This window comes from Chelativorans xinjiangensis, assembly GCF_009812055.1.
Taxonomy (GTDB): domain Bacteria; phylum Pseudomonadota; class Alphaproteobacteria; order Rhizobiales; family Rhizobiaceae; genus Chelativorans; species Chelativorans xinjiangense.
Map to the genome: position 1 here is coordinate 1 of NZ_WQNH01000016.1, position 85,819 is coordinate 85,819.

Consider the following 85,819-nt stretch of genomic DNA (forward strand, 5'->3'; position numbering starts at 1 on the left):
GAAAGCTCGTCCTGCTCGCAAACGCCCTGCTCAGAGACAGCCGAAAATGGACGCCTGCCCTTCCTTGACCAACACGGATACTCTAGCCTGCATATAACCGCCAAGCGGCGCACGCTCCAATCACCATCTCGTGGCAAAGCGCCGCAGCTTCCCGCACAACAAGAGCGCCGTTGCCACGGCCTTTTGCGGTTGACCGGGCAAAGCCGCCTGACTATGTTCCGCCGCACTCCCGCAGGCGGCCCGCCGCTTATCGCGCGAGCGCGTAGCTCAGCTGGTAGAGCAACTGACTTTTAATCAGTAGGTCCAGGGTTCGAGCCCCTGCGCGCTCACCAAAAACTCCAAGAAAACAACGCTTTGCTGAGGAAGCCCGCCGACATGCACTGACCGGTGCGTTCATGTCCGCAGGGTGTGCGAAAATTGGCGCGGACATGAAAAGCCCGCCACCGTTTCAAGTGACGGGCGCTTACGGGCCTTTTAGTCCGCCGGTTCCAGTTCGGCTGGTTCCTCAGCCGCTGGCAGCGCCCCGTATGCTTCCTGACACCTACAGGCTGCGTCGCCCGGTCACGGAATGGTATAGGTAAAGCACGACTATTGACCCGATAACGGCGACGATCAGGCTGTAAATATTGAGGCCTGTGATCCCGGATGCGCCAAAGAAACTGAAAATAACACCACCGACAACCGCACCGACAACCCCGAGTACGATGTCCAAGAGCATGCCCTGACCGCTCTTGTTGACGATCTTGCTTCCCAGGAAGCCAGCAATAAGACCAAGAATGATCCAACTGATAATCGACATGTCATTCCTCCATACCCCGTTCCTCATAATTCTCTTGTCACAGACGCCGAATAAACTCAACTTCAACGGGAGCTTGAAAACTCAAACCAGAGCGTCATTATGGGGAAACGGGCGGAGGTTTCTCACATGTGGAGGCCTAATCATGGGAATTTTTGACGATGCCGTGCCGGGAGGAAATGTCGGCAAGCCATTGATGATCGCGCTCGGTGCTTTGCTGGTGAGCAGATTTCTGAGCAGCAGAAAAGACCAGCCTGAACAGGGACAGGATAAGGGTGTTGCACAATCCGAGGATGGGGGTCTGTTGGGTGGCATGGACGGACTCTTGGACAAACTCAGGAATTCTGGCCATGGCGACAAGGCCGATTCGTGGGTCGGTTCAGGCGACAACAAGCCAATCGCCAAGGATGATCTGGGTGACGCGTTGGGGTCGGACATAGTCAAGCAGCTCGCAGAGAAAACAGGTATGCCGGAGGAGGAGTTGTTGAAGCAGCTATCGGCCGTGCTGCCCGGCCTGGTCGATAAACTTACGCCGGCCGGCAAGACCCCTGAATCTGGCCAAATTGCTTCAGCCTTGCGAATGTAATACATCCCCACGACGGAGCGAGACGTACGGCACGACAGTATCGGCCGAATCGTTGCCAGAAGCTCTCAAGAGGCTGCTCGCCTGACAATGAAGCCCGGCCACCGCAGCGGCCGGGCCTTGCGAGTGGGAAATGTTTCCCTATTTGCCGGGCGCAGCCTGCTGTGCCCTAATTTGCTCCAGGCTCTTTTTGGCTATCCCGCACCCATCGGCCACTGCTCCTGCCCTGGGCGCACCCTGCCCTTTTTGCCGTTCTGGAAAGAACCAACAACGAGGAAATGGTATGGCCGACAAGAAACCCATCGAGTCAGCACCGAAGGACGGACGGAAACTGACGGTATACTGGACGGACGCTGACGGCCAAGAAAACGAATCCATCGCGCAATACCGTTCTCTGGAACACCTGAAGGCAACCGGTGGCGATTGGGATGAAAGTGACGCCGGCTGGTGGGCTTTTACCGACAGCGACACCCAGAAACGCATCAATCCCCACTCTTGGATGTCGGGTGATGCGGAAGAGGAAGAGTGAGTATGCGGCCTCTTCGTCTATGACGGTGCCGGCGCGAGGTTCTTGAAGATGACGAAGCCGAACGGATCCGGGTGCGCTTACCAAAAACCCTCAGTTAAACCAATGCATTACGATCAGAATCTCACCGTTCCACGCTGCGCCCATTGGCGGCTGCAGCTTGGCCCGCCTCCCGCCGCGCCCGCTCGCGGAAGATGCGGCGGATGATTTTGCCGGTGGTGGTCAGCGGCATGGAATCAACGAATTCGACCTCGCGCGGATATTCATGCGCCGAGAGCCGGTCGCGCACCCATAGCCTGATCTCTTCGGCCAACGCGGCGTTGGCCGCCGAGGCGTCCTTGAGCATCACGTAGGCTTTCACGATCTCGGTGCGGAGGGGATCGGGTTTGCCGACGGCGGCGGCGAGTGCGACGGCCGGGTGGCCCGTCAGGCAGTCCTCGATCTCGGTCGGGCCGATCCGGTAGCCCGCCGATGTGATGACGTCGTCATCGCGGCCGACGAAGTGGAAATAGCCGTCTTCGTCCACGAGGCCCTGGTCGCCGGTGGTCATCCAGTCGCCGATGAACTTTTGCCTCGTCGCCTCTTCGTTCCGCCAATATTCGAGGAACATCACCGGATCGGGACGGCGGACCGCGACCTGCCCCACCTCGCCACGCGCGACCGGTTGGCCCTCCCCGTCGATCACGGCGACCCGGTGGCCGGGTACGGGCAGGCCGATGGCGCCGGCGCGGCTCACGCCGATTTCACCGCAGGAGGAAAGCACGAGGTTGCACTCGGTCTGGCCGTAGAACTCGTTGATGGTGAGGCCGAGCTCAGCGCGCGCCCAGTCATAGGTCTCGCGGCCCAGCGCCTCGCCGCCGGAGCCGACGGTCCTCAAGCTCAGGCGGAAGCGCCTGGCGATGTCCGGCACGCCTTTCAGCATCCTGAGCGCGGTGGGCGGGATGAAGGCGTTGCGCACCTTCATCTCCTCCATCAGGCGGAGCGCCGCCTCCGGGTCGAACTTTTCAAAGCGGCCGGCCACCACCGGCACACCCAGGTAAAGCCCGGGCAGGAGCACGTTGAGGAGGCCGCCGGCCCAGGCCCAGTCGGCCGGTGTCCACAGGAGATCGCCCGGCTGCGGCAGGAATTCGTGATGCATCCCGACGCCCGGAAGGTGGCCGAGCAGCACGCGGTGGCCATGGAGGGCGCCTTTTGGCGGCCCGGTGGTGCCGGAGGTGAAGATCATCATCGCCGGATCGTCGGGTCCGGTCGCCTCGGCCGTGAATGCGCCTGAGTTGTCGGCCACCAGTTGGTGGAAACCCCTGGCGCCCGCATCGGCGCCGTCGGTTGAGATCACCGTCTCCAATGCCGTCAGGCGATCCCTGATCGCCTTCAGCTTATCCAGGCCTGCCCCATTGGTGACGACCGCTTTCACGCCGGCCGTCTGCAGCCGGTATTCCAATGCTTCGACGCCGAAGAGCAGCGCCAGCGGCACGGCAATCGCGCCGAGCTTAAAGATCGCCGCGTGGCTGATCGCCGTCTCGAAGCATTGCGGCAGCAGCAAAGCGACGCGGTCGCCACGCTTGATGCCGGCTGTCCTCAGCGCATTCGCCAGCGCGTTGGAGCGTGCGGTCAGTTCCCTGTAGGTGAGCCGTTCGACCGTTCCTTCCGCACGATACTCGAAGAGCGCCACACGGTCGGGCTCGCGCCCGCCCCACGCGTCGGCAACCGCGGTGCCGATGTTGAAGGATTGCGGAATGTTCCAGCGAAAGCCGCGATAGAGCGCTCTATAGCTGTCGCGCCTCTCAAGCATGGCCGCCGACACGCCTCACCGAACCGCCCGCCGTGGAAAATCAGTCATTGCGAAGCTCCGCGCACGTGCGCTCCAAAAGATTGGCCAGAAGAAGTGTATTCGTCCGGTGGGATCGGGGCAATCCGCGCTTTCACTCGGCGGATAGAGAACGAACTATCTGCGTTTTGCGAAAGGTTCGCGGCAAGGGTTTTAGAATTTCCGTATCGTTCCAACGACCTCGACTACGACATCGAGGCCATCGAACGTCCTTGGCAGCTTGACGGCCTCCTCGTCTCTTGAGACGTAGACGTTCAGCGCGAGGTCGTCGGCGTTCGGGCTGAGACATATTCCGACGCCGGTCACGCCTTCGGATGGGCCGAACTGCGCCTCGAAGGCCTTTCGGATCTCGATCGCCTGCTCCATCGAATGCTTCATGCCGGCCGTCTCGTTGTTTGAGCGTGATCTTTTCCGAAAGCCGGTGTCCACTTTTCGGGATCATGCTCTAGATAAGCGTCACTCCGAGATGCTGAACGACGGATGATATAGGGTTTGCCCCCGTTATTCCAACACCACCGGCGCCTCCGGAGGCGGAGCCCGAGAACAGGAGCCCGACCGGCCGGCCTCCTTCGTCGACGATCAGGGAGCCGCTGTCGCCGGGCCTGCTGAAGGGCCGCGTCGGCGACATGTCCATTTCGATGACGATCTGGTCGTCGAACCTTGCCAAGCCGTCGCCCATGTCGACGAGGAAATTGTTGACGCTGACGGCCCTGACGCTTCCCCGCGTGAAACTGGTCGTGCGGCCGGTCTTGAACACCGTCATGCCCGGGAGGACTTCTGCAAGCTGTTCCGGGGTCAGCGTCATCGCCGGTTCGGGCGTGTCCTCGCCGCTGTAAAGCGTGTGGCGGTCTTCCTCGCGCTCATGCTCCGAAAGAGACGCCACGGCCGCGTCGACAAAGTTCGGCACACCCTCGTATTGGATGGGGACGAAGCGGGTAAGCGCCGCTATGTCGTCGGGCCCCGGCCTGCCGCCGTCTCGCGCGCCCGGCTGCATGACGGCCGTCGGCGGTGCCACCTTGTTGACGTCCGCCAGCACGTGGTTGTTGGAAAGGACCGCCCTTTGGCCCGTCTCGTCGTCGCGGCAGAAGCAGCCGAGCGTGCCGGCGTATTCCACGGTGGTGGGCGAAATGCTTGCGCCGAGCCGGAGCGGATCGTTGCGCGTGGTCGTCCAGAGCGGCCGTTGGCGGCCGATATAGAGGACGTCGGCCTCGCCCCTTGCGAAACCGACGATCTCCTCCACGACGGCGCTGCGCACCTTGCGGCGGTCCTGAACCAGCACCGCAAGCCTGGCATCGGCGGAAGCGGCATCCTGCGTGATGACGCCGAGGGCAATGTCCTCGACCGCTCGCTTCTTCGCCGTTTTGCGGTAAACCCGCCCTTTCTCCAGAAGAAAGGGATCGAGGTAAAGGCTCGAGGGCGGCCGTCCGGCATGGGTGGTCGCCGGTGCCTCGACGAAATCGAAAACCCTTGAAAATATCTGTGCTTGGAGTTCAAGCGCGGAATCGAACCTCATGCTGCCTCCAGCGTCCGTCCCCGCGAATCAAATCTTAGCACGGCGCGCTCATAGCGTGGATGACGCTGCAACCGCGAGGCGAGCGGATTATCACCGGGGAGCCAGGTCAGGCGCGGTCGTCCGCCGATTGAGCACCCAGACGAAAGCTCCACCGGTGATGTAGGCGATGACGCCGTAAAGGGCGGGGGGAATGGCCATCTCGGGGTTGTTCAGCATGTACTGGCTCAGCGCCAGCGTGATGACGAGGGCAGCGTTGTGGATGCCGATCGACATGGCCAGCGCGATCGCCTGGCGCCGCTCGACCCCGAGGACCAGCGGCGCAAAGTAGCCTACCGCGAAGCTCACCAGATTGAAGACGAGCGCCGTGGCGCCGATGACGGGCCCCCACGCCAAAACCAGGCCCCAGTGGCTGACCAGCGCGAATATGACGATCGCTGCCAGAAAGAATGTGGCCAGGGCCTTTACCGGCCGGTCGAGGCGGCGCGCCATCGCCGGATAGCGGCTGTGAACGAACATGCCGATCATCGCCGGCACGACGGCGAGCGCGAAGATCTGCAGTATGTGGTCGATCCCGACGGAAACTGTTTCCGTTTCGCCGTAGAACAACAGCAGCGAGACGTTGGCAACGATCGGCAGGCTGACCAGCACGAGAACGGAGGTGACGGCGGCAAAGGTGATGCTGAGGGCTACGTCGCCGCGGGCAAGATGCGTGTAGAGCGTGGCTGAAGTGGCGCCGGGGCTTGCCGCCAGAAGCATCATGCCGACGGCAATGGCGGGCGGCAGATCCGACAGATAGACCAGCACCAGGCAGAACGCCGGCAGGATCACCGCCTGGCAGACAATGCCGATAAGGACCGGCTTCGGTCTCGAGAGTATGCGCGTGAAATCCTCGAGCTTGAGCGAGAGGCCGAGGCCCAGCATGATGATGACGAGCGCTATCGGGAGACCCACGTTCAGCGCCGGGCTCGACTGCATGCTGCCGATGTCTTCCGCCCCCATGATGCCTTTCTCCCGTTGAAGTTATGCACCGGCCGCGGCCGGACGGCAGATAGTCTCTCCTATCTTCGGTTACTTTTTTATCCCTCTTCGCCGAGATAGGCGCGCAGCACCTCCGGCAGCTGCTCCGGCATATCCTCCGCAATCAGCCCGGGACCGACCTGCCGCCCGGCCTCGGCGTGCAGATGGACTGCCGCGCACGCCGCCTCGAATCCCGGCATCCCCTGCCCCAGCAGTCCCGCGATCATCCCGGCCAAAACGTCGCCGGAGCCGGCGGTGGCGAGATAGGGAGTGGCATTGGTGTTGATGGCGGCGCGGCCGTCGGGAGCGGCGACGACGGTGTCGGCCCCCTTGAGAACGAGAACGGCGCTGGCGCGGGCGGCAGCCTGGCGGGCCCTCTCCAGTTTGGAGAAAAGCGCATCGCCGGCAAGGTCGGGGAAGAGACGGGCGAACTCCCCTTCATGGGGTGTAAGCACAAGGGCCGCCGGGCTTGCGCTGGCGGCGGCAAATAGGCGGTCGGGAGCATCGGCGAAAGCGGTGACGGCATCGGCATCGAGGACGAGGTGGGCTGCAGCGGTGCCGGAGGCGGGGCGCAGCACGGTTTCGGTGAAGAGGCGGGCGCTTTCACCGACGCCGAAACCGGGGCCGATCACGAAGGCTGCGGGGTGGCGCCGGTCGATGAAGGCGGCAAGCTCTGCCTCCCCTTCCACGCGGGCCAGCATGATAGCGGTAAGGTGCATGGCATTGACCGCCAACGCGGCGGCGGGCGAAAGCACGGTCACCGCCCCTGCCCCGATGCGCGCCGCGCCCCGTGCAGCGAGCCTTGCCGCGCCGGTCACCGTCGGCGGGCCGGAGAAGACGGCGACGTGGCCGCGCTTGTATTTGTGTGTGTCCTGTTCGGGGCGCGGCAGCAGGGCTTGCCAGAGCGCCGGCGTGTTTTCACGGCAGGTCGGGCGGATGGTTTCGAGCACGGTGGCTAGAATGCCGATGTCGGCGACGACCGTCTCGCCGCATAGCTTGCGGCCGGGAAAGAGCAGATGGCCAGGCTTCTTGCGGAAGAAGGTGACGGTGAGGTCGGCGGCGAGTGTCGTGCCCAGCACCCTGCCGCTGTCGCCGGCCACGCCGGACGGCAGGTCGACGGCGATAACGGGCGCCTTCGCCTTCGCCGCCTTTTCCAGCGCCTCGGCGTAGGGCCCCTCCACAGGCTTGGAAAGGCCGGCGCCGAAGAGCGCATCGACGACCGCCCAGCCGGCTTCGGGCGCGAACGTGTCGAGGGGGCGGGCTTCCAGCGGGCATTCGTCGGCCGCTCGCGCAGCATCTGTGCCGGCCGGCGGCACCGACTGGCGCCACAGGCGCACGGCAAGCCCCCGTTCGTGAAGCAGGCGGGCGATCACATAGCCGTCGCCGCCGTTGTTGCCGGGGCCGCACAAGACGTCGTAGCCGGCCGCATCAGTGAAACGGGCCAGGAGTTCCGCTACCACCGCCGCACCCGCATTGAGCATCAGCGGATAGCTCCCGGCGCCTCCGGCCTCGGCGGCGAGCCGGTCCGCCTCCCCCATTTCCCGCGGCGAAAGGATCTCGTGCATGAAACATCCCTCTATATGGGCCGATATTGGCCTTTGCGGGCGCCGGCGTAAATGCGGCGCGCGGGCGATGCTTATTCTTTTTGCATCGTGCACATTTTTTAGCCAGGCGTTAGAGTGATCGCGGTGCACCGGCGCGGAATGTCGGCCGGGTCGCGCGCGCCATCCCGCCGTTCGCGCGGGCAAAGGCGGGCCGGCGCGAAGGCAGGCATGCCTTGCGGCCGGTTGGCACGGTTCGTGCATACGCAACAGCGGAGCGGGGGGCACCCCTGCTTTTGCAGCAATCGGAGGCCGCCGAAACATGAAAAAGATCGAGGCGATCATCAAGCCGTTCAAGCTCGACGAAGTGAAGGAAGCCCTTCAGGAAGTCGGATTGCAGGGCATCACCGTCACCGAGGCCAAGGGGTTCGGGCGTCAGAAAGGACATACGGAGCTCTACCGGGGCGCCGAATATGTCGTCGACTTCCTGCCCAAGGTGAAGATAGAGGTGGTGTTGCCAGACGACATGGTCGACGCCGCAATAGAGGCCATCCGTAAGGCCGCCCAGACGGGGCGAATCGGCGACGGCAAGATATTCCTCACCAATGTCGAGGAGGTCATCCGCATCCGCACGGGCGAGACCGGTGCGGACGCGGTGTAGGCCGGCCGATTGTTAGAATAGTTGTCATAGACAGGGGTTTGAAAAGCATGACGACAGCACAGGATATCCTGAAGCAGATCAAGGACAATGACGTTAAATTCGTCGATCTGCGCTTTACCGATCCGAAGGGCAAGCTGCAGCACGTGACGATGGACGTCAGCGCTGTCGATGAGGACATGTTCGCCGACGGCGTGATGTTCGACGGCTCCTCGATCGCCGGCTGGAAGGCCATCAACGAGTCCGACATGGTGCTGATGCCGGAGCCGGAATCTGCCCATATGGACCCGTTCTTCGCGCAGTCGACACTGGCCATCATCTGCGACATCCTGGACCCGATCTCTGGCGAAGCCTACAATCGCGACCCGCGCGGCACCGCCAAGAAGGCGGAAGCCTATGTGCGGGCGGAAGGCATCGGCGACGAGGTCTATGTCGGGCCGGAAGCCGAGTTCTTCGTCTTCGACGACGTGAAGTACAAGGCCGACCCGTACAACACCGGCTTCAAGCTCGATTCGACCGAGCTGCCCTCCAACGACGACACGGAATACGAGACCGGCAATCTCGGTCACCGGCCGCGCGTCAAGGGCGGCTACTTCCCGGTGCCGCCGGTCGATTCGGCGCAGGACATGCGCTCCGAGATGCTGACCGTGATGGCCGAGATGGGCGTTACGGTGGAGAAGCACCACCATGAGGTGGGTGCGGCCCAGCACGAACTCGGCATGAAGTTCGATACGCTGACGCGCAACGCCGACAAGCTGTTGATCTACAAGTACGTCGTGCACCAGGTGGCCAACGCCTACGGCAAGACAGCCACCTTCATGCCCAAACCCATCTACGGCGACAACGGCTCGGGCATGCACGTGCACCAGTCGATCTGGAAGGACGGCAAGCCGACCTTCGCCGGCAACGAGTATGCGGGCCTGTCGGAGAGCTGCCTCTACTACATCGGCGGCGTCATCAAGCACGCCAAGGCCATCAACGCCTTCACCAACCCGACCACCAACTCCTACAAGCGTCTGGTGCCGGGCTTCGAGGCGCCGGTGCTGCTTGCCTACTCGGCGCGCAACCGCTCGGCCTCCTGCCGCATTCCGTTCGGTTCCTCGCCGAAATCGAAGCGCGTCGAGGTGCGCTTCCCGGATGCGATGGCCAATCCGTACCTCGCCTTCGCGGCGATGCTGATGGCCGGCCTCGACGGCATCAAGAACAAGATCCATCCCGGCCAGGCCATGGACAAGGATCTCTACGACCTGCCGGCGAAGGAGCTGAAGCGGGTGCCGACGGTCTGCGGCAGCCTGCGCGAGGCTCTGATGAACCTCGACAAGGACCGCGGCTTCCTGAAGGCGGGCGGTGTGTTCGACGACGACCAGATCGATGCCTACATCGAGCTGAAGATGGCCGAGGTGCTGCGTTACGAGATGACGCCGCACCCGGTCGAGTTCGACATGTACTACTCCGCGTAACGGACAGGGCGCCCCTTCGGGCGCCTGATGCAAAGAAAAAACCCCGGGTCATCGGCCCGGGGTTTTTTCTTATCCAAGTGTATGGCGGTCTACATCACGCCGATGGACCAGTCGACGATCTCCGCCGCCGCATGCTGGAACGCCCGGTCGAGAGCCGCGACGAGGGCCTCCGTGCCGCTGCCGGCGACGGGGGCTACGGCGGTGAAATCGTGCGAGGCGCGCACCACGCCGTTGCGGTCGTTCAAGACGCGGGCGTGGAGTTCGACATGGGCACGGTCGCCGCCGCCCGGACGAATCTCGAAGGCGCGGATGTCGACGATGACCTGATAATCGATGGCCAGGCCTTCGCCGGGCCGGCCGACGCCGCCGACGCGGCCCGAGTTCTGAAAGGCTTCGACCAGCCGCGCCTGCACCAGGCGGGGAAGGCGGTCGGACCAGCGCGCACCGCCAAGCAGCTGCACCGCGCCGGTGGACGTGCGCACGACCATGTCCTGGCCATCGAGCACTTTGAGCGCGCTCGGTTCGGGAACGAGGACCTGTGTTCGTGAAAGCCGCCGGCCGGTATCGGGCAGTACGGGCGCGGCGATGTCATAGGCGTCCACCGGCGCCGGCCCGAATCCCGGAATGGCGGCACATCCGCTAAGAAGCAGCCCAGCCAGGGCAAGTCCCCACGTTGAAGAACCCCTCATATGCAAATGAAAGCTCCGGAACTGAAAGGACTGCCCCTCATCAATGGCTCCTTCTTGCGGGGCTTGTTCGCGCTTGTCAACGCCGGGAGCGCCCGTCGTAGCGGCGGATCGACCCCTCGCCGCCGGTTATGATGCGCTGCGGATTCTGCTCGAAATCGCTGACGGCCCCCTCGATCCGGTTGATCGAGCGGCGTGCGTCGTTGACCAGCGCCTCGACGTCGCGCAGGCCCTGCCCGGAAAAGCGCGCCAGACCGTCCGTGATGGGGCCGACACGGGCGTTGAGCGTATCGGCGACCTGGCGGAAGGACTGCAGCGTGGTGCGCGCCTCGGCTATCAGCCCCTCCCCGTCCCCCTCCTCCAGCATGCCGTCGAGCTTGGCCAGAACCCCGTCGATGCGCACGGATGCCTGGTTGAGCCGGCTTGCCAGCGAACTGGCATCGGTGATGAATTGGTCTATGTCCTCGTTTCGCTGGCTGATCGTTTGGCTCACCCTGGCGATATCGTTGGAGGCGCGGTCGATCTCCGCGCTCGCCTGCGCGAAGTTGTCCACGGCGCTCGCCACCGCATCCGCATCCACGCCGGCGACGATGTCGTCCACCCTGCCGAGCGTCCGGTTGGCGTTCTCGGAGAAGGTGCTGAGGGAGGCCACCGCCTCGTCCACGCCGGTGGCGATCCCGTCCAGCCGCTCTCCCGCCTCGGCGAGCTGCCGCGTGAACCGGTCGACGTTGTCGACGACGTCGGCGACCTTTTGTTTATCCACAGAATTGATGAGTTCTTCGGCCGCCTGCAGGGTCGCGTTGAGCTGGCCGGAGATCTCGGAGATGGTCTGCGAAAGCTCGCCTACGCTGGCAAGGAATTTGTCGATGCCGTCCGCGTTGTCCGCCAGCGCTTTGGTGAAAGTCTCCACATTGTTCAGCGTTTCCGTCAACGGCCCGCGCGCGTCGGTTACGAAACCCTCCAATTGCCCGATGATCGCATCGGCACGGGTGAGAACGCTTTGGGTCGTCTGCAAAAGGTTCGTCACCGCCGACGGGCTGGCGTTGATTGTGGGGACTTCCCCCCGTTCAACGGCCTCGTCGAGGAGGTTCGGCTCACCCGGGTCTCCCCCCGTCAGCTCGATGGAGGCCTGGCCAGAAAGGCCCGCCAGCCCGACGTCCGCCCTGGTGGACGCCTTGACAGGTGCCTGCGTCCGGTCCACCTCCGCCTCGGCTATGGCATTTCGCGGGTTTTCCGGGTCGACATAGACACGAATCACGCTGCCAACCCCGACGCCGTTGAAAAGCACGGCGCTGCCGCGGCTGAGCCCTGCCGCGGAGCCGAGGATGCGGAAGCGCACGGGCGTCATCTCACCCCGGTCGCCAATGCCCGCCGTCCAGTAGATGAAGCCGAAGGCGGCGAGCACGGCGAGGACCGTGAAAATCCCCACAATGACATAATTGGCTTTGGTTTCCATTGTCTACGGCTCTTTTCTTACTCGTCCTGTGAAAGAACGATGCGCCGCGCCCGCTTACCCCTGAAGTAGGATTTCACCCACGGCTCTTCGCTTTCCATCATGTGATGCACCGTGCCCTCCACGAGTACACGCTTCTTGCCAAGCACCGCAATGCGGTCGCACGCGGTAAGCAGGCTGTCCAGATCATGGGTGACCATATAGACGGTCAGGCCCATCGTATCGCGCATCTTCACCACCAGTTCGTCGAACTCGGCGGCGCCGATGGGGTCGAGCCCGGACGTGGGCTCGTCGAGGAAGACGATGTCGGGATCGAGCGCCAAGGCGCGGGCAAGGGCTGCGCGCTTGATCATGCCGCCGGAAAGCTCGGAGGGGTATTTGTTGGCCGCCTCGCGCGGCAGGCCCACAAGCTCCACCTTGAGCAGCGCCAGCTCATCCATCAGCTTCTTCGGCAGGTCGATATATTCGCGCATGGGCACCTGGATGTTCTCCAGCACCGTCAGCGCGGAGAACAGCGCGCCGTGCTGGAACAGCACGCCCTGGCGCATGTCGATCAGCATGCGCCCGGCCTCGTCGAGCCTGGCAAGGTCCTGGCCGAACAGCCGGATGGTCCCGCCCGCCTTCGGGACGAGCCCGAGGATGGTGCGCAGGAGCACCGACTTGCCGGCCCCGGATGCACCGACGAAGCCGAGGATCTCGCCGCTGTAGACGTCGAGCGACAGGTTCTCCAGCACCGTCGTGGTGCCGAAGCGCACCGTCACGTCGCGCGCCTCGAGGATGATGTTCCCCTCCCCCGCTTTTCCGGCGGAACGCATCTCGCCGTTTGCTTGCTGGCTTCCGGTCATCAGAAATCGATCGCTGCGTAAAATATGGCAAACAGTCCGTCGACGACGATGACGATGAAGATCGCCTTCACCACGGAGGCGGTGACATGTCTGCCGAGCGATTCGGCGCTGCCGCCAACCTTCATGCCCTCGACAGAGGCGATGATGCCGATGATCATGGCCATGAATGGCGCCTTGATAAGGCCTGAGAAAATGCTGGTCAGGTCGATTGCGGTGCGCAACCGGTCGATGAAGGCCGCCGGAGCGATACCGGAATAAAGCCACGCCACCGTCATGGCGCCCGCAAGGGCGGCGAAGTTGGCGACGATGGTCAGGCACGGCAGGGCGACGACGAGGGCGACGAGGCGCGGAAAGACGAGAACGCCGACCGGGTTCAAGCCGATCACGGTAAGCGCGTCGACCTCCTCGCGCATCTTCATCGAGCCTATCTCGGCGGTGATCGCACTGCCCGAGCGGCCGGCGATCATGATGGCTGTCATAAGCACGCCGAGCTCGCGCATGATGAGAATGCTGACCAGGTCGACGACGAAGATCTCGGCGCCGAAATAGCGCAGCTGAAAGGCGCCCTGCTGAGCGATGATGGCGCCGACGATCGCCGACATCAGAACGATGATAGGAATGGCGCCAACGCCCATGCGGTCGATCTGGTTGACGATCGCCGTCGGATTGACCGCGTGCTTGCGCCCCAGCTTCATCTGCGCGCCGCTGATCGTGGCGCCCAGGATGTGCATGCCGTACAGAAGGTCGTTGCGCGCCTCGTAGACCGAGCGGCCGAGGGCGGCAAGGATATCCACGGGCCAGAAGCCGCGGCGCTCGCCGCCGGGCAGGTCAGGCTCTTCCGCAACGGGCGTGACCTCCGCCAGCAGAATGGAGGCGGCTTCCGACTGCCCCGTTATCTCGACTGCCGCGCCGTGCTGCTCATATTCGGCAGTCAACCGCCCCACCAGCCACGCGCCGGCGGTATCGAGATGCCGCACGTCGCTCAGATCGACGTGAAGCCGTTCGATGCCTTCCTTTTTCAGGAGCCCCCGCATCTCGCCGTCGACCTGCCCCACCGTGCGCGTCGTCCAGTCGCCGGCGAGGCGGCAGGTGAGCGTGCCGCCTTCCTCCGACCGGTCGATCCGCGCCGGCGCCGCATCGTCCGCGGCGGCCTTATCGTCTTCTTGCCTCATTGCCCTGAACACCATAAGCACCATCCTTAGAGCGGAGAGGCGGCGAAGAAAACTGCTTTCGCCTGTAAAATGCAGTGCATAGCAGGGCCATGCCGGCCACGATAGTTCGAGGAACCCATGACGCGCACAATGACCGTCGAGATCGAAAGCTTCCCGATCGCCGGGGTCTTCCGCATCGCCCGCGGCGCCAAGACACAGGCGCAGGTGGTGACGTGCATCCTGACGGAGGATGGCGCGGCCGGCCGCGGCGAATGCGTGCCCTATGCGCGCTACGGCGAGAGCGTGGAGAGCGTGGTCGAGCAGATCGAGGAGATGCGCCGTGAGATCGCCGAGGGCATCGACCGACAGACGCTCATGGCGCGCATGCCCGCCGGTGCGGCGCGCAATGCCGTCGACTGCGCGCTGTGGGACCTGGAGGCGAAGCGGACGGGCACGCGGGTGGCGGACCGGATCTGCCGGTCGCGGCCACACCCCGTCACCACGGCGCAGACCATCTCGCTCGGCACGCCCGAGGAAATGGCCGCACACGCGCGCGCCAACGCCGACAAGCCGCTCCTGAAGATCAAGGTGGGGGGCGAGGACGATGCCGCCCGTCTGCGCACGGTGGCGGCGGCCGCGCCCGACAGCCGGCTCATCCTCGACGCCAACGAGGGCTGGACGGAAGCGAATCTCGAAGAAAACCTGCGCGCGGCGGCCGAGTGCCGCGTGGCGCTCATCGAGCAGCCGCTGCCGGCGGGCAAGGATGCGATGCTGCGCGAGATCCGGCACCTCATTCCCATCTGTGCCGACGAGAGCCTGCACGCCGCCGAGGACCTTGCGGCGCTGCAGGGGCTCTACGACGCCGTCAACATCAAGCTCGACAAGACCGGCGGGCTGACGGCCGCGCTCATCCTGCGCGAGCGGGCGCGCGAGATGGGCCTTTCGGTGATGATAGGGTGCATGGTGGGCACGTCGCTCGCCATGGCGCCGGCGGTGCTCTTGGCGCAGGAAGCCGATTTCGTCGATCTGGACGGCCCTTTGCTGCTTCAGCACGACCGGGTGCCGGGGCTCGCCTACGCCGGCGCGATTGTCTCGCCGCCGGAAGCGGCGCTCTGGGGGTGAACTCGCGGAAGGGGGAGCTAGTGGTGCGATCCTGACGGATGGTACCCATCTGTCAGGACAAATCGCCCCACCGGATCAATAGCTTGTGGGCTTACTTTTCCAAACGGATGGGTACCATCTGTTTGGGTCAGATCACTATGCCGCCTCGGCGGCCTCCTCCTCGACAACCGCTTGCCGAGGCTTCACAGCGGGCGCGGCAACCCGCGTCCAGCTGATGATCTCGAAGCGACCGTCGAAATCCTCGACAAGAGCCGTGCAGCTTTCCACCCAGTCGCCCGTGTTCATGTAGAGGACGCCCATGATCTCCTCCATGGCCGCGTGATGGATGTGGCCGCAAATGACGCCGTCCACCTCGGCGCGCGCGGCTTCCTGGGCCAGCACGTTCTGGAACGAGCTGATGAACTTCACCGCCTTCTTCACCTTCACCTTGGCCCAGGAGGAGAACGACCAGTAGGGCCGGCCGAAGAGGCGGCGGAAGACACCGATCACGCGATTGACGACGATTGCCGTATCATAGGCCTTGTCGCCAAGATATGCGAGCCAGCGGGCGTTGTGGACGACGGCGTCGAACTGGTCGCCGTGGACAATGAGGAACCGCCGCCCGTCGGCCGCCTCGTGGACGGCGCGGTCGGCCACCACGATGCCGCCGAAATGCACGCCCTGAAACGAGCGCAGGAACTCGTCGTGATTCCCTGCGATATAGATGATATTCGTGCCCTTGCGCGCCTGGCGCAGAAGCTTCTGCACCACGTCGTTGTGCGCCTGCGGCCAGTGCCAGGAGCGCTTCAGCCGCCAGCCGTCGACGATGTCGCCGACCAGATAGATCGTCTCGGCCTCGTGATGGCGCAGGAAGTCGACGAGGAACTCGGCCTTCGCCGGCCTGGAGCCCAGATGGACGTCGGAGATGAAGATGGTGCGGAAGGTGCGGGGCGCGGCGGCGGGCATGATGTCGTCCGGTGCGGTGTGCGGTCGCGCTTCCTATGCCCCGATTCCTGTCACAGCCATGTGACGGTTGCCAGGCGGTGATACGGCGGGTAGACGATCAGGCAGTTTGAAAAATTCGGGGCATGCAATGGATCTCGGCATCAAAGGCAAGAACGCCATCATCTGCGCGTCGAGCCGCGGGCTCGGCCGTGGCTGTGCCATGGCGCTGGCGGAGGCCGGCTGCAATCTCGTCGTCAACGGGCGCGATCCGCAGGCGCTGAAGACGACGGCCATGGAAATCCGCGACCGCTTCGGCGTCTCCGTGGCGGAGGTGGCGGCGGACGTTTCGACACATGAAGGTCAGAAGGCGCTGCTTGCCGCCTGCCCTGCCCCCGACATTCTGGTGAACAACAATGGCGGTCCGCCGCGGCGCGATTTCCGGGAGCTTTCGCGCCAGGCGATGCTCGACGGGGTGACGCAGAACATGGTGACGCCGCTGGAGCTCATCCAGGCGACCATCGACGGCATGACCGAACGCGGCTTCGGCCGCATCGTCAACATCACCTCGCTTTCCGTCTATATGCCCATTCAGGGCCTCGACCTGTCGTCGGGCGCGCGGGCGGGCCTGACGGCCTTCCTGGCCGGCGTGGCGCGCGGCGTGGCCGGCAAGAACGTCACCATCAACAATCTCCTGCCCGGCAAGATGGATACAGAACGCCTGCAGAGCGGCATCCGCTTCGGCGCCGAGAAGGCGGGCACGACCTACGAGGCGCAGGCCGAGCGCCAGGCTGCGGAAATACCCGCCGGCCGCTTCGGGACGGCGGACGAGTTCGGCCGCGCCTGCGCCTTCCTGTGCTCGGCCCATGCGGGTTACATCACGGGCCAAAACCTTATGCTTGACGGCGGGCTCTACACGAGCGCCTTCTAAAGCAATTCCAGGAAAAGTGGAAACCGGTTTTCCGTCCGGAATTGCGACAAAACAAAGAGTTAGACCAGTTCATCGATTCCATGAAACGATGAACTGGTCTAAGAAGACCTTCCCGCCGTATCTCGCGGCAATTCACCCCAACGAACGAGGGAGAGAAAACCTTGAAACTCTTGCGTTTTGGCAACAAGGGCGCGGAAAAGCCGGCTGTTCTGCACGATGACGGGACCATCCGCGACGTGTCCTCGCTGGTTGCCGACTTCACGCCTGAGACCCTGTCGCCGGCGCTGACGCGCATCCTTGGCTCGACCGAGATCGGCAGCCTGCCCGAGGTGCCCCCCTCGGTACGCATCGGCGCGCCGATCTCCCGCACCGGCCATTTCATCGCCATCGGGCTGAACTATGCGGACCATGCCGCCGAATCCGGGCTGCCGGTGCCGAGCGAGCCGGTGGTCTTCTCCAAGGCGCCGAGTTCGCTTTCGGGCCCCAACGACGAGGTGATGCTGCCGAAGGGTTCGGTGAAGTCGGACTGGGAGGTGGAGCTTGCCGTCGTCATCGGCGAGCGCTGCGATTATGTCGAGGAGAAGGATGCGCTGGCGCATGTCTTCGGCTACGCCGTGTGCAACGACGTATCGGAGCGCGAGTACCAGGCCGAGCGCGGCGGCCAGTGGATCAAGGGCAAGAGCGCGCCGACCTTCGGGCCGCTGGGTCCGTGGCTGGTCACGGCGGACGAGATCCCCGATCCGCAGAGCCTCGACATGTTCCTCGACATCAACGGAGAGCGCCGGCAGACGGGCAACACCCAGACGATGATCTTCAGCGTGGCCGAGATCGTCTCCTATCTTTCGCGCTTCATGGTGCTGGAGCCGGGTGACGTCATCACCACCGGCACGCCGCCCGGTGTCGGGCTTGGCATGAAGCCGCCGGTCTATCTGAAGGCCGGTGACGAGATGCGGCTGGGCATCGCCGGTCTCGGCGAGCAGCACCAGCGCGTCATCGCGCGCTAAACTCGCAATCCAGGAGGGCGGTGGCAGAGATGGCAAGGCAGACACCGGTGAAAACCAAAGGCTCCGATCTCGACGAGGCCGCCCTCTTCTTCCACCGCTATCCGATTCCAGGAAAGCTGGAGATCCAGCCGACGAAGCCGCTCGGCAACCAGCGCGACCTGGCGCTGGCCTATACGCCGGGCGTCGCCGCTCCCTGCATAGCCATTCGCGACGATCCCGGCATGGCGGCCGAATATACCTCGCGCGCCAATCTGGTGGGCGTGGTGTCGAACGGCTCGGCCGTGCTCGGCCTCGGCAATATCGGGCCCTTGGCGTCGAAGCCGGTGATGGAGGGCAAGGCCGTGCTTTTCAAGAAGTTCGCCGGCATCAACGTCTTCGACATCGAGATCGATGCGCCCGGGGTCGACAGCATGGTGGAGACCATCGCCGCGCTCGAGCCCACCTTCGGCGGCATCAACCTGGAGGATATCAAGGCGCCGGAATGCTTCGAGGTGGAGGAGCGGCTTAAACGCCGCATGTCGATCCCCGTCTTCCACGACGACCAGCACGGCACCGCCATCATCGTCGCCGCCGCCATCCTCAACGGGCTGGAGCTGGCCGGCAAGGACATCGCCGAGGTGAAGATCGTCACCTCCGGCGCGGGGGCCGCCGCGCTCGCCTGCCTGAACCTTCTGGTCTCGCTCGGCGCGAAGGTCGAAAACATCTGGATCACCGACCGCTTCGGCGTCGCCTTTCGCGGGCGGACGGAGGAGATGGACCGCTGGAAGGAGCCTTACCTGAAGGACACCGATGCGCGGGCGCTGACCGAGGTCATCGGCGGGGCGGACGTGTTTCTCGGCCTTTCGGCGGGTGGGGTCCTGAAGCCGGCAATGCTCAAGAAGATGGCCGAGCGGCCGTTGATCATGGCGCTCGCCAATCCCGTACCGGAGATCATGCCGGAACTGGCGCGCGAGGCGCGGCCCGACGCAATGATCTGCACCGGCCGCTCGGACTACCCGAACCAGGTCAACAATGTCCTTTGCTTCCCACACATCTTCCGCGGTGCGCTGGACGTCGGTGCCACGGCCATCAACGAGGAAATGAAGCTCGCCGCCGTGCGCGCCATCGCGGCCCTTGCCCGCGAGGAACCGTCGGACGTGGCGGCGCGCGCCTATTCGGGCGAGATACCGATCTTCGGCCCCGACTTCCTCATCCCCTCGCCCTTCGATCCGCGGCTCATCCTGCGCATCGCGCCGGCGGTCGCCAAGGCGGCCATGGAATCTGGCGCCGCCACCCGGCCGATCGACGACATGGGCGCCTATCTCGATCGGTTGAACCGCTTCGTCTTCCGCTCCGGCCTCGTCATGAAGCCGGTCTTCTCCGCCGCCAAACAGGCCGGTCGCAAGCGCGTCATCTATGCCGACGGCGAAGACGAGCGCGTGCTGCGGGCGGCCCAGGTGGTCCTGGAGGAAGGGCTGGCGCAGCCGATCCTCATCGGCCGGCCGCACGTGGTGGACGTCCGGCTGAGACGCTACGGCCTGAAGATCAAGCCGGACAGGGATTTCGAGATCATCAACCCGGAAGACGACCCGCGCTACCGCGACTACGTGGAATTGCTCATCCGCATCGCCGGCCGGCGTGGCGTGACGAGCGAGGTCGCCCGTACGCTGGTGCGCACCAACACGACGGTGATCGCCGCGCTCGCCATGATGCGCGACGAGGCGGACGCCATGATCTGCGGGCTGGAAGGCCGCTTCGAGCGGCATCTGCGCTATGTCGACACGATCATCGGCCGGCGCGCGGGCGTCGACGACCTCTCGGCACTCTCCATGCTGATCGCCCAGCAGGGCGCCACCTTCTTCACCGACACCCATGTGACGCTGGACCCCAGCGCGGCCGAGATCGCCGAGATGACGGTGCTCGCCGCGGAGGAGATCCGCCGTTTCGGCATCGAGCCCAAGGCCGCCCTCCTGTCGCACTCGGATTTCGGCTCGCGCGACAGCCCAAGCGCGCTGAAGATGCGAGAGGCGGTCGCCATTTTGCACCAGACCGCACCTGGCCTGGTGGCCGATGGCGAGATGCACGGGGATTCGGCGCTTTCGGAGACGCTGCGCCAGCGCGTCTTCCCCCATGCGGGGCTCGAGGGAGAGGCCAATCTCCTGGTCTTCCCAAATCTCGACGCCGCCAACATCACGCTGACGACGGTCAAGGCGATGACGGACGCGCTGCATGTCGGGCCGATCCTGCTCGGCACGGCGCGCCCGGCGCATATCCTGACGCCGTCGGTCACCTCGCGCGGCGTGGTGAACATGACCGCGCTCGCGGCCGTGGAAGCGCTGCAGAACCAGGCGTTGGAATATGCAATCCTAGAGAGAAAATAGGTTGCGCATTAAATCCATAACGTGTTTTTAAACCATCCCGCGCAATAACCCACCAGACCGCAACCCTTAGGGGAAGCGGAGACACCTGAAGAGCGTTTTACGGTGGTGGGATGAGTGTTCGGGCAGAAAAAGCTATTTACGCAGCCATGGCCTGCATGGTGCTTCTCGTCGTCGGCGCCGCAACGCGCCAGATGTGGGCTCAGTCTCGAGCGCATGCAAATCCGCAGGCGCGGCAGCTCGCCGGGGACGGTGGATGGCAGCGGGAGGGCAAGCCGGCGACAGGCGGCGAGACAGTCGGGAAAATGCCTGTGGAGACAGAGCAGCCGATCAGGATTGTCGGCCCGCGATTCTTTCCCGATCCATCAGAGGCATTAAATCTGCGAGGTCGGGGCCGGACTCCCGCCCCGTGAGCGCCAGCCGCAGGGGCTTGAACAGCGCCTTGCCCTTGCGCCCGCTCGCCTCCTTCACGCGCTCGGTCCATGCGCGCCAGGTCTCCCGGTCCCAGGGCTCCGGCGGCAGCACGCCGAGTGCCAGGTCCACAAAAGCCTCGTCCTCCGGTGAGAGGTCGGCCTTCTCCGGTCCCTCCCTCACCACCCGCCACCAGCCGGCGGCATCGGCCAGCGTATCGAGATTGCCGCGCACGGCGGTCCAGAAGGCCTCAGCCTTCGGCCCGGCTATGCCGAGCTTCTCCAGCCTGGGCGCTGCCTCCTCGAAGGACATCGCCTGAATAAGGCTGCGGTTCAGCCCCTGAAGCTCCGCGGGATCGAACTTCGCCGGCGATTTCGAGCTCGACGCCGGGTCGAAGTGCGCGGCCAGCGCGTCCATGTCGCGGTACGCGGTCACCGCTTCCGAGGTGCCGATGAGGACGGCGAGCGAAGCGACGGCCATCGGCTGGATGCCGGCTTCCCGCAGGCCGGCGATGGACAGCGCGCCGGAACGCTTGGAAAGTCCCTCGCCGGTGGTGGCGGTGAGCTGATTGTGATGGCCAAAGGCGGGCGCCGCCGCGCCCAGCGCCTCGAACAGGGCGATCTGGGCGCCGGTATTCGTCACATGGTCGTCGCCGCGAATGATATGCGTCACGCCCAATTCCATATCGTCGACGACCGACGGCAGGGTATAGAGGAACGTGCCGTCCTCGCGCACCAGAACCGGATCGGACATGGAGGCGAGGTCGACGGTCTGCGGCCCGCGCACGATGTCCTCCCAGTGGATCTCCGTGCGCCGCGGCGACAGGGGGTCGGCGTCGAAATTGGGCAGCAGGAAACGCCAGTGCGCCCGTCGGCCTTCCGCCTCCAGCCGCGCCTTCTCCTCCTCATCGAGCTTCAGCGCCTCGCGGCCATAAACCGGCGGCAGACGGCGCGACAGCCTGATCCTGCGCCGCCGCTCCAGCTCTTCCGCCGTCTCGTAGCAGGGATAGAGAAGGCCCGCCTCCTTGAGCTTGGCGACAGCGCTTTCGTAGCTCGGAAAACGGTCCGACTGGCGCACGACCAGATCCGGCTCGATGCCCAGCCAGCGCAGGTCCGTCTCGATCTGGTCGGCAAATTCCCGCCGCGACCGGGCAGTGTCCGTGTCGTCGAAGCGCAGGATGAAACGCCCGCCCCTCTTCAGCGCGAACAGCCAGTTGAACAGCGCCGGGCGTGCGTTGCCGATATGGATCTGCCCCGTCGGGGACGGCGCGAAGCGAACGGTGACACTCATGGCGCGGAGGTAGCCGAGGCCTCGCCGGTTTGCAAGGCACGAGCCGTCAGGCGCCGCGAGACGGCGAGCATGAGGAGCGCGGCGGCGAAGCAATAGAAGCCCATCGTCGCGACTTGCAGCGGATAGGAAACACCCAGATCGATGAGAAAGCCCGTCAGCCCCGGCCCCACCGCCGTGGCGAAGACCATGATGGCGACGATGGAAGCCCGCACCGCGCCCAAATAGCGTGTGCCGTAGATTTCCGGCCACAGCGCGCCGAAAAGTGTCGCCGAAAAGCCATAGGACACGCCGAGCAGCCCCATGAAGGCGAAAGCGGTCCACTGGGCCTCGAAGGAAGCCAGCACCAGACAGGCGACCGCCAGCGGCAGCAGGAAGGTCGGCAGCAGAGACACGGCGGAGAAACGGTCGACCAACTGCCCCGCCACCAATGCGCAGATGACGGTCATCGCCGCCATGAAGGTGAACGAAGAGGCAAAGACCTCGAGCGACCACCCACGCAGCTCGACCAGGTAGATCTGGTGGAAGGCAATGGTCGTGCCGATGAATCCCGGAGCCATGACGCCGAGAAGCAGTGCGTAGAACAGCGGGTCGCGCATGACCTCGCCGCGCGTCCAGTCGCGCGCGGTCGTGGCGCGCGGGGCGGGATCGCTGGAGCGCGGTGCCCGCTCGACCGCCATCAGCCCCGAAATCACGGGCAGCGCGACGACGACCAGGAAAGCGGCGGCGATCAGCCAGCCGTTGCGCCAGCCGACAAGGCCGGCGACTGTGACGAAGACGATGGGAAGGACCGCCTCTCCCACGTTGTGTCCCAGAATGGTGATGGAGACGGCACGGCCGCGCTGGGCGGCATACCATCGGCCCATGGCCGTCAGCGCGTTCTGCGTCATCATGCCCTGCCCGAACAGGCGCAGGAGATAGATCGTCACGACCAGGACGAGGACGGAGGTGGACAGCGCCATGAGGACGCAGGCCATCGCCAGGATGGGCACGATGATGAGCGTGACCTTCCTCACCGTATAGCGGTCCACGATCTGGCCGAAGCGCGGCATGGTGAGGGCGCTGGCAAGTGTTGCCAGCATATAGATCATTCCGAAGGCGCCGTGGGACAGAGCGTATTCCTGGCGAATATTACCGGCCGACAGCGAGATGAAGAAGGTCTGTCCAAAAGACGAGAAGAAGGTGAGGAGGAACCCGCCGGTGAGCCAGCGCGCGTTCTCGCGGAGGAAAAGCAAAAAGGACATCGGAATCTCTGCTGGGAGCGCGCAGCGCTTCATCCCGCTTCGCGCGTTGCCGGATTTGGCAGGAACGATCCCATCGTAGAAGCTTGCGTTCGCGTTGCAAGACGCGCGTGCCCCTGCCCCACCGGCTTTCGCTCGCTGGTGCAACGGAAGATGTCGGTACGGCCTTGCCTGATAGATAAGTATCTGCTTATCTACAGCCATGAACGAGACGGATATCTTTCGTGCCCTGGCCGATCCGAACCGGCGTGCCGTTCTGGAGCGCCTGTTGGACGGCGAGAAGAACGCGACCGAATTACGCGAGGGCTTGCGCATTTCGCAGCCGGCGGTCTCTCAGCATGTGGCGGTGCTGCGCGGCGCCGGGCTGATCGCGGAGAAGAAGGAGGGCCGCCACGTGCGCTACAGCCTGGCCCCGGAAGGGCTGGCGCCCGTGCTCGACTGGCTGACGCGCTACCGCGCCTTCTGGCCCGAACGGGTCGAGCGGCTGAAGGCGCTTTTGAAGGAGATGGACCAATGACGCCCACCGACGAGGTCGAGACGAGGCCGGACGAGATCCTCGTCGAATGCGAGATGGAGGCTTCGCCCCAAACGCTCTGGCGCGCGCTGACGGAGGAGGAGCTTCTCGCCGATTGGCTCGGCGCCCGCCCGGCGGCGGAGGGCGAAGATGCCATGGAAGGGCCGCGTTACCGCATCGTCGAAGCCGAGCCCTACGACCGGCTCCGCTATGCCTGGCACGACCCCTCCTGCCCCGACGCGCCGCCCTTCGTCACGATCGAGCTTGAGCCGATCGCGGGCGGGCGGACGCGGTTCCGCCTCACTCACGGGCAGGTGGCGGCGCGCGCGCCGGCCATCCGCGCGGCGAACTCAAACACTCCGCCGCTGGCGCTTGCCGCCTGAGCCGAACGCAATAGCTACTGAACAAGAGGAGGTTGCGCCATGCGTGACATGATGAATCTCGTCCCCATGGTCGTTGAACAATCGGCGCGCGGCGAGCGCTCCTTCGACATCTTCTCGCGGCTCCTGCGCGAGCGCATCGTCTTCCTCAACGGCCAGGTGGACGACAATTCCGCGGCCTTGATCTGCGCCCAGATGCTGCATCTGGAGGCGGAGAACCCGAACAAGGAGATCTCCCTCTACATCAACTCGCCCGGCGGCGTGGTCTCCAGCGGCTTGGCCGTCTACGACACGATGCAGTTCATCAAATGCCCGGTCGCCACCCTGTGCCTCGGCACGGCGGCCTCCATGGGCTCGTTCCTCCTGATGGCAGGCGCCAAAGGGCGCCGCATGGCGCTTCCCAACGCGCGGATCATCCTGCACCAGCCCTCGGGCGGCTTTCAGGGCCAAGCCTCCGATATCGAGCGCCACGCCAGGGACATCCTGAAATTGAAGCGGCACATGATCAAGCTTTACGCCGAGCACAGCGGGCGCACGAAGGAGGAGGTGGAGCGCACGCTCGACCGCGACTTCTTCATGACCGCCGAAGAGGCGCGGGAATGGGGACTGGTGGACCACGTCTACCACCGGCGCGAGGCGCTGGAGGCGATCGATCGGTAGCCGCTACGTTTACAGTTATCGCCGCGCCCTGTCGCGCCCCCCTCTGTCCTGAGCTTGTCGAAGGGGCCGGACATCTCCCCCGCGAGGGGGGAGATCATCTCTCATTGATATTTCGCCTCTTCTGCGACGTTGGAGGATTGGCGAAAGCGACGATAACAGCCAATCTCCCCCGTGTGGGGGAGATGTCCGGCAGGACAGAGGGGGGCGCGAAAGGGCGCCGACCATCTCGATTCCCATTTACAGCCGTAACGCTACGTCCGATCCCTGAACCTGTTGGTGATCGGATAGCGCCGGTCGCGGCCAAAATTCTTCTTCGTGATCTTCACGCCCGGTGCCGCCTGCCGGCGCTTGTATTCGGCGATGTAGAGCAGGTGCTCGACGCGGTGGACGGTTTCGCGGCTGTGGCCGCGCGCGACGATGTCGTCGACGGCCATGTCGTTTTCCACCAAGCATTCGAGGATGTCGTCGAGGACGGGATAGGGCGGCAGGGAATCCTGGTCCGTCTGGTTCTCGCGCAATTCCGCCGAGGGCGCCTTGTCGATGATCGACGCCGGGATCACTTCGCCGGAAGGGCCCAGCGCACCCGGCGGCACATGCCCGTTGCGCCAGCGGCAGAGCGCGTAGACCTGCAGCTTGTAGAGGTCCTTGATGGGATTGAAGCCGCCGTTCATGTCGCCGTAGAGCGTGGCGTAGCCGACGGACATTTCCGACTTGTTGCCGGTGGTGACCACCATCGAGCCGAACTTGTTGGAAATCGCCATCAGGAGCGTTCCGCGGGCGCGGCTTTGCAGGTTCTCCTCCGTCACGCCCTCCTGCGTGCCCTCGAAGAGCTGGGTGAGCGCATGGTTGAAACCTTCGACGGGCTCGAAGATCGGCACGATGTCGTAGCGGCAGCCGAGTGCGCGGGCACAGTCCTCGGCGTCCTTCAGCGATTCTTTCGAGGTGTAGCGGTAGGGCATCATGACCGCCCTCACCCTCTCCTCGCCGAGCGCATCGACGGCAAGCGCCGCGCAAAGCGCTGAATCGACACCGCCGGAAAGGCCGAGGACGACGTTCTTGAAGCCGTTCTTGTTCACGTAGTCGCGCAGGCCCAGCATGCAGGCGCGATAGTCGGCCTCCTCCTTCTCGGGGATGAGGGACATGGGCCCTTCCGCGCAGACCCAACCGTCAGCCGTGCGCCGCCAGGTGGTGACGGCGACAGCCTCCTCGAACTGGCTCATCTGGAAAGCCAGCGACTTGTCGGCCTGGATGGCGAAGGAGGCGCCGTCGAAGACGAGCTCGTCCTGGCCGCCCAGCATGTTGGCGTAAAGAAGCGGCAGGCCGCTGTCGATGACCTGGACGATGGCCACCTGCTGACGCACCTCCACCTTGCCGCGATAATAGGGCGAGCCGTTGGGGACCAGCAGGATTTCGGCGCCCGATTCGGCCAGGCTCTCGCACACGTCGAGCTTGCCCCAGATGTCCTCGCAAATGGGGATACCGAGCCGCACGCCGCGGAAATTGACCGGGCCCGGCATGCTGGGGCCGGGTTGGAAGACGCGCTTTTCGTCGAACTCGCCATAGTTCGGCAGGTCGAGCTTGTGGCGTTCGGCGATGAGCGTGCCGCCGTCGAGCACCGTCACGGAATTGTGGACGCCGCTTTCGCGGGAGAGCGGCGTGCCCATGATGACGCCGGGACCGCCGTCGGCCGTGTCTGCGGCAAGTTCGGCAACCGCCTTTTCGCAGGCCTCCACGAAGGCCGGTTTCATCACCAGGTCCTCCGGCGGATAGCCGGCGATGAAGAGCTCGGTGAAGAGCACGAGGTCGGCGCCATGGCGGGCGGCGTCGGCGCGCGCCTCGCGCGCCTTGGCAAGGTTGCCGGCAACATCGCCCACGGTGGGGTTGAGCTGGGCGACGGCAATGCGGAGGATGTCGGGAGCAGCGTTCATGGGCAGTCCTCTAAGCAATTCCGGAAAAGTGGAAACCGGTTCTCCGTCCGGAATTGCGACAAAACAAAGAGTTAGACCAGTTCATCGATTCCATGAAACGATGAACTGGTCTAGCGCATCGGCCCGAAAACCGGAATCGATTTTCGGAAAGCACGATGCGTAGCTTTAATAACCTACAGCGTCCTTTTGTGCGTCCTAAAGGACGCACGGCGCTGTAGCCCGCGGCCCGACGGCTTGCAACAAGCGGTGGCGGGTCAGCCGATGAAGCCGCCCTCGCCGCGGTCCAGCATGAGCGGGATGATCAGATCTTCCTCGTCGTGAAGGTGGCGGGCAAGCATGTCGATCAGGCGGGTATTCTCGTCGGCATAGGCATCGGCCGCGAAAAGCTGACGGTCGGCATTCTCCTTTAGGGCCCGGAGGAGTTCTCGCCCCTTCTCGCCATTGCGCTCCAGCGCATCGTGGATGACATGATGATCGCTGTCGAGGATGTCGAAGCCGCGCTGGAGCCGCCGCTCGGCCTTGGCGAAGGCGGGAAAATAATGCTGGTCCTCCACCTGATGGTGGCCGTGAAGCTGCTGCAGGAAGAAGCGCAGGCGCGGGGCGAACCATTGGGCGAAGGCGGCCGGCGGCAGATGGCCTTCGCGATAGTCGGCGACACTTTTCTGCAGCATGCCGCCCAGTTCGCGGAACATATCGTGCCGCTGCAGCCAGAACTGCGCCATCTCGCCAAGATTGGCGTGGCCCTGCCACGTCTCACGCGGGTATTTTTCCACCAGGAACCGCAGGTCCTCGGGCAGTTCCTTGCGGTTCTCGATGCGAAGGCCGTTCGGCAGGTCGGTCATATATGGCTACTTCTGCGGTTTTTGCGGTTCGTCGGCCACCAGGATCGAATCGCTCGAACGCGCGTATTGTGGCAGGCCGTCCGTTATCTCGTAGTAATCGCCCTTGTCGGCAACGAAAATATGCGCTTCCGCCTTCAGCCCGCTCGGCCGCTCGAAGCTGCCGGCCATGATCGACGTCACATCCGCCCCGTTGCGCTTCCAGAAGAGCACCGAGCCGCAGGTCTTGCAGAAGCCGCGCCTGGCGAAATCGGAGGCGGCGTACCAGGCGAGGTTGCCGGCGCCTGCTATCTCGAGGCGGGCATTGTCGACGTCGGTTGCGGCATAGATATGCCCGCTCTGCTTGCGGCACTGGGAGCAATGGCAATAGACGACACAGCGCAGGCTGCCGTGCGTGCGAAAACGGACGGCACCGCACAAGCACCCGCCTTCTCTTAACCGTGACATGAACGTCCTCCAGCAAAAACCCCCGCCACTATGCCATGGCGAGGGTGTCGGCTGTATCGCAAAGCGTTGAACGCTGCGGTCAACGGAAGCGCGCCACGACGCGCCTTTTCAGACTGCCGCAACCTTCTTCGCCGGGTGCGCGGCCGCGTCCTTCTTCAGGAGCTCGGCCACCAGGAAAGCAAGCTCCAGCGCCTGGTCGGCGTTGAGGCGCGGGTCGCAATGGGTGTGGTAGCGGTCGGAAAGGTCGTCGGCCGAAATAGCGCGGGCACCGCCGGTGCACTCGGTGACGTTCTTGCCCGTCATCTCGATATGGATGCCGCCGGGATGCGTGCCTTCGGCACGATGCACCGCAAAGAATCTCTCGACCTCCTGCAAGATGCGATCGAAGGGCCGCGTCTTGTAGCCGTTGAGCGAGATCGTGTTGCCGTGCATGGGATCGCACGACCAGACCACCTTGCGGCCTTCCTTCTCCACAGTGCGGATCAGCTTCGGCAGGTGAGCCTCCACCTTGTCGGCGCCGAAACGGGCGATCAGCGTCAGCCGGCCGGCCTCGTTCTCGGGGTTGAGCGCGTCGATGAGGCGGATAAGGCCGTCGGGCTCCAGCGATGGCCCGCATTTCAGGCCCAGCGGGTTCTTCACGCCGCGGCAGTATTCCACATGCGCGTGGTCGGGCTGGCGCGTGCGGTCGCCGATCCAGATCATGTGCCCGGAGGTGGCATACCACTCGCCGGAGGTGGAATCGACACGCGTCAACGCCTCCTCATAGCCCAGAAGCAGCGCCTCGTGGCTGGTGTAGAAGTCGGTCTCGCGGAGCGAGGGATGGCTCTCGGCGTTGATGCCGATGGCGCGCATGAAATCCATCGTCTCGGAGATGCGGTCGGCCAATGCCCGATAGCGCTCGCCCTGCGGACTGTCGGCGATGAAGCCCACCATCCACTTGTGCACATTCTCCAGGTTGGCGAAGCCGCCCTGGGCGAAGGCGCGCAGGAGGTTCAGCGTCGCCGCCGACTGGCGGTAGGCCATGTCCTGGCGCGCCGGGTCGGGCGTGCGCGAGCCTTCCGTGAAGTCGATGCCGTTGATGATGTCGCCGCGGTAGGAAGGCAGCGACACGTCGCCCTTCACCTCGATGTCGGAGGAGCGCGGCTTGGCGAACTGGCCGGCGATGCGGCCGACCTTCACCACCGGCTGGGCGCCGCCGAAGGTCAGCACCACCGCCATCTGCAGGAAGACGCGGAAGAAGTCGCGGATATTGTCGGCGCCGTGCTCGGCGAAGCTTTCGGCGCAATCGCCGCCCTGGAGGAGAAAGCCTTCGCCGTTGGCGACGGTGGCGAGCTGCCTTTTCAGCTTGCGCGCCTCACCTGCAAAAACCAGCGGCGGATAGGTCGCAATCCGCGCCTCGACCTCGGCCAGCGCGGCCTGGTCCGGATAGGCCGGAACCTGCTCGATCGGCTTGCTTCTCCACGAATTCGGCGACCATTTCGTCATGTCAACACCCATAGGCTCTACCTTCCCGCCGGCGTCTGCCGGCCGGAAAGCGGCTATTTAGCGGAAGCTTTGCCCGGATACTACCCCGCATTTGGGCGCGAAGCGATGTAAAAGGCGGGATAGGGGCGACTTTCGCGCTGGGCAGATGGCAGCGCCAAGCGCCCTCGTGGTTCGACAAGCTCACCATGAGGGCTGCTGAGACGTCGCTGCCTGTGTTCAGGGCAGTATCCGTTGTCGCTATTCGGCTCTTCAACGTCGAAAAGGCGCAGCGCCCCAGTAGCCCTCATGGTGAGCTTGTCGAACCACGAGGGCGCTTGGCACCGTTTCTACTCCACCCGCTCCCCGTTCCGCACCCGATAGCTCGGCTGATACATCGTCACCAGCTCTTCCGCCGCCGTCGGGTGGATCGCCATGGTCTGGTCGAACGCGTCCTTGGTCAGCTTCGCCTTGACGGCGATGCCGAGAATCTGCGCCATCTCGCCGGCGTCCGGCCCAAGGACATGGGCACCGATGACGCGGCGCGAGGCGGCGTCGACGATGAGTTTCATGATCATCTTTTCCTGCCGCCCGGAGAGCGTGTGGCGCATGGGGCGGAAGCTGGCGCGGTAGATTTCCAGCGCATCGTAGCGCTTGGCCGCGGCCGCCTCGCTCAGGCCGACGGTGCCGATCTCGGGCTGCGAGAAGACAGCGGTGGCGATGTCCTCGTGGTCGACCTTCGTCGGATTATCCTTGAAGACGGTCTCGATGAAGCACATGGCCTCGTGGATGGCGACCGGGGTGAGTTGCACGCGGTCGGTCACGTCGCCGATCGCCCAGATGTTGTCGATATTGGTGCGCGAATAGTCGTCGACCAGTATCTCGCCCTTCACCCCCGTCTTAACGCCGGCGGCATCGAGGCCCAGGCCTTCGGTATTGGGAATGCGGCCGATGGCCAGCATCACCATGTCGAAGGTCATCTTGCCGCCCGACTTCAAATGCGTGTCGAGCCGGCCGTCGGCACGCTTTTCGACCGCCTCGAAGATATCCTGGCACAGTATGCGGATACCCTTGGCCTCCATGGCCTCGTGCAAGCCGCGGCGGACGTCGCTGTCGAAACGGCCGAGGATCTCCTTGCCGCGGTAGATAAGCGTCGTCTCGACGCCGAGCCCATGAAAGATATTGGCGAATTCCACCGCGATATAGCCACCGCCTTCAATGGCGATGGAGCGCGGCAGCGCTTCGAGGTGGAATGCTTCGTTGGAGAAGATGCAGTGCTCGTGGCCGGGCAGCGCCTCGTGCGGGTTCGGGCGGCCGCCGGTGGCGATGAGTATCTTCTGCGCGGTCAGCGTCTCGCCTCCGACGCGCACCGTGTGCCGGTCGAGGAGGATAGCCCTTTCATCGAAAATGCGCGCACCGGCATTTTCCAACCCCTTGCGATAGAGCCCCTCGAGCCGGACGATCTCGCGGTCCTTGTTGGCGACGAGCGTCGGCCAGTCGAAGCGGGCCTCGCCCAGCGTCCAGCCGTAGCCGGCCGCATCCTCGAAATGCTCCGGAAACTGCGAGGCATAGACGAACAGCTTCTTCGGCACGCAGCCGCGGATGACGCATGTGCCGCCGAAGCGGTACTCCTCCGCAATGGCGACGCGCTTGCCCATGGCCGCGGCGAGGCGCCCTGCCCTGACACCGCCCGAGCCGCCGCCGATGACAAAAAGATCGAAGTCCGCCATGCTGCCCTTACCCCATGTGCTCGTGCTTTCGTGTCATCTTCAGCTATGCCGCGTGCGTCGAAAATGAAAGCCCGGCGTGAAAGCCGGGCTTTGAATTCCGTTCAATAATCCGTTTTCAGGCGTTTACTGGCCGTTATCGGCGTCATTCTCGGCGGGCGCCTGGGCATTGGTGGCAGCCTGGAGTTGTTCGGTTACGCTGTTGGACAGGTCGCGCTCGATGCCGCGGCGCCAGACGGTGGCGGCCCTGAGCACCTCGCGGGTGACGATCGGGCCTTCGGCCAGAAGCTTCTTTCCCGTGGGCGAGGTGTAGAACTCGGTGATGTTGTTGAGGTCCTCCTCGCTGAACACGCGCGCATAGGCCTGCGCCGCCTCGTTTTCCAGGTCGGCGCGGCGGCTCGCCAGTTCGAGCGCCTTTTCGTCGACGGTGGCATTGATGAGATCCACCATGTTCGGGCTCTGCTGGATGAGTTCGGCCTTCAGCGTCTGCGCGGCCAGCGGCAGATAATTGTCGAAATCGTCGGTGGCGGCGATTGCGTCGATTGCGGTGCGCGCGGCCTTCAGATGCGATTCCGAAATCTCCTGGGCGGCGGCCGGTAGCGAAAACGCCGCAAGGGTCATCGCGGCGGTGAGCGCAAAAAGGCGGGCGCGTTTAGCCAATGTCATTTTCGATCCTACTCCGTTTTTTGGTCCGTCAGCTTTGCGCATCGATCGTCCTCACGCCGTCTTCCCCGGCAAGTATCGCCAGGCTGGCAAGGCCGATGAACAAGCCGTGCTCCACGACACCGGGTATCGCGTTCAACTCGTCGGCAAATGCTCTTGTCGCGGGAATACGGCCAAATGATGCATCGACGATAACATGGCCGCCGTCGGTGAGGAAAGGCTGGCCCTCAGTCATTCGTACGGCGATTTCGCCCGTCAGGCCGAAGCGCCGGCCGGCCGCCTCGATGGCAAGTATCGTGGCGCGCAGGCCGAAGGTATTGACCTCGATGGGCAAGGGAAAGCGGCCGAGGGTTTCGACAAGCTTGCTTTCGTCGGCGATGACGATCATGCGGCGCGATGCGGCGGCTACGATCTTCTCGCGCAACAGTGCGCCGCCGCCGCCCTTGACGAGGGCGAGGCCGGGGCCGATCTCGTCGGCGCCGTCCACCGTGAGGTCGAGCTCGGGCGTCTCGTCGAGTGTGGTGAGCGGCACCGAGAGCTCCCGGCACAGCGCCTCCGTGCGCTCGGACGTCGGCACGCCGACGATATCGAGCCCGTCGGCCACCCCTGCGGCGAGCAGCCGCACGAACTCCTCAGCGGTCGAACCCGTGCCGATGCCGAGCTTCATGCCGCTCTTGACGTACCCAAGTGCCGCGCGTGCGGCCTCGACTTTCAGTGCTTTGGCGTCCGCTGCCATCTTGTCCCCAACAGTTTGGGATGCTTCCTAACTTTTTTCGCCACGTCCGGCAAATACCTTCGTACCGTGCCAGCTTCCTTGCAGACCGCGTCGTGCCGCGGTATCCGCCATTGGCACGAAGGGGATATCAATGACCAAGCCTATCGTCGTATTCGACCTGGATGGAACGCTTGTCGACACCGCGCCGGACCTGCTCGACAGCCTCAATCACTGCTTGCGCAGCGTCGACATGCCGTCGGTCGACGGGGCGCAGATCCGCCGTTTCATCGGCGCCGGCAGCCGCGCCATGATCGAGCGCGCCTTCGCCGCCGATGGAAGGCGGCTTGCGAACGGCCAACTCGACGCGCTGCAGGCCCTCTTCATCGAGCACTACACGGCCGGAATGCCCGGCCGCTCTCGGCCTTTCCCCGGCGCGCTCGATGCCGTGGCGCGATTCCGGCAGGCGGGCTTCCTCGTCGCCGTCTGCACCAACAAGCACGAACGCTTGTCGCGGCATCTGCTGGAGGCCCTTAAGATCGCCGGACTGTTCGAAGCGATCTGCGGCGGCGACAGCTTCGCCCACAGAAAGCCCGACCCGCGCCACCTCACCGATACGATCGCGCGTGCCGGCGGCGACCCGGAAAGCGCCGTCATGATCGGCGATTCGCGCACCGATATAGACACGGCCAAGGCGGCCGGCATCCCCGTGGTGGCCGTCGATTTCGGCTACACGGACCAGCCGGTGCATGTGTTCGAGCCAAGCCGCGTCATCTCGCACTTCGATGCTTTGACGGTGGAGCTTGCCGAAAGGCTCATCGCCGCCGCCGCTGGTCAGCCGGCGTCTTGACTTCACTGCCGGGCACCCCTTATATCGCCGCGCGCTCGGCATTGACCGGTCGGGCGGGCGCGTAGCTCAGCGGGAGAGCACACCCTTCACACGGGTGGGGTCGTAGGTTCAATCCCTACCGCGCCCACCATCCCGACAGAAAGGAGCGCAGCGGACTAGCCTCTGTTTCACGAGTCCAAGCTGCTGTTTCACGAGCTGATGTCGATGCTATCCTGAGAGCGATCCCAACGTGCACGCTTCCATCGTCAGGGCGGCCGCCTTCGTGGCTTCCATTTTTGCGCTCTACATCGCGGCGGCGATGCTCGTGCCGGCGGCGGTCGATCTTTATTACGGTCACAGCGACTGGCAGGTCTTCGCCATCTGCGCCTTCACGACCGCCGCCGTTGCGCTGACGGTTGCTGCCGCCACGCGCGACCGTACGCCCATCCGCTCGACGCGCCTTGCGTTCTTCGTCGTCGTCGTCCTGTGGGTGACGCTCGGCGTCATCGGCGCCTTTCCGCTCTATACGGCCTCACTGAAGCTCGATTTCGCCGGCGCCGTGTTCGAATCCGTCTCCGCCATCACCACCACCGGCTCCACCGTCATTGCGGGCCTCGACGACCTGCCGCCCGGCATCCTCCTGTGGCGGTCGCTTCTGCAGTGGATCGGCGGCCTCGGCGTCATTGCGCTCGGCCTCTTCTTCCTGCCGCTTCTGAATGTCGGCGGCTTTTCCTATTTCCGCATCGAATCCTCGGATATCGAGGATCGGCCCTTCGAGCGCCTGTCCAGTTTCCTCCAGGCTCTCGTCGGCATCTACGTGGTGCTCACGGCGTTGTGCGCGATCTCCTACGCCGCGGTCGGGATGACGACCTTCGATGCGGTCAACCATGCCATGACGACGCTCGCCACCGGTGGCTTCTCCACCCATGACGCGTCCTTCGGCTATTTCGAGAGCGATGCGGTGTTGTGGGTCAGCACGGTCTTCATGCTTCTCGGCGCCCTGCCCTTCTCGATCCTCATCCTCTTGGTCGTACGCGGCCGGCTGGACGCGATGCGAGACCCGCAGATCCGGCTTTTCCTTGCCTATGTGGTCGGCATCGTCCTGGCGCTTGCCATCCATAGGCGCATCGTGAGCGATACGACATTCGGTGAAGCGTTGACGAGTTCGGCCTTCAACCTTGTCTCGGTCATCACCACGACGGGCTTTGCCAGCGAAGACTACTCGTTGTGGAGCCCTTTCGCCGTCACGGTGTTCTTCTTCGCCACATTTCTCGGCGGCTGTTCCGGCTCGACGGCCGGCGGCGTGAAGTCCTACCGCCTCCTCATCCTCGCGCGCATGCTGCAGAACGGCTTGCGCACGTTGGTCTATGGACGCTCGGTGCAGCCGCTGCGCTACGGCAACCGCACCGTGGACGAGGATATGCAGCGCTCGATAACGCTTTTCGTCGTCGGCTTCATCCTCGTGTGGGTGAGCGGGACGCTGGCGCTCGCGGCAGGCAACCTCGATATGGTCACCTCGATGACAGCCACCTTGACCGCGATCACGAATGTCGGCCCCGGCCTCGGGCCGGTCGTCGGTCCGGCCGGCAATTTCGCTTCGCTCAGCGACTACGCGAAGTGGATACTGTCCGCTTCCATGCTGCTCGGGCGGCTGGAAATCTTGGCCGTCCTGGTGATTCTGACGCCGACCTTCTGGCGCAACTAGATCAGTTCATCAAACTGATCTAACCCCTTGTTTTGCCGCAATTCCGGACGGAAAACCTGTTTCCACTTTTCCTGGAATTGCTTTAAGTCAGCTGCCCGGCACGCGGATTTCCTCCACCTTGGCCAGCGCCTTCTTCAGGTTGTCGTCGCGGCCATAAGTGTCGGCGTGATAGGTCACCTCGCCCGCCTCCGGCCAGGCGGTGAAATAGCCGACATAGACGGGGATCTTCTGCGGGGCGTCCCGCCGTGCGTTGCGTCCCTTGCCGATCTCCCGGCCGATCTCGTCCACCGATGTGCCGAGCACGGCGGCGGCCATGGCGCGCGGGTCCTGCAGGCGCACGCAGCCGTGGCTATAAGCGCGGGTATCGCGGCTGAACAGCTCCTTCGCCGGGGTGTCGTGCATGTAGATGCTGTGCTTGTTGGGGAACATGATCTTCAACTCGCCCAGCGCGTTCGCCGGACCGGGCGGCTGGCGCACGCTGAAGGGAATGTTGGCGCCGTAACGGTTCCAGTCGACGGATGCGGAGGAGACGCGCCGGCCGCGCGAATCCGTCACCTCATAGCCGGCCCGATCGAGATAGCCCGGGTCGCGCCTCAGCCGCGGCAGCTGCTCGTTGACGAGGATCGAGCGCGGCACGCCCCAATAGGGGTTGAACTCCACATACTCGATCTCATCGTGGAAAAAGCTCGTCTGGTTGGACGGCTTGCCCACCACGGCGCGCATGGAAAGCTTTTCCCGGTCGTCCTCCAGATAGGTGGCGGTGAAGGAGGCGGCGTTGATCATCACCCGCCTATTACCGAGATGGGAGGGGTGCCAGCGCAGGCGCTCGAGCGCCAGAAGCACCTTGTCGATGCGGGCCTGCTTCGATTCGCCCGCCAGTGCCCCGACTGTACGGCGGCCGATGATGCCGTCGGGGTTGAGGTCGTGCAGATCCTGCGCCGCCTTGACGACGGGCACCAGCTCCTGCGCGTAGGTTTCGCTGCCGGCATGGGCGACCAGCACCTCGCCGTGCTCGGCGCGGAAGGCCGCGTCGGCGTCACGCTCGATGATCTGCAGGATCTTGGGGAATTCGGGATGGCTGGACCCGGGCCGGACGAAGGTCTCGGTATCGACGACGATCTCCTTCTCCGCACTTGCCCTCAGCGCCTTCAATTCCCTGCGAAGCGCGGCGTAGAGCGTGTTCTGCGGGTGCAGTGACTGGAGATAGGCGGCAGGCTTCTTTGTCCGCGCCAGAACCTCGAGCACGGCCGCCGCCTCCAGCGGCTTTTTGGGGAAGTCGTGGTAGCCCGACAGCTTGTTGGGGTCGACGCGGCCCAGGTGGGCGTCGCGCGCATAGCGCAGCGCACGCGCCGAAAGCGCCATCTCGAAGCGGATGAGCGCCTGCCGCCGCTCCTCGGGCGTATCGAGGACGGCGGACGCGGCGAGCGGCACGTTGACGGCGTAGTCCCCCTCCAAAAGCCCAAAAGCGGAGGCATCGTTGAGGACGCGCAGAACCGCATCGGCCTTGTCGTTCAGCCCCGCCCCTTCGACCCAGATGAAGCCGGGGTTGCGCTCGTAATGGGTGACGAGCGCCGCGGCGACCTCCTTCTCCGCGCGCAGATCGAACCCGGCAAGGCCGGCAAGCGCCTCGAGGAAGGGCGACGGCGCGGCGCCCCCTTCCCGGTCCTCCTCATCCAACGCGGCCGCGATGGCCGCGAAATCCACCTTCACCGGCGCCTCCGGCCGGTAGTCGTGGAAGGAGGGCGCGGAGATTTTCGGCGCGGCCACCCGCGGCGCGGGCGTGGTCGCCGGCTGCTGGCGGGGCGGCTCGGCGACGCGCTGCCTGTTGGCGCGGTTGCCGAAGAGTATGTCGAACAGGTTTCGCTCGGCGCTCGCCGTCGATGCCGTCCCTGTGAGGGCGACCGCAAGCGCCAGCACCGAAAGGCCGCTGCGTTTGGCAAACGTCATCGTCATGAAATCACCCCGCGATTATCCTGCGTCTTATCGGTAACGCTATTCATCAATGGTTCGTTCGAACGCCCAACTCGCGCGCACCAGCCGATCGAGAATCCATCGACCGCGAAAACTATACCCGTTTGGTGAACCAAGCGTAACCGCGGGCGTCCCTGCCCCGGATTGGCGCATCTTCACGAAATCGTGACCGGCCGTCTTCCGCCCTTACTGCGCGGCGGCGAGAAAGGCCGGCCGCACCGCGAATTCGCCCACCTGCAAGGCGGTCCGCCGGTCGGACAGGATGCGCCGGTGCCCAGTGCCCTCCACCCAGCGGCGCTCGACATGCGGCCCCGCACGGCAAAGAGCGTCCGCATCCTCCGGCGCCACTTCCCGGTCGTCCGGCGCGTGCAGGACGAGCACCGGAACGGACAGGCGCGCCAGTTGTGCCGCGCCTTCGAAGGCGCGAAGCGGCTGCCCCGTTACATATTCGACTTGGGCATGGAAGGCCTCGCGCGTCCTCCTCCCAAGCCCGCAATGGTGCGCGAAGCCGTCGAACACATGCTGCATCGCATTGGGCGCGGCGATCGTCACCAGCCGCTCTGCGGCAACGGGGGCGATGCCCTCGATCGAGCCGACGGCAGCGTTGACGATCACCGCCCCGCCGAGGGAATGGCCGATCATGACGGAGAAGGGCCCGAGCCAGAGCTCCGCCGTCTTCACGGCCGCAACGGCCATCGCCATGTTCAGGCGCCGCCCGGCGGAGGCGCCATGGCCGGGCAGGTCCAGCGCCACGACACGCATCCCCTTCCCGCGCAGTTCCTCGATGATGGCGCGCATATGCTCGCTGCGCGAGCCCCATCCATGCACCACGAGCGCGGTCGCCCGCCCCATACCGCCGGCAGGCGGGCGGAACTCGTGGCACACGAAATGCCCGTAATCGCTGGTCAGCCAGTGCCGGCGCGCCTCCATCATGAAGGGATGCGCCACCCGCAACGCCTCCCGCGCCCTCGGCGATGCGCGCCGCGGGTTCGGCGTGCGGCAGAAGAGCGCGAACGCGGCTCTGCCCGTCAGGCGTGGCGCCACGGGCTCGGCTATGGCAAAAAGGCCTCGGACGAGCTGCAACGGGAAGGAAATCATCTTGCGCGCCTCATTCTGTTCAATCATGAACATTATAGTTCAGTCATGAACAAACAGCAACGGCTTCCCTGGGAAAATCCCCGGTTCCGCAACTGGATCGCCGTGGTGCGGGCGGAAAAGGCCGTCGTGCGCGCGCTTTCCCAGGCGCTCGCTCCCCTCGGCCTGAAGATCGCCCAGCTCGACGTCCTGATGAACCTCTACCGCCATCCCGGCACCTCCCAGCACGAATTGGCGCGCCGCCTGCTCGTCGGTCGCTCGAACATCACCATGCTCCTGCCGCAGCTCGAACAGCAGAACCTCCTGCGCCGCGAGGGCGACGCCAGGGACAAGCGCATCATGCGCCTTTACCTCACAGACGAGGGCGAGGCGCTGCTGATGAAGGCGCTGGACGTCTACACAGCCCTCATCGACCGCGTCATGGCGCAATCAAGCCCGGAACTCTGCGACGCCATGGGCGAACAGATGCGGCGGATCGTCGATGAGCTGGAGGGGGAGTAAAGGGGGTGGACGTGGACGCTGGTTTGGGTCCCGCGGAGTTAGCAGGCAGAGCGCCGAATGGCGGCGTTGCGGACTTTGTTGCCCTTCCCTGCACGTCTCGAAAGCCGCCATTCGCACTGTTGCCGAAGGTGCCCCCCTTACCGCCCGCGGCAAACACAAAGACTAATCCTTGCGAACATAAACGAGCCGCTCCCTGAGATATGGATTGCGCCCAACGCCTTCCTGGCAATCAGCACCCTTCGCTGGAATCATTGCGCGTCCCACTGCATGAACCTCATCAATTCTGCCGAGCCCGCCTACCTAGTTGGGGTAGCTGGCGGGCGATTCGGCGAGAGGTATGATGTTTTTTTGGTGCGTTGGGTCTTGGCTGCGCACCGGCATGTAGACGGCAGCGCTCGCCCCTACCAACGCTCGACGTGGGAGGATGAAATGCGCCTGTTGTCAATGTATTCCATGGCCGCCTTTGCCGGGCTTGGCCTTTCGACCGCCGTCCTGGCAGCCGACATGAGCGACGACGAACTGATCGAGAATGCAATGTCCGCGGCACCTGATGCCGTGGCGAGCGCTGCGACAATCATCGCGATTGACGAAAACGGCGAGGTACGGACGCTGCGGGATGGCACAAACAACTTCACCTGCTTGGCCGACGATCCGGGCCCCGGCAACAATCCGATGTGTCTGGATCAGAATGCCATGGCCTGGGCGGAGGCGTGGATGAACAAGGCGGAGCCACCAAAGGGCAAGGTAGGCTTCGGCTACATGCTGGCGGGCGGCGCTACCCCCAGCAATATCGACCCCTTCGCCAAAGCGCCGGAAGGCGCGGAGCCGGAGCAGGAACCGCCGCATGTCATGCTCTTCGCGCTGCCCGAGCTACCGACTGACTATCCCCAGCCCGGAGATACCCCCGACAGGTCGCAGCCTTGGGTAATGTGGGCTGGAACGCCTTACGAGCATCTCATGATACCCGTTGAATAAGGCTTTCGATCGGCGCGAGCGCATAATCCGCCGCGCCGACCTTTCTCCCCAATAGCGCTTTCGCCATCTCCTCAGCCGGAACCTCTGGCTCCGAACCCATTCGGGCCCCTTTGGCGCTCTTCAGCAATGTGGAGCAGACATGGTGAGCGCCGCCTCGATTGCGCCATGAGTTTGGGTTGCATTCGGTGTCGGCTTTCGGGGATGGAATCCTGCTCAGGAAGGTCGCGTTTGGGCTCAATCGAGCCGTTCGTCGTGCCAGCAGCCCGAACCAGCCTCCTACCACATCGTCTTCGCCGCGCGCCCCGGCCATTCGGCGTCATAGCTCTTCCCGTCGATGTCGCCACGGCTCAATTCACCCAGGATATCCCCCGGCGTCGGCAGCAGGGCCGGGTCCGCCTGCGCCTCCTTCTCCCACAGCTTTGAGCGGTGGATCGCCCGCGCGCACTGGAAGTAGACGCTTTCGACGCGGATGACGATGACCGAGCGCGGCGCCTTTTCCTCGATGGCGAAGGAGGCGCACAGCTCCGGATCGGCGGAAAGGTGCGCCCGGCCGTTGACGCGCAGCGTGGTGCCGGAGCCGGGCACCAGGAAGAGGAGGCCGACGCGGCCGTCGCGCACGATGTTCCTCAACGAATCGATGCGGTTGTTGCCGCGCCGGTCCGGCATCATCAGCGTGCGCGGGTCGTGGATGCGCACGAAGCCGGGCTTGTCGCCGCGCGGCGAGCAATCGAGCCCTTCCGGGCCGGCCGTGGCCAGCGAAACGAAGGGCGAAGCCTGGATGAAGGCGGCATAGGCGGGAATGATGTGGTCGATCTCCTTGACGATCGAGGTCTGCCCCGGCTTCCCGTAAAGCGCCTCCAGTTCCTCGATCGTCCCGATCGCCCCCGCATCCATCGTCTCAGCGCTCACGGCTCAGCCCCTTTTCTTCCAGTTCGCGCAGATAGTCCTGCCAGCGCTCTTCACGCTCGCGGCCGAGCGTGGCGAGATAGCTCCAGCTGTATAGCCCGGTGTCATGGCCGTCGTCGAAGACGATGCGCACGGCGTAGTTGCCCACCGGCTCCACGCGCGCGATCGCCACGTCCTTCTTGCCGCCGACCGTCACCCGCTGCTCCGGCGAATGGCCCTGCACCTCGGCCGAGGGCGAGAGAACCCGCAGCATCTCGGCGCTGAGCGACATCGGCTCCCCGTCCGGAAAGCTCACGGTCAGGAGCCTCCGGTCTTTCGAGACGCGCAATTCTTTCGGTGCTTTCATCGCCAGCCTCCGGCCTTCATCCGCTCATACACTGTTGGGATGGAAGACACCGGCGATGCAAGGGCCAATTTGCAACCCCATTCGCCGAAAGGGGCCGGAGGGAAGCCTTCCAGCCCCAGAGAGACTACAGCATCGACCCGAAATCGGAATCGATTTTCCTTTGCGCGTCCAAATGGAGGCGCGGCGCTCTAAAGTCTAATTTTACAGTTACGCGACACCCTTCGCGCCCCCCTCTTGAATTTACAATTGGCCGATGCGGCTCCATCAGGCGAGGAAGGGAAGGCCTTCGATGTCGAGATCGAACGGATCGAGATCGCTTGGCCTCAGCACGTCGAACTCGAACCCGGGCGCGGAAGAGATGTCCTCCCCGGCGTCGGTGAACAGATCATCGTGCGTGATCTCCTCGGAAAGCGCCGGCGCCTGTTCGGGAGAATCCTGCACCCGCCCGGCATCGGCATCCGAGGGCTGGTTTTCCCGGCTCGCCTCGAGCGCTTGCCACTGTTCCTCGACGAGTTCGCTGATTTTGCCGGGAGAGCGCGTCAGCGCCAGCATCACTTCATCGCCGGTCACGATCGATATTTCTTCGCCATCGAGCTCGAAGTTGATCCGATAGAAGAAATCCGGCTGCTCGGCGTCGGGCAGCCACCACAAATCGCCGTCCTGCCGCACGGGAATGTCGCTCAGATCGGAGACGGTCGTCGGCTCGAAAAACTCCAGATCCCCATCTGCGCCGTATTTCGCGCCCAGCGAGACCTGGAATTCACCCACGTGAGGTGCGGGAGATTGCACGGCGTCGTCTGCACCGCTCGGCGTTTCCTCTCCCACGACCGTCGCGTGACCGCTCACCGTGGAGGCGTTTTCGCGCGTTGTTTCTGCGATGACGCCCGACATCCTGGACAGTCCCGACGGGCGCAATTCCCCAAGATCGGAAGAAGCTTTCCAGTCGAACGAGCCTTCCGAAGATGTCGTCTCGTTCATGTGGAGGTCAATCCTGTTCTCCCTGGAGAGGTCGTTGGCATCGGGCGGGGAAACGGTGAAATCAATATCCACAGATCCCTGCTTGGTATTATTCTGATCCAGCAGACGCTCTTCGGCGCTCTTTTCGGTTCCATTTGGATTCACGCCAACACTTGCCGTAGCACCAACTGCAGAATACCCAAACTCATCATCGTCAAAATAAGTTTTATTATTTACAGTAACTGAACTTTTATCCGCCATAACAATATATCCCCATGTAGAAAATACAGAAAATCCATTACTACATGAAGTGCGGCGTGTCCATGGCGCACGTTCCGCCTGCAACGGCCGCATTGCCGGAAACCGGCGGGGGATGCTAGGTTGATGGGGTGGCTTGAAACTGCCGTTGTCATGGCCACATCAAAGACAGGCAAACAGGCGAACAAAGACAAAACCGCATGAACCAAGCCGGCAGCATGATCGACCCCTTCGGCCGCGCAATCACCTATCTGCGCGTATCGGTGACGGACCGCTGCGACTTCCGCTGCGTCTACTGCATGGCCGAGGACATGCATTTCCTTCCCAAGAAGGATCTTTTGAGCCTGGAAGAGCTTGAGCGGCTATGTGCCGTCTTCATCGAAAAGGGCGTTCGCCGGCTGAGGCTCACCGGCGGCGAGCCGTTGGTGCGCAAGAACATCATGCACCTGGTGCGCCAGCTTTCGCGGCACCTTCAAACGGGTGCGCTGGACGAATTGACGCTGACCACCAACGGCTCCCAGCTCGCCCGCTTCGCCGCCGAACTTGCCGATTGCGGTGTCAAGCGCATCAACGTCTCGCTCGACACGCTCGACGCTGAAAAATTCCGCGCCATCACCCGCTGGGGCGTGTTCGACAAGGTGATGCAAGGCATCGAGGCGGCACAAGCAGCCGGGCTGAAGATCAAGCTCAACACCGTCGCGCTCAAAGGCTTCAACGAGGACGAGATCCCGGAAATGCTGCGCTGGGCGCACGGCCGCGGCATGGACTTAACCGTGATCGAGACCATGCCCATGGGCGAGATCGACGCCGACCGAACGGACCAGTATCTGCCCCTGTCGGAATTGCGCGCGCGGCTCGAGCGGCAGTTCACGCTGACCGACATCCCTTATAAGACCGGCGGTCCCGCCCGCTATGTCGAGGTGATGGAGACCGCCGGCCGGCTCGGCTTCATCACGCCGCTGACGCACAATTTCTGCGAAAGCTGCAACCGCGTGCGGCTGACCTGCACGGGCACGCTCTATATGTGCCTCGGCCAGGAGGACGCGGCGGACCTGCGCGCGCCGCTGCGCTCTTCGGAAGGCAACGACCTCGTCTCCAACGCCATCGACGAGGCGATCGGCCGCAAGCCCAAGGGCCACGATTTCGTCATCGACCGCACGACGAAACGCCCCGCCGTCTCCCGCCACATGAGCGTCACCGGCGGCTGACAACGTTTTTTACCCAACTGGACCGATTGCCTCGCGCTCCGTTCGATCGTAAGCCAAGCTTACGAAATTCAGCTTCGGAGCCGAGGTGGCCCTTTCCCCAAACCTGCGCGGCGCGTTGTTCATCACCGTCTCCATGGCCGGCTTCAACGTCAACGACGCGCTGACCAAGGTGGTCTCGGCATCCATGAACATGGGCCAGATCATGCTCGTGCGCGGCGTCTTCGCGACGCTGCTGCTTGTTCTGCTGGCCACCTGGATGGGCGCCTTTGCGGCGCCCGGCAAGCTGATGCGGGGAAGCGTTCTCCTAAGGGTGATATGCGAGGTGGGCGCCACCGTCACGTTCCTCATGGCGCTCCTGAACCTGCCGATCGCCAATGTGAGCGCGGTTCTGCAGGCCCTGCCGCTCACCGTGACGGTGGGCGCTGCCCTGGTCTTTTCCGAGCCGATAGGCTGGCGGCGCTGGAGTGCCATCACCGCCGGCCTTCTCGGCGTCCTCATCATCGTGCGGCCGGGGTTCGAGGGTTTTAGCGCATGGTCGCTCTCCGCGCTTGCCTGTGTCGGCTTCTGCACGGTGCGCGACCTTGCCACGCGCCGCATTCCGCACGAGACGCCGACCGTGCTCGTGTCCGCCGTCACGTCGGCGGCCGTGACCGTTTGCGGCGCAGCGCTCGTGCCCGCCTTTGGCGGGTGGTCGCCGTTGGGCGCGGCGAACATCGCGTTTCTCCTCGCCGCGGCGGCGGCGCTCGTCGTCGGCTACCAGTTCATCATCACGGCCATGCGCATCGGCGACATCTCCTTCATGGCGCCCTTCCGCTACACGGCGCTGGTGTGGGCGCTGGCGCTCGGTTATCTCGTCTTCGGCGACGTGCCCGACGGGCCGATGCTTGTCGGCGCGGCCGTTGTCGTCGCCTCCGGGCTCTACGCGCTCTACCGCGAGCAGGTGGTGGGAAGGAAGAAGCCGATCGCAGAGAGCACCGGTCCCGGCATGGCGCCCGAGGGAACATGAGGTCAAGAACGGGCGGCAACCGCACGCCCGATGCCACTACCGAAGAAGTGATATTGCGGAAAAGATGATGACCGCCCGACCGTTCGACCGCACCACACCGCCCCACATCCTGACACTCGTCACGGCGGCCGGCACGGCGGCGATCGCGATGAACCTCTTCCTGCCGTCGCTGCCCGGCATGGCCACCTATTTCCAGGCGGATTACGGCATCGTCCAGCTTGCCGTGTCGCTCTACCTGGCGGCAACCGCTATTCTGCAGCTGGGCATCGGCCCGGCCTCGGACCGTTTCGGCCGCCGGCCGGTGATGCTGTTCTCCTTCGCCGTCTTCATCCTCAGCACGTTCGCGGCCATATACGCACCGACCATCGAGCTTCTTCTTCTGTGCCGCCTCTTCCAGGCCTTCGCCGCCGCCGGCATGGTGCTGGCGCGCGCCATCGTGCGCGATACGGTCGGCACCGACGAGGCGGCCAGCCGCATCGGCTACATCACCATGGGCATGACCGTGGCGCCGATGGTCGGGCCGATCATCGGCGGCATCCTCGACGAGCTCTACGGCTGGCACGCCACCTTCCAGCTCATGCTCGCCATCGGCATCCTTGCCTTCGTCGTCGTCTATCTCGACCTCGGCGAGACCAACACCCACCGCTCCGCCAGTATGACGGGCCAGATCAAGACATATCCAGAGCTCTTCGGCTCGCGCCGCTTCTGGGGTTACTCGTCCGCCGCCGCCTTCACCTCCGGCGCCTTCTTCGCCTTTCTCGGCGGCGGCCCGTTCGTCGCCACGCGGCTTCTCGGCCTGTCGCCCTCCGGCTACGGCCTGTACTTCGCCGTCATCACGGTCGGCTATGCGCTGGGCAACTTCCTGTCCGGACGCTATTCGCGCGCCATCGGCGTCAACCGCATGATGCTCACCGGAAACCTCATCGCCGTCGCCGGCACGGCTCTTTCCCTCGTCCTCTTCTGGCTCGGCTACTTTCATCCGCTATCGCTCTTCGGCCCGACCTTCTTCGTCGGCATGGGCAACGGCATCTCGCTGCCAAGCGCCAATGCCGGCGTCGTCAGCGTGCGGCCGCATCTGGCGGGGTCTGCGTCCGGGCTCGGCGGAGCGTTGCAGATCGGCGGCGGGGCGGCGCTCTCGGTGTTGGCCGGCGCCTTCCTGACGGCGCAGTCCGGCCCCTACCCGCTGCTCTTCGTCATGTTCCTTTCCTCCCTTTGCGCGGTGGTCTCAACGCTTTATGTCATCTATGTCGCCCGTCAGGCGGGCGAGTTGTGACACGGGAGGCCAAGCCATGGCACAACGCGTCTTCGGCATCACCGGCTGGAAGAATTCCGGCAAGACGACGCTGACCGTGCGGCTTACCGCTGCCCTGACAAAGCGCGGGCTGAAGGTCGCCACGGTCAAGCACGCCCATCACAGCTTCGAGGTCGACCGGCCGGGCACCGATTCCTTCCGCCACCGCGAGGCCGGTGCCGTGGAAACCGCCATTATCTCCAGCCGCCGCTGGGCGCTCATGCACGAGTTGCGGGGCGAGGACGAGCCGTCGCTCGCCGACATCCTCGCCCGGCTCTCACCATCGGACCTGGTGCTGGTCGAGGGCTACAAGCGCGAACCGCACCCGAAGATCGAGTGCCGCCGCCTCGATGCGCTCGACCGGACGCCGCTCGCCGGCGCGGTGCCGGGGGTCGTCGCCGTCGCCAGCGACAGCCCGGACGAGAAAGAGAGCCTGCCGCTTTTTTCCCTCGACGATGTCGAGGCCATCGCCGATTTCATCGTCCGGCATCTCGGCATCGGGTAGTGCAATTCCAGGAAAAGTGGATGCCGGTTTTCCGTCCGGAATTGCGAAAAACAAAGTGTCCGATCCCTGCCGATAACGCGCTTTGCCGCTTGCAATTTTATTGCGAAGGATGGGAATATCGGCCCAAGCCCCGCGCTTACAAAGGAAAATACGGGGCACGAACGCGACAGAGAGGAACACTTATGCGTATCACAAGGCGTATTGCACTTGGTCTTTCGGCCGCCGCGCTGGCGCTGACGATCGGCGGAGCCACGGCACAGGAGAAGCTCCGGATCGGCACCGAAGGCGCCTATCCGCCCTTCAACAACCTCACCGCCGACGGCAAGCTCGAAGGCTTCGACATCGATATCGCGCGTGCGCTCTGCGAGGAGATGGGTGTCGAGTGCGAGTTCGTCACCCAGGACTGGGACGGCATCATACCGGCGCTGCAGGCGGGCAAGTTCGACGCCATCATCGCCTCGATGTCGATCACCGAAGAGCGCAAGAAGCAGGTCGACTTCACCGAGAAATACTACAACACGCCGCCGGCGCTCGTGGTCATGAAGGATTCCGACATTGCCGGCGCCATGGCCGAGGACCTTGCCGGCAAGGTGATCGGCGCGCAGGCCGCCACCACCCACGCCCAGTTCGCCGAGGCAACCTTCCCCGACAGCGACGTCAAGGTCTATCCGACCGCCGAGGAATACAAGCTGGACATGGCGAACGGCCGGCTTGACGCGGTCATCGACGACGTGATCGTGCTGCAGGAGTGGCTCGGCACCGCCGACGGCGAATGCTGCAGGGTGCTCGACACGCTGACGCCGGTGGAGGAGATCTACGGCGAGGGCATCGGCATCGCCGTGCGCCAGGGCGAGGACGAGCTGCGCGAGAAGTTCAACGCCGCCATCCAGGCCATCCGCGACAACGGAACCTACAAGGAAATCAACGACAAATACTTCTCCTTCGACGCCTACGGCAGCTGAGAAGGCATGAAGTGAGCATTTGCGGAGCGGCGGGAGGAGTTCCGCCGCTCCGCGCAATTGGCGGCGCGGGGTAAGATGGCTCGGGCTTGAGGGCCCGAGGCAGAAAAAGAAAACGCGCCGCCTGCAGCGCCGTGCGTCCTTAAGGACGCTACACAAGGCCGCTGCAGGTTATTGAATCTGCGCATCGTGCTTTCCGAAAACCGATGCGCCAGGGGATCGATTGGGAGATGGACGGCGTTCTGACCCTTCTGAGCTTCGGCCCGCAGGGCTGGAGTGACGACATCGCCGCGGGCGTCGTCGTCACCGTTACGCTGGCGCTGGCGACACTGCCGCTCGGGCTGGTGATGGGTTTCCTGATCGCGCTCGGCAAGCGTTCGGAAGACGCCGCCCTCCGGCTTGCCGCCAACATCTACACCACCATCTTCCGCGGCCTGCCCGAGCTTCTGACGCTGTTCCTCGTCTTCTACGGCGCGCAGATCGGCGTCCAGCAGGTCATGCGGTTCATGGGTGCCGCCACCGGCATCGAGATCAACGCCTTCGCCGCCGGCATGGTGGCGCTGGGGGCGGTCTTTTCCTCCTATGCGAGCGAGGTCTTTCTCTCCGCCTTCCGGGCGATCCCCAACGGCCAGTACGAAGGCGCCTATGCCATCGGCCTGTCGCGCTGGCGCACCATGCGGCTCGTCATCCTGCCGCAGCTCATCCGCCTCGCCCTGCCCGGCCTGTCCAACCTCTGGCTCATCCTCCTGAAGGAAACCGCTCTCGTCTCCGTCATCGGCCTGTCGGACATCCTGCGCCAGACGGGCATCGCCGCGCGGGTCACCAAGGAGGCCTTCCTGTTCTTCGGCATCGCCTGCCTCATCTATCTGGTCCTGGCGCTCCTCTCCTCGATCGTCCTTTCGGCGATCGAGCGGCGCGTCTCCGCCAGCGGGGTCACGCGATGAGCCTGTCCGATGCCACCCGTGAAGCACGCGAACTGCCGCCCCCCGCACAGGGCGCCGGATGGACGCACGCGCGCCTTACCGGCGTCGCACTGCTCGTCGTGTGGGCGCTGCTCGGCCTCGGCATCGTCCTCTTCCTCCTCGCCTCCTGGGACCCCGATCTTTTCTGGCGCTACGCGCCGAACTATGCGTCCGGGCTGTGGGTGACGATCCAGCTCGTGGTCATCTCGGTCGTCGCCGGCGCGGTGCTGTCGGTGCCGGTCGCGCTCGGGCGCCGGTCGAAGAGCCGCATCGTCGCCACCCTTTCCTATGCCTATGTCTATTTCTTCCGCGGCACGCCGCTGCTCGCCCAGACCTTCCTGGTCTATTACGGGCTCGGCTCCTTCCGGCCCGAGTTGCAGGCCGTCGGCCTGTGGGGCTTCTTCCGCGAGGCCTGGTACTGCGCCATCTTCGCCTTCTCGCTCAACACCGCGGCCTATCAGGCGGAGATCCTGCGCGGCGCCGTCGAAAGCGTCGGCCGCGGCCAGTGGGAGGCGGCTTCCGCCCTCGGCCTGTCGCGGTTGCAGACGGTCTACAAGATCATCCTGCCGCAGGCGGCCCTCGTCGCCCTGCGCCCCTACGGCAACGAGATCATCCTGATGATCAAGGGCTCGGCCATCGTCGCCATCATCACCGTCTACGATCTGATGGGCGAGACGCGGCGGGCCTATTCGCGTACCTTCGACTTCCAGACCTACATCTGGGCGGCCCTCATCTATCTGAGCATGGTGGAGATGCTGCGCTTGGGCGTCGACCGCATCGAGCGGCGGTTGACACGGCATCTTCGCCGGTAAACCCTGACATCGTCAAACCCACCCCGGAAAAGCGGAGGAACGAGCCGTATGGCGAATGTTGCATTCATCGGACTTGGCGTGATGGGCTATCCCATGGCCGCGCACCTGAAGGAGCGCGGGGGCCACGAGGTGACCGTCTACAACCGCACGGTTGCCAAGGCGGAGAAATGGGTGGCCGAGCACGGCGGAGCGATGGCCCCGACACCGGCCGAGGCCGCGCGCGACAAGGACTTCGTCTTCTCCTGCGTCGGCAACGACGACGATCTTCGCACCGTCACGCTGGGCGAGGACGGCGCCTTCAAGGCGATCAAGGCCGGTGCCGTCTTCATCGACAACACCACCGCCTCGGCTCTCGTTGCGCGGGAACTGGCAGTGGAGGCGGAAAGCCGCGGCTTCGGCTTCATCGACGCCCCGGTCTCCGGCGGGCAAGCCGGCGCGGAGAACGGCGTTCTGACGGTGATGTGCGGCGGCGACCAGGCCACCTTCGACAAGGCCAGGCCGGTGATCGAGGCCTATGCGCGCATGGTCGGGCTGATGGGCCCTGCAGGTAGCGGACAGCTCACCAAGATGGTCAACCAGATCTGCATCGCCGGCCTCGTGCAGGGGCTGGCCGAAGGCATCCACTTCGGCAAGAAGGCCGGCCTCGACATCGAGAAGGTGATCGAGGTCATCTCCAAGGGCGCGGCCGGCTCCTGGCAGATGGAAAACCGCTACAAGACCATGAACGCCGGCGAATACGGCTTCGGCTTCGCCGTCGACTGGATGCGCAAGGACCTCGGCATCTGCCTCGCCGAGGCCAACGACAACGGCGCCAAGCTGCCGGTGACCGCACTCGTCGACCAGTTCTACAAGGAGGTGCAGGAAATGGGCGGCAAACGCTGGGACACCTCCTCGCTGCTTGCGCGGTTGGAGAAGTAGGCATCGGGATGCGCGGCTGGAGGAACTGTGCAGCCCTACCGGCTCAAGACGCGACTCGCGGATAAACCGGCGCCCCATCGCGCCCCCCTCTGTCCTGAGCTTGTCGAAGGGGCCGGACATCTCCCCCACATGGGGGGAGATTGGCCGTCACAGCGGTTTTCGCCAACCATCAGCGTTGCAGAATGAGGGCCGGAGCAAGCGGCCAACGCAATCTCCCCCCCTTGTGGGGGAGATGTCCGGCAGGACAGAGGGGGGCGCGAAGGGGCGCCGGCATTTCAACATTTCAAAAAAAGCCCACCCGCGTGCGTCATCCCGGAAAGCCGAAGGCATGTCCGGGACCCATTCTCGCCTCGCTGAAGCTCCGGCGAAGCGGGCCGGAAGGTGGACGAGTCACGGAATGGGTCCCGGACAGTCTCCGCTTCGCTCCGACTTCCGGGATGACGCGCGGGTAGGGATGACGCGCGCGGGTGGGATGACGCGCGTTGGAAAGGCGGCGGGCGCCCTTCACCTCAGCCGGCAATGCCTCGCCTGCGCGGGGACAAATTCCCGCCCCCTCAAAAAAACATTCGTTCCAAAACAATCGCTTATAATTTTTTCGCCCCGCCCAACCGCGCATTTTATCCCCCCTGCCCGCGCCGCCCTTATCCTGTGCCCGTCCCTCCCGCGGGAACGTGGATCGCGACGGCGGTCTCGCGGGGAGGGGCCGGCGCCTCCGGCGGGCCGCTAACGTGGCGGTCGGCCCGGGGAGGCTCCGCCCAAGGGTTCCCCTGCCGCCACTACGGGCGGCGCGTGCCGGACGGTGCACTTTAAAGGGGAGCCGGAAAGACGGGGGCGCGGGAGCGCCCTGTCGTGGAAGGCTCAAAGCCTTCCGGATCCGGCTTCGTGGAAGCGGAACGGGCGGAGACTTAAGAACGCCGGACGGGCGGCCCGAGGGTCGCTGAAAAAAATTAGACTGGCGACACGAAGGCCGCCCGTCTTCCCACCACCTCGAGGGAGCCTTCCCGAAGGGTGGTTCTTTGAAAGAGCCAGACGCGGGCAGCGGGCGTGGCAACGATGGCGCGCGCCTGTCCTCACCCTGAGCTTGTCGAAGGGTGAGCCTGTCGAAGGGTGAGCCTGTCGAAGGATCAAAAGATCGAAGGAGAAGCACTGATGATCACCGACCAGCGTCAGCGCCTCACCCATCTCCAGAACGGCCTTGCCTTGACCAGGTCGAACACGCAGAGTTTATTTTCTTGGTGGCTCACTGAAAGCGGCGATAACAATGCGGGTCGGGGTTCTTTTCACGGTTGCGATAGCCAGTCTTCTCCTGCCCGCAACCGCCGGGGCGGAAAGCCTGAAGATCGGTTGGCGGGACCTGCTCCCCGAGGGCCATGCGCCCCTCGCCCCGCAAAAAATCCGCCCCACGCCCTCCGCAAAGCCCCGGGAGATTGCGCTTTCCACCGCATTCGACGGCAAGACGGTGGAGCTTTCGGGCTACCTGCTTCCCGCCGACCGCGAGGGCGAGCTGGTCTACGCCTTCATGCTGGTGCCGCGAAGCGGCGCCTGCAGCCACATGGCCCAGCCGCCGCCGTCCCAGGTCATCCGCGTCGTGCCGGAGGAGCCCTACCGGCTCAGCATGAACTACGAGCCGGTGTCGGTGACCGGCCGGCTTGCGGCGGGCCTGGAAAAGACACAGCTCTTCATCCTCGACGGCGTGGCGGTCATCGAATCCGGCTACCGCATGAGCATGGCTCAAGTGGCACGTGCGGACTTCGCCGGCGGGAAGGTCCGCCCGGCAACACCGTGGGGCTTCCTTGGGAGCCCTGCGCGCGACTAGCCGGGCACTCAGGCCGCCGCGTGCGCGGCTTCCTTGTCGAGCACCAGATAATCGAGCGGCAGCTCGGTCGTGTACTTGATCTGCTCCATGGCGAAGGAGGAGGAGACGTCGCGGATCTCGATCTTGGAGATGAGCTTCTTGTAGAAGGCGTCATAGGCGGCGATGTCGGGCACCACCACGCGCAGGAGATAATCGACCTCGCCGCTCATGCGGTAGAACTCGACCACCTCCGGAAACTCCTTGATGACCTCGGCAAAGCGGCGCAGCCACTCGTGGCTGTGGGCATTGGTGCGGATCGAAACGAAGACCGTGACGCGGGCGTTGACCTTGACCGGGTCGAGGATGGCCACCCGGCGGCGGATGACGCCCTCCTCCTCCAGCTTCTGGATGCGCCGCCAGCACGGCGTCGTCGACAGACCCACCTTCTTGGCGATGTCGGCCACGGCAAGGGTGGAATTCTCTTGCAGGAGGCGCAGGATCTTGCGGTCGAGACGGTCCATGAGGGAATCTCCGGGAGGAAATTTTTTCCAAACGTGGGGCAATCCGCGCCCGGTTTCAAGAAAAATTTTCTCAACAGAAGCTGCAATTTCCTTCACGAAGGGAGGGCGTGGTCACGTCCTCGCCTTCACTTCCTCTTGAAGAACGGGCAGCAAGTCTTTCTCAAACCACGGATTTTTCTTCAGCCAGGCAGTGTTGCGCCAGGACGGATGCGGCAGCGGCAGAAGGCGCGGTCGCTCCGATGCGGCGAAAATCGCTTTCCAATCGCCCACCGTCTCCGTCACGCCCTTGCGGCGCAGGGTGCCCAGATGCCAGGCCTGCGCGTACTGGCCGACGGTCAGGACCAATTCGATCTGCGGCATTGCCGCCATCAGGCGGGCGCGCCAGGCTGGCGCGCATTCGCGGCGCGGCGGCAGGTCGCTGCCCTTGGCGTCGTAGCCGGGAAAGCAGAAGCCCATGGGCGCGATAGCGAAGCGCTGCGGGTCGTAGAACTCATCGCGGCTCACACCCAGCCAGTCGCGCAGGCGGTCGCCGGAGCGGTCGTCGAAGGGGAGGCCGGAGGCATGCACGCGCGTGCCCGGCGCCTGGCCGGCGATCAGGATGCGGGCGGTGCGCGAGCCGGTCACCACCGGGCGCGGCTCGTGCGGCAGCGGCGCGCCGGTGGGGCTCTCCCGGCACAGCCGGCAGGCGCGGATCTCCCGCAACAGGGCTTCCAGCGTGTCGGTCATGGAGATGCCGTCCCGATGGCCGCCCTCGGGCGGCCGCTATGCCGCCGCACTGGGTCTTGCGGCGACGTCGTCGTACCAGCGTTTCAGGTGGTGGAGGTCCGCCGGCATTTCAATGCGGGCCGGCTTCATGAACTGGATGGCGACGAGGCCGGTGATATCGGCGATGGAGAAATCGCCGCCGGCGATGAAGGGGCGCGTCGCCAACGCGCCGTCGAGGAAGCGCATGAACGCGACCGCCTTCGGCTTGTTCGCCTCGCCCCATTCGGGCACCTGCGGCACCTCCCACTCCTTCATCGCCGGGTGCAGGTGGCGGAAGGCGGCGGCGACGGACATGAAAAGGCCGAGCTCGACACGGCGCTGCCACATCTCCACCAGGGCCCGGCCGAGCGCGCCCTTGCCGAAAAGTGCCGGCTCGGGATACAGCTCCTCGAAATAGCGGCAGATGGCGACGGTTTCGGTGAGCACCGTACCGTCGTCGAGTTCGAGCACCGGCAGGCGCCGCAGCGGGTTGAGGCGGGCGACGGTCTCGCCCCGATGCTCCATCGCGCCCATGTCCACCGGCACCAGCGGCACCTCGATTCCCTTTTCGGCCAGGAAGATCCGTACCCGCCGCGGGTTGGGCGCCCTGCCCCCGTCGAAAAGCCTCATCGCTGCCTCCTTCCTCCATCGTTACGTGGCGGCGCGCCCGGCAAGGAGTTGCCGCAGGAAGTTTATCACCTGGCCGATCCAGTCGTGCGGTGCCTCCTCGATGCTCCGCCGGCCGGCACGCCAGTCCTGCGGGGTCTGGAACGTGCCGGCCCACAGGCCCCGGCCGGCGCCGCGCGCCTCCGCCTGGGCCCCGCGGTAGTCACCGTAGGAGATTGCCCAGCCCGTTTCCACCATCGCCTGGCCGAGATCGCGCCCGCCTGCCGTGCAGCGTGCCAGAAGCCGGTCGTAGCGGTCGCGTTCCCAGCCTTCGCAGCTGACGGGCCGCCCCCTGGTCAGCTCCGCCAGCGCCTGCCGCGCCCGCCGTCCGCAGGCATAGGCATGGCCGTCGCGGCTGCATTCCTGGAAAAGTTCCGGCGCATCGATGCCGCGCAGGCGGATGCGCTCGCCGGAGAGCGTCAGGCTGTCGCCGTCGGCAAGCGTGACGGCACCCGCCACCTGCCGCGTCGCCACCCGGTCGATCCGTGCCGCCGCAAGCGCCAGGAGAGCCAGGATCGCCAGCGCAAGCGCCCAATCGCCATAGCGGCGCACGCGGTTCGTCCGCCCCCTGACGTGTCGACCGCGTCTCCATGCACTCATGCGTTGAAGGGTCTCTTAATCATTCGGACATACTTTGGGCACGTAGAAGGCGGGAACAAAGCACGCGATGGCGCGCGAGAAAAGCTATACGGTCGACAAGTTCATTGTCGACCGCAGAAAGCCACATCGCAACAGCGACGTGGCACGCGCGGTGCGTCGCACGCGCGAGCGCCTGTCGCAAACCGCGGGCAACCCCGCCTTCGACCGCGAGATGCTGAAAATCCACGCCTCGGCGATCGCCGGCTGCACGCCGGCGGTCCTTCTGCTCGTCCTCGTCGTCGGGCTGATTGGTTTTGCCGCCGGCATGGAGCGCGAGATCTTCATCTGGGCGCTCGCCACGGCGGCCGGCTACGCCGCGCTTTACCTTTTCGCCCGGCGGGTGGATGCGCTGGCGCTGGCCGGGATGGACGAAAAGGCCCTCGCGCGGCGCTTCCTGCTTCTGCACTTCGCAAGCGGTTTGGGCTGGGCTTATTTCGTTTCCCTCGAGTGCGCGACGTGCGGGCTCGACCACATCCCGGTCATCATGGCCATCATTCTCCTGATGACGATTGCCGCCACCGCGCTCGTCGCCGCCTCGCTACGCGGTGCGCTGCTTTCGACCTTCGCCCTGCCGGTCGCCCTCTACGCCCTGCTCTACGTCCGGCTGCCGCTCGACGTGGGGCCGATCATGGCCGCGCTTCTGATCCTCTCCCTGCCCTTCTTCTCCTACGTCGCCCATCAGCGCAACCGGGCCTCGGTGCAGCTCTTGTCCTTCCGTAGCGAAAAGGACGCGCTGATCGCCGAACTGGAGACCGCCAAGGCCATGTCGGACGAGGCGCGCCGGCGCGCCGAGGAGGCCAATCTGGCGAAATCCCGCTTCCTCGCCTCGATGAGCCACGAGCTGCGCACGCCGCTCAACGCCATTCTCGGTTTCTCGGAGGTGATGGCCAAGGAGGTGCTGGGGCGGATCGACAACGACACCTATCGCGAATATGCGAAGGACGTGCACGAATCCGGCCAGCACCTGCTCGACCTCATCAACGAGATCCTCGACCTGTCGCGCATCGAGGCGGGCCGCTACCAGTTGAACGAGGAGCCGCTGGAGCTTACGGATGTGGTGCAGGAATGCTGCCGCATGATGGAGTTGAGGGCGCGCGCCAAGGATATCCGGATCGAGCAGCAGGCCGAGCCGACACTGCCGCTGCTTCTGGCGGACGAGCGCGCCGTGCGCCAGATCACCCTCAACCTCCTGTCCAACGCCGTCAAGTTCACCCCTTCGGGCGGAGAAATCCGCGTGCGCGTCGGCTGGACGGCGGGCGGCGGGCAATATGTGGCCGTGCGGGATAACGGGCCGGGCATTCCCGAGGACGAACTGCCGGTGGTGCTGGCGGCCTTCGGCCAGGGCTCCATCGCCATCAAGAGCGCCGAGCAGGGCACCGGCCTCGGCCTGCCCATCGTACAGGGCCTGGCGAAGCTGCACGGCGGCACGCTGGAATTGAAGTCGACGCTGCGCAAGGGAACGGAGGCGATCGTCGCCTTCCCGCCGGCACGCGTGATGGAGGAACTGCCGGCCATCCCCACGCGGCAGCCGGTGCGGAGACGCGCGAGCGCCTGATGCGGATCAGCCCACGCGTGCCCTTACCTCCGCCATGCCGGCGCCGAGTTCCCCTGCCGCCTTCACCAGCCCCGCGGCAAGCGCAGCACCCACGCCGTCGTGCCCATCGGTGCCGAGGGCCAGCAGCGGCCGCAGGCCGAGGTGTTCCGCCGCCTTGCGGTGTTGTTGGCTCCGCGTGTCCGCAAGCAGGCAATGGTCGAGCGCGGCGGGGTTTAGCGCATGGAGGGCAGCTGCCGCGGCCGTCGCCGCAAGGCCGTCGAGGATGACCGCCACCTTCTGCGTGCGCGCGGCCAGGATGGCGCCGGCAAGTGCTGCGATCTCACGCCCGCCGAGCCGGCGCACTGCCTCCAGCGGATCGCCGAGATGCCCCTCGTGCGTGCGCAACGCCCTGTCGAGCAGCGCGACGGCCTCCTCCCCCGCCTCCGCCCATTCCTCCGCTCCGCCGTTCCGAAGCGCGCTCAGCACCGCCATGGCCGAAAGATCGGCAGCGCCGCCCACCGCACCAAGGCACAGGAGATCGGCGCCAACGGCGACCGCCTCCATGCCGAAAGCCATCGTGGCGGCGGCCGCTCGCTCGTCGAGCGCGGGCGCCTCGGTGATGTCGCCCACCGGCAGGTCGAGCGCGAGGTCGAAGACGTTCAGGCCGAGGTCGCCTGCCGCGCACAGGTGGCTGACGGGAGCCGCGCCGGAGGCGATGGCCTCCACCTTGCCGCGCGCCTCTTCCACCGGGTCGCCCGTGCCCAGACGGCGCGCCACCTCGTGCGAGGCGGCGAAGAGCGCCACCACCGGCCTTACCACCCGCGCCGGTGCGCGGCCCGTCACTGCCGCCAGCCACGCTGCGAGCGCCTCCAGCCGGCCGAGCCCGTGTTCCCCGCCCGCTCCCGACAAATGCCCGCGCACCCGCCCTGCCGCTGCCTTGTCCAGGCCTGGCAGCTGGCTGGCAAGGTTGCGGATGTCGTCGAAAGGAAGGCCGCTTGTCGTCATGTTCGCTTTCTCCTGCAGTCGGCCGTGGCATAGAGCGGAGGAAAGTCGCTGGCAATGGCGGTCCCAAACGGGCTTGCGTTCGCCGCCGGACACCCCCATGTGGAACCAACGACAGGAAGGCGACGATGGACGCGATCGAATCTCCCTGCATTCTCGTCTGCTCGATCGACGAGGTGACCGGCTATTGCTTCGGCTGCGGGCGGACGCGCGCCGAGATCGCCGCCTGGCTCGCCATGACGCCGTCCGAGCGGCGCGCGGTCATGGAGGCGTTACCGGCGCGGCTTAGCACCATCGAGCGTAAGCCTCGGCGCGAGACGCGGCGGGCGCGGTTGGCGCGCGAGCGCGCCGGAAATGCGGGATAGATCGCATGCGGCTCTTCTGGATCATCATCGCCCTCATGGCCGCAGGCCTCGCCCTGCTGATCGCCAATCATGAGAACGGCCAGGTCTTCGGCATCGAAAACAACGCCTTTGCCTCGGTGCTCTATCTCGGGCTTTGGGCGGCCGTCCTCATCGTCGGCATTGCCGGCTCGCGAATGCGCTTCTCCGCCGTCGCACGCGATCTTGCCTACTGGCTTCTCATTCTTTTGATCCTGACGACGGGTTATCAGTACCGCTACGAGTTGCAGGACGTGGCGAGCCGGCTGACAGCCGGCCTCGTCCCCGGCAGTCCGATGACGCTCGCCGGTTCTGAAGGGCATGCGGTGATGCTGGACAAGTCTTCCAACGGCCATTTCGAGGTGCGCATGCTGGCGAACGGCACAACCGTGCGGGCGCTGGTCGATACCGGCGCCTCGGCAACGGTGCTGACGGCGGCGGATGCCGAGCGCGTCGGCATTGCCGCGCAGGATCTTCGTTTCACCACCCCCGTCATGACAGCCAACGGCCGCGCGCTCACCGCGCGCGCCAGCCTCGACACGCTGCGCATCGGCCCCATCGAACGCACGAAGATGCCGGTCCTGGTGGCCGAACCAGGCCGGCTGGAACAGAGCTTGCTCGGCATGCAGTTCCTGAGCAGCCTGTCGGGCTTCGAGATGCGCGGCGACCGCCTCATCCTGCGCGACTAGATCATTTCACCGTTTCACGGAAACGATGAAATGATCTAACCTTTTGATTTTACGCAATTCCGCACGGAAAACCGGTTTCCACTTTTCCTGGAATTGCTCTAGCTAGACAAGGCTCCAGGCGAAGCGGGCCGACACGAACAGCGCGAAGAGACCGAACGCGATCTCCAGATGCCGCTTGTCGAGGGCGTGGGCAATGCGCACCCCGAGCGGGGCGACGAGGAGCGTGATGGGGATGACGAGCAGGACGGCGATCCAGTTGACATAGCCGGTCGAGGCGACGGGCAGTTGCGGCAAGCCCCAGCCGGCCCAGATGTAGCCTAGGAATCCGGGAACGGAGATCAGGACGCCGACGCCCGAGGAGGTGGCTACCGCTTGGTGGATGGGGCGGCCGAAGAGCGTCATGAAAGTGTTGTTGAGAATACCGCCGCCGATGCCCATCAGCGTCGACAGATAGCCGATGACGAAGCCGACGAGGGAGCGCACGGGGTTGCCGGGAACGGTCTCACCGATCCGCCAGCCCCGGCGGTTGAACAGGAGCTTGAGGCCGACCAGGAACAGGATCGCTGCAAAGATGGCGCGCAGGCCCGCGCTGGAGATGAAGGCGGCCGTCAGCGAGGCGGCGACGACGCCCGCCGGCACGGCGGCGACGAAACTGCGCAACAGCTTCATGTCCACCGCACCGCGCAGGAAATGGGCGCGGCAGGAGCGCAGAGACGTGGGCACGATGATGGCGAGCGAGGAGCCGACGGAGAGGTGCATGCGCACCAGATCGTCGACGCCCAGGAGCCCGAATACCTGATAAAAGACAGGTACGAGGATCGCGCCGCCGCCAATGCCGAAGATACCGGCCATAAGTCCCGCCACTACGCCGGACGCCGTGACGGCCAGCGCAAAGGCAGCAACCTCACCTGCCGGCAGTTCCATCCCCGCCCTCTCCTGTCCCTTGTGCCGGACCGTTGTGGAGCACTGGTTAGCCCGCGCGAGGCGAAAAGTATATCGCCGAGGACGGCGCCCTTATGCCGCCTCGGCGCGCGCGGAACGGTCGACCGCAGCGAAGGCTTTCAGAAGCACCTCGGGACCGGCATCGGCCCTGGTGGCATCGGTGGAGAGGATCTGCCGATAGCGCCGCGCCCCCGGCAGCCTGTGGAAAAGGCCCACCATGTGGCGCGTGACGTGGGATAGACGGCCGCCCGCGGCGATGTGGCGCGCGGCATAGGCCGCCATTGCCTCGACGACCGCCGCAAGGTCGACGGGCCCTTCCTCCCCGCCGTAAACGCGGCCATCGACGGCGGCGAGTATGGCGGGCGTATGGTAGGCGGCGCGGCCCACCATCGCCCCGTCGGCCCGCCTCATGTGGGCCGCCGCCTCATCCAGCGACTGAATGCCGCCGTTCACGCCGATGAATTCCTTCGGATATTTTTCCTTCAGGCGATAGACGCGGTCATAATCGAGCGGGGGAATGTCACGATTCTCGCGCGGGCTCAGGCCTTCGAGCCAGGCCTTGCGCGCATGCACCCAAAGCGCGTCGGCGCCAGCCGCGAAAACGTGCTCCGCCAGCCGGTCGAGCGCTTCTTCCGGATCCTGATCGTCGACGCCGATGCGACACTTTACCGTGACCCGCACCGACACCCTGCCCTTCATCGCCGCCACGCATTCGCCGACCAGTTCCGGCGCCTTCATCAGGCAGGCGCCGAAGGTGCCCGATTGCACCCGGTCGGACGGACAGCCGACATTGAGGTTGATTTCGTCGTAGCCGAAATCGGCACCGATGCGCGCCGCCTCCGCCAGCTTCCCCGGTTCGCTGCCGCCAAGCTGCAGGGCGACGGGGTGCTCTACGGCATCGAAGCCGATCAGCCGGCCCCGGTCGCCATGGATCACCGCATCGGCGACGACCATCTCGGTATAAAGCAGCGCCCGCCGCGTAAGCTGGCGGTGGAAGAAACGGCAGTGACGGTCCGTCCAATCCATCATCGGGGCCACAGAGAAAATTTTCTCTTTGTTTTTCAAGGATTTGTGATACATATCAATCAGATCAGACCGTGAACCCGTGCACTCAAATACGACCAAATTGCACGGATTTGTACCTCTTTTGATCTCGCCGTGCACGGAAATTGCACGGATCTGAAGGAATGCACGGACCCATGGCAACTACTGTTCGAACTAAGGAAGGCAATTGGCGAGTGCAAGTCCGGCGTAAGGGCAAGTACGCTTCGCAGACCTTCCGACTTAAGACGCTCGCGAACGAGTGGGCAGTTGAAACCGAGCGGCTAATCGATCTCGGCGGCGAGCCCAGCAGCCATCGAATTCGGGATCTCAGGACAGTTGTCGATTTGCATATCGCCGACCTACACGAGGTCGGGCGCCCATTACGGCGGTCGAAGCAAGCGGTCATGGAAGCATTGAAACGCGACCTCGGCGCAACACGCATCGCTCGGCTCGATAGAGCAACGATTATCAAGTACGGGCAGCGCCGCGCGAAACAAGGCGCTGGCCCTGTGACCCTTTCGGTTGACCTCTCGTACTTGAGAACGGTGCTAACCCACGCCGCTGCCATTCATGGAATCTCGGTCGACACAGAAAGCATCCGTCTTGCGCGAGCCGCACTCACCCGGCTGGGTCTTGTTGGCCGCTCGCACGAACGGGATCGCCGGCCTACCGAAGACGAAATCGAGGCCCTGCTCGATTATTTCGACAAAAACTCCAACACCATCATCCCGATGAGCCGGATTGTCCGCTTCGCGATTGCGACCGCAATGCGCCAGGAAGAAATCTGTAAGATCGAATGGAGCGATGTCGATCTGAATAAGCGAGTTGTGCTGATCCGAGACCGCAAGGATCCGCGCCGCAAGGATGGAAATCACCAGAAGGTGCCTCTGCTTAACCTCACTGGCTTCGATGCGTGGCACCTCTTGCTTGAGCAAAAGGTGCTAACAGGCGGAAAAGGCCGCTGTTTCCCTTATCACCACCAGTCAGTTGGCACCGCCTTCCGGCGCGCTCGACAAAAACTGGAAATCGATGACCTCCGCTTTCACGATCTGCGCCACGAAGCCACGAGCAGGCTGTTTGAAGCGGGATTGTCGATAGAGCGTGTTGCGCTCGTCACTGGCCATCGTGATTGGAAGATGCTGCGACGTTATACGAACCTCAAGCCAGAAGATCTGCACAAGCATCAGACAAAGGATCAGGCGACCGAGGAGGCATTCTTGCGCTCGCTTGCTGACGGCTAGCCATTTTGGTGGCCTCGCGTCAGCTTTGCGCCCCCATTTCGGTCATTCCGCCGGGCCGTGCTGTCCTCCAGAAACGGACATCACTGGTGTCAACACCACGCAGGTGCCGACAGTCTGCTAGACAGAACACTTGACGAACAGGAAACACAACGTTATTGTTGTGTCATGCTTCCTGATGCCGACCCATCGACTGGCTACCTGCCTCCCGGGGTGCATGACGCTCCTTGGAGCGAGGTGGCCCCGCGGTTCAGTTGCAACGGTCACCGCACCCGTCTCGTCGGAGGCCTACTCGCGGCTCTACAAAATCTCGCGGGAGCAGGCTGTCGGTCGGTCCTGCTCGACGGAAGCTTCGTTTCACAAAAGGAACTGCCGGAGGACTATGACGGAGCTTGGAACACACAAGGAGTCGATCCCTATCGTCTCGACCCGGTACTGCTTGATTTCACCAATGGTCGAGCAGCCATGAAATCCAAATATCTAGGCGAGATCTTTCCGGCCTCGTTCCTCGCCGCCCCTGGTGTGCTCTACCGCGACTTCTTTATGAAGGATCGTAACGGGGTGCCCAAAGGCGTCATCAACATCGACCTCGGGAGCCTGCCATGATTACCAACGAACGGCAGTACAAGATTACCCGGAGCGAGGCCGACCGGTTTCGCAAGGCGATCAGCCAGCTGACCGAAGGGCCGTCGCGCGGGGACGTGCATCCGCGCCTGCTTCAGGCCGAACGCGAGGCCATAGAAAGCCAGCTTTCCGACCTGCAGGCTGAACTTGCCGAATATGACCGCCTAAAGTCCGCCGACTTGTCGATCATCTCGATCAGCTCGTTCGACGAACTGGCCGACGGGCTCATCCAAGCAAGGATTGCTAGCGGGCTCAGCCAAAAAGCTCTCGCCGACCGACTCGGCCTCAAGGAGCAGCAAATCCAGCGCTACGAGGCCGAGCGCTACGCATCTGCCAGCTATCAGCGCCTGCAGGAGGTCGCCAACGCGCTCGGCGTGCGCATCAAGAACGACATTCTCCTGCCGGTGGCACCCAACAGTTTCGGCGGGCTCGTTAGCAAACTGCGGCAGGTCGGGCTTGACCGCGAATTTCTATTGTCGCGGCTCTTGCCGTCGACTGACGCCGCGCGCGCCAGCGGTGAGGTCGCCAGCGAGGACGACGACTATGCCTTGACCGCCAGAGCGGGCGCGGTCCTCGAACGCGTCTTCGGCTGGACGCGCGACAATGTCTTCGGCGCGCAGGCGCTGGTCGCGCCACGCTTCGCTGCGGCCGAAGCACGGTTCAAGATGCCCGCGAATCGCGCGCAGACAACGACTAGCCTTTATGCCGCCTACGCGAACTATCTCGCCGTCGTCGCGCTCAAAGCGGCGCGATCGCTGCCCAAGGTTGAAATCCCAACGGACCCGGCGCTCATGCATCGCCGTATTCAGGAGAGCTACGAGACCGTCGATCTCAAGAGCGCACTTCATACTGCTTGGGATCTCGGTGTCATCGTCCTGCCGCTTCGCGACCGCGGTGCCTTCCATGGTGCCTGCTGGCGTTACGAGGGCCGCAACGCCGTGGTGTTGAAACAAGCGTCGAAGCACGAGGCCCGTTGGCTATTCGATCTGCTGCACGAGCTATTTCATGCCGGCCAACGTCCCGAGGCTGACACGCTGGAGGTTATCGAGGCGGATGAAACCTCAGTCGAACGGCGCAACTCGAATGAGGAGATCGCCGCCAGCCAATTTGCTGGGGAAGTCGTGCTCAACGGCAAGGCCGAGATCTTGGCGCAGGCCTGCGTCCAGGCTGCCCATAAATCGGTGGAGCGGCTGAAGAGCGTCGTTCCGACCATTGCTGCGAAGAACGGGGTGAGCGTTGGCGCGCTAGCGAACTACCTCGCCTTCCGTCTCTCTTGGCAGGGTGTGAATTGGTGGGGCACGGCAGCCAACCTGCAAGCAGACGATAGCGATCCCTGGACGATCGCGCGCGACGTCTTCGTCGAACGCTTCCCTTACGACATCGATAACGAACTCGATCGGCAGTTGCTCGATCGGGCGCTCCATTGAGGTCTTCCATGTCTGAATTCCAGAAACCCCCACCGCTCGACATCAAATGCACATCGACCGACTGCGACAACGACCTACACTGCTTCAAGCAGCTGAAGAAAATGACGCGTGACCAGCGCGGCAAATGCCGAGCGTGCGGGGCAGATTTGGTCGACTGGAGGCGCCTGCACCGCCGCGACAAGGGCGATGCGGCGCACACTTTCGAAGCGCTTCAGCACGAGCTGATACGCCACCATTTTTTCCACCGCCCCGTCGACGAGGGTGCAATGCGCCACGCCCAGCGCAAAGGGCGCATCGCGCTGAAGGACGCGGCCCGCGACCGCCTCCGAAAGTATCTCGCGGTCGCCGAGCCGCCCCGCGACGGTCGCCAGACGCCCCTCGAAGGCAACGCGATCTTTTACGCGCAACACGCAACCGCGACATGCTGCCGGACTTGCCTTGAATATTGGCATGACATACCGAAGGGCCGCCCGCTGACGGCAGAGGAATACGACTACTGCGCGACCCTTGTCGACCTTTTCCTCGACGAGAAGCTGCCCGAACTGTCTGATGAGCCGATCAAGGTGCCGCGCCGCGCCGGCCGCCTACCGCGCGAGCCGGAGGGACCGCATCCATGACGAGCCCGGCTAAGCCTATCGATACTGTTCGTTTCGCCGCGCGGCTGCGCGGGCGGGCGATCGATGTCGAAGGTGGCCGCGTCTTGATCTCTCGCCTCGCTGGCTCGGGCCAAGAGGTCGACCTCACGCTTCCGGCCAACTGCAACGGATACGGGCGCGTTCGCCATTTCCGGGTGGCGACAGCCGAGGGCTGGCCAACCAATTCACTCCCGATCGAGCCGGCCTGCCGCGCGTTGGGCATCACGCCGGTTCCCGACATGATGACCGCGCTGGTGTTTCAGAACGCTGCCTGTGCATGGCGCTGCTGGTATTGCTTCGTGCCAGAGGAATTGCTGAAGGCTGATCCCAACCACTCCGCGTGGTTCACGGCCGCTGAACTCGTCGACCTCTACCGTCAGATCCCGGACCCACCCCGGATCATCGACCTCTCGGGAGGATCGCCCGACCTCGTGCCGGAATGGACCCCTTGGATGATGCGGGCGCTCGCCGACGCCGGCCTCGCCGAAACGACCTATCTTTGGACGGACGACAACCTCAGCACGACTTATCTCTTTGACTCGCTTTCGCCGGCCGATCTCACTCTCCTACGCCACTACCGCAACTATGGTCGCGTCTGCTGTGTCAAGGGCTTCGACGCCCGCTCGTTCGCCTTCAACACGCGCGCCGCACCTCAGGATTACAACCGTCAGTTCGAAATCCTGCGGCGCGTGCTGGACCTGGGGCTCGATGTCTACGGCTATGTGACGTTGACCTCACCACACGATGACGGCGTCGCCCAGGGCGTCGCCGACCTGATAGACCGGCTCCAGGCGATCGATCCAAACTACCCGCTCCGCATCATACCCCTGCGGATCCAAGTGTTCACGCCAGTGGAGCAGCGTCTTGCCCGCGATGACGCGCGGGAAAGAAGCCTTGCCGTCCAGGAGGAGGCGATCGCCGCTTGGACGGGGGAGCTTGAGCGCCGCTTCCCTCCGAACCTGCGTGCGTTGCCGATCTGCCATGTGCCGCTTCGTACGAGGCCAGCATGATCGCGTCGCGCCGTTCCTTGTCACAGGTCGCCTTCGCAACACTGATCGACAACTTGACCAAGGCTGCGATCATGGACGGCGCGACCAGCTTTGCAACGCTCCTGCGTCGCCTCCCTGGCGTCTATCCGACCGAGCTGCTTGCATCGCTCGATCGGCTGGCAGACCGTGAGGTGATCGAGCCGGCCGTGGCGATGTCGGTCCGTCGGCAGGCAACAGCTAACGGCGCAGCCGTGATAGAGGGCCGGTCACTGCTGCCTCTTCCGCATCCTCTCGATTACGAATGGCGGTTCACGCCAGATGCGTCGCGCTCACTTCTCAATCGCGCGACTGACCTGACGCCCAATGGCGGTGACCTGCTCCTATTCGGTACGCCAGGACTTGCTGTCGAGGCGCTGACCCTACCTATCGGCCGGCGCCTCTCCTTCCTCGCCGAGAACAACAGCGTCACCGATCGGGTCTTTGCGCTCAACCAAGCCACCGGAGAACCGCTCTCTATCGCGTTCTGCAGCGCCGGGCTGCCCCGCGAAAGCGCCGACGCCGTCCTTCTCGATCCGCCCTGGTATCTTGATTTCGTGCGCCCCATGCTTGCAGCCGCAGCGCACGCGTGTCGCCTCGGAGGCGGCGTGCTGATCAGCCTGCCACCTGACGGTGCGCGGCCGAGCGCGGAGGCTGACAGGCAAGCCGCCGTCGCGTTCGCATATCGGCTCGGACTTGAGGTCATTGACTACTCGCCACTGGCCATCGGCTATGAGACGCCGTTCTTCGAGCGCAACGCGTTGGCGGCTGCCAGCATTTATCCGCCCCCGCAGTGGCGCCGCGGCGACTTGGTCGTGTTTCGGAAGTCGCGAGCCACGACAAGGCCGTCGTCTGCTTCCTCGTCTCGCCGCCGCGACTGGACTGAGGTCGGCATTGGCCGGATGCGGCTGTTCATCCGTGAAGCTGGCAACGTGCGCTCCGACGAGGCCAGGCTCGTCTCGCTGGTCGATGGCGATATCCTACCGACGGTAAGCCGACGCGATCCACGCCGTCGGTCGGCCAACGTCTGGACCTCGGGGAACCGCGTCTTCCAGACTGACAATCCACAGCTTATCCTCGAGGCGGCAATTTCATGCGCTGGCGAAGCGATGGGCTCTAGTGTCCAGCCTAGCCTCTGGGGCACTATTCGCAGGCGTGAGACGTTGGAGCGAGTCGCAGCCGAACTGCGAGCCCTGGCGGCAATCGAGGAACAAGAAGAGGGCAAAACGCCCGCGATAGCGACGGAACGGAGTGTGGCTTGGAGGACGAGTTCGACGAAATACTGGAGCAGGTCAACGGCCACCATTTCTGGCTGACCTATCTTTTGGACGCGGCTCGGCCGAAGAGCCGGATTGGCATTCATCTCGCGATCTTCGCCGAACCGTTCCTGTCCATGGTTCTTTCCGGCGAAAAGACGATCGAATCCCGCTTCAGCCGCAACCGTTGCGCGCCTTACGGCGAGATCGCCGATGGTGACATCATTCTTCTCAAGGAAGTGGCGGGGCCGATCTGCGGCATCGCATTCGCGCGTAATATCTGGTGCTACTACCTCGGCATCGAGTCAATCGACCGCATCCGCCATCGCTTCGGGGTGGGCATTCGCGCCGACGATGAGTTCTGGTCCGCTCGCGCCGACGCGCTTTATGCTACCTTGATTGAGCTAGACGCGCCCGCTTCGATCGCGCCGGTCAGGTGCGACAAGCGCGACAGACGCGGCTGGGTGTCCTTGCGGTCCCGACAGATGACGTTGAATTTCACATGACCCTACTTCTCTGCTTCGCTGGACAGATAGGTAGCGGCAAGTCCTCAGTTAGCACGGCGGTCGCCACAGCGCTCGGCTGGCGACGGACCGGCTTTGGCGATTACCTGCGAAGCGAGATCGCCAGGCTGGGCGGCGACCCCAGCGACCGCAAAGCGCTGCAAGATCTCGGTCAGAAGCGAGTCGAAGACGATTCCGTCAAGTTCTGCCGAGACGTCCTAAGCGCAGGCGGCTTTATACTTGGCGACAACGTTGTGGTCGATGGCATAAGACATGTTCAGATCTTGGAGATCCTAGCCAGACCGAAGAGAGCGATAGCGATCTCGCGATGCGATGCGTCCGCCATGGAGCCGTCGAGGGCACGTAGTACAGTGCGCAGTCGCCGCTGACGGGGTTCAGCGAGAAAGAATCTCGATGGCAGCGCCCCAGTCGACCACAGGCTGTTCAAGCTTTCGATCCCCTTCAGACGCTCCGTCACATCTGGCGGCGACCACAGGACTGCCGAATGCAATCGCACTGGCGTAAGGAGGCTTGATCCCGACACGGCGAGCTGAAAGCTCCTGCCATGCTCCTCGAACAGGACGTGCTGACGGCCATCCTCTGCGAGGAGGATCGTTCTCCCACACGCGAGCGTGGCAAGATCGAGGGACTCTGCCTCAAGTCCCGGCCCGGCGTGCTCCGCAAAGACGGGCAGAACATGCGGACATTGGCGGGGGCACCAGAAGACGCTCGCGTCACGCCCTGTCGAGCCTGCAAAACAGAAGCCCCCACTGCGAAAGATCGACGTCGCTCGGCGCTAGCCTGATGACGACGACACCGGATTCTGTTTCCAGCCATGCCGCACGGCTCAACCCTCGCGCCAGATCCTTCTGAAAGTCCGGATTGCGCCTGAGGAACTCCCAGGCCCAGCCGCGCCGCGTCAGGCGCTCGGTGTAGTCATAGGCGCCGCGGTCTTGCCAGTCAGGCCAGGCCGCGGCGACTTTCGTCACGCTCATGGCGCTGCCTTTCATAAGAACATGGGACGGCTCGTGCCGAGCTCAGGCAACCTTTGCGACCGGTGCCCAGAGTACCGGTCCCATGATCCCGCCGTTGCGCCGGATCGCTGCTAAACTGTCGGTGGAGACATCGAGATACCCGACGACAGCACGCGTGTTTCCAACAGTCCGTGGTTCTGAGATCCGATCGAGCGGCCATCCGGCGCGGCGCAGGATTCTCTCCATGCGCAGATCGGTGACGGTGACGATGCGGCGCAGATCGCGAGACAGGCCGAACTCGATCATGCCGGCGAACAGCTCATAGGTGCCGGCCGCAATGCCCGCGCGCTTCGGCGTGGAAGGCGGAAGATCGAGGGCGAAGCGGCTGCTTTCCCATGTCTGAGGGTCCTCCGGTGGTGCACGATCTCCAAGGAGCACCGAAAAGCAATCACGCAGCATCGTCGGGCCCGTCGTCGGCAGCAGGCGGACGCAACCATCGATCCGACCGGTGGACGCCCGCAACAGCAGGTAGTGCGGATTCAGCGCATCAAAGGCGTCGATCTCATAGCCGTCGCTGACCGAGACGTCCCACTTAAGGCGATCCCTGAACACGCGATGCCGCAGGCGGTGCATTTCCTTCAAGTCGTCGGCGAACTTTCCGTACCAGTCCGGCGCAATCAACTGCATCATAGTGGCCTCCCACAGGAATGACCCTGCGATTGGAGACGATGGTCGAAGCCGACGCATCCTGTGCATGTGCACAGGTGGACAACGGAGAGTTATCTGAAACCCGACGGCCTGGATCTCGCCAACCTGACGGCCGCCTGGATGATGGTCCGAACCTCCAACTTCTTCCTGGCGTTGTCGAGATGGAAACTTGCAGTGCGCGGACTGATTCCCAGGATGCGGCCGATATCCCACGCCGACTTCCCTTGTGCCGCCCACTGCAAGCACTGATGTTCTCTCCTGGACAGACGCACGCCGTCCACCACCCCGCCCTCGGCCAGTGTGCAGCGGGCATGAGAGTGGAAGAGGATCGCCATGAGCTGCAGCGCTCGTTCGTACCGATCGATAATGCGGAAAAGCAACGGTCGCCTTTCGTCGGAAGCGAAGGTCAATGCAGCGAAAAGGCCGCGGTGATCGTGAATCGGAATCGTGAAGCCACAGCGAATCCCGAAATGCGACGCTTCATCGAACAACATTCGTTGAGCATTCGACATCTGGAGGTCGCCGCAATCCGGTCCCCAGCGGAAAGTGTTCACACGGGAGCGCGCGTTGAGGACAACGGGATCGATGCCCTCGTATCGCTGGAGCAGATAGTGCGACGTCCAACTTTGAGGATAGGTGGAGATCAGGTTCGCTCCCCGGTTCGGCCGGGGCGAAGGAAAAAGGTAAGCGAAGGACGTCAGTTCGAGTGAAGCGGTAGCCACGACCAGAGCATCGCGCAGACCCTTCGCATCAACGCTCTCCGAAAGTTGCTCGACAAATGTTTGGAAGATGTCGTGCATGCCTGTTCACCGCAGGCGGCGAGGAATTCGATTCAATCCAGTCCTGCTGCCTCTCCCATGATACGGCGACGCACCGAACTGACCCCAGCAAGAGAACTGACAGAAGGCAGGGAATTCCGATCTCCTTTTAAGGCCAGATCGAATCTCCTGTCTTACAACGTCGATGCGAACCTAGGCGGCCCAAAGGTTGCGCCCCGCGGTGAGGCTCGCTGCGATTTCGGCAATATTTGCGGCATCTATCCCGTAGTGGCTGTACAGATCTCCAACATCACCGGTCTGGCCAAAGTGCTCCACGCCGAGACTGTGCGTAGGATGGCCGACAACCCCGCCGATCCACGACAGCGCCGCGGGGTGCCCATCAATCACCGTGACGAGGGCGCAGTGACGGGGCAGCTCACCCAGCAATCGATCGATGTGTCCGGTTGCGTTAACGTTGCCGCGGGCTCGCGCACGCTTTGCCGCCTGCCATCCGGCATTGAGCCTGTCCGCGGAAGTCACCGCGAGGACACCGACGTCACGGCGTATCTCGCCCAGCATGCCTGCCGCTGCGATCGCCTCTGTCGCGACGGCGCCCTGGTAGGCGATCACCACCTCGCAATTGGGGCCAGGTTCGCGGAGCCAGTAAGCACCGCCGATAACGTCACTTTCAAACGCGGTGTTCCGCGGCCTGTGCGGCTGCTCCAGCTGCCGTGTAGACAGTCGAAGGTAGACGGAACCTCCGCTTTCGTCGCGTAGCCACGTCCGCTCATCGTGATCGCCCTTGCCCTCCCGCTGAAGATAGTCGAGCGACCACTCCACGATCGCGGCGAGTTCATCGGCGAAGGCCGGCTCGAAACTCGCCAACCCGTCCTGACTCATGCCGATGAGGGGAGTTGCGATGGACTGATGGGCGCCACCTTCCGGTGCCAGCGACACACCGGAAGGCGTCCCGATGAGCAGGAAGCGCGCGTCCTGGTAGCAGGCGTAGTTGAGTGCATCGAGGCCTCGAGAGATGAACGGATCGTAGACGGTCCCGATGGGCAGCAGGCGTTCGCCGAAAAGGGAGTGGGCGAGTCCTGCGGCGCCGAGCAGCAGGAAAAAGTTCATCTCCGCAATGCCCAACTCGATGTGCTGCCCCTCGGGCGTAAAGCGCCATTTCTGCGCACTCGGCACACGCTCTTCCCGGAACGTATCGGAGATTTCCTCGCGACCGAACAACTGGCGGCGATTCACCCAAGGGCCAAGATTGGTCGATACGGTCACGTCGGGCGATGTCGTGAGAATGCGATCGGCCAATTGGCTGCCGCTCTTGGCGATGTCGTCGAGGATCCTTCCAAATGCCGCCTGTGTCGAGATCCGTTCACCGGCAGACGCCGGCGCGGGCATTCCGGTCCCGGAGATCGCGACGTAGGGAGCTGCAAAGCGCCGCGGGCCGGAGGCAAAAAAGGGCCGGCTCGTTAGGTACTCGACCAGCGTTCCGGCCTCGACCGACAATCCTTCGGCCTTCCCCCACTCATGCCCTGTGCGGATGTGCATGTCCGACCGCAGTTTCTCCACCTGCGCCTCGGTCATCAGGCCGGAATGGTTGTCCTTGTGGCCGGCAAGGGGCGTGCCCCACCCCTTGATTGTGTAGGCGATAAAAGCCGTGGGGCGGTCATGCTCGATGCCGTTGAAGGTATCGCTCAGCGTCTCCAGGCAATGCCCGCCGAGATTTTCCATCAGTTGGGCAAGTTCCTCGTCGCTGCGGCGCTCCAGCAACGCGCTCGCCGCGCCTTGATCGCCGATGTCCTCCATCAGCCGCTTGCGCCACGCTGCACCTCCCTGAAAGGCGAGCGCGGAATAGAGCTGGTTGGGGCAGGAATCGATCCAGCGCTTCAAAGCTTCGCCGCCCGCCTCTTCAAAGGAGGCGCGCTGCAGCGCGCCATATTTCAGGGTCACGACCTCCCACCCGAAGGCGCGAAACACTGTTTCGATGCGGTCGTAGAGGCCTTCCCGCACGATCCCGTCCAGGCTCTGCCGGTTGTAGTCGATAACCCACCATATGTTTCGGAGATCGTGCTTCCAGCTTTCCTGAAGACATTCGTAGACATTGCCTTCGTCAAGTTCGGCGTCCCCGACAAGGGCAACCATGCGGCCCTTGCGCCGGTCATCCCTCCAGCCCTTCGCATGGACATAGTCCTGAACCATGGAAGCAAACGCCGTAATGGCGACTCCGAGCCCTACGGAACCGGTGGAGAAGTCGACGTCGTCGGCATCCTTCGTCCGGCTCGGATAGGACTGCGCACCGCCATAGCCGCGGAAATTCTGCAGCTTCTCAAGCGTTTGATTGCCGGCAAGGTACTGCAGGGCATGGAAAACCGGAGAGGCGTGCGGCTTGACGGCTACACGGTCCTCGGGTTTCAGCACGTCGCAGTAAAGCGCGGTCATTATCGAAACCATCGAGGCACAGGAGGCCTGATGACCGCCGACCTTGACGCCGTCGACCTTCTCGCGCCGGTTTGCCTGATCGACCATCCAGCAGGACAACCACAAGACCTTCCGCTCGATCTCGCGCATCATCCTCATTGTGTCTGCCTGAAAAGAATTCATGACGTCACCCGGGCTTTCTGTTCCCTTCGATCGTGTCGTGCGCAGGATTCCGCAGGAGTTTCGTCAGCGCACCTGTGTCCTTGAGCACGGCCATATGCGCAATCGTGTCAAAAAACGTCGCAGCCACCGCTTCGCCGCCAATGGTCGCCAGGCAGTCCGCAAATTTCTCGAAGCGCTCTTCGGGCGACAACGGCTTTTCCTTCGATCCTCGGGCGTGGAGCCGCTGGTCCAGGAGCCTGTCGCCGGATTTCGTGAGGATGGTGGTCACAACCCGGTAATTTCCCGACGCGAACGGATTGCCCTGGGTGGCGTAGGACGTGAGCCGAACCTTGTCCGCCCGGCGCCGAGTGGCCGGGCGGGATACAGCTTCCGCGGTGAAATCGCCCAGAGTGAGCCCGCCGCTTTCGATAGTCGTTGCCGCGCAGTAAGACATAGAAAAGCGAGCCTCGTATTCATCGACGGGATAATCCGTGACCAGAGCGCTTGCCGCGACCGCCGGGATTTCTGTCGCAATTTCGGCCACATGCTCCGGCCCTAGCCCGTGTGATCGCATCAGATCGCGGATGGCATCGACCGTGCGATGTGTGGCGGCGCAGGACGGGTAGAGCTTCACGATCGGCCCATGCTCTTCGATCGACGGGAATGTGTAATCCGGCTGATAAGGTTCCGCGCCCTCGGCACCGCCGGTCATCAGCCCGGCAATACCGAAACGCCCGTCGAACGCATCGGGAGAGGCGGTGATGCCGGCTTTCGCCATGAGGGCCGACCGAACCGCCGCATGCGCGGCAAAGCCAGCATGCAAGGGTTTGGTCATGCTGCCGAACTGAGCGCGTGTGCCGCCGGCAACACTGCAGCAGATTCCGAATGCGTGGACCGTCTGTTCCGGACCGTTGCCGATCAACATCGAACACGCCACGGAAGTCCCGAGTGCAGCGATGGTGGAGGTAGAATGCCACCCGGTTGCGTAGTGAAACGGATTGAGCGCCGCACCGAGACAATTGATGGTCTCGAACCCGGCGACATAGGCATCCAGCAAGTCGCCGCCACTTCGTTCGGAACCTTCAGCAAGCGCCAGCAGAGCTGGGACCAGTACCGCGCTCGGATGGGTTATGCCAAGGATTTCGTGGTCGTCGAACTCCAGCACGTGCGCGGCGGTGGCGTTCACAAGAGCGGCACTTTCCGGAAGCACGCCAAAGCTTGGCCAGACGAGCCGGCCTGCCACTTGCGGGATTCCCAGGCTGCGGCAGGCTGCAGCCTCGACGGACTGGGTGGACCCTGCGAACATGCAGCCGATCGTATCGGCAAATGCACCTGCGGCAATCGTTCGCGCCTCGGGGGAGCGGGAAAATCGCTGTGCTCCAAGCTGTATGTGCATTGCTTCGGAGAAACCGTACCTCGCGCCCGTCATGGCAGCCACCCCCATACCCCGCGCGCTAGTGCAGGATCTGATCGAGGAAGCGGCGCGTACGCCCCGCCTCTGGTGCGCCGAAGAATTTCTGCGGCGGGGCCTCCTCGACGATTTCACCCTGGTCCATGAAGATGATCCTGTCGGCCACCTCACGGGCGAAGCCCATCTCGTGCGTCACACAGAGCATCGTCATGCCTTCGCAGGCGAGCGCGGTCATCACGTCCAGTACTTCCTTGATCATCTCGGGATCGAGGGCGGAGGTGGGCTCGTCGAAGAGCATGATCTTCGGCGACATGCAAAGCGCCCGGGCAATTGCCACGCGCTGCTGCTGGCCGCCCGAAAGCTGCGACGGGTACTTTTCGGCCTGCTCGGGGATGCGGACCTTCTCCAGGTTCCGCATGGCGATTTCCTTTGCCTCCGCCTTGCTCATTTTCTTCGCGCGGACCAGCGCGAGGGTGCAATTCTCGAGGACGGTCAAATGTGGAAACAGGTTGAACTGCTGGAACACCATGCCGATGTCGCGGCGCAGAGCGGGCAGGTTTTTCATGCCTGCCTTCAACTCCGTACCGTTGACGATCACCTCCCCTTCCTGATGCGCTTCCAGATGGTTGATGCAGCGGATCAGCGTTGACTTTCCCGAACCGGAAGGCCCGCAAATGACGATCCGTTCGCCGTTCCGCACCGTCAGGTTGACATCCTTGAGAACCTGGAAGTCGCCGAACCACTTCGACAGGTGGCGGATTTCCACCGCCGGCCGGCCGGTCGCCGGTCCCTTGTCCGTGGCAGGGTCGATTGCACGCAAGGCGTTCATATATCTTCTCCAAACAGAGGTTAGCGCCGCGTCGAAAGCATCAGCCGCTTCTCGAGACGCTGGACGAGCTGTGCAACGGTGAGCGCGAGGATGAGGAACAGGATGCCGGCCACCAGCATCGGCTCGGCGTAGCGGTAGGTCTCGGAAGCGACGTCGAAGGCGCTGCCCAGCATCTCCGGCACGGCGATGACGGCAAGGTACGGCGTGGCCTTCAGGATCGAGACGAAATAGCTGCCCATGGGTGCTGCGATGTTGCGCAGCATCTGCGGTGTGATGACGAAGACGATCGTGTCGAACGAGCTCAGGCCCAGCGACTGCGCCGCCTCGTACTGGCCCCGCGGTATGGCGTCGATGCCGGCCTTGAAGACCTCCGCCAGATAGCCCGAATAGTAGAAGCTCAGGCCGAAGATGCCGACGAACATCGCCGGCAGCAGGATGCCATAATAGGGCAGCACGAAGAACATGAAATAGAGCTGCACGAGCACCGGCGTGGAGCGGATGAAGTCGATGACGAAGCGCATCAGATAACGCATTGGCTTCGCCGAGCGCCGCAGGATCTCCCAGGTAAAGCCGAGGAGCGCCGCGCCAAATGAGGCGAGCACCGTGACCAGGATGGTATTGCCGAGCCCCTCGAGCACCTGGGGGATGATGCGGATTGCAAAGGAGAGGTCAAAACTCATTGATCTTCTGCCTGCTCTTGCCGAAGGCGAACTCTACCCGCCGGCCGAAGATCGTCACCGGATAGCAGACGATGAAGTAGGCGAGCAGAAGCCCCGAATAGACGCCGACGGGATTGTATTCGAGCTGGGCGATCTCCTTGGCTCGAAAGGTCATGTCGGTGAGCGTGATCAGGGAGACCAGCGCCGTGCCCTTGATGAGCTGGATCGCCTGATTGATGAAGGTCGGGATCATCGCCGTGATCGCCTGCGGCAGCTCGATGAAGCGCAGCACGTTGAAGCGGCTGAGCCCCAGCGCCAGCCCGGCTTCGGACTGCCCCCGGTCCAGCGCCTGGAGCGCTGCCCTGACCGACTGGCTGCCGTAGCCGCCGATATTGAGGCCGAGCACCATGGAGCCGACGGCGATCGCCGACAGGTAGATGCCGAAGGCAGGCAAGGAGTAGTAGAAGGCATAAAGCAGCACGATCACCGGGGAACTACGCCAGAACTCGATCACGGAGGTGACGAGCGCACGCAGTGGCCCCTTGGAGAAATGCTGGAAGATACCGAAGAGCAGCGCGAACGGGATCGCATAGAGAAGGCCCAGCGCCGTTACTAGCGCGGTGATGCGGAAGCCTTCGAATATTCCGGCAAGGATGGCGAGGGAGCTCACGGCTGTGTTCCGTCAGCGGTAGTTGTCGGGACAGAGCTCACGCGCCGTCAGCCCCTCCGGTGCGGCTTCGGCGGAGGTAAAGTCGTATTTCGCCATGATCGTATCCACTGTGCCGTCGGCTTTCCGCTCCCTCAGGCTCTCATTGTAGAGGTCGCGAAGCGCCGTGTCCTCGGGTCGGAACGCAATCGCGGCATAGTTTGCGGCTTCCCGGCCGTTCTCGACGAGGCCGGTGAAGGGGGTAGCGCGCTCGATGCCTTTGATGTTGGGGTCCTTGAGAACCGAGATCGCCGTTGCGGAGGAATAGGTCGCCGCGTCGATGCGGCCGGCGAGCAGCGCGGCGACGCCGGCCTCTACACTCTGGAATTGCTGCAACTGGGTTTCCGGCACGCCGGCCTTGAGTGCGTTTTCCGTGTTCGAGCTGCCCCGTCCGCCGCCAAGCCTGATCTGCGGATTGGCGGCGATGTCGGCGTAGCTGTGGATGTTCAGCGGATTGTCCGCCTTGACGAGCACGCCGTCGCCGATGGCGAGATCGGGATCGCTGAAGACGACCTGCTCGCATCGGACCGGCGTGATCGCCATACCGGAAGCGACGACGTCGATGCGCCGTGCAAGCAGGCTCGGTATCAGCGCGCCGAAATCCATCACCACGAACTCGACCTTGTCGATCCCGACCGGTCCGAGGACCGCCTCGATCATGTCGGGGTGGAAGCCGGCCACTTCGCCGGCCTCCGTCCTGAAGCCCCAGGGTGCGCGATTGTGGATTCCGATGGTGATGCGGCCTTCTTCAAGGACACGATCCTTGATCGGCTCTGCATGAGCCGTGTGCGCACCGATAGCGGCCGGCGTGCCCACAAGCATCAGGGCTGCCACGAAAATCTTCGACAGGGCAAACATGCTGGCTCCTTATTGCTGGAGGAAGTGAAGAAGGCGCTAGCCGTTCCCGCTGCAGATCTGCTCCTGGGTCAGATCGGGCGCGGTCTCCGATTCCGCAAAGCCGTATTTCTTCATGATATCGGCTACGGTCCCGTCCGCCTTCATCTCGGCCAGCCGCGCATTATAGGCATCCCGCAGATCCGTATCTTGCGGATGGAAGGCGATGGCCGAGTAGCCGGACTTCTCGCGCCCATTCTCCTGGATCACGCCGGTAAACGGCTCCGCGCGCTCGATGCCTGTGATCTTCGGATCCTGCAGCACCGAGATCGCCGTGGGAGCGGAGAAGGAGATCGCATCCACGCGGCCGCCAAGAAGCGCTGCAACAGTGGACTCGGTATCCTGCAGCATCATAGTGCGGTCTTCCGGCACGCGCGCCTCCGCAGCATTGGCGGCATTGGCGCTGCCGCGGGTAACGCCGAACCGCACCTCAGTGTTCGCGGCTATGTCCTCATAGCTGTGAATGTCGAACGGATTGCCCTCCTTCACGAGGACGGCATCCTTGAGGCTGAGGTCGGGATCGCTGAAGGCAACCGCCTCGCAGCGCACCGGCGTGATGTAGAGGCCGGAGGCGACCGCATCGAACCGGCGCGACGTAAGCCCCGGAATGAGCGCGCCGAAGTCGGAGATCACGAAATCGATCTCCGTGACGCCGATCGGCTCAAAAGCGGCACGCACGAGATCAGGGCTGAAGCCGGCGACCTCCCCATTCTCGCCACGGAATCCCCATGGCGCCCGATTGTGTATCCCGACGGTGATCTTCCCCTCGGATTTGATCCTCTCCAGTGTTGACTGGGCTGCGGTGGAGAATACGACCGCACCGAGTGCGAGTGCCGTCGCGGCACCCCCGATCACCGCCCGTCTTGTCATCTTGTTCATGGCAATCACTCATCCCTCTGAAGGTTGACAGGCAGGCATGACCATACTAGGTATACCTGGTCTGTCAATAGGGGCCGGATGCTGCAGCGAGGGAATGGATGATGATGGAAAGACCAGCGGCACGAATGATCAGCGGAGCTTCCTGATGGCCAGGAAAGCTTTACCTCTGAATGGCTCGTCCCTCCATGAAGGCGTGCGAGAGGAGATACGCAAGCGCATCGCCTCCGGGCTCTACAAGCCCGGTCAGGCGATCCCCTCCACCGCGCAGCTGGGCGAGGAATTCGACGTCAGCCCCATCACCGTGAAGCGGGCTTTGCGCGACCTCCAGTCCGCCGGTGCGCTGACCTCCGTGCCCGGCAAGGGGACCTTCGTGAAGGAGCAGCACCGCTTTCTGCGGGAGCTGGATGTCTGGGTTTCCTCGATGGAAAACGCACGTCGGCTTGGTTTCGAGCCGACGATGGAGCTGATCTCGATCACGAAAGAGAAAATCACCGACCCCACGTTGAGCGTCTTCAACCCGCCGGATGAGGCGCAGCTTTGCGTGCGCAAAATCATCTACGCGGACGGCACGCCGATCATGTACGACGCGGCCTATCTGTCGACCGATGTTCCCGACGCGATCGTTGACGAATTCGGCGAACGCTTCGTGATCGATGCGCTGCGGCGTCACAAGATCGAACTGATGGACATAAGAATAGTGATCGATGCAGCCCCGGCCTCTCCGGGAGCGCAGCAGGCGTTCTCGATCCCGAACGGATATCCGATGCTGCGCCGGCTTTACCTCATCAAAACCATAAGGCCGGGCATCCGCGTCATCGGCGTGGTCGAATCGCCCTTTGACCGGCTCGCCTGTTCAATCAATCTGCCCGCCAAGACGATCGCCCGGATGGAGAGGCCTTCATGAGCGCCCTGATGGTCGTTTCAGGGCCAATCTCAGGTCCGCTACCGCCCGCCCCGGAGGTTCCGGCAGATGAACTTGAGGCGCGGCTGAAGAACCTCCGCAAGGAGATGGAGCAAGACCGTCTCGACGCCATCGTCCTTTCGGACAGGAAAAACATCGAGTATTTCACGGACTTCCGCACGCTCTCCTGGGCCTACAAGGCGCGCCCGGTTTTCGCACTGATTACCGCTGCCGATCTCGTCGTCTTTGGCAGCATGGCGGAATCGAAGAATGTGCACCTGAGACCGCGCGCATTCACCGCGCAATACTATGACGGCTATCTGGCCGAAGCCGTGGCGGCACTTGCCGACATCATCCGGAAGGCCTTCAAGGGGATGGCGCCCAGAATTGCCGTCGACTACGGCCAGGACATGCTGGGCCGCGGCTCGCTGGAACTGGTCGACGCGCTGCGTGGCCTGTCCGCGAAGGGTAAGGTCGAAGCCGCCGGGAGGACGCTGTGGCGGGTCCGCCTCGTCAAGTCGCCCTTCGAGGTCGAGCTGAAACGCACCGCCTTCGCCATTGTGAACGATGCCTTCGACCGCACCATCGCGGAGGCGCGCATCGGCATGCCCGAATTCGAGCTCTGCCAGAGGATGCAGGCGCAGATCTTTCTGAACGGTGCGGAGAGCGCCGACCCGATCGCCATGCTGTTCAGCAAGGGCGACTTCGCCTACGGCCGCCCTCCGGGCACGCGCCGGCTGGAGCCCGGCCACTATGTCTGGACCGATTTCCGCGCCACCTATGGCGGCTATCCGGCGGACCGCAACCGCACCGCGCGAGCCGGCGAGCCCGAGGCGTGGGAGCAGGAGACCTATACATCGATGCGCGACATGACGGTTGCGCTTGCCCGCTCCGTGCGCCCGGGCATGACTTGCGCCGATGTCTACGCAAATTTCGAGAAGCTGTGGGCGGAACTCAAGCTGGGCGAAGTTTACGGCATGGTCTCGCGCATCGGCCATGGCGGCGGGTTGGACGTCACCGAACCGCCGTCGATCTCGCCAACGGATCAGGAGGTGATCTGCCCCGGTATGATCCTCCACTTGGAGCCGAAGCTCGAGCGCGATGGTGCGGTCTTCCAGTTCGAGGAGGTGATCCATGTGCGCGACGACGGCATCGAGTTCCTGAGCGCACTCTCGCCGGAAACGATCCCGGTCATCCGCTGAAAATTCCCCTCCTCAACCGGTCTTGAGATATGTCGACACCGACACGCATCTGGTCGCCCATCGAATTCGAGCGGAACGGAAAGCAGGCCGATTCCCTGCGGCTTCCCATCTCCAACGACCTTTCCGCCTACGGGTGGATACCGATCCCGATCGTCTCCATCAGGAATCGCGCAGGGCCAACGGCCGTGCTCATCGCCGGCAGCCACGGCGATGAATATGAGGGGCAGATCGCCCTTCTCGATCTCGCTCGTTCCATCGAGGCAAATGAAATCCAAGGCCGGATCATCATCCTCCCGGCGCTCAACTTCCCGGCCGTGAATGCCGGCCGCCGTGTGTCGCCGCTGGACGACGGCAATCTCAATCGTCTTTATCCCGGCAAGGCGCACGGCACGGCGACGGAGATGATCGCGCACTATGTCACGGAAGTGCTTTTGCCGATGGCCGATCTCGTGGTCGACCTTCATTCCGGCGGCCGCTCGCTCGACTATATGCCCTGCGCGCTGATCCGCCCCTCGGCCGATCGGGAACGGCATAAGCGGCTCTTGGAGCTGGTGAGGGTGTTTGGGGCTCCCATTAGCTATCTCACCGACGGCACAGGTGGCGGAGGAGGAACCACCCTGCCGGCCGCGGCCGAACGGCTGGGTGTGCCTGTGATCACCACCGAGCTGGGCGGCGGCGCCACGTTCAACCACGTGGGAAGGGATCTTGCCAGTTCCGGCATCATGCGGCTTCTGCACCATATCGGCATTTGGCCGGACGATAGGATGGAAGAAGCGCCCCCCACGCGCCTGATGGAAGTGCCGGGGCGGGAATATTTTCTTTACGCGGATGCGGATGGTCTGTTCGAGCCGGCCGTGGCTCCGGGCGAGGAGGTGACGCAAGGCCAGCATGCGGGGAATCTGCATCTGATCGAGCGCCCGACCGAGCCGCCCCTCCCCCTCGCCTTCCCGACTTCCGGGCTGATCGCCTGCCGCCGCTTTCCGACCCTCACCAGGCGTGGCGATTGCCTTTACGGACTGATGCGCGACATCGCCGATAATCGGGAGCAGACCTGAAATGAGCGCGGCCCAGCTCAACCCGCATGTCAGCGCGATGCGCTGCATCCGCTGCGACGCAAGGCACCCCGTGGCGGATTATTACGAGGGATGCCCCGACTGCCTGTCGACTGGCTTCCCCGCGAGTCTCGCGTTCGACTATCACCTTTCCGCAACATTCGATCCCCTCCGTCCGGAGCAGTGGCTTGCCTACCCGGGCCGGCCGTTCCTTGGCGAGGGACGGACACCGCTGATCGGGCTTACCCGTCTGGCGGAGGAGGTCGGTGTTCGCAGCCTGTCCGCCAAATATGAAGGCACCAATCCGACCGGATCCCACAAGGACCGGATGAGCGCGCTTCTGGTCCAGCGTGCGAGCGACGTGGGCGCCGTCACCGTCGCCGCCGCCTCCAGCGGCAATGCAGGGGTTTCGCTGGCTGCCTATGCCGCCCGTGCTGGCCTGAAATGCGTCGTCGTCACCACGCCGAAGATGAGCGCGAACTGGCGCCGCGCGGTCGAGATGCATGGAGCCGAGCTCCTCGCCACGGCGACTGCCGAAGAACGATGGCAACTCGTTGCCCGCAAGGCGCGGGCCGGCGAATGGTATCCCGCAACCAACTACCTGACACCTCCCGTTGGCAGCAATCCGTTCGGCGTCGACGGCTATCGCGCCATCGCATTCGAGCTTTTCGGCCAGTCCAGAGGCGATCGGCCGACCGACATTCTCGTGCCGACATCGCGGGGCGATGTTCTATGGGGTGTGGCACAGGGTTGGCACGACCTCCGGAAGGCCGGACTGATATCCGAACTTCCGAGGGTGCACGCGGTAGAGCCCTTTCCTCGCATCAAACGGGTGCTGAAGGGGGCCGATTTCCGCGATACCTTTCCCGGCGGTTCGGCCCTGGTTTCCCTCGGCGGCACAACCGTGGCCTTCCAGGCACTCGCAGCCTTGAAGCTGACCGGAGGCTCGGCGGTCGCCGTCGATGAGCAAGACGTCCTGCAAGACCAGAGCGCGCTCGCTCGGGCCGGCCTCTACTTGGAGCTCTCCAGCGCCTCCGCCCTGACGGGCCTGAGAACGCTGGCGCGGCAGGGGATCATATCGCCCGCAGCCCACGTGGTCCTTGTCGCCACCTCGCACGGTTACAAGGAAGAAGCGCGCTACGAACCCCTCCCCGTCACTTCCCTCAAATGAGGCCGCTTATGCCGTATATTGCCGAGACATTGGCCAGCTTCGCGGCCGAAACATCTAAACAGGACATTCCCGAGGCCGCATGGAGCGCCGCCGAGCGCTCCCTCCTTGACACGCTCGCCGCAATCATCGGCGGCGTGAACACGCAAAATGCCAGCGATGCTCGTCGGGCATCGCTGGAAGTGTTCGGCCCCGGCAGCTTCTCTTGCTGGTTCGGCAAGGCCGACAAGATGCACTTCCTTGGAGCGCTCTTCTCCAATTGCGCAGCGGCGAGCGCGCTGGACGTGGATGACGGACATCGCGGTGCCGCCGGCCACCCGGGGGCGGCCATCATTCCTGCCGTGCTGATGGAGGCGGAACACCGGCCAGTGAGTGGAGAGGATCTGCTCGCCGCCGTCATCATCGGCTATGACGTGGCATTGCGGATTGGAGAAGCGCGGCGCCTGCACGAGGAGATCAGCTTCGCCAGCGGCATCTGGACCTGCTACGGCGTGGCGGCTGCGTTGGGGCGGCTCCGAGGCCTGTCCGCGGGCCAGATCGCCCACGCCATGGCCATCGCTGGGGCAGAGGCGCCACAAAATCTCCCGCAGGGCGCTTGCCGGGCGAGCTCAGTGAAGGGCAGCAGCCCCTGGTCAACCGTGACTGCCACCGTCGCAGTTGCGCGCACCGCCGCCGGCGCTACGGGATCGATCGACCTGCTCGACAGGGGAGACGCTTACCAGGTCGCGGCCATTCCGAAGGGCTTGGCAGAGCGATGGCCGATCACCGAAGCCTATTTCAAGCCCTATGCGTCGTGCCGGTATACCCACCCCGTGATCGATGCCATCCTCCAGATCAAACGGGGGATGGGACCGGAACCAGCGTCCATCCAATCGCTGCATGTCGAGATTTTCCCCGAGGCCTCGAAGCTCCCCAACAGCGTCGCACCAACGTCGCTGGAGGACGCACAGTTTTCGCTGCCCTATTGCGCCGCCTTGGCGGCGGTAAGAGACGCGGCAGCGTTCCGCCCTCTCAAACCGGACAGCCTCCGAGACCAGCAAGTGCTCAAGCTGGCCGAGCAGATCAGCATTGATTACTCGAAGGAATTTGCCGGCGCGTTTCCGCAACGTACACCCGCACGCGTGACAATCGTTTCACGCGATAATCCGAGCAGCGTCTATGTTGATCCTCCCCTCGGTGATCCGCATAAACCATTGGGCGACGATGATCTGATCAGGAAACTGGTTGATTTCGGAAATGGCGTCGCCCCTGAGGAGCACCTGTTCCGGGTGGCAAGCAAATGCCTAACGCTAAAGGGTATGGGTCATCTGCCCTTCGACGCCAGATTGTTGCGCCTCTAGTCCATATGGGCGCGTCCCGCACAGCCGTGCAACGGACGAGAATTGGGAACCCTGGCTGTTCAGGACAGGTGCTGACGTAAGCTAAGGCGTTGCATAAGCGGCTCCGCGTCACTTTCATCTATGTCTACCTAGCCACCTGCAGCGGCATGGTTGTTGAGGCATCGCGGCTCGAGCGAATCGGGTATGGACCGCGGCCTCGCAATCATCGCAGATAATCTTCTGACCAGTACTCATGCCTGATGCTCCGCACACCAAGCTGCTCGCCCGTAAAGTCTCCGACTTCTGCCGCCTCCGTATCGATCCCGTGCTGCCACCGCAGGAAGGTAGGCGGATCAGAGAATTCCTTCTCGATCTAATTGCCGTGTCGCAGACGCCGCCTCGCAAGGTCCGCGGTTACAATTGGGACGAAATCGCCCTCCAATGCGGTCTCGACAGCGACGCCTTGCGGATCGCACGGAAAGCGATCGAGCCGGCGCTAGATGCGATCGTGCGGAACATGAAAAGCCCAGCCACCTACGCTTCTGCAAACATCCAAAGGGCTCAAGATTCAGAGCCGCGTCTGCTACGCAGCCGTTCTCCACGGCAGCCGGCGGAAAGGTCAGGCGCTGCTTCCCAAATTGGCGCTACAGATCGATTGGGGCGAAGGCCTGCGACAAGCCGGCAGAAGCCCGGCACCAAGCCTCGCATCGTCGAGGAGTTTCCCGAACCCATTTTTGAGGAATGGATTGATCCAACGACCTTTCAGGAGGCGCTGGCGCTGCACATGCGCCGCCACGGCGACAGCTATTGGCACCTTCACCGCGCCGTGGTTCGCGATGATGAAAAACTTGACCACTCGACTATCCGTCACTGGCTACAGGGATCGAAAGCGCCTCGCAGCATTGCGAGCATGGAGGTGCTCGGTCGCATCGAACGCCGCTATCGCCTCCCGGCGGGCTATTTCAAGGCGAAGCTCCCGCATCAGACGCGGTCTACCTCGGGTCACGTTCTCGATGACATCGGCCCGGCCGAGAGACGGAGGCTAGCGTGGCACCTGCCCGACGACTTCAATGCGCGCCCGTCCCGGGAGCAGGAGGAAATCCTTGAATGGGTGCAGCGCGTGATCATCAGGGGATCGACCGACTACAGGCGGTTCCAGGCAGCCGCGATGAAGCAGCGCTACGCCATCCGTTTTCCAGGTATCACATACGGTCAGTCCGACGCTGCGCATGACACCTATTGCAACAGATTTGAGGAGCGGGACGAAGACAACGCTTCGTTCATCGATCCCGACCTGCGATCCGGCGTCATAGACGCCCCACCTGTACTCGCCATGGAAATGGCCGAACTGATTCGCTTCAAGACCGCGACGCTCACTGCGTTCGGCCTGCAGCGGAACGGCGTCTGGGGCGAGGAGACGGCGTCGCAGAAGGTCGAGCATCTCGGCCTGATGTTTGGCGCGTTGGCCGCCCATCCGCGCGGTCCGGTACGTGGCTATGGCGTGCCGCCGCAGCACCTCACCTTCGGCCTCCTCGTATTCCCGTCGATCTGGGACTGGTATGTGCAATGGCGGGAAAGGCGCCGTGGGTTCTACACCGCGTGGGAAGTGGACATGCTGCGCATTTCGCTCGCCCTCACCCGCAAGGAGACAGGCTGGCTGCGCCAGCACCCTCACTTTTCCTTGCGCGTGCGACCGATCGACGGACTGGTTTCGCAGCGAGACATCGATCGCGCTTGTGCCGACTGGGACGATGCCTGCGACGTCTATTTCAAACATGCCTCTTCCCGCGTGAAGGAGATCCAGCGCGTCGCCCGCGTCCATCGCGACCCGTTCGAGCCGATCATGCCCGTATTGGAGGCCGACAGCCCCGTCGGCGAATATCGGAAGATCACTGAAGAGATCCTCCGGCTCATGCCGGACGAACGGCTCTATCGTCGCCCAACGGCGGAGGCCGTCCGATCGTTCCTGATGCTGCGGTTGGGGCTGCACCTTGGATTGCGGCAGAAGAACCTGCGTCAGCTGATGGTCTGTCAACGCGGGAGACTGCCGCGGTCCGAGCGCCAGCTCACTGACATTAAGCGCGGCGAGATCCGATGGAGTGAGCGTGACAGGGGCTGGGAGGTGCTGATCCCGTCGGTCGCCTTCAAGAACGCCAATTCATCCTATTTCGGGAGCAAGCCGTTTCGACTGATCCTGCCCGATCTCGGCGGCCTCTACGATCACATCGAGGAGTATATCGATCGGCATAGGCATGTGCTTCTCGGCGGAGCCGAGGATCCGGGCACGTTCTTCGTCAAAACGGTGAAGACGACAAGCAAGGACGCTTCCTATGACCAGAACACGTTCTATGAGGCCTGGCGCCTGACGATCCAGCGTTATGGGATCTACAACCCCTACACCGGACGCGGCGCCATTCCCGGCCTCCTCCCTCACGGCCCCCATAATGTCCGAGACGTTCTGGCGACGCACATCCTTAAGCAGACCGGCTCCTATGAGCAGGCGAGCTATGCCATCCAGGACACCCCCGATATGGTCGCGCACCACTACGGTCGTTTTCTGCCGCAGGACAAGGCGGCCCTTGCTGCCCGAATTTTGAACCAGGTCTGGGAAACGGCATAGCAGAGCCACCCAACCTGCCGCGAGCTCACAGTCCGCACAGGAATCGAACTAGATAGATGGGACAGCCCCGCGTGCATGAGAGGACGCGCGACGACAGCCGGAATATCCCATGCGCGGAGCTGGAGCGGCGCGTCTTCTCCGGCCTGACGGACGGATGATGTCGCGCCTGAGGTTGCGGTTGAGGCGATCCGCGCCTATGCGGACGAGACCACCGGCTGAAACGCGAACGCCGCTTGAACGGCCAACGGCAGCGTGTTGGAAAGGCTGCAAAATCGAACCCTCCCAGAGTTTGGATTACGAGAGCGTCGGTATCAGTGGTGTGCGGAGAAGATTTGGACCTGCGGCCTTCAGGCTATGAGCCATCACAATTCCCTGCCCTGATTTTATCAACGTTCGCAAAAATCAGACCGTGCTAGAGATAGCAGCCGCTCTCGTCCCCTTCCAGTCTGTTGACGCCAACGTAGTCCAAGCGGGAGAGACACTTGTCAAAATCGATCGGCTATCGGTCCGAAGCGGCCATCGGGTCACGTTGCTAGACTAGTGCGCATCCATAAACCGCTGTTTTTGCGAGTGTTCAAGGTCGTTTGGCGGCTCAATCCATGGTGTTTTTGCGGCACGTG

Annotated in this window: 83 protein-coding genes and 2 tRNA genes; 42 read left to right on the plus strand and 43 right to left on the minus strand. The window is 64.0% G+C overall.

The window, feature by feature from the left end; translation table 11 throughout:
- Positions 1-256: 256 nt before the first annotated feature.
- Positions 257-332, plus strand: a tRNA-Lys gene (locus GM910_RS12430).
- Positions 333-541: 209 nt separating this feature from the next.
- Here GM910_RS12430 and GM910_RS12435 read toward each other — a convergent pair.
- Positions 542-799: a GlsB/YeaQ/YmgE family stress response membrane protein gene (locus GM910_RS12435; protein ID WP_159587876.1), complete on the minus strand. Its 258-nt coding sequence runs from the start codon at positions 797-799 to the stop codon at positions 542-544.
- Positions 800-941: 142 nt separating this feature from the next.
- On the opposite strand from GM910_RS12435, the gene GM910_RS12440 reads away from it, so the two are divergent.
- Together GM910_RS12440 and GM910_RS12445 are read left to right on the plus strand one after the other, a co-directional pair.
- Entirely contained in the window at positions 942-1,382 is a 441-nt protein-coding gene (locus GM910_RS12440) for a YidB family protein (RefSeq protein WP_159587877.1), read from the plus strand.
- 280 nt (positions 1,383-1,662) lie between these two features.
- On the plus strand, positions 1,663-1,908 hold the full coding sequence (locus GM910_RS12445; protein ID WP_159587878.1) for a hypothetical protein: 246 nt from the start codon (positions 1,663-1,665) through the stop codon (positions 1,906-1,908).
- Between the two features lie 121 nt (positions 1,909-2,029).
- On the opposite strand, the gene GM910_RS12450 is transcribed toward GM910_RS12445, so the two are convergent.
- The 5 genes from GM910_RS12450 to GM910_RS12470 form a co-directional block, all read right to left on the minus strand.
- On the minus strand, positions 2,030-3,697 hold the full coding sequence (locus GM910_RS12450) for an AMP-binding protein (RefSeq protein WP_159587879.1): 1,668 nt from the start codon (positions 3,695-3,697) through the stop codon (positions 2,030-2,032).
- Positions 3,698-3,886: 189 nt separating this feature from the next.
- Complete coding sequence (locus GM910_RS12455; protein ID WP_159587880.1) at positions 3,887-4,111, minus strand: hypothetical protein; 225 nt, start codon at positions 4,109-4,111, stop codon at positions 3,887-3,889.
- Positions 4,112-4,178: 67 nt separating this feature from the next.
- The gene (locus GM910_RS12460; RefSeq protein ID WP_159587881.1) at positions 4,179-5,246 is read right to left on the minus strand and encodes a Nal1-like putative serine protease; all 1,068 of its coding nucleotides are present in this window, start codon (positions 5,244-5,246) and stop codon (positions 4,179-4,181) included.
- Positions 5,247-5,336: 90 nt separating this feature from the next.
- Positions 5,337-6,245 carry a bile acid:sodium symporter family protein gene (locus GM910_RS12465; protein ID WP_246226065.1) on the minus strand — a complete coding sequence of 303 codons (909 nt, stop codon included), beginning with the start codon at positions 6,243-6,245 and terminating at the stop codon, positions 5,337-5,339.
- A gap of 77 nt (positions 6,246-6,322) precedes the next feature.
- Positions 6,323-7,828, minus strand: coding sequence for an NAD(P)H-hydrate dehydratase (locus GM910_RS12470; protein WP_159587882.1), 1,506 nt, complete (start codon positions 7,826-7,828; stop codon positions 6,323-6,325).
- 298 nt (positions 7,829-8,126) lie between these two features.
- Here GM910_RS12470 and GM910_RS12475 point away from each other — a divergent pair, with 298 nt between their 5' ends.
- Together GM910_RS12475 and glnA are read left to right on the plus strand one after the other, a co-directional pair.
- Positions 8,127-8,465, plus strand: coding sequence for a P-II family nitrogen regulator (locus GM910_RS12475; protein ID WP_159587883.1), 339 nt, complete (start codon positions 8,127-8,129; stop codon positions 8,463-8,465).
- A gap of 47 nt (positions 8,466-8,512) precedes the next feature.
- Entirely contained in the window at positions 8,513-9,922 is a 1,410-nt protein-coding gene (gene glnA, locus GM910_RS12480) for a type I glutamate--ammonia ligase (protein ID WP_159587884.1), read from the plus strand.
- Positions 9,923-10,011: 89 nt separating this feature from the next.
- Here glnA and GM910_RS12485 read toward each other — a convergent pair whose 3' ends face one another.
- The 4 genes from GM910_RS12485 to GM910_RS12500 form a co-directional block, all read right to left on the minus strand.
- Positions 10,012-10,524, minus strand: a complete 513-nt coding sequence (locus GM910_RS12485; RefSeq protein WP_343032986.1) for an ABC-type transport auxiliary lipoprotein family protein — start codon at positions 10,522-10,524, stop codon at positions 10,012-10,014.
- 163 nt (positions 10,525-10,687) lie between these two features.
- Positions 10,688-12,064: an MlaD family protein gene (locus GM910_RS12490; RefSeq protein ID WP_159587886.1), complete on the minus strand. Its 1,377-nt coding sequence runs from the start codon at positions 12,062-12,064 to the stop codon at positions 10,688-10,690.
- 17 nt (positions 12,065-12,081) lie between these two features.
- Positions 12,082-12,876: an ABC transporter ATP-binding protein gene (locus tag GM910_RS12495; RefSeq protein ID WP_159587950.1), complete on the minus strand. Its 795-nt coding sequence runs from the start codon at positions 12,874-12,876 to the stop codon at positions 12,082-12,084.
- A gap of 29 nt (positions 12,877-12,905) precedes the next feature.
- Entirely contained in the window at positions 12,906-14,078 is a 1,173-nt protein-coding gene (locus GM910_RS12500; RefSeq protein ID WP_246226066.1) for an ABC transporter permease, read from the minus strand.
- Positions 14,079-14,195: 117 nt separating this feature from the next.
- On the opposite strand from GM910_RS12500, the gene dgcA reads away from it, so the two are divergent.
- The gene (gene dgcA, locus GM910_RS12505) at positions 14,196-15,179 is read left to right on the plus strand and encodes an N-acetyl-D-Glu racemase DgcA (RefSeq protein ID WP_159587888.1); all 984 of its coding nucleotides are present in this window, start codon (positions 14,196-14,198) and stop codon (positions 15,177-15,179) included.
- Positions 15,180-15,314: 135 nt separating this feature from the next.
- On the opposite strand, the gene GM910_RS12510 is transcribed toward dgcA, so the two are convergent.
- The gene (locus tag GM910_RS12510; RefSeq protein ID WP_159587889.1) at positions 15,315-16,124 is read right to left on the minus strand and encodes a UDP-2,3-diacylglucosamine diphosphatase; all 810 of its coding nucleotides are present in this window, start codon (positions 16,122-16,124) and stop codon (positions 15,315-15,317) included.
- Positions 16,125-16,251: 127 nt separating this feature from the next.
- Between GM910_RS12510 and GM910_RS12515 the strand changes: the two genes are divergently transcribed.
- The 3 genes from GM910_RS12515 (at position 16,252) to GM910_RS12525 (ending at position 20,395) form a co-directional block, all read left to right on the plus strand.
- Entirely contained in the window at positions 16,252-17,031 is a 780-nt protein-coding gene (locus GM910_RS12515; RefSeq protein WP_159587890.1) for an SDR family oxidoreductase, read from the plus strand.
- 161 nt (positions 17,032-17,192) lie between these two features.
- On the plus strand, positions 17,193-18,035 hold the full coding sequence (locus GM910_RS12520) for a fumarylacetoacetate hydrolase family protein (RefSeq protein ID WP_159587891.1): 843 nt from the start codon (positions 17,193-17,195) through the stop codon (positions 18,033-18,035).
- Positions 18,036-18,064: 29 nt separating this feature from the next.
- Positions 18,065-20,395, plus strand: coding sequence for an NADP-dependent malic enzyme (locus tag GM910_RS12525; protein ID WP_159587892.1), 2,331 nt, complete (start codon positions 18,065-18,067; stop codon positions 20,393-20,395).
- Positions 20,396-20,722: 327 nt separating this feature from the next.
- On the opposite strand, the gene gltX is transcribed toward GM910_RS12525, so the two are convergent.
- Together gltX and GM910_RS12535 are read right to left on the minus strand one after the other, a co-directional pair.
- Positions 20,723-22,093 carry a glutamate--tRNA ligase gene (gene gltX / locus GM910_RS12530; protein WP_159587893.1) on the minus strand — a complete coding sequence of 457 codons (1,371 nt, stop codon included), beginning with the start codon at positions 22,091-22,093 and terminating at the stop codon, positions 20,723-20,725.
- Complete coding sequence (locus GM910_RS12535) at positions 22,090-23,334, minus strand: MFS transporter (RefSeq protein ID WP_159587894.1); 1,245 nt, start codon at positions 23,332-23,334, stop codon at positions 22,090-22,092. Before GM910_RS12535 ends, gltX begins: the two co-directional genes overlap by 4 nt.
- A 199-nt stretch (positions 23,335-23,533) precedes the next feature.
- Between GM910_RS12535 and GM910_RS12540 the strand changes: the two genes are divergently transcribed.
- The 3 genes from GM910_RS12540 to GM910_RS12550 are packed head-to-tail and all read left to right on the plus strand — an operon-like array spanning position 23,534 to position 24,885.
- Entirely contained in the window at positions 23,534-23,848 is a 315-nt protein-coding gene (locus GM910_RS12540) for an ArsR/SmtB family transcription factor (protein WP_159587895.1), read from the plus strand.
- Complete coding sequence (locus GM910_RS12545) at positions 23,845-24,228, plus strand: SRPBCC family protein (RefSeq protein ID WP_159587896.1); 384 nt, start codon at positions 23,845-23,847, stop codon at positions 24,226-24,228. Before GM910_RS12540 ends, GM910_RS12545 begins: the two co-directional genes overlap by 4 nt.
- Positions 24,229-24,267: 39 nt before the next feature.
- Positions 24,268-24,885, plus strand: a complete 618-nt coding sequence (locus tag GM910_RS12550; protein ID WP_159587897.1) for an ATP-dependent Clp protease proteolytic subunit — start codon at positions 24,268-24,270, stop codon at positions 24,883-24,885.
- Positions 24,886-25,136: 251 nt separating this feature from the next.
- Here the strand turns inward: GM910_RS12550 and GM910_RS12555 are convergent, their stop codons facing one another.
- From GM910_RS12555 to rpiA, 7 genes are all read right to left on the minus strand, one after another.
- Positions 25,137-26,813: an NAD+ synthase gene (locus tag GM910_RS12555; protein WP_159587898.1), complete on the minus strand. Its 1,677-nt coding sequence runs from the start codon at positions 26,811-26,813 to the stop codon at positions 25,137-25,139.
- A gap of 254 nt (positions 26,814-27,067) precedes the next feature.
- Positions 27,068-27,655 (minus strand): hemerythrin domain-containing protein, encoded by a 588-nt coding sequence (locus tag GM910_RS12560; RefSeq protein WP_159587899.1) that lies wholly within the window; start codon positions 27,653-27,655, stop codon positions 27,068-27,070.
- Positions 27,656-27,661: 6 nt separating this feature from the next.
- Positions 27,662-28,099, minus strand: a complete 438-nt coding sequence (locus GM910_RS12565; protein WP_159587900.1) for a GFA family protein — start codon at positions 28,097-28,099, stop codon at positions 27,662-27,664.
- Between the two features lie 108 nt (positions 28,100-28,207).
- The gene (locus tag GM910_RS12570) at positions 28,208-29,584 is read right to left on the minus strand and encodes a class II 3-deoxy-7-phosphoheptulonate synthase (RefSeq protein ID WP_159587901.1); all 1,377 of its coding nucleotides are present in this window, start codon (positions 29,582-29,584) and stop codon (positions 28,208-28,210) included.
- A gap of 326 nt (positions 29,585-29,910) precedes the next feature.
- Complete coding sequence (gene gor / locus GM910_RS12575) at positions 29,911-31,290, minus strand: glutathione-disulfide reductase (protein WP_159587902.1); 1,380 nt, start codon at positions 31,288-31,290, stop codon at positions 29,911-29,913.
- Between the two features lie 123 nt (positions 31,291-31,413).
- Entirely contained in the window at positions 31,414-31,953 is a 540-nt protein-coding gene (locus tag GM910_RS12580) for a DUF2059 domain-containing protein (protein WP_159587903.1), read from the minus strand.
- A gap of 28 nt (positions 31,954-31,981) precedes the next feature.
- Positions 31,982-32,686 carry a ribose-5-phosphate isomerase RpiA gene (gene rpiA / locus GM910_RS12585; RefSeq protein ID WP_159587904.1) on the minus strand — a complete coding sequence of 235 codons (705 nt, stop codon included), beginning with the start codon at positions 32,684-32,686 and terminating at the stop codon, positions 31,982-31,984.
- A 130-nt stretch (positions 32,687-32,816) separates the two neighbouring features.
- On the opposite strand from rpiA, the gene gph reads away from it, so the two are divergent.
- From gph to GM910_RS12600, 3 genes are all read left to right on the plus strand, one after another.
- A complete protein-coding gene (gph, locus tag GM910_RS12590) occupies positions 32,817-33,512 on the plus strand; it encodes a phosphoglycolate phosphatase (protein WP_159587905.1) in 696 nt (231 codons plus the stop codon).
- Between the two features lie 55 nt (positions 33,513-33,567).
- Positions 33,568-33,642: transfer RNA gene (locus GM910_RS12595), tRNA-Val, on the plus strand.
- 99 nt (positions 33,643-33,741) lie between these two features.
- Positions 33,742-35,196: a TrkH family potassium uptake protein gene (locus tag GM910_RS12600; RefSeq protein ID WP_201285491.1), complete on the plus strand. Its 1,455-nt coding sequence runs from the start codon at positions 33,742-33,744 to the stop codon at positions 35,194-35,196.
- 87 nt (positions 35,197-35,283) lie between these two features.
- Here GM910_RS12600 and GM910_RS12605 read toward each other — a convergent pair whose 3' ends face one another.
- Together GM910_RS12605 and GM910_RS12610 are read right to left on the minus strand one after the other, a co-directional pair.
- Positions 35,284-37,149 (minus strand): L,D-transpeptidase family protein, encoded by a 1,866-nt coding sequence (locus GM910_RS12605; protein WP_159587906.1) that lies wholly within the window; start codon positions 37,147-37,149, stop codon positions 35,284-35,286.
- A 204-nt stretch (positions 37,150-37,353) separates the two neighbouring features.
- Positions 37,354-38,292 carry an alpha/beta fold hydrolase gene (locus GM910_RS12610; RefSeq protein ID WP_246226067.1) on the minus strand — a complete coding sequence of 313 codons (939 nt, stop codon included), beginning with the start codon at positions 38,290-38,292 and terminating at the stop codon, positions 37,354-37,356.
- Positions 38,293-38,310: 18 nt separating this feature from the next.
- Between GM910_RS12610 and GM910_RS12615 the strand changes: the two genes are divergently transcribed.
- Together GM910_RS12615 and GM910_RS12620 are read left to right on the plus strand one after the other, a co-directional pair.
- Positions 38,311-38,763, plus strand: coding sequence for a MarR family winged helix-turn-helix transcriptional regulator (locus tag GM910_RS12615; protein ID WP_159587907.1), 453 nt, complete (start codon positions 38,311-38,313; stop codon positions 38,761-38,763).
- A gap of 267 nt (positions 38,764-39,030) precedes the next feature.
- Complete coding sequence (locus GM910_RS12620; RefSeq protein WP_246226068.1) at positions 39,031-39,738, plus strand: hypothetical protein; 708 nt, start codon at positions 39,031-39,033, stop codon at positions 39,736-39,738.
- 276 nt (positions 39,739-40,014) lie between these two features.
- On the opposite strand, the gene GM910_RS12625 is transcribed toward GM910_RS12620, so the two are convergent.
- From GM910_RS12625 to GM910_RS12635, 3 genes are all read right to left on the minus strand, one after another.
- Entirely contained in the window at positions 40,015-40,632 is a 618-nt protein-coding gene (locus GM910_RS12625) for a pyridoxamine 5'-phosphate oxidase family protein (protein WP_159587954.1), read from the minus strand.
- A 4-nt stretch (positions 40,633-40,636) separates the two neighbouring features.
- Entirely contained in the window at positions 40,637-40,990 is a 354-nt protein-coding gene (locus GM910_RS12630; RefSeq protein WP_159587908.1) for a gamma-butyrobetaine hydroxylase family protein, read from the minus strand.
- Between the two features lie 264 nt (positions 40,991-41,254).
- Positions 41,255-42,208 carry a hypothetical protein gene (locus tag GM910_RS12635; protein ID WP_159587909.1) on the minus strand — a complete coding sequence of 318 codons (954 nt, stop codon included), beginning with the start codon at positions 42,206-42,208 and terminating at the stop codon, positions 41,255-41,257.
- 197 nt (positions 42,209-42,405) lie between these two features.
- Here GM910_RS12635 and moaA point away from each other — a divergent pair, with 197 nt between their 5' ends.
- From moaA to GM910_RS12680, 9 genes are all read left to right on the plus strand, one after another.
- Positions 42,406-43,413, plus strand: coding sequence for a GTP 3',8-cyclase MoaA (moaA, locus tag GM910_RS12640; protein WP_159587910.1), 1,008 nt, complete (start codon positions 42,406-42,408; stop codon positions 43,411-43,413).
- 85 nt (positions 43,414-43,498) lie between these two features.
- Positions 43,499-44,419, plus strand: coding sequence for a DMT family transporter (locus GM910_RS12645; RefSeq protein ID WP_159587911.1), 921 nt, complete (start codon positions 43,499-43,501; stop codon positions 44,417-44,419).
- A gap of 64 nt (positions 44,420-44,483) precedes the next feature.
- Complete coding sequence (locus GM910_RS12650) at positions 44,484-45,692, plus strand: multidrug effflux MFS transporter (protein WP_201285492.1); 1,209 nt, start codon at positions 44,484-44,486, stop codon at positions 45,690-45,692.
- Positions 45,693-45,708: 16 nt separating this feature from the next.
- The gene (mobB, locus tag GM910_RS12655) at positions 45,709-46,215 is read left to right on the plus strand and encodes a molybdopterin-guanine dinucleotide biosynthesis protein B (RefSeq protein ID WP_159587913.1); all 507 of its coding nucleotides are present in this window, start codon (positions 45,709-45,711) and stop codon (positions 46,213-46,215) included.
- A 182-nt stretch (positions 46,216-46,397) separates the two neighbouring features.
- Positions 46,398-47,177 (plus strand): ABC transporter substrate-binding protein, encoded by a 780-nt coding sequence (locus GM910_RS12660; RefSeq protein ID WP_159587914.1) that lies wholly within the window; start codon positions 46,398-46,400, stop codon positions 47,175-47,177.
- Positions 47,178-47,404: 227 nt separating this feature from the next.
- Complete coding sequence (locus tag GM910_RS12665) at positions 47,405-48,118, plus strand: ABC transporter permease (protein WP_159587955.1); 714 nt, start codon at positions 47,405-47,407, stop codon at positions 48,116-48,118.
- The gene (locus GM910_RS12670) at positions 48,115-48,948 is read left to right on the plus strand and encodes an ABC transporter permease (protein WP_159587915.1); all 834 of its coding nucleotides are present in this window, start codon (positions 48,115-48,117) and stop codon (positions 48,946-48,948) included. Before GM910_RS12665 ends, GM910_RS12670 begins: the two co-directional genes overlap by 4 nt.
- 48 nt (positions 48,949-48,996) lie before the next feature.
- A complete protein-coding gene (locus GM910_RS12675; protein ID WP_159587916.1) occupies positions 48,997-49,866 on the plus strand; it encodes an NAD(P)-dependent oxidoreductase in 870 nt (289 codons plus the stop codon).
- 1,261 nt (positions 49,867-51,127) lie between these two features.
- Positions 51,128-51,682 (plus strand): DUF3299 domain-containing protein, encoded by a 555-nt coding sequence (locus GM910_RS12680; RefSeq protein WP_159587917.1) that lies wholly within the window; start codon positions 51,128-51,130, stop codon positions 51,680-51,682.
- Positions 51,683-51,690: 8 nt separating this feature from the next.
- Here the strand turns inward: GM910_RS12680 and GM910_RS12685 are convergent, their stop codons facing one another.
- The 4 genes from GM910_RS12685 to GM910_RS12700 form a co-directional block, all read right to left on the minus strand.
- Entirely contained in the window at positions 51,691-52,182 is a 492-nt protein-coding gene (locus GM910_RS12685; RefSeq protein WP_159587918.1) for an Lrp/AsnC family transcriptional regulator, read from the minus strand.
- A gap of 111 nt (positions 52,183-52,293) precedes the next feature.
- Positions 52,294-52,908: a uracil-DNA glycosylase family protein gene (locus tag GM910_RS12690; protein WP_159587919.1), complete on the minus strand. Its 615-nt coding sequence runs from the start codon at positions 52,906-52,908 to the stop codon at positions 52,294-52,296.
- Between the two features lie 36 nt (positions 52,909-52,944).
- A complete protein-coding gene (locus GM910_RS12695; RefSeq protein WP_159587920.1) occupies positions 52,945-53,556 on the minus strand; it encodes a glutathione S-transferase in 612 nt (203 codons plus the stop codon).
- Positions 53,557-53,577: 21 nt separating this feature from the next.
- On the minus strand, positions 53,578-54,192 hold the full coding sequence (locus tag GM910_RS12700) for a thermonuclease family protein (protein WP_159587921.1): 615 nt from the start codon (positions 54,190-54,192) through the stop codon (positions 53,578-53,580).
- 67 nt (positions 54,193-54,259) lie between these two features.
- Between GM910_RS12700 and GM910_RS12705 the strand changes: the two genes are divergently transcribed.
- Positions 54,260-55,786, plus strand: a complete 1,527-nt coding sequence (locus GM910_RS12705) for a sensor histidine kinase (protein ID WP_159587922.1) — start codon at positions 54,260-54,262, stop codon at positions 55,784-55,786.
- Positions 55,787-55,792: 6 nt separating this feature from the next.
- Here GM910_RS12705 and GM910_RS12710 read toward each other — a convergent pair whose 3' ends face one another.
- Positions 55,793-56,770 carry a nicotinate-nucleotide--dimethylbenzimidazole phosphoribosyltransferase gene (locus tag GM910_RS12710; RefSeq protein ID WP_159587923.1) on the minus strand — a complete coding sequence of 326 codons (978 nt, stop codon included), beginning with the start codon at positions 56,768-56,770 and terminating at the stop codon, positions 55,793-55,795.
- 125 nt (positions 56,771-56,895) lie between these two features.
- Between GM910_RS12710 and GM910_RS12715 the strand changes: the two genes are divergently transcribed.
- Together GM910_RS12715 and GM910_RS12720 are read left to right on the plus strand one after the other, a co-directional pair.
- A complete protein-coding gene (locus tag GM910_RS12715) occupies positions 56,896-57,132 on the plus strand; it encodes a DUF1289 domain-containing protein (protein WP_159587924.1) in 237 nt (78 codons plus the stop codon).
- 5 nt (positions 57,133-57,137) lie between these two features.
- Positions 57,138-57,836, plus strand: a complete 699-nt coding sequence (locus GM910_RS12720; RefSeq protein WP_159587925.1) for a retropepsin-like aspartic protease family protein — start codon at positions 57,138-57,140, stop codon at positions 57,834-57,836.
- Positions 57,837-57,938: 102 nt separating this feature from the next.
- Here the strand turns inward: GM910_RS12720 and GM910_RS12725 are convergent, their stop codons facing one another.
- On the minus strand, positions 57,939-58,760 hold the full coding sequence (locus tag GM910_RS12725; RefSeq protein WP_159587926.1) for a sulfite exporter TauE/SafE family protein: 822 nt from the start codon (positions 58,758-58,760) through the stop codon (positions 57,939-57,941).
- Positions 58,761-58,850: 90 nt separating this feature from the next.
- Positions 58,851-59,858, minus strand: coding sequence for a tRNA dihydrouridine(20/20a) synthase DusA (dusA, locus tag GM910_RS12730; RefSeq protein WP_159587927.1), 1,008 nt, complete (start codon positions 59,856-59,858; stop codon positions 58,851-58,853).
- A gap of 119 nt (positions 59,859-59,977) precedes the next feature.
- Between dusA and GM910_RS12735 the strand changes: the two genes are divergently transcribed.
- From GM910_RS12735 to GM910_RS12765, 7 genes are all read left to right on the plus strand, one after another.
- The gene (locus tag GM910_RS12735) at positions 59,978-61,063 is read left to right on the plus strand and encodes a site-specific integrase (RefSeq protein WP_159587928.1); all 1,086 of its coding nucleotides are present in this window, start codon (positions 59,978-59,980) and stop codon (positions 61,061-61,063) included.
- 165 nt (positions 61,064-61,228) lie between these two features.
- On the plus strand, positions 61,229-61,666 hold the full coding sequence (locus GM910_RS12740; RefSeq protein ID WP_159587929.1) for a DUF6932 family protein: 438 nt from the start codon (positions 61,229-61,231) through the stop codon (positions 61,664-61,666).
- Entirely contained in the window at positions 61,663-63,111 is a 1,449-nt protein-coding gene (locus tag GM910_RS12745) for an XRE family transcriptional regulator (protein WP_246226072.1), read from the plus strand. Before GM910_RS12740 ends, GM910_RS12745 begins: the two co-directional genes overlap by 4 nt.
- Before the next feature lie 8 nt (positions 63,112-63,119).
- Positions 63,120-63,728 (plus strand): DUF4186 domain-containing protein, encoded by a 609-nt coding sequence (locus GM910_RS12750; RefSeq protein WP_159587930.1) that lies wholly within the window; start codon positions 63,120-63,122, stop codon positions 63,726-63,728.
- Positions 63,725-64,756, plus strand: coding sequence for a radical SAM family protein (locus GM910_RS12755; RefSeq protein ID WP_159587931.1), 1,032 nt, complete (start codon positions 63,725-63,727; stop codon positions 64,754-64,756). Before GM910_RS12750 ends, GM910_RS12755 begins: the two co-directional genes overlap by 4 nt.
- Entirely contained in the window at positions 64,753-66,087 is a 1,335-nt protein-coding gene (locus GM910_RS12760) for a hypothetical protein (RefSeq protein WP_159587932.1), read from the plus strand. Before GM910_RS12755 ends, GM910_RS12760 begins: the two co-directional genes overlap by 4 nt.
- Positions 66,030-66,533: an ASCH domain-containing protein gene (locus tag GM910_RS12765; protein WP_159587933.1), complete on the plus strand. Its 504-nt coding sequence runs from the start codon at positions 66,030-66,032 to the stop codon at positions 66,531-66,533. Before GM910_RS12760 ends, GM910_RS12765 begins: the two co-directional genes overlap by 58 nt.
- A 274-nt stretch (positions 66,534-66,807) precedes the next feature.
- Here GM910_RS12765 and GM910_RS27825 read toward each other — a convergent pair whose 3' ends face one another.
- The 11 genes from GM910_RS27825 to ehuB (GM910_RS12820) form a co-directional block, all read right to left on the minus strand.
- Complete coding sequence (locus GM910_RS27825; protein WP_425482679.1) at positions 66,808-67,074, minus strand: DNA -binding domain-containing protein; 267 nt, start codon at positions 67,072-67,074, stop codon at positions 66,808-66,810.
- 190 nt (positions 67,075-67,264) lie between these two features.
- Positions 67,265-67,525, minus strand: coding sequence for a transcriptional regulator domain-containing protein (locus tag GM910_RS12775; protein ID WP_159587935.1), 261 nt, complete (start codon positions 67,523-67,525; stop codon positions 67,265-67,267).
- A gap of 42 nt (positions 67,526-67,567) precedes the next feature.
- On the minus strand, positions 67,568-68,194 hold the full coding sequence (locus GM910_RS12780) for an acyl-homoserine-lactone synthase (RefSeq protein WP_159587936.1): 627 nt from the start codon (positions 68,192-68,194) through the stop codon (positions 67,568-67,570).
- A gap of 89 nt (positions 68,195-68,283) precedes the next feature.
- Positions 68,284-69,012 (minus strand): helix-turn-helix transcriptional regulator, encoded by a 729-nt coding sequence (locus GM910_RS12785; protein ID WP_159587937.1) that lies wholly within the window; start codon positions 69,010-69,012, stop codon positions 68,284-68,286.
- A 171-nt stretch (positions 69,013-69,183) separates the two neighbouring features.
- Positions 69,184-71,556, minus strand: coding sequence for a 1-deoxy-D-xylulose-5-phosphate synthase N-terminal domain-containing protein (locus tag GM910_RS12790; protein ID WP_159587938.1), 2,373 nt, complete (start codon positions 71,554-71,556; stop codon positions 69,184-69,186).
- A 28-nt stretch (positions 71,557-71,584) separates the two neighbouring features.
- Positions 71,585-72,988, minus strand: a complete 1,404-nt coding sequence (locus tag GM910_RS12795; protein WP_159587939.1) for an MmgE/PrpD family protein — start codon at positions 72,986-72,988, stop codon at positions 71,585-71,587.
- 25 nt (positions 72,989-73,013) lie between these two features.
- Positions 73,014-73,799 carry an amino acid ABC transporter ATP-binding protein gene (locus GM910_RS12800; protein WP_159587940.1) on the minus strand — a complete coding sequence of 262 codons (786 nt, stop codon included), beginning with the start codon at positions 73,797-73,799 and terminating at the stop codon, positions 73,014-73,016.
- Positions 73,800-73,819: 20 nt separating this feature from the next.
- A complete protein-coding gene (gene ehuD / locus GM910_RS12805) occupies positions 73,820-74,479 on the minus strand; it encodes an ectoine/hydroxyectoine ABC transporter permease subunit EhuD (protein WP_159587941.1) in 660 nt (219 codons plus the stop codon).
- Positions 74,469-75,128, minus strand: coding sequence for an amino acid ABC transporter permease (locus GM910_RS12810; protein WP_159587942.1), 660 nt, complete (start codon positions 75,126-75,128; stop codon positions 74,469-74,471). Before GM910_RS12810 ends, ehuD begins: the two co-directional genes overlap by 11 nt.
- A 12-nt stretch (positions 75,129-75,140) precedes the next feature.
- The gene (gene ehuB / locus GM910_RS12815) at positions 75,141-76,022 is read right to left on the minus strand and encodes an ectoine/hydroxyectoine ABC transporter substrate-binding protein EhuB (protein WP_159587943.1); all 882 of its coding nucleotides are present in this window, start codon (positions 76,020-76,022) and stop codon (positions 75,141-75,143) included.
- A gap of 36 nt (positions 76,023-76,058) precedes the next feature.
- A complete protein-coding gene (gene ehuB / locus GM910_RS12820) occupies positions 76,059-76,937 on the minus strand; it encodes an ectoine/hydroxyectoine ABC transporter substrate-binding protein EhuB (protein WP_159587944.1) in 879 nt (292 codons plus the stop codon).
- Between the two features lie 94 nt (positions 76,938-77,031).
- On the opposite strand from ehuB (GM910_RS12820), the gene GM910_RS12825 reads away from it, so the two are divergent.
- The 6 genes from GM910_RS12825 to GM910_RS12850 all read left to right on the plus strand — a co-directional run bounded on the left by GM910_RS12825 (position 77,032) and on the right by GM910_RS12850 (position 85,199).
- The gene (locus tag GM910_RS12825) at positions 77,032-77,841 is read left to right on the plus strand and encodes a GntR family transcriptional regulator (RefSeq protein ID WP_201285493.1); all 810 of its coding nucleotides are present in this window, start codon (positions 77,032-77,034) and stop codon (positions 77,839-77,841) included.
- Entirely contained in the window at positions 77,838-79,040 is a 1,203-nt protein-coding gene (locus GM910_RS12830; protein WP_246226074.1) for a M24 family metallopeptidase, read from the plus strand. Before GM910_RS12825 ends, GM910_RS12830 begins: the two co-directional genes overlap by 4 nt.
- A 29-nt stretch (positions 79,041-79,069) precedes the next feature.
- Positions 79,070-80,095, plus strand: coding sequence for a succinylglutamate desuccinylase/aspartoacylase family protein (locus GM910_RS12835; protein WP_159587945.1), 1,026 nt, complete (start codon positions 79,070-79,072; stop codon positions 80,093-80,095).
- Position 80,096: 1 nt separating this feature from the next.
- Positions 80,097-81,263 carry a threonine synthase gene (locus GM910_RS12840; protein WP_159587946.1) on the plus strand — a complete coding sequence of 389 codons (1,167 nt, stop codon included), beginning with the start codon at positions 80,097-80,099 and terminating at the stop codon, positions 81,261-81,263.
- A gap of 8 nt (positions 81,264-81,271) precedes the next feature.
- A complete protein-coding gene (locus GM910_RS12845; RefSeq protein WP_159587947.1) occupies positions 81,272-82,600 on the plus strand; it encodes an MmgE/PrpD family protein in 1,329 nt (442 codons plus the stop codon).
- Between the two features lie 232 nt (positions 82,601-82,832).
- A complete protein-coding gene (locus GM910_RS12850) occupies positions 82,833-85,199 on the plus strand; it encodes a hypothetical protein (RefSeq protein WP_159587948.1) in 2,367 nt (788 codons plus the stop codon).
- The last annotated feature ends 620 nt before the right edge of the window (positions 85,200-85,819 follow it).

Excerpts from the sequence above, each read along its gene's own strand:
- gltX (WP_159587893.1), bottom strand. The coding sequence starts at position 22,093 with ATGAGTGTCACCGTTCGCTTCGCGCCGTCCCCGACGGGGCAGATCCAT.
- GM910_RS12795 (WP_159587939.1), bottom strand. The coding sequence starts at position 72,988 with ATGACGGGCGCGAGGTACGGTTTCTCCGAAGCAATGCACATACAGCTT.
- GM910_RS12725 (WP_159587926.1), bottom strand. The coding sequence starts at position 58,760 with ATGGAACTGCCGGCAGGTGAGGTTGCTGCCTTTGCGCTGGCCGTCACG.
- GM910_RS12495 (WP_159587950.1), bottom strand. The coding sequence starts at position 12,876 with ATGCGTTCCGCCGGAAAAGCGGGGGAGGGGAACATCATCCTCGAGGCG.
- gph (WP_159587905.1), top strand. The coding sequence starts at position 32,817 with ATGACCAAGCCTATCGTCGTATTCGACCTGGATGGAACGCTTGTCGAC.
- ehuB (WP_159587943.1), bottom strand. The coding sequence starts at position 76,022 with ATGTTTGCCCTGTCGAAGATTTTCGTGGCAGCCCTGATGCTTGTGGGC.
- GM910_RS12615 (WP_159587907.1), top strand. The coding sequence starts at position 38,311 with ATGAACAAACAGCAACGGCTTCCCTGGGAAAATCCCCGGTTCCGCAAC.
- GM910_RS12690 (WP_159587919.1), bottom strand. The coding sequence starts at position 52,908 with ATGACCGACACGCTGGAAGCCCTGTTGCGGGAGATCCGCGCCTGCCGG.
- GM910_RS12560 (WP_159587899.1), bottom strand. The coding sequence starts at position 27,655 with ATGACCGACCTGCCGAACGGCCTTCGCATCGAGAACCGCAAGGAACTG.
- GM910_RS12825 (WP_201285493.1), top strand. The coding sequence starts at position 77,032 with ATGGATGATGATGGAAAGACCAGCGGCACGAATGATCAGCGGAGCTTC.
- GM910_RS12500 (WP_246226066.1), bottom strand. The coding sequence starts at position 14,078 with ATGAGGCAAGAAGACGATAAGGCCGCCGCGGACGATGCGGCGCCGGCG.
- GM910_RS12565 (WP_159587900.1), bottom strand. The coding sequence starts at position 28,099 with ATGTCACGGTTAAGAGAAGGCGGGTGCTTGTGCGGTGCCGTCCGTTTT.
- GM910_RS12675 (WP_159587916.1), top strand. The coding sequence starts at position 48,997 with ATGGCGAATGTTGCATTCATCGGACTTGGCGTGATGGGCTATCCCATG.
- GM910_RS12660 (WP_159587914.1), top strand. The coding sequence starts at position 46,398 with ATGCGTATCACAAGGCGTATTGCACTTGGTCTTTCGGCCGCCGCGCTG.
- GM910_RS12465 (WP_246226065.1), bottom strand. The coding sequence starts at position 6,245 with ATGGGGGCGGAAGACATCGGCAGCATGCAGTCGAGCCCGGCGCTGAAC.
- GM910_RS12665 (WP_159587955.1), top strand. The coding sequence starts at position 47,405 with ATGGACGGCGTTCTGACCCTTCTGAGCTTCGGCCCGCAGGGCTGGAGT.
- GM910_RS12685 (WP_159587918.1), bottom strand. The coding sequence starts at position 52,182 with ATGGACCGTCTCGACCGCAAGATCCTGCGCCTCCTGCAAGAGAATTCC.
- GM910_RS12450 (WP_159587879.1), bottom strand. The coding sequence starts at position 3,697 with ATGCTTGAGAGGCGCGACAGCTATAGAGCGCTCTATCGCGGCTTTCGC.
- GM910_RS12440 (WP_159587877.1), top strand. The coding sequence starts at position 942 with ATGGGAATTTTTGACGATGCCGTGCCGGGAGGAAATGTCGGCAAGCCA.
- GM910_RS12540 (WP_159587895.1), top strand. The coding sequence starts at position 23,534 with ATGAACGAGACGGATATCTTTCGTGCCCTGGCCGATCCGAACCGGCGT.
- GM910_RS12635 (WP_159587909.1), bottom strand. The coding sequence starts at position 42,208 with ATGGCGGATAAAAGTTCAGTTACTGTAAATAATAAAACTTATTTTGAC.
- GM910_RS12570 (WP_159587901.1), bottom strand. The coding sequence starts at position 29,584 with ATGACGAAATGGTCGCCGAATTCGTGGAGAAGCAAGCCGATCGAGCAG.
- GM910_RS12800 (WP_159587940.1), bottom strand. The coding sequence starts at position 73,799 with ATGAACGCCTTGCGTGCAATCGACCCTGCCACGGACAAGGGACCGGCG.
- GM910_RS12695 (WP_159587920.1), bottom strand. The coding sequence starts at position 53,556 with ATGAGGCTTTTCGACGGGGGCAGGGCGCCCAACCCGCGGCGGGTACGG.
- GM910_RS12715 (WP_159587924.1), top strand. The coding sequence starts at position 56,896 with ATGGACGCGATCGAATCTCCCTGCATTCTCGTCTGCTCGATCGACGAG.
- GM910_RS12620 (WP_246226068.1), top strand. The coding sequence starts at position 39,031 with ATGAACCTCATCAATTCTGCCGAGCCCGCCTACCTAGTTGGGGTAGCT.
- GM910_RS12720 (WP_159587925.1), top strand. The coding sequence starts at position 57,138 with ATGCGGCTCTTCTGGATCATCATCGCCCTCATGGCCGCAGGCCTCGCC.
- GM910_RS12490 (WP_159587886.1), bottom strand. The coding sequence starts at position 12,064 with ATGGAAACCAAAGCCAATTATGTCATTGTGGGGATTTTCACGGTCCTC.
- GM910_RS12845 (WP_159587947.1), top strand. The coding sequence starts at position 81,272 with ATGCCGTATATTGCCGAGACATTGGCCAGCTTCGCGGCCGAAACATCT.
- GM910_RS12670 (WP_159587915.1), top strand. The coding sequence starts at position 48,115 with ATGAGCCTGTCCGATGCCACCCGTGAAGCACGCGAACTGCCGCCCCCC.
- GM910_RS12470 (WP_159587882.1), bottom strand. The coding sequence starts at position 7,828 with ATGCACGAGATCCTTTCGCCGCGGGAAATGGGGGAGGCGGACCGGCTC.
- GM910_RS12835 (WP_159587945.1), top strand. The coding sequence starts at position 79,070 with ATGTCGACACCGACACGCATCTGGTCGCCCATCGAATTCGAGCGGAAC.
- GM910_RS12555 (WP_159587898.1), bottom strand. The coding sequence starts at position 26,813 with ATGAACGCTGCTCCCGACATCCTCCGCATTGCCGTCGCCCAGCTCAAC.
- rpiA (WP_159587904.1), bottom strand. The coding sequence starts at position 32,686 with ATGGCAGCGGACGCCAAAGCACTGAAAGTCGAGGCCGCACGCGCGGCA.
- GM910_RS12545 (WP_159587896.1), top strand. The coding sequence starts at position 23,845 with ATGACGCCCACCGACGAGGTCGAGACGAGGCCGGACGAGATCCTCGTC.
- GM910_RS12435 (WP_159587876.1), bottom strand. The coding sequence starts at position 799 with ATGTCGATTATCAGTTGGATCATTCTTGGTCTTATTGCTGGCTTCCTG.
- GM910_RS12710 (WP_159587923.1), bottom strand. The coding sequence starts at position 56,770 with ATGACGACAAGCGGCCTTCCTTTCGACGACATCCGCAACCTTGCCAGC.
- GM910_RS12515 (WP_159587890.1), top strand. The coding sequence starts at position 16,252 with ATGGATCTCGGCATCAAAGGCAAGAACGCCATCATCTGCGCGTCGAGC.
- mobB (WP_159587913.1), top strand. The coding sequence starts at position 45,709 with ATGGCACAACGCGTCTTCGGCATCACCGGCTGGAAGAATTCCGGCAAG.
- GM910_RS12580 (WP_159587903.1), bottom strand. The coding sequence starts at position 31,953 with ATGACATTGGCTAAACGCGCCCGCCTTTTTGCGCTCACCGCCGCGATG.
- GM910_RS12745 (WP_246226072.1), top strand. The coding sequence starts at position 61,663 with ATGATTACCAACGAACGGCAGTACAAGATTACCCGGAGCGAGGCCGAC.
- GM910_RS12630 (WP_159587908.1), bottom strand. The coding sequence starts at position 40,990 with ATGAAAGCACCGAAAGAATTGCGCGTCTCGAAAGACCGGAGGCTCCTG.
- GM910_RS12535 (WP_159587894.1), bottom strand. The coding sequence starts at position 23,334 with ATGTCCTTTTTGCTTTTCCTCCGCGAGAACGCGCGCTGGCTCACCGGC.
- moaA (WP_159587910.1), top strand. The coding sequence starts at position 42,406 with ATGAACCAAGCCGGCAGCATGATCGACCCCTTCGGCCGCGCAATCACC.
- dusA (WP_159587927.1), bottom strand. The coding sequence starts at position 59,858 with ATGTATCACAAATCCTTGAAAAACAAAGAGAAAATTTTCTCTGTGGCC.
- GM910_RS12755 (WP_159587931.1), top strand. The coding sequence starts at position 63,725 with ATGACGAGCCCGGCTAAGCCTATCGATACTGTTCGTTTCGCCGCGCGG.
- GM910_RS12510 (WP_159587889.1), bottom strand. The coding sequence starts at position 16,124 with ATGCCCGCCGCCGCGCCCCGCACCTTCCGCACCATCTTCATCTCCGAC.
- gor (WP_159587902.1), bottom strand. The coding sequence starts at position 31,290 with ATGGCGGACTTCGATCTTTTTGTCATCGGCGGCGGCTCGGGCGGTGTC.
- GM910_RS12790 (WP_159587938.1), bottom strand. The coding sequence starts at position 71,556 with ATGAGGATGATGCGCGAGATCGAGCGGAAGGTCTTGTGGTTGTCCTGC.
- GM910_RS12780 (WP_159587936.1), bottom strand. The coding sequence starts at position 68,194 with ATGATGCAGTTGATTGCGCCGGACTGGTACGGAAAGTTCGCCGACGAC.
- GM910_RS12760 (WP_159587932.1), top strand. The coding sequence starts at position 64,753 with ATGATCGCGTCGCGCCGTTCCTTGTCACAGGTCGCCTTCGCAACACTG.
- GM910_RS12460 (WP_159587881.1), bottom strand. The coding sequence starts at position 5,246 with ATGAGGTTCGATTCCGCGCTTGAACTCCAAGCACAGATATTTTCAAGG.
- GM910_RS12700 (WP_159587921.1), bottom strand. The coding sequence starts at position 54,192 with ATGAGTGCATGGAGACGCGGTCGACACGTCAGGGGGCGGACGAACCGC.
- GM910_RS12850 (WP_159587948.1), top strand. The coding sequence starts at position 82,833 with ATGCCTGATGCTCCGCACACCAAGCTGCTCGCCCGTAAAGTCTCCGAC.
- GM910_RS12705 (WP_159587922.1), top strand. The coding sequence starts at position 54,260 with ATGGCGCGCGAGAAAAGCTATACGGTCGACAAGTTCATTGTCGACCGC.
- ehuD (WP_159587941.1), bottom strand. The coding sequence starts at position 74,479 with ATGAGTTTTGACCTCTCCTTTGCAATCCGCATCATCCCCCAGGTGCTC.
- GM910_RS12750 (WP_159587930.1), top strand. The coding sequence starts at position 63,120 with ATGTCTGAATTCCAGAAACCCCCACCGCTCGACATCAAATGCACATCG.
- GM910_RS12680 (WP_159587917.1), top strand. The coding sequence starts at position 51,128 with ATGCGGGTCGGGGTTCTTTTCACGGTTGCGATAGCCAGTCTTCTCCTG.
- GM910_RS12740 (WP_159587929.1), top strand. The coding sequence starts at position 61,229 with ATGCTTCCTGATGCCGACCCATCGACTGGCTACCTGCCTCCCGGGGTG.
- GM910_RS12830 (WP_246226074.1), top strand. The coding sequence starts at position 77,838 with ATGAGCGCCCTGATGGTCGTTTCAGGGCCAATCTCAGGTCCGCTACCG.
- GM910_RS12775 (WP_159587935.1), bottom strand. The coding sequence starts at position 67,525 with ATGAGCGTGACGAAAGTCGCCGCGGCCTGGCCTGACTGGCAAGACCGC.
- GM910_RS12625 (WP_159587954.1), bottom strand. The coding sequence starts at position 40,632 with ATGGATGCGGGGGCGATCGGGACGATCGAGGAACTGGAGGCGCTTTAC.
- GM910_RS12455 (WP_159587880.1), bottom strand. The coding sequence starts at position 4,111 with ATGAAGCATTCGATGGAGCAGGCGATCGAGATCCGAAAGGCCTTCGAG.
- GM910_RS12525 (WP_159587892.1), top strand. The coding sequence starts at position 18,065 with ATGGCAAGGCAGACACCGGTGAAAACCAAAGGCTCCGATCTCGACGAG.
- ehuB (WP_159587944.1), bottom strand. The coding sequence starts at position 76,937 with ATGAACAAGATGACAAGACGGGCGGTGATCGGGGGTGCCGCGACGGCA.
- GM910_RS12735 (WP_159587928.1), top strand. The coding sequence starts at position 59,978 with ATGGCAACTACTGTTCGAACTAAGGAAGGCAATTGGCGAGTGCAAGTC.
- GM910_RS12605 (WP_159587906.1), bottom strand. The coding sequence starts at position 37,149 with ATGACGATGACGTTTGCCAAACGCAGCGGCCTTTCGGTGCTGGCGCTT.
- GM910_RS12445 (WP_159587878.1), top strand. The coding sequence starts at position 1,663 with ATGGCCGACAAGAAACCCATCGAGTCAGCACCGAAGGACGGACGGAAA.
- GM910_RS12840 (WP_159587946.1), top strand. The coding sequence starts at position 80,097 with ATGAGCGCGGCCCAGCTCAACCCGCATGTCAGCGCGATGCGCTGCATC.
- dgcA (WP_159587888.1), top strand. The coding sequence starts at position 14,196 with ATGACGCGCACAATGACCGTCGAGATCGAAAGCTTCCCGATCGCCGGG.
- GM910_RS12610 (WP_246226067.1), bottom strand. The coding sequence starts at position 38,292 with ATGATTGAACAGAATGAGGCGCGCAAGATGATTTCCTTCCCGTTGCAG.
- glnA (WP_159587884.1), top strand. The coding sequence starts at position 8,513 with ATGACGACAGCACAGGATATCCTGAAGCAGATCAAGGACAATGACGTT.
- GM910_RS12550 (WP_159587897.1), top strand. The coding sequence starts at position 24,268 with ATGCGTGACATGATGAATCTCGTCCCCATGGTCGTTGAACAATCGGCG.
- GM910_RS12785 (WP_159587937.1), bottom strand. The coding sequence starts at position 69,012 with ATGCACGACATCTTCCAAACATTTGTCGAGCAACTTTCGGAGAGCGTT.
- GM910_RS12475 (WP_159587883.1), top strand. The coding sequence starts at position 8,127 with ATGAAAAAGATCGAGGCGATCATCAAGCCGTTCAAGCTCGACGAAGTG.
- GM910_RS12650 (WP_201285492.1), top strand. The coding sequence starts at position 44,484 with ATGATGACCGCCCGACCGTTCGACCGCACCACACCGCCCCACATCCTG.